This is a genomic window from Paracoccus methylarcula, assembly GCF_003007735.2.
Taxonomy (GTDB): Bacteria; Pseudomonadota; Alphaproteobacteria; order Rhodobacterales; family Rhodobacteraceae; genus Paracoccus; species Paracoccus methylarcula.
The window spans coordinates 1-113,990 of record NZ_PXNQ02000004.1 but is presented as its reverse complement, the minus strand read 5'-3'; the positions used below and the strand labels follow the sequence as shown (position 1 = coordinate 113,990).

Annotated in this window: 104 protein-coding genes, 4 pseudogenes and 1 riboswitch (1 of these 109 running past the window's edge); of the genes and pseudogenes, 60 read left to right on the top strand and 48 right to left on the bottom strand. The window is 63.8% G+C overall.

Annotated features, from left to right (window positions below; all coding sequences use genetic code 11):
• A protein-coding gene (locus A7A09_RS07940) for a DedA family protein (protein ID WP_106690891.1) crosses the window boundary here: on the top strand, nt 1–466 show its 3' portion. The gene continues 134 nt to the left of window position 1, outside the view; the window shows 466 of its 600 coding nt (coding positions 135–600); the start codon falls outside the window, past its left edge; it ends in the stop codon at nt 464–466.
• Between the two features lie 126 nt (nt 467–592).
• Here the strand turns inward: A7A09_RS07940 and A7A09_RS07935 are convergent, their stop codons facing one another.
• Nucleotides 593–1,240, bottom strand: coding sequence for a carbonic anhydrase (locus A7A09_RS07935; protein ID WP_106690890.1), 648 nt, complete (start codon nt 1,238–1,240; stop codon nt 593–595).
• Nucleotides 1,241–1,668: 428 nt separating this feature from the next.
• Between A7A09_RS07935 and A7A09_RS07925 the strand changes: the two genes are divergently transcribed.
• The 3 genes from A7A09_RS07925 to A7A09_RS07915 all read left to right on the top strand — a co-directional run bounded on the left by A7A09_RS07925 (nt 1,669) and on the right by A7A09_RS07915 (nt 4,303).
• On the top strand, nt 1,669–2,046 hold the full coding sequence (locus A7A09_RS07925) for a hypothetical protein (protein WP_106691061.1): 378 nt from the start codon (nt 1,669–1,671) through the stop codon (nt 2,044–2,046).
• A gap of 62 nt (nt 2,047–2,108) precedes the next feature.
• Entirely contained in the window at nt 2,109–3,485 is a 1,377-nt protein-coding gene (locus A7A09_RS07920) for a leucyl aminopeptidase family protein (RefSeq protein ID WP_106690888.1), read from the top strand.
• Nucleotides 3,482–4,303 carry a C40 family peptidase gene (locus A7A09_RS07915; protein ID WP_106690887.1) on the top strand — a complete coding sequence of 274 codons (822 nt, stop codon included), beginning with the start codon at nt 3,482–3,484 and terminating at the stop codon, nt 4,301–4,303. The genes A7A09_RS07920 and A7A09_RS07915 overlap by 4 nt, the downstream gene beginning before the upstream one ends.
• 194 nt (nt 4,304–4,497) lie before the next feature.
• Here A7A09_RS07915 and truB read toward each other — a convergent pair whose 3' ends face one another.
• The 3 genes from truB to rbfA are packed head-to-tail and all read right to left on the bottom strand — an operon-like array spanning nt 4,498 to nt 6,605.
• A complete protein-coding gene (truB, locus tag A7A09_RS07910; protein ID WP_106690886.1) occupies nt 4,498–5,391 on the bottom strand; it encodes a tRNA pseudouridine(55) synthase TruB in 894 nt (297 codons plus the stop codon).
• 52 nt (nt 5,392–5,443) lie between these two features.
• Nucleotides 5,444–6,202, bottom strand: a complete 759-nt coding sequence (locus A7A09_RS07905; protein WP_106690885.1) for a phosphodiester glycosidase family protein — start codon at nt 6,200–6,202, stop codon at nt 5,444–5,446.
• On the bottom strand, nt 6,192–6,605 hold the full coding sequence (gene rbfA, locus A7A09_RS07900; protein ID WP_106690884.1) for a 30S ribosome-binding factor RbfA: 414 nt from the start codon (nt 6,603–6,605) through the stop codon (nt 6,192–6,194). Before rbfA ends, A7A09_RS07905 begins: the two co-directional genes overlap by 11 nt.
• A 70-nt stretch (nt 6,606–6,675) precedes the next feature.
• On the opposite strand from rbfA, the gene dapB reads away from it, so the two are divergent.
• Entirely contained in the window at nt 6,676–7,509 is an 834-nt protein-coding gene (gene dapB, locus A7A09_RS07895; protein WP_106690883.1) for a 4-hydroxy-tetrahydrodipicolinate reductase, read from the top strand.
• A 104-nt stretch (nt 7,510–7,613) separates the two neighbouring features.
• Here dapB and A7A09_RS07890 read toward each other — a convergent pair whose 3' ends face one another.
• On the bottom strand, nt 7,614–8,210 hold the full coding sequence (locus tag A7A09_RS07890; RefSeq protein ID WP_106690882.1) for a COG3650 family protein: 597 nt from the start codon (nt 8,208–8,210) through the stop codon (nt 7,614–7,616).
• A gap of 89 nt (nt 8,211–8,299) precedes the next feature.
• Between A7A09_RS07890 and tsaE the strand changes: the two genes are divergently transcribed.
• The 5 genes from tsaE to trxA are packed head-to-tail and all read left to right on the top strand — an operon-like array spanning nt 8,300 to nt 17,060.
• Nucleotides 8,300–9,715 (top strand): tRNA (adenosine(37)-N6)-threonylcarbamoyltransferase complex ATPase subunit type 1 TsaE, encoded by a 1,416-nt coding sequence (tsaE, locus tag A7A09_RS07885; protein WP_106690881.1) that lies wholly within the window; start codon nt 8,300–8,302, stop codon nt 9,713–9,715.
• Complete coding sequence (locus A7A09_RS07880) at nt 9,700–10,374, top strand: nucleotidyltransferase family protein (RefSeq protein WP_211341071.1); 675 nt, start codon at nt 9,700–9,702, stop codon at nt 10,372–10,374. Before tsaE ends, A7A09_RS07880 begins: the two co-directional genes overlap by 16 nt.
• A complete protein-coding gene (addB, locus tag A7A09_RS07875; protein WP_106690880.1) occupies nt 10,367–13,315 on the top strand; it encodes a double-strand break repair protein AddB in 2,949 nt (982 codons plus the stop codon). Before A7A09_RS07880 ends, addB begins: the two co-directional genes overlap by 8 nt.
• The gene (gene addA / locus A7A09_RS07870; protein ID WP_170167048.1) at nt 13,308–16,679 is read left to right on the top strand and encodes a double-strand break repair helicase AddA; all 3,372 of its coding nucleotides are present in this window, start codon (nt 13,308–13,310) and stop codon (nt 16,677–16,679) included. The genes addB and addA overlap by 8 nt, the downstream gene beginning before the upstream one ends.
• A 60-nt stretch (nt 16,680–16,739) precedes the next feature.
• Nucleotides 16,740–17,060: a thioredoxin gene (gene trxA, locus A7A09_RS07865; RefSeq protein WP_076522408.1), complete on the top strand. Its 321-nt coding sequence runs from the start codon at nt 16,740–16,742 to the stop codon at nt 17,058–17,060.
• Nucleotides 17,061–17,140: 80 nt separating this feature from the next.
• Here the strand turns inward: trxA and A7A09_RS07860 are convergent, their stop codons facing one another.
• The 3 genes from A7A09_RS07860 to A7A09_RS07855 are packed head-to-tail and all read right to left on the bottom strand — an operon-like array spanning nt 17,141 to nt 18,493.
• The gene (locus tag A7A09_RS07860; RefSeq protein ID WP_106691059.1) at nt 17,141–17,539 is read right to left on the bottom strand and encodes a cupin domain-containing protein; all 399 of its coding nucleotides are present in this window, start codon (nt 17,537–17,539) and stop codon (nt 17,141–17,143) included.
• A gap of 52 nt (nt 17,540–17,591) precedes the next feature.
• Nucleotides 17,592–17,876, bottom strand: coding sequence for a hypothetical protein (locus tag A7A09_RS21385; RefSeq protein WP_245999221.1), 285 nt, complete (start codon nt 17,874–17,876; stop codon nt 17,592–17,594).
• A gap of 26 nt (nt 17,877–17,902) precedes the next feature.
• On the bottom strand, nt 17,903–18,493 hold the full coding sequence (locus A7A09_RS07855; RefSeq protein WP_245999219.1) for a hypothetical protein: 591 nt from the start codon (nt 18,491–18,493) through the stop codon (nt 17,903–17,905).
• A gap of 91 nt (nt 18,494–18,584) precedes the next feature.
• On the opposite strand from A7A09_RS07855, the gene hslV reads away from it, so the two are divergent.
• The 4 genes and pseudogenes from hslV to A7A09_RS07835 all read left to right on the top strand — a co-directional run bounded on the left by hslV (nt 18,585) and on the right by A7A09_RS07835 (nt 23,482).
• Entirely contained in the window at nt 18,585–19,142 is a 558-nt protein-coding gene (gene hslV, locus A7A09_RS07850) for an ATP-dependent protease subunit HslV (RefSeq protein ID WP_106690878.1), read from the top strand.
• 78 nt (nt 19,143–19,220) lie between these two features.
• Nucleotides 19,221–20,527, top strand: a pseudogene (gene hslU, locus A7A09_RS07845) (ATP-dependent protease ATPase subunit HslU).
• Between the two features lie 145 nt (nt 20,528–20,672).
• Complete coding sequence (locus tag A7A09_RS07840; RefSeq protein WP_106690877.1) at nt 20,673–22,130, top strand: M16 family metallopeptidase; 1,458 nt, start codon at nt 20,673–20,675, stop codon at nt 22,128–22,130.
• Nucleotides 22,127–23,482 (top strand): M16 family metallopeptidase, encoded by a 1,356-nt coding sequence (locus tag A7A09_RS07835; protein ID WP_211341070.1) that lies wholly within the window; start codon nt 22,127–22,129, stop codon nt 23,480–23,482. Before A7A09_RS07840 ends, A7A09_RS07835 begins: the two co-directional genes overlap by 4 nt.
• 34 nt (nt 23,483–23,516) lie before the next feature.
• On the opposite strand, the gene A7A09_RS07830 is transcribed toward A7A09_RS07835, so the two are convergent.
• From A7A09_RS07830 to purC, 7 genes are all read right to left on the bottom strand, one after another.
• Nucleotides 23,517–24,848: a glutamine synthetase family protein gene (locus A7A09_RS07830; protein WP_106690876.1), complete on the bottom strand. Its 1,332-nt coding sequence runs from the start codon at nt 24,846–24,848 to the stop codon at nt 23,517–23,519.
• Nucleotides 24,849–24,852: 4 nt separating this feature from the next.
• Nucleotides 24,853–25,677 (bottom strand): ABC transporter permease, encoded by an 825-nt coding sequence (locus tag A7A09_RS07825; protein WP_106690875.1) that lies wholly within the window; start codon nt 25,675–25,677, stop codon nt 24,853–24,855.
• On the bottom strand, nt 25,674–26,552 hold the full coding sequence (locus A7A09_RS07820) for an ABC transporter permease (RefSeq protein WP_106691057.1): 879 nt from the start codon (nt 26,550–26,552) through the stop codon (nt 25,674–25,676). The genes A7A09_RS07825 and A7A09_RS07820 overlap by 4 nt, the downstream gene beginning before the upstream one ends.
• A gap of 51 nt (nt 26,553–26,603) precedes the next feature.
• Nucleotides 26,604–27,329 carry a transporter substrate-binding domain-containing protein gene (locus A7A09_RS07815; protein WP_106690874.1) on the bottom strand — a complete coding sequence of 242 codons (726 nt, stop codon included), beginning with the start codon at nt 27,327–27,329 and terminating at the stop codon, nt 26,604–26,606.
• Nucleotides 27,330–27,353: 24 nt separating this feature from the next.
• Nucleotides 27,354–28,133 carry an ABC transporter ATP-binding protein gene (locus A7A09_RS07810; RefSeq protein ID WP_211341069.1) on the bottom strand — a complete coding sequence of 260 codons (780 nt, stop codon included), beginning with the start codon at nt 28,131–28,133 and terminating at the stop codon, nt 27,354–27,356.
• 79 nt (nt 28,134–28,212) lie between these two features.
• Entirely contained in the window at nt 28,213–28,452 is a 240-nt protein-coding gene (gene purS / locus A7A09_RS07805) for a phosphoribosylformylglycinamidine synthase subunit PurS (RefSeq protein ID WP_106690872.1), read from the bottom strand.
• Nucleotides 28,453–28,465: 13 nt separating this feature from the next.
• Entirely contained in the window at nt 28,466–29,227 is a 762-nt protein-coding gene (gene purC / locus A7A09_RS07800) for a phosphoribosylaminoimidazolesuccinocarboxamide synthase (RefSeq protein ID WP_106690871.1), read from the bottom strand.
• 127 nt (nt 29,228–29,354) lie between these two features.
• On the opposite strand from purC, the gene A7A09_RS07795 reads away from it, so the two are divergent.
• Entirely contained in the window at nt 29,355–29,672 is a 318-nt protein-coding gene (locus tag A7A09_RS07795) for a DUF1476 domain-containing protein (RefSeq protein ID WP_106690870.1), read from the top strand.
• Nucleotides 29,673–29,885: 213 nt separating this feature from the next.
• Here A7A09_RS07795 and A7A09_RS07790 read toward each other — a convergent pair whose 3' ends face one another.
• Genes A7A09_RS07790 through A7A09_RS07780 form a run of 3 tightly spaced genes read right to left on the bottom strand, consistent with a single transcriptional unit; the run spans nt 29,886 to nt 32,164 of the window.
• Nucleotides 29,886–31,202 (bottom strand): MATE family efflux transporter, encoded by a 1,317-nt coding sequence (locus A7A09_RS07790; protein ID WP_106690869.1) that lies wholly within the window; start codon nt 31,200–31,202, stop codon nt 29,886–29,888.
• A 4-nt stretch (nt 31,203–31,206) separates the two neighbouring features.
• Nucleotides 31,207–31,704, bottom strand: a complete 498-nt coding sequence (locus A7A09_RS07785; RefSeq protein ID WP_106690868.1) for a PaaI family thioesterase — start codon at nt 31,702–31,704, stop codon at nt 31,207–31,209.
• 10 nt (nt 31,705–31,714) lie between these two features.
• Nucleotides 31,715–32,164, bottom strand: a complete 450-nt coding sequence (locus tag A7A09_RS07780) for a PaaI family thioesterase (protein WP_106691056.1) — start codon at nt 32,162–32,164, stop codon at nt 31,715–31,717.
• A gap of 145 nt (nt 32,165–32,309) precedes the next feature.
• Between A7A09_RS07780 and A7A09_RS07775 the strand changes: the two genes are divergently transcribed.
• The 13 genes and pseudogenes from A7A09_RS07775 to argC all read left to right on the top strand — a co-directional run bounded on the left by A7A09_RS07775 (nt 32,310) and on the right by argC (nt 46,678).
• Complete coding sequence (locus A7A09_RS07775; RefSeq protein ID WP_106690867.1) at nt 32,310–32,690, top strand: MerR family transcriptional regulator; 381 nt, start codon at nt 32,310–32,312, stop codon at nt 32,688–32,690.
• 137 nt (nt 32,691–32,827) lie between these two features.
• The gene (locus A7A09_RS07770; protein WP_106690866.1) at nt 32,828–33,226 is read left to right on the top strand and encodes a MerR family transcriptional regulator; all 399 of its coding nucleotides are present in this window, start codon (nt 32,828–32,830) and stop codon (nt 33,224–33,226) included.
• Nucleotides 33,227–33,229: 3 nt separating this feature from the next.
• On the top strand, nt 33,230–35,005 hold the full coding sequence (locus A7A09_RS07765; RefSeq protein ID WP_106690865.1) for an acyl-CoA dehydrogenase C-terminal domain-containing protein: 1,776 nt from the start codon (nt 33,230–33,232) through the stop codon (nt 35,003–35,005).
• Between the two features lie 278 nt (nt 35,006–35,283).
• Nucleotides 35,284–35,910, top strand: a complete 627-nt coding sequence (locus tag A7A09_RS07760; RefSeq protein WP_106690864.1) for a glutathione S-transferase family protein — start codon at nt 35,284–35,286, stop codon at nt 35,908–35,910.
• A 21-nt stretch (nt 35,911–35,931) separates the two neighbouring features.
• Nucleotides 35,932–37,142, top strand: a pseudogene (locus tag A7A09_RS07755) (acetyl-CoA C-acetyltransferase).
• Nucleotides 37,143–37,156: 14 nt separating this feature from the next.
• Nucleotides 37,157–39,343, top strand: a complete 2,187-nt coding sequence (locus A7A09_RS07750) for a 3-hydroxyacyl-CoA dehydrogenase NAD-binding domain-containing protein (protein WP_106690863.1) — start codon at nt 37,157–37,159, stop codon at nt 39,341–39,343.
• A gap of 159 nt (nt 39,344–39,502) precedes the next feature.
• A complete protein-coding gene (locus A7A09_RS07745) occupies nt 39,503–40,696 on the top strand; it encodes a toxic anion resistance protein (protein ID WP_106691055.1) in 1,194 nt (397 codons plus the stop codon).
• A 65-nt stretch (nt 40,697–40,761) separates the two neighbouring features.
• Nucleotides 40,762–41,733: a DUF2927 domain-containing protein gene (locus A7A09_RS07740; protein WP_245999217.1), complete on the top strand. Its 972-nt coding sequence runs from the start codon at nt 40,762–40,764 to the stop codon at nt 41,731–41,733.
• A gap of 117 nt (nt 41,734–41,850) precedes the next feature.
• Complete coding sequence (locus A7A09_RS07735; protein WP_106691053.1) at nt 41,851–42,984, top strand: SPFH domain-containing protein; 1,134 nt, start codon at nt 41,851–41,853, stop codon at nt 42,982–42,984.
• A gap of 6 nt (nt 42,985–42,990) precedes the next feature.
• A complete protein-coding gene (locus tag A7A09_RS07730; protein WP_106690862.1) occupies nt 42,991–44,262 on the top strand; it encodes a TFIIB-type zinc ribbon-containing protein in 1,272 nt (423 codons plus the stop codon).
• 15 nt (nt 44,263–44,277) lie between these two features.
• Nucleotides 44,278–45,189 carry a carbohydrate kinase family protein gene (locus A7A09_RS07725; protein WP_106690861.1) on the top strand — a complete coding sequence of 304 codons (912 nt, stop codon included), beginning with the start codon at nt 44,278–44,280 and terminating at the stop codon, nt 45,187–45,189.
• Nucleotides 45,190–45,363: 174 nt separating this feature from the next.
• Nucleotides 45,364–45,693, top strand: coding sequence for a DUF779 domain-containing protein (locus tag A7A09_RS07720; RefSeq protein WP_106690860.1), 330 nt, complete (start codon nt 45,364–45,366; stop codon nt 45,691–45,693).
• Between the two features lie 67 nt (nt 45,694–45,760).
• Nucleotides 45,761–46,678: an N-acetyl-gamma-glutamyl-phosphate reductase gene (gene argC, locus A7A09_RS07715; protein WP_106690859.1), complete on the top strand. Its 918-nt coding sequence runs from the start codon at nt 45,761–45,763 to the stop codon at nt 46,676–46,678.
• 127 nt (nt 46,679–46,805) lie between these two features.
• Here argC and A7A09_RS07710 read toward each other — a convergent pair whose 3' ends face one another.
• A complete protein-coding gene (locus A7A09_RS07710; protein WP_106690858.1) occupies nt 46,806–47,045 on the bottom strand; it encodes a hypothetical protein in 240 nt (79 codons plus the stop codon).
• A 297-nt stretch (nt 47,046–47,342) separates the two neighbouring features.
• Between A7A09_RS07710 and A7A09_RS07705 the strand changes: the two genes are divergently transcribed.
• The 6 genes from A7A09_RS07705 (at nt 47,343) to A7A09_RS07685 (ending at nt 53,407) form a co-directional block, all read left to right on the top strand.
• Entirely contained in the window at nt 47,343–48,488 is a 1,146-nt protein-coding gene (locus A7A09_RS07705; RefSeq protein ID WP_106690857.1) for a TRAP transporter substrate-binding protein, read from the top strand.
• Nucleotides 48,489–48,540: 52 nt separating this feature from the next.
• A complete protein-coding gene (locus A7A09_RS07700; protein ID WP_106690856.1) occupies nt 48,541–49,119 on the top strand; it encodes a TRAP transporter small permease subunit in 579 nt (192 codons plus the stop codon).
• A gap of 36 nt (nt 49,120–49,155) precedes the next feature.
• Nucleotides 49,156–50,574, top strand: coding sequence for a TRAP transporter large permease (locus A7A09_RS07695; protein WP_106690855.1), 1,419 nt, complete (start codon nt 49,156–49,158; stop codon nt 50,572–50,574).
• The gene (locus A7A09_RS07690) at nt 50,564–51,928 is read left to right on the top strand and encodes an amidase (RefSeq protein ID WP_106690854.1); all 1,365 of its coding nucleotides are present in this window, start codon (nt 50,564–50,566) and stop codon (nt 51,926–51,928) included. Before A7A09_RS07695 ends, A7A09_RS07690 begins: the two co-directional genes overlap by 11 nt.
• Nucleotides 51,925–52,098, top strand: coding sequence for a hypothetical protein (locus A7A09_RS20770; RefSeq protein ID WP_170167047.1), 174 nt, complete (start codon nt 51,925–51,927; stop codon nt 52,096–52,098). Before A7A09_RS07690 ends, A7A09_RS20770 begins: the two co-directional genes overlap by 4 nt.
• 154 nt (nt 52,099–52,252) lie before the next feature.
• On the top strand, nt 52,253–53,407 hold the full coding sequence (locus A7A09_RS07685) for a M20 aminoacylase family protein (protein ID WP_106690853.1): 1,155 nt from the start codon (nt 52,253–52,255) through the stop codon (nt 53,405–53,407).
• Between the two features lie 99 nt (nt 53,408–53,506).
• Here A7A09_RS07685 and adh read toward each other — a convergent pair whose 3' ends face one another.
• The 8 genes from adh to A7A09_RS07645 all read right to left on the bottom strand — a co-directional run bounded on the left by adh (nt 53,507) and on the right by A7A09_RS07645 (nt 63,739).
• Nucleotides 53,507–55,033 (bottom strand): aldehyde dehydrogenase, encoded by a 1,527-nt coding sequence (gene adh, locus A7A09_RS07680; protein WP_106690852.1) that lies wholly within the window; start codon nt 55,031–55,033, stop codon nt 53,507–53,509.
• Between the two features lie 125 nt (nt 55,034–55,158).
• Nucleotides 55,159–56,115: a GAF domain-containing protein gene (locus A7A09_RS07675; protein ID WP_245999215.1), complete on the bottom strand. Its 957-nt coding sequence runs from the start codon at nt 56,113–56,115 to the stop codon at nt 55,159–55,161.
• A 226-nt stretch (nt 56,116–56,341) separates the two neighbouring features.
• Nucleotides 56,342–57,475 carry an ABC transporter ATP-binding protein gene (locus tag A7A09_RS07670; RefSeq protein WP_106690851.1) on the bottom strand — a complete coding sequence of 378 codons (1,134 nt, stop codon included), beginning with the start codon at nt 57,473–57,475 and terminating at the stop codon, nt 56,342–56,344.
• An 18-nt stretch (nt 57,476–57,493) separates the two neighbouring features.
• On the bottom strand, nt 57,494–59,020 hold the full coding sequence (locus tag A7A09_RS07665; RefSeq protein WP_106691051.1) for an alpha-amylase family glycosyl hydrolase: 1,527 nt from the start codon (nt 59,018–59,020) through the stop codon (nt 57,494–57,496).
• 10 nt (nt 59,021–59,030) lie between these two features.
• On the bottom strand, nt 59,031–60,164 hold the full coding sequence (locus A7A09_RS07660) for a carbohydrate ABC transporter permease (protein ID WP_106690850.1): 1,134 nt from the start codon (nt 60,162–60,164) through the stop codon (nt 59,031–59,033).
• Nucleotides 60,164–61,159, bottom strand: coding sequence for a carbohydrate ABC transporter permease (locus A7A09_RS07655; protein WP_106690849.1), 996 nt, complete (start codon nt 61,157–61,159; stop codon nt 60,164–60,166). Before A7A09_RS07655 ends, A7A09_RS07660 begins: the two co-directional genes overlap by 1 nt.
• 75 nt (nt 61,160–61,234) lie before the next feature.
• Nucleotides 61,235–62,590 carry an ABC transporter substrate-binding protein gene (locus A7A09_RS07650; RefSeq protein WP_106690848.1) on the bottom strand — a complete coding sequence of 452 codons (1,356 nt, stop codon included), beginning with the start codon at nt 62,588–62,590 and terminating at the stop codon, nt 61,235–61,237.
• Between the two features lie 90 nt (nt 62,591–62,680).
• Nucleotides 62,681–63,739, bottom strand: coding sequence for a quinoprotein relay system zinc metallohydrolase 2 (locus A7A09_RS07645; RefSeq protein ID WP_106690847.1), 1,059 nt, complete (start codon nt 63,737–63,739; stop codon nt 62,681–62,683).
• Nucleotides 63,740–63,882: 143 nt separating this feature from the next.
• On the opposite strand from A7A09_RS07645, the gene pqqA reads away from it, so the two are divergent.
• The 6 genes from pqqA (at nt 63,883) to A7A09_RS07615 (ending at nt 68,004) form a co-directional block, all read left to right on the top strand.
• Entirely contained in the window at nt 63,883–63,975 is a 93-nt protein-coding gene (pqqA, locus tag A7A09_RS07640; protein ID WP_076522366.1) for a pyrroloquinoline quinone precursor peptide PqqA, read from the top strand.
• 69 nt (nt 63,976–64,044) lie between these two features.
• Nucleotides 64,045–64,926: a pyrroloquinoline quinone biosynthesis protein PqqB gene (pqqB, locus tag A7A09_RS07635; protein WP_106690846.1), complete on the top strand. Its 882-nt coding sequence runs from the start codon at nt 64,045–64,047 to the stop codon at nt 64,924–64,926.
• Nucleotides 64,923–65,672 carry a pyrroloquinoline-quinone synthase PqqC gene (gene pqqC / locus A7A09_RS07630; RefSeq protein WP_245999214.1) on the top strand — a complete coding sequence of 250 codons (750 nt, stop codon included), beginning with the start codon at nt 64,923–64,925 and terminating at the stop codon, nt 65,670–65,672. Before pqqB ends, pqqC begins: the two co-directional genes overlap by 4 nt.
• Nucleotides 65,672–65,974 carry a pyrroloquinoline quinone biosynthesis peptide chaperone PqqD gene (gene pqqD / locus A7A09_RS07625; RefSeq protein ID WP_106690844.1) on the top strand — a complete coding sequence of 101 codons (303 nt, stop codon included), beginning with the start codon at nt 65,672–65,674 and terminating at the stop codon, nt 65,972–65,974. The genes pqqC and pqqD overlap by 1 nt, the downstream gene beginning before the upstream one ends.
• 114 nt (nt 65,975–66,088) lie before the next feature.
• Complete coding sequence (gene pqqE / locus A7A09_RS07620) at nt 66,089–67,225, top strand: pyrroloquinoline quinone biosynthesis protein PqqE (protein ID WP_106690843.1); 1,137 nt, start codon at nt 66,089–66,091, stop codon at nt 67,223–67,225.
• Between the two features lie 2 nt (nt 67,226–67,227).
• A complete protein-coding gene (locus A7A09_RS07615; protein WP_106690842.1) occupies nt 67,228–68,004 on the top strand; it encodes a quinoprotein dehydrogenase-associated SoxYZ-like carrier in 777 nt (258 codons plus the stop codon).
• Nucleotides 68,005–68,250: 246 nt separating this feature from the next.
• Here the strand turns inward: A7A09_RS07615 and ubiB are convergent, their stop codons facing one another.
• Together ubiB and ubiE are read right to left on the bottom strand one after the other, a co-directional pair.
• Nucleotides 68,251–69,777, bottom strand: coding sequence for a 2-polyprenylphenol 6-hydroxylase (gene ubiB / locus A7A09_RS07610; protein WP_106690841.1), 1,527 nt, complete (start codon nt 69,775–69,777; stop codon nt 68,251–68,253).
• The gene (gene ubiE / locus A7A09_RS07605; protein WP_106690840.1) at nt 69,777–70,523 is read right to left on the bottom strand and encodes a bifunctional demethylmenaquinone methyltransferase/2-methoxy-6-polyprenyl-1,4-benzoquinol methylase UbiE; all 747 of its coding nucleotides are present in this window, start codon (nt 70,521–70,523) and stop codon (nt 69,777–69,779) included. Before ubiE ends, ubiB begins: the two co-directional genes overlap by 1 nt.
• Nucleotides 70,524–70,623: 100 nt before the next feature.
• On the opposite strand from ubiE, the gene mutM reads away from it, so the two are divergent.
• The 9 genes from mutM (at nt 70,624) to A7A09_RS07560 (ending at nt 80,046) form a co-directional block, all read left to right on the top strand.
• On the top strand, nt 70,624–71,469 hold the full coding sequence (gene mutM / locus A7A09_RS07600) for a bifunctional DNA-formamidopyrimidine glycosylase/DNA-(apurinic or apyrimidinic site) lyase (RefSeq protein ID WP_106690839.1): 846 nt from the start codon (nt 70,624–70,626) through the stop codon (nt 71,467–71,469).
• Between the two features lie 221 nt (nt 71,470–71,690).
• Nucleotides 71,691–73,610 (top strand): molecular chaperone DnaK, encoded by a 1,920-nt coding sequence (gene dnaK, locus A7A09_RS07595; RefSeq protein WP_106690838.1) that lies wholly within the window; start codon nt 71,691–71,693, stop codon nt 73,608–73,610.
• Nucleotides 73,611–73,689: 79 nt separating this feature from the next.
• A complete protein-coding gene (dnaJ, locus tag A7A09_RS07590; protein WP_106690837.1) occupies nt 73,690–74,862 on the top strand; it encodes a molecular chaperone DnaJ in 1,173 nt (390 codons plus the stop codon).
• Nucleotides 74,863–74,925: 63 nt separating this feature from the next.
• Nucleotides 74,926–75,711 (top strand): RadC family protein, encoded by a 786-nt coding sequence (gene radC, locus A7A09_RS07585; RefSeq protein WP_106690836.1) that lies wholly within the window; start codon nt 74,926–74,928, stop codon nt 75,709–75,711.
• Between the two features lie 217 nt (nt 75,712–75,928).
• Nucleotides 75,929–76,489 (top strand): ubiquinol-cytochrome c reductase iron-sulfur subunit, encoded by a 561-nt coding sequence (petA, locus tag A7A09_RS07580; RefSeq protein ID WP_106690835.1) that lies wholly within the window; start codon nt 75,929–75,931, stop codon nt 76,487–76,489.
• 12 nt (nt 76,490–76,501) lie between these two features.
• Complete coding sequence (petB, locus tag A7A09_RS07575; RefSeq protein ID WP_106690834.1) at nt 76,502–77,824, top strand: cytochrome b; 1,323 nt, start codon at nt 76,502–76,504, stop codon at nt 77,822–77,824.
• A gap of 12 nt (nt 77,825–77,836) precedes the next feature.
• Nucleotides 77,837–78,229 carry a hypothetical protein gene (locus A7A09_RS20765; RefSeq protein WP_170167045.1) on the top strand — a complete coding sequence of 131 codons (393 nt, stop codon included), beginning with the start codon at nt 77,837–77,839 and terminating at the stop codon, nt 78,227–78,229.
• A complete protein-coding gene (locus A7A09_RS07565) occupies nt 78,126–79,055 on the top strand; it encodes a cytochrome c1 (protein WP_106690833.1) in 930 nt (309 codons plus the stop codon). The genes A7A09_RS20765 and A7A09_RS07565 overlap by 104 nt, the downstream gene beginning before the upstream one ends.
• 109 nt (nt 79,056–79,164) lie before the next feature.
• On the top strand, nt 79,165–80,046 hold the full coding sequence (locus A7A09_RS07560) for a ribokinase (protein WP_106690832.1): 882 nt from the start codon (nt 79,165–79,167) through the stop codon (nt 80,044–80,046).
• 57 nt (nt 80,047–80,103) lie between these two features.
• On the opposite strand, the pseudogene aroC reads toward A7A09_RS07560, so the two are convergent.
• Both aroC and mutS read right to left on the bottom strand, forming a co-directional pair.
• Nucleotides 80,104–81,202 (bottom strand): annotated as a pseudogene (gene aroC, locus A7A09_RS07555) (chorismate synthase).
• Entirely contained in the window at nt 81,199–83,835 is a 2,637-nt protein-coding gene (gene mutS / locus A7A09_RS07550; protein WP_106690831.1) for a DNA mismatch repair protein MutS, read from the bottom strand. The pseudogene aroC and the gene mutS overlap by 4 nt, the downstream one beginning before the upstream one ends.
• A 101-nt stretch (nt 83,836–83,936) precedes the next feature.
• A riboswitch (TPP riboswitch) is annotated at nt 83,937–84,037 on the top strand.
• A 31-nt stretch (nt 84,038–84,068) separates the two neighbouring features.
• Between mutS and A7A09_RS07545 the strand changes: the two genes are divergently transcribed.
• The 3 genes and pseudogenes from A7A09_RS07545 (at nt 84,069) to A7A09_RS07535 (ending at nt 87,330) form a co-directional block, all read left to right on the top strand.
• Nucleotides 84,069–85,052, top strand: coding sequence for a thiamine ABC transporter substrate-binding protein (locus tag A7A09_RS07545; RefSeq protein ID WP_106690830.1), 984 nt, complete (start codon nt 84,069–84,071; stop codon nt 85,050–85,052).
• A gap of 49 nt (nt 85,053–85,101) precedes the next feature.
• On the top strand, nt 85,102–86,646 hold the full coding sequence (locus A7A09_RS07540) for a thiamine/thiamine pyrophosphate ABC transporter permease ThiP (RefSeq protein ID WP_106690829.1): 1,545 nt from the start codon (nt 85,102–85,104) through the stop codon (nt 86,644–86,646).
• Nucleotides 86,639–87,330 (top strand): annotated as a pseudogene (locus A7A09_RS07535) (thiamine ABC transporter ATP-binding protein). Before A7A09_RS07540 ends, A7A09_RS07535 begins: the two are co-directional and overlap by 8 nt.
• Before the next feature lie 87 nt (nt 87,331–87,417).
• Here A7A09_RS07535 and A7A09_RS07530 read toward each other — a convergent pair.
• The 9 genes from A7A09_RS07530 to glpD form a co-directional block, all read right to left on the bottom strand.
• Nucleotides 87,418–87,999, bottom strand: a complete 582-nt coding sequence (locus tag A7A09_RS07530) for a transglycosylase SLT domain-containing protein (protein WP_106690828.1) — start codon at nt 87,997–87,999, stop codon at nt 87,418–87,420.
• A 70-nt stretch (nt 88,000–88,069) separates the two neighbouring features.
• On the bottom strand, nt 88,070–89,545 hold the full coding sequence (glpK, locus tag A7A09_RS07525) for a glycerol kinase GlpK (RefSeq protein WP_106690827.1): 1,476 nt from the start codon (nt 89,543–89,545) through the stop codon (nt 88,070–88,072).
• A 131-nt stretch (nt 89,546–89,676) separates the two neighbouring features.
• Complete coding sequence (locus A7A09_RS07520; protein ID WP_106690826.1) at nt 89,677–91,389, bottom strand: ABC transporter substrate-binding protein; 1,713 nt, start codon at nt 91,387–91,389, stop codon at nt 89,677–89,679.
• Nucleotides 91,390–91,435: 46 nt separating this feature from the next.
• Nucleotides 91,436–91,750 carry a DUF2160 domain-containing protein gene (locus A7A09_RS07515; RefSeq protein WP_366465710.1) on the bottom strand — a complete coding sequence of 105 codons (315 nt, stop codon included), beginning with the start codon at nt 91,748–91,750 and terminating at the stop codon, nt 91,436–91,438.
• Between the two features lie 195 nt (nt 91,751–91,945).
• Nucleotides 91,946–92,770 (bottom strand): carbohydrate ABC transporter permease, encoded by an 825-nt coding sequence (locus A7A09_RS07510; protein ID WP_245999213.1) that lies wholly within the window; start codon nt 92,768–92,770, stop codon nt 91,946–91,948.
• Nucleotides 92,767–93,633 (bottom strand): carbohydrate ABC transporter permease, encoded by an 867-nt coding sequence (locus A7A09_RS07505; protein WP_106690824.1) that lies wholly within the window; start codon nt 93,631–93,633, stop codon nt 92,767–92,769. The genes A7A09_RS07510 and A7A09_RS07505 overlap by 4 nt, the downstream gene beginning before the upstream one ends.
• Nucleotides 93,633–94,724, bottom strand: coding sequence for an ABC transporter ATP-binding protein (locus A7A09_RS07500; protein WP_106690823.1), 1,092 nt, complete (start codon nt 94,722–94,724; stop codon nt 93,633–93,635). The genes A7A09_RS07505 and A7A09_RS07500 overlap by 1 nt, the downstream gene beginning before the upstream one ends.
• A gap of 20 nt (nt 94,725–94,744) precedes the next feature.
• Complete coding sequence (locus tag A7A09_RS07495; RefSeq protein WP_106690822.1) at nt 94,745–95,812, bottom strand: ABC transporter ATP-binding protein; 1,068 nt, start codon at nt 95,810–95,812, stop codon at nt 94,745–94,747.
• Nucleotides 95,809–97,359 carry a glycerol-3-phosphate dehydrogenase gene (gene glpD, locus A7A09_RS07490; RefSeq protein WP_106690821.1) on the bottom strand — a complete coding sequence of 517 codons (1,551 nt, stop codon included), beginning with the start codon at nt 97,357–97,359 and terminating at the stop codon, nt 95,809–95,811. The genes A7A09_RS07495 and glpD overlap by 4 nt, the downstream gene beginning before the upstream one ends.
• Before the next feature lie 139 nt (nt 97,360–97,498).
• Here glpD and A7A09_RS07485 point away from each other — a divergent pair, with 139 nt between their 5' ends.
• A complete protein-coding gene (locus A7A09_RS07485; RefSeq protein ID WP_106690820.1) occupies nt 97,499–98,260 on the top strand; it encodes a DeoR/GlpR family DNA-binding transcription regulator in 762 nt (253 codons plus the stop codon).
• Between the two features lie 33 nt (nt 98,261–98,293).
• Here the strand turns inward: A7A09_RS07485 and A7A09_RS07480 are convergent, their stop codons facing one another.
• On the bottom strand, nt 98,294–99,196 hold the full coding sequence (locus A7A09_RS07480; RefSeq protein WP_211341082.1) for a 5-dehydro-4-deoxyglucarate dehydratase: 903 nt from the start codon (nt 99,194–99,196) through the stop codon (nt 98,294–98,296).
• A 279-nt stretch (nt 99,197–99,475) separates the two neighbouring features.
• Between A7A09_RS07480 and A7A09_RS07470 the strand changes: the two genes are divergently transcribed.
• A complete protein-coding gene (locus A7A09_RS07470) occupies nt 99,476–100,204 on the top strand; it encodes a GntR family transcriptional regulator (RefSeq protein WP_106690817.1) in 729 nt (242 codons plus the stop codon).
• 26 nt (nt 100,205–100,230) lie between these two features.
• Here the strand turns inward: A7A09_RS07470 and A7A09_RS22065 are convergent, their stop codons facing one another.
• The 7 genes from A7A09_RS22065 to A7A09_RS21380 form a co-directional block, all read right to left on the bottom strand.
• Entirely contained in the window at nt 100,231–100,422 is a 192-nt protein-coding gene (locus A7A09_RS22065; protein ID WP_106690816.1) for an NIPSNAP family protein, read from the bottom strand.
• 34 nt (nt 100,423–100,456) lie between these two features.
• Nucleotides 100,457–101,530, bottom strand: a complete 1,074-nt coding sequence (locus A7A09_RS07460) for a LacI family DNA-binding transcriptional regulator (RefSeq protein WP_245999212.1) — start codon at nt 101,528–101,530, stop codon at nt 100,457–100,459.
• 37 nt (nt 101,531–101,567) lie between these two features.
• Entirely contained in the window at nt 101,568–103,106 is a 1,539-nt protein-coding gene (locus A7A09_RS07455; protein WP_245999211.1) for an FAD-binding oxidoreductase, read from the bottom strand.
• A 6-nt stretch (nt 103,107–103,112) separates the two neighbouring features.
• Nucleotides 103,113–104,810, bottom strand: coding sequence for a thiamine pyrophosphate-binding protein (locus A7A09_RS07450; protein ID WP_106690815.1), 1,698 nt, complete (start codon nt 104,808–104,810; stop codon nt 103,113–103,115).
• Nucleotides 104,811–104,834: 24 nt separating this feature from the next.
• On the bottom strand, nt 104,835–106,706 hold the full coding sequence (locus tag A7A09_RS07445) for a TRAP transporter permease (protein WP_106690814.1): 1,872 nt from the start codon (nt 106,704–106,706) through the stop codon (nt 104,835–104,837).
• Nucleotides 106,707–106,836: 130 nt separating this feature from the next.
• Nucleotides 106,837–107,679, bottom strand: a complete 843-nt coding sequence (locus A7A09_RS07440) for a TAXI family TRAP transporter solute-binding subunit (RefSeq protein ID WP_366465628.1) — start codon at nt 107,677–107,679, stop codon at nt 106,837–106,839.
• Nucleotides 107,616–107,798: a hypothetical protein gene (locus tag A7A09_RS21380; protein WP_245999209.1), complete on the bottom strand. Its 183-nt coding sequence runs from the start codon at nt 107,796–107,798 to the stop codon at nt 107,616–107,618. The genes A7A09_RS07440 and A7A09_RS21380 overlap by 64 nt, the downstream gene beginning before the upstream one ends.
• A gap of 309 nt (nt 107,799–108,107) precedes the next feature.
• Between A7A09_RS21380 and A7A09_RS07435 the strand changes: the two genes are divergently transcribed.
• From A7A09_RS07435 to larC, 6 genes are all read left to right on the top strand, one after another.
• Nucleotides 108,108–108,860 (top strand): FadR/GntR family transcriptional regulator, encoded by a 753-nt coding sequence (locus A7A09_RS07435; protein ID WP_106690813.1) that lies wholly within the window; start codon nt 108,108–108,110, stop codon nt 108,858–108,860.
• Entirely contained in the window at nt 108,857–109,660 is an 804-nt protein-coding gene (gene larE / locus A7A09_RS07430) for an ATP-dependent sacrificial sulfur transferase LarE (protein WP_106690812.1), read from the top strand. The genes A7A09_RS07435 and larE overlap by 4 nt, the downstream gene beginning before the upstream one ends.
• Nucleotides 109,653–110,369 (top strand): nickel pincer cofactor biosynthesis protein LarB, encoded by a 717-nt coding sequence (gene larB / locus A7A09_RS07425; RefSeq protein ID WP_106690811.1) that lies wholly within the window; start codon nt 109,653–109,655, stop codon nt 110,367–110,369. The genes larE and larB overlap by 8 nt, the downstream gene beginning before the upstream one ends.
• Nucleotides 110,366–111,103: a FadR/GntR family transcriptional regulator gene (locus A7A09_RS07420; protein ID WP_245999208.1), complete on the top strand. Its 738-nt coding sequence runs from the start codon at nt 110,366–110,368 to the stop codon at nt 111,101–111,103. Before larB ends, A7A09_RS07420 begins: the two co-directional genes overlap by 4 nt.
• Before the next feature lie 169 nt (nt 111,104–111,272).
• On the top strand, nt 111,273–112,607 hold the full coding sequence (locus A7A09_RS07415; RefSeq protein WP_106690809.1) for a nickel pincer cofactor-dependent isomerase, group 22: 1,335 nt from the start codon (nt 111,273–111,275) through the stop codon (nt 112,605–112,607).
• Nucleotides 112,608–112,609: 2 nt separating this feature from the next.
• The gene (larC, locus tag A7A09_RS07410) at nt 112,610–113,851 is read left to right on the top strand and encodes a nickel pincer cofactor biosynthesis protein LarC (protein WP_106690808.1); all 1,242 of its coding nucleotides are present in this window, start codon (nt 112,610–112,612) and stop codon (nt 113,849–113,851) included.
• Nucleotides 113,852–113,990: the final 139 nt, after the last annotated feature.

Sequence of the window (113,990 nt, the reverse complement as noted above, 5' to 3'; positions counted from 1 at the left end):
CGGCGGACCGGCCCTGTTCCTCGTCATCCTCGCCGGAACCGCCGGTTCGCTCGCCGGGGTGTGGCTATGGTATCTCCTGGGCCGGGCTTACGGTGCCGACCGGCTGCGCCGCATGATCGAACGCCATGGCCGCTGGCTGACGATGACCCCGGCCGAACTGGAACGGGCACAACGGTGGTTCGACCGTCACGGGCGTTCGGCGGTCTTCCTCGGCCGCCTGTTCCCGACTGTCCGCACGCTGATCTCGGTTCCGGCGGGGCTTGCGCGGATGTTCATGCCCCGCTTCATCCTGTTCTCGGCCCTCGGAAGCATTCTCTGGTGCAGCATGCTTGCCCTGGCCGGATATTGGCTGGGAGCACGCTACCAGCAGGTCGGCGCATGGCTGAACCCGGTTTCGACCGTCATCGCCGCCGCGCTGGTCGCCGGTTACCTCTGGCGGGTGATCCGGTGGCGGCCGGATCGCTGATCCGCCTCGGGTGCAACCCGGGGTTTGCCATTCGCACCGCTTCACGAAACCTGCGTCTGACGAAACGGGCGGCGCCGAACCGATGACAAGCCGCCGCCGCAGGCATCCGCCACGACCGGCGTGGCGTCAGACCGCTATCCAGCGCCTTCCGCCGTCTTCGGCTTGCCACAAGGTGCCTTCGCGGATGTCATGGACAAGGCCGTGCAATGACAATTCCCCGCTTGTGACGGCGGATTCCACGAAGGGGAATGTCATCAGGTTCCCGATCGAGACCAGCACCGCCTCGCGCTCCAGCGCGCTGACCTGCTGATCTTCGGGCAGGTCCTTCACCCGTTCGTAACCCGGGCGCAGGATATCCATCCAGCGGCCAACGAAGCTGGACTTCTCTTCCAGTTCGGGAGCTTGCCCCGAGCACATCGCGTGGCACCCGGCCACCCCGCCGCAACTCGTGTGCCCCACAACGATGAGATGCGCCACCCGCAGCGCCGCGACGGCATATTCGACCGCCGCCGAGGTGCCGTGCTGCTGCCCGTCCGGCGCATGGGGCGGCACCAGGTTGGCGATATTGCGGTGGATGAAGAACTCTCCCGAATCGGCGCCGAAGATGCTTGTGACATGCACCCGCGAATCGCAGCAGGAAATCACCATCGCCCGCGGCCTCTGGCCGTCTTCGGCCAATCGCCGGTACCATGCGCTGTTTTCGGCATAGGCGGTGGCTTTCCAGCCGTGATAGCGGCTGACCAGATATTGCGGCAGGGGGCGAACATTGTGCATGGCTGACCTCTCGCAAGTTTTCCGCTCGATAAACATCATTCTAACGGAATTCGAGAGGAATTATCACGCCATGAGTTGCTTTCCCGTGAGCGGCACCATCGGGAACCTGCGACAGACCGGCGCAATAGGGCAATTCGTGACCGGGATTGCCGGGTTTTCCGCCGTGACTTGCGGATGCCCGCGCATGGCCCCCTGCATGGCGGGTTGATCCGCCCTTGCCCCTCAAGCTTCCCGGGAAACCGGATATCTACAATTACAACCAAATTTCCGTTTCATCGCAACGTCTTCCTTAAGCTTTCCATGGCATTCACATGCGGCAATCATCGCGATATCCGCATCCATCGCGGCGCGGTGTTCCTGTCGTCACCGAACCCCGAAATGGCTCGAAGGAGGCCGGGAAGGGTCTGGAACATCTTGGAGATGCCAGCATGGCATATGTCAGGGCGCTGCCCTTGTCCGAACCCGTCCGCTTCGACAAGCGGCGCATGGCGGATATCGTCAACGAGCTGGGCGAACGAACCGCCCGGAACGTCATCGGGCTGACGCTCGAACAGCTTGCGGCGGCCCTGGCGGCAACCGACAAGGCATTGAGCCGTGAAGATTTTGCGAATGCCGTAACGCATGCGGAGGCCCTGGCACGGATGGCATGGCAAATCGGCCTGCCGTCGCTGGCGGCCGTCGCCCAGAATCTCGGGAATTGCATCGAACAACGCGACCCCATGGCCCTCGCCGCAGTTCGCGCCCGGTTGATGAGGGTGGGCGACAGCTCGTTTGCCAGGATGCGGGAAAACAGCGGCTTGGGCTGAGCCCATCTTGCGAAGAGTTCACCAGCATGTAGTCTGGCCGTCAATCGACGAAGGAACCCGCCATGCCGCTCGAATTCGCCCCCTCATCGGACCAGGCCCTGCCGATATGGCCGGTTGCGAAAGACGCCGGGATCCCGCCCGAGGCAGCGGCGGGAGACTGGCCCGCCGCCTGCGGTTTCACCGGCAAGGCCGGGGAAATCTGCCTCTTGCCCGCAGCGGATGGCGGCTTGTCCGGGGCCCTGTTCGGGCTTGGCGATCCGGCCCGCGCCCGTCGCGAACGCTTTGCCTTCGCGCGTGCCGCCACCTCGCTGCCCAAGGGCGATTGGCACCTGATGGATCTTCCCGACGGTTTCAACGCGGAAGAGGCGGCGCTTGGCTGGCTTCTGGGGCAATACCGCTTCACCCGCTACAAGGGCAGCCCCCCGAAGGAAACGCGCCTCACCTGCCCCGAGAATGTGGACGCAGACCGGATACTTGCCATCGCCGCGGGCGAATTCCTGACCCGCGACCTGATCAATACCCCGGCCAGTGACATGGGCCCGAAACAGCTTGAAGCCGCCGCCCGCAAGCTGGCCAACGAGATCGGCGCCAGCGTCGAGGTGACCACCGGCGATGCCTTGCTGAAATCCAACCTTCCGATGATCCATGCGGTCGGCCGCGCGGCCGAGCAGGCACCCCGCCTGATCGATATCCGCCTTGGGGAAAGCGGACCGATGCTGACGCTGGTCGGCAAGGGCGTCTGCTTCGACACCGGCGGGCTGGACATCAAGCCGCCCGCCTCGATGGGCTTGATGAAAAAGGACATGGGCGGCGCGGCAACCGTTCTGGGCCTGCTGAAGATGCTGGCGGGAACCGGGGCGGCGCAGGGCTTGCGGCTGCGCGTTCTGATTCCGGCGGTCGAGAACAGCATCGCGGGCAACGCCTTCCGCCCCGGCGACGTGCTGGGCAGCCGCAAGGGGCTGAGCGTCGAGGTGAACAATACCGATGCCGAGGGGCGGCTGGTGCTGGCCGATGCGCTGACCCTGGGAGCCGAGGAAAATCCCGACCTGATGATCTCGATGGCAACGCTGACCGGCGCGGCGCGGGTGGCGCTTGGCCCCGACATCCCGCCCTTCTACTGCGATGACGACGCCACCGCGCAGGCGATCTCGGCGGCCTCCATGACAACGGGCGATCCGCTGTGGCGCATGCCCTTCTGGGAGCCTTACGAGACGATGATCGAACCCGCCATCGCCGATCTGGACAATGCGCCATCGGGCGGCATGGCCGGTTCGATCACCGCCGCGCTGTTCCTGCGCCGCTTTGCCGAAGGTGCGGGGCGTTATGTCCATATGGATATCTATGGCTGGCAACCCACCGCTGCGCCCGGACGCCCCAGGGGCGGCGTCGGTCAGGGCGCGCGCGCCATCCTTGCCGCTTTACCCGATCTGCTGAAATGAACCATGACCGCCGCCTGACCCCCGCGACCGAGCGGGTCGCGCTCGACAGCCTGCGCGGCAAGCTCGACCGCCCGGAATACACGGCCGGAGAGCCTGCGCGGATGGCTGTCCCGCTTGCCGATCTGATGAGCGCGCCCGATGGTCATCGCGACCGGCAGGTGATTTTCGGCGCCGACTTGACCGTAATCGAACGTCGCGACGGATGGGCCTTCGTGCAGGCCGCGCTTGACGGCTATTGCGGATGGCTGCCCGAGGAAACCCTTAGCCCCGAATTGCCGCCGATCACCCATCGCGTGACGGCGCCAGCGACCCATCTCTACCCTGCCGCCGACATGAAGCAGCCCGAGATCTGTATGCTTTCCATCGGCGCGCGGCTGGCGGTCGAGGGGACCGAGGGGCGCTTCGCCCGCCTTGTCACCGGCGGTTACGTGCCTCTCCAGCATATCGACGACCGACCTGTCCGTGATCCGGTCGAACTCGCCGAGACCCTGTTGGGCACGCCCTATCTTTGGGGCGGGAACAGCCGTTCGGGGCTGGATTGCTCGGCACTGGTGCAGATCGCACTGACCGCTTGCGGTATCCCCTGTCCCGGAGACAGCGACCTGCAACGCGACGCTTTTCCCGAAGCGGAACAGATCCGGCGTGGAGACCTGCTGTTCTGGCCGGGCCATGTCGCGCTGGCCGTATCGGCGGATCTGATGATCCACGCCACCGCATGGAAAATGGCGGTGATCCGGGAAAACATCCCCGACGCCATCGCCCGGATAGACGCGGCAAGCGACGGGCCGTTCCTGGGCATTCGCAGACCCGGAGGGTGACGGCTTGTTGAAACGGGTCCGCCACGCGCATCGGTGCCGCCCGTCGGAATCGGGGTTCGCCGGGTTCTGAATGAAGTGCCGGGGATGCGTTCCGCGATGGCCGGGGCTCTGCCCCGTCGCGCTACGCGCGACTCCCCGGGATATTTCGCATGAAGAAGAAGGGCTGAGCCAAGGGCGGTTGTTCCCGCTGTGATCTACAGGTTGAAGACCCGCTCGGGCTGGACCGTGCCGCCCTGGTAGCGCCCGATGCAGACGGGTCCCTCGGCGTCGCTGACCCAAATCGCCTGCCCCCATTCGGCGGTGCCCGTCACCTCGCCCGGATTGCCATTTCGGATCCGCCGCGCGCCGTCTGGTGTGGCCCGCAGCATCGGCATATCCTCAAGCGCGGCTTCCAGTGGCAGAAGCCGCTCTTCCAGCCATGCCTGCGCCTCGCGGTCGATACGCTCGAACGCCACGCCGTCCTCGACATCGAACGGTCCGGACCAGATCCGGCGCAGCCCGGCGACATGGCCGAGGCAGCCCAGTTCGCGCCCCAGGTCCCGGGCAATGGATCGCACGTAGCCGCCCTTGCCGCAGACCATTTCCAGTCGCGCGGTATCGCCATCCGTCTCGATCAGCGACAGGCTCTCGACCCAGAGCGGACGGGCGGTCAGTTCGACCTCCTCGCCCTCGCGCGCCAGGTCATAGGCGCGCTCACCATCCACTTTCACCGCCGAATAGGCAGGAGGAACCTGCATGATCTCGCCCGTGAAACCCGCCAGCGCCGCCTCTATCTGCGCCGGTTCCGGGCGGCTATCCGAGCGCCGGACCACTTCCCCCGATGCATCGTCGGTGGTCGTTTCCGCGCCCCAGTTCACGGTGAAATCATAGCATTTCAGTGCGTCGGTGATATAGCTGACGGTCTTGGTCGCCTCGCCCAGGGCCACTGCCAGAACCCCCGTCGCATCCGGGTCCAGCGTGCCCGCATGGCCCGCCTTTTTCGCGTCCAGCGCCCAACGCAGCTTGTTCACGACCGAAGTCGAGGTCACGCCCGCGGGCTTGTCCACGATCAGCCAGCCATTGATGTTGCGGCCCTTCTTTCGTGCCATCGGAACCTCGCGAATTGGAAGGCCGAGGGCATAGCCCCGGGCGCCCAGCCCGTCAACCGGCGCTTTCCACCAGTCCGATGATCGGTCCTAGACTGCGCCCAAAATCGGCCCGGTTCACCGCCGGCGCGTAAAGCCGCGAGATCGAGCCGTCGAAATAGAGCGCATCGCGCACGCCCAGCCCATCGCGGAACAACCGCCCGAATTCGTGGAAGGTCACCGGCCGGTCCGAGATCACGAACCATGCCTTTTGCCCGTCGGGAGAGACTCCCACGCCGTTGCGGACATAGCGGCTGTCCGAATCGACCAGGAAACGCGGATGCAGATCGCCATCGATCACCAGCATCGGCCCCGATTGCGTGGCCAATCGGCAATCGGGCCGGACCTTGGCAAAGGCGCGGCTTTCGATCACCTGGAACGGCCGCGTCCCGCCGGTGCAGAATACCCCATTCGGCAGCATCCCGAAATTGCCGCCACCCGCCGCCGTGGTGATGGGCGACAATTCCTTGCCATCGACGATCAGCAAGCCGACGGGGCGATAATCGGGATGAAACATCCCGGCATTCATCGCGAAGGACAGGCTTTCGCCCGCGCCAAGCGTCTTGCGGACATTGCCGAAATTGCGCAGCGGCTTGCCATCCGCCCCGTCCTGCCACAGCTTCAGCGCGGGTTCCTGCTCTGCCGGGACCTCGCAGACGACATAGCCATTGCCGTCATGGCTCATCTTGCCGCATTCGGCGGCAGCGGCGGGCAGGGCCATCGCCAGCACCATTCCCGCTGCAACGCCAAGCCGGCGCCGCAGGTCAGGCTTCATCGTCATCCGGGGCCTCGACATCGCGGCGGACGCGCTCATCGGCAAAGAGGCGGCGCGTATCGTCCATGCGATCAAAGGTCTCGTCCAGTTGGAACCGCAGTTGCGGCGCATATTTCAGCGTCATCTCCTTGGCGATCAGGTGACGCAGTTCGGGCGCATTGCGGCGCAGCGCCTCCAGCGCCTCCTCTGCCTCCTGCCCGCCCAGGGGCAGCACGAAGGCCGTCGCCACCTTCAGATCGGGCGAGGTGCGTACCTCGCCCACGGTGATCGAATGCCGGTTCAGATCCGGGTCATGCACATCCGCGCGCAAAAGCACGTCGGAAAGAGTGCGCCGGATCAATTCGCCCACGCGCAGCTGCCGCTGTGACGGGCCCTTACCATGAGAAAAGCGGTTCTGTGCCATGCGTCCCGATGTAGGGGGTCGCGAATGGCAAAGCAACGGGATATGACGCAGGAAAGCGTGGGGGTGACAGATGATTGATAGCCAACAGGTAGAAAGCGGGTTGCCGGGAATCGTGGTGACGGGCGCATCGGGCCGGATGGGGCAGATGCTGATCCGGCTGCTTCTGGAAAGCGATCAGGCCAGGTTGGTCGGCGCACTGGAACGTCCGGGGCATGATTGGGTCGGCCGCGATATCGGCGAGGCGATGGGCGGGGCTGCAGTCGGCGTAACGGTCAGCGACGATGCGGTGACAGAGATCGCGCGGGCGCAGGCGGTGATCGACTTTACCTCTCCGGCGGCGACGGTGGCCTTTGCCGAGCTGACCGCACAGGCCCGCGCCGTGCATGTGATCGGCACGACCGGACTGGAGGAATCCGATCTCGCGCATCTGAAGGCCGCCGCCCGCCACGCGCCGATCATCCGCGCGGGCAATATGAGCCTTGGCGTCAACCTGCTGCTCGGCCTGACCCGCAAGGTCGCCGCCGCCCTGGGCGAGGACTGGGATATCGAGGTGGTCGAGGCGCATCACCGTCACAAGGTCGACGCTCCCTCGGGCACTGCCCTGATGCTGGGCGAGGCCGCCGCCGAGGGGCGCGGCGCCAGGCTGGCCGATCTGCGGGTTCCCGCGCGCGAGGGCATCACCGGTGTGCGCGAAACAGGCAGTATCGGCTTTTCCGCCATTCGCGGCGGAGACGTGGTCGGCGAGCATGACGTGATCTTTGCCGGGGCGGGTGAGCGTATCGTGCTTCGCCATCTCGCCACCGACCGCGCCTTGTTCGCCCGCGGCGCCATCCGCGCCGCCCTGTGGGGGCAGGACAAGGGGCCGGGCGAATACGACATGGCGGATGTGCTGGGGTTAGGTTAGCTCCTTCGCGAATGATCCAGGCAAGCCATTCCCTTCTTCTTCATGCAAGTATCCCGGGGTCTGGGGCAGAGCCCCAGCCTTCGCGGGACGCGAAAGCCCGACGATCACGGCTGGATCGAACAACAGCCTGACAGCATCGCCGGCTTGTCGCCATGCAGGATCACATGCGCCTCAAGCCCGAAAAGCCGGTCCGACATTCCGTCCGAACAGATGGCCCGCGTCGAGGTCACCGTGATCCCCTCGGCCACGACCGCCCGCATCGGATCGCGGAATACCCCGGTTCCCAGCACTGCCTGAATCGGCCGCGCGTCGTCCTCCATGTCGGGACGGCTCAAAAGCAACTGATCGGCCTGTCGTTCCAGCCCCCAGAATGGCTCGGTCCCGAAACAACGGAACCCGTCAGGCAGTTTGTCATCCTCCCAGACATCGACCCGATAGGCGAGATAGGCCATGGAAACCCATCCCGAGGCCTCGCCATTATTCACCCGACCCCAGCCCCCGGTCTCTTCGACCACCTCGATCTCCGTCGCATCCGGAGCCAGCGTGCCGATGATCTCGGCTCCGGCATTGGGCTGCGCGCGGATATTCAGCACGTCATCTGTCGCCACCTTCGTCACGTCAAACAGCGTTGGCAGGATATATTCCTGCGTCGCAAGGGCCGGGCCGGCCAGCATCATCAACAGAATGGTAATGCGTAGCATCCCATGCTCCCCATCAATATCAACCCGGTGGGCAGTCTCACATGGCAATGGCCATTTGCACAGCGGATTCCACAAGGTAGAAGCGGCTCATGATAACGCATAGCCTGATCGCCGACGAAAACCTGACCGCCGCGCTCGCGCGGATGCTGGCGGCCACCGCGCGGCCCGGCCTGACGATCCTGCTGGACGGTCCCGTCGGCGCGGGCAAGACGCATTTCGCGCGTGCCTTCATCCGTGCCCGCCAGGGCGAGGCGGCCGAGGATGTGCCCAGCCCGACCTTCACGCTGGTGCAGACCTATGACGACCCGATGGGAACCGAGATCTGGCATGCCGATCTCTACCGTCTTACCGACCCATCGGAACTGGACGAGTTGGGACTGGATGAAGCGCAAGGCCAAGCCATCTGCCTGATCGAATGGCCAGACCGGATGGAGGTGCTGCCCGAGGGTGCCTTGACCGTTTCGATCGCCAGCCATCTCGATCCGGCCTTGCGCGAGATCACCCTGATCGGAGGAACCGATACGCAGCGGGCACTCCAGCGCAACCGCTTCGCTGCCAGTGCGGGATGGGGAGAGGCTCGGGTCGAGCCATTGGCAGGGGATGCCTCGGCCCGGCGCTATTTCCGGCTGATCGGTCCCGGGGGGAATGCGGTTCTGATGGACGATCCCTCGGGCGATGTGCCGCGATTTGTCGCCATGACCCGCTGGCTGCGCGGTCACGGTTTCGGCGCGCCGGAAATACTCGCCGAGGATCAACAGGCAGGATTGCTGCTGGTCGAGGACCTCGGCGATGATCTCGTGGCGCGGGTGCTGGAAGACCGCCCCGACACGGCCCCCGAAATCTATGACCGGATCACCGATTTCCTGGTGGAACTGCATCGTCACCCTGTCCCCGATTTCGTCGCACCCCTCGACGGTCCGAGCCTTGCCGAGCAAGTCGGACTGTTCGCCGAATGGTATCCGCAGGCGGTCGGAGCTTCCGCCGAAATGGCCGCGGGGATCGCCCCCGAGATCGCCCGGCTACATGCCGAACTCGCCGCGGATATTCCGCCGGTCCTCGGCCTGCGCGATTTTCATGCCGAGAACCTGATCTGGCGTGACGAGGCCCCGCTCGGGCTGATCGATTACCAGGACGCGGTGGCCTGCCACCCCGCCTATGACCTTGTCTCGGCGCTGCAGGACGCCCGCCGCGATGTCGCGGAAGACATCGAAACCGCCTGCATTGCCCGCTACCTGGAGGCGACCGGGATGGACGGGGAGCGTTTCCACGCCGCCTATGCGCTGCTCGGGGCGCAGCGGAACCTGCGGATCATGGGAATTTTCACCCGTCTCTGCATCCGCGACGGCAAGCCTCGCTACCTTGATTTCATGCCCCGGGTCTGGGGCTATATCCGCCGCGACCTCGCGCATCCCGCGCTTGCCTCGCTCGCTGCGATCGTCGGTGAATTACCGGAACCCGATGACGACATTATCGAAAGGATCCGCCGCCGATGCGCCCAGCCCTGATGATCTTCGCCGCCGGGCTCGGCACGAGGATGCGGCCCCTGACCGACAACCGCCCCAAGCCGCTGATCGAGGTCGCGGGCCAGACCCTGCTGGACCGCGCGCTGGCAATGGGCCGGGAGGCGCGGCTTTCGCCAATCGTGGTCAACAGCCATTACCTTGGCGCCCAGATCGCGGATCACCTGGCCGGACAGGATGTCGCCATCAGTGATGAATCCGACCTGCTTCTGGATACCGGCGGAGGGCTGCGCAAGGCGCTGCCGCTCTTGGGCGGTGGGCCGGTGATGACGTTGAATCCCGACGTGGTCTGGTCCGGGCCGAATCCCCTTGCCGCATTGTGCGAGGCATGGGACGAGCGGATGGACGCGCTGTTGGCGCTGGTGCCCATCGCGGCGGCGACGGCGCGGGTCGGCGGGGGGGATTTCTCCATGGATGCCACGGGCCGGCTCGCCCGGCGCGGCGATTTCGTCTTTGCCGGTGCGCAGATCATCCGCCCGGAACGGCTGGCCGAGATCCCCGATCGGATGTTCTCGCTGAACCGTATCTGGGATGTGCTGATCGCCGAGGGGCGTGCCTTCGGGATGATTCACAGAGGCGGCTGGTGCGATGTCGGCCGGCCCGAGGCGATCCCGCTGGCCGAGGCGTTGCTGACCGATGGCTGAATGGGAAAGCGGCCTCTTCGCGCTTCCTCCCGGCGTCGATTTCGCCGGGGAATTCGTGGCGGGGTTCCTGGAACGCATGGCCAGCCAGCCGCCCGAAGCCATCGCCCGCGTCACCATCTATGCCAATTCCGGCCGCACCCTGACAGCGTTGCAACAGGCTTTCGACGATCACGGCCCGCTATTGCTGCCGCAATTGCGCGTGATCACCGATCTCGGCGCCGGTCCGGCGGCGGATCAGGGGGCGCTGGCCGCGCTACTGGCCCGCAGGCTGCAATTGGCGCGGCTGATCGATCAGCTCTTGCGGACGCGCCCCGATCTGGCGGCAGGCCATTCGGTGCCGGAACTGGCCCGTTCGCTCACCGGGCTGATGATCGAGATGCAATCCGAGGGATGCGGCCCCGAGGCATTGGAGACCATCGATACCGGCGATCATGCCCGCCATTGGCAGGATGCGCTCGGGTTCCTGCGCATCGCCGCGAAATTCTACCTGACCGGCGCTCAGGTCGACCGCCCCGCCCGTCAGCGCGCCCGCGCCGAGATGGCCGCCGCCCAATGGTCCAGGGCGGAAAACCTGCCGGAAGCGCCGGTGATCGTGGCAGGCTCGACGGGCTCGCACGGGGCGACACGAATGTTCATGCAGGCGGTCGCGGGATTGCCGAATGGCGCCGTGGTTCTGCCGGGTTTCGATTTCGACCAGCCGCAGGCAATCTGGGACAGGCTCGATGCGGAAGGCGAGGATCATCCACAGGCGCGCTTTGCACCTCTGATCAAGGCGGCGGGTCGCCCGCGTCCCTGGACCGCCACCCGGGCACCCGCACCGGATCGAAACAAGCTGGTCTCGCTTGCCCTGCGCCCCGCTCCTGTCACCGATCAATGGATCGCCGATGGCCCCACCCTGCCCGATCTGCTGCCAGCCTGCGAGCATCTCACGCTGATCGAGGCCGACCAGCCCCGCAGCGAGGCCGAGGCCATCGCGCTGCTCATGCGCGAAGCCGCCGAGCGCGCACAGCCGATCACGCTGATCGCCGCCAATAGCGGGTTGATCCGGCGTGTGGTCACGGCACTGGACCGCTGGCATCTGCGTCCGGACGATAGTTCCGGCCAGCCGCTGCACCTGACCGCGCAGGGGCTTTTCCTGCGCCATCTCGCGGCGCTGTTCGGTCAGCCGCTGACCATCGACCGGCTGCTGATCCTGCTGAAACATCCGATGACGGCGACCGGTTCAGAGGTGGTCGGTTCCAACGAGGCCCGGCTTCAGGCCCGTGAGCTGGAGCTGCACCTGCGCGCCCATGGCCCGGCCTTTCCCGATGGCAGCGCCTTGCGCAACTGGGGAAGTAAGGGGGACGGGGCGCGCAAGGCATGGGCGGACTGGCTGGCCGGCATCCTCGACCGGATCGCGGGTTTCGAGACCGATCGTGCCCCCCGCCCATTGCCCGACCGGCTGGCGGATCTGCGCGGCCTGGCAGAGGCATTGGCGGCCGGACCCGATGGCAATGCCAGGAGTTCGGCGCTGTGGACCGGCAAGGCGGGGCAGCAGGCCGCGGCCATAATGGACCATATGGCGGCCCATGCCGCCGAAGGCCCGCCGATGCCTCCTGCCGATTTCACGGCATTGCTGACCGACGAGTTGCAGGCGCAATCGATCCGCGACGATGTCGAACCGCATCCCCTGCTGCGCATTCGTGGCCCGAGGGAGGCGCGGACCGAGGGACATGGCACGGTCATCCTCTCGGGGTTGAACGAGGGCGAATGGCCCCAGCCCCTTGATCCCGATCCGTGGCTGTCGCGGCAGATGCGCAGGCAGGCCGGACTGACCCTGCCCGAACGGCAGATCGGATTGGCCGCGCATGATTTCCAGCAGGGCATCGCCGCCGGGCAGGTGATCCTGACCCGCGCCAGGCGCAATGCCGAGGCCGAAACCATTCCCTCGCGCTGGCTGAACCGGCTGACCAACCTGATGGCGGGATTGCCGGATCGCCGCGGCCCGCAGGCATTGGCCGATATGCGGAAACGCGGTGCAAAATGGCTGGTGATGGCTGCGGCGCTGGCGCGCCCCGATGGGCAGGCCCTACCCGCGCCCCGCCCGTCCCCCGTTCCCCCCACCCCGTCATTCCGCGAATTGCCGGTCACCGATATCTCGTTGCTGATCCGCGATCCCTACGCGGTCTATGCCAAGCGCGTTCTCGGGCTGCGCCCGCTGAACCCGCTGCGTCCCGAACCCGACGCCGCCCTGCGCGGCCAGACCCTGCACGGCATCGTCGAGCGTTTGCTGAGGACGAAACCGGGCCCCGACACCCCGGCAGAGCGCCTTCGGGCCGAGTTCCTGCGCATCACCGCCGAGGTGCTGGAGCAAGGGGTGCCTTGGCCCGCCGCCCGCGCCTTCTGGCAGGCCCGGATGGAGGCGATCGCCGACCGTATCGTGGCGGATGAGCTGACCCGCCTGGCCGAAGGGCATCCGCAGGTGATCGAGCGGCGCGGCGCGGTTTCGGTGACCGGCATGGATTTCCGCCTGACCGCCAAGCCGGACCGGATCGATCTGCTGAATGACGGGCGGGTGACGATCTATGATTACAAGTCCGGCTCTCCGCCCACCGACAAGCAGATCGCGTATTTCGACAAGCAATTGATCCTCGAGGCCGCGATGGCGAGGCGCGGCGGCTTCGACGCGCTTGGTCCGGTCGATGTGGCCGGCATCCGCTATATCCAGCTGGGTGGCGAGGGTCGCACGCATGGGCGCCAGTATTCCCCCGAGATGGAAACCCAAAGTTGGGACGGGTTTGTCCGGCTGATCGGCGCCTACCTGTCGGGCGGTGCCGGTTTCACCTCCATGCGTTCGCCGGAAAAGACCAGCTATGCAGGCGATTACGATCATCTCGCGCGATATGGCGAATGGTCGCTGACCGATCCCGCGCAACCCCAGAAGGTCGGCGATCATGGATGAGGCGACCCGCAACCAGACCGAAGCGGCGGATCCGGCGAAATCGACATGGCTGACGGCCAATGCCGGATCGGGCAAGACCCGGGTTCTGACCGACCGTGTGGCGCGGCTTCTGCTGGCCGGAACCGCGCCGGAACGCATCCTCTGCCTGACCTATACCAAGGCCGCCGCGACCGAGATGCAGAACCGTCTTTTGAAGCGGTTGGGCAAATGGGCAATGCTGCCCGAACCCGAATTGCGGAAAGAACTCGCGCAATTGGGCGAAAGCGGCAATCCCGATCTGGCCGAGGCGCGGCGGCTCTTCGCGCGTGCCATCGAGGCTCCGGGCGGGTTGAAGGTGCAGACCATCCACAGCTTCTGCGCTGCCCTGCTGCGGCGCTTTCCGCTGGAGGCCGGGGTGCCGATGGGCTTCGCCGAGCTTGACGACCGCAGCGCTCGCGCCTTGCGCACCGAAATCGTGGAAGAAATGGCCGATGAGGGTGATCCGGCGATCCTCGATCTGACGGCGCTGCATTCGGGCGACAATCTGGACAATTTCCTGGCCGGGCTGTCCGAGGCCGATTTCGCAAAGCCCCCCGATGCGGATGCTATCTGGGCCGGTCTGGACCTGCCGCCGGGGTTGGACGAGGGGGCATTGCTGGCCGAGGTTTTCGACGGCGGTGAGGGCGATCTGCTCGCGGCACTGGTGCCGATCCTGCAAGGCGGCAAATCCACCGATCAGAAGCTGGCCGACAGACTGCGAGAGGGCAATTGGTCAGCGCCGACACAGGCCGAGTTCAGGTTGCTGGCCGACACACTATTGACCGGCGAAAAGGCGAAAGAGCCCTTCACCGCGAAGATCGGCAGCCTTCCGACCAAGGAGCTGCGTAGCGGCCCCTGCGCGCCCATGATGCCCGATCTCGAAGCGTTGATGCTGCGCGTGCAGGACAGCCGCCCCCGGATGCTCGGCCTTGCCATCGCGCGCAAGACATTGGCGCTGCACCGCTTTGCCCATGCATTCACGCGGCGGCTGGCGACACGCAAGGCGGCGCATGGCTGGCTGGATTTCGACGATCTGATCCGTCGCACTGCCCGGCTCTTGCGGGAATCCAGCATGGCGCAATGGGTCTTGTGGCGGCTGGATGGCGGCATCGATCATATCCTTGTGGACGAGGCGCAGGATACCAGCCCCGAACAATGGCGGGTGATCCGCAGCCTGACCGCAGAATTTACCAGCGGCGCGGGGGCAAGCACCCATCCGCGCACGCTTTTCGTGGTCGGCGATCCGAAACAGTCGATCTATTCCTTCCAGGGCGCCGATATCGCGGTTTTCGAGGAAATGCGCGACCTGTTCGACAGGGATTTCCACGCGATCCAGCGCCCCATGCAGCAGCGCGGATTGTCGCATTCCTTCCGCTCTTCCCCGGCGATCCTGTCGCTGGTGGACGCGGTATTCCGGGATGGCGCCGCCGAAGGGCTGGGGGATCCGCCGTGCCATATCGCCTTTCGCGACGACCTGCCCGGGCGGGTGGATATCTGGCCTCCGATCCCCGAGCCGGACAAGCCCGAGCATGGCGACTGGACAGAGCCGGTCGATGCACCGGCCGAGAATGCCGCCGACACGCTGCTGGCCCGCGCCATCGCCAGGCAGATAAAGGCGATGATCGGCACGCCCATCTTCGATACCAAATCCGAGCGGGTGCGCGCCATCGGCCCCGGCGACATCCAGATCCTCGTCCAGCGCCGGGCGGGTCTGTTCGAAGAACTGATCCGCGAATGCAAGGCGCTGAACCTGCCCGTGGCCGGGGCGGACCGGCTCAAGCTGGCGGCGGAACTTGCCGTGCGCGACATCACCGCAACGCTGTCGGTGCTGGCCACGCCCGAGGACAACCTGTCGCTGGCCGCCGCGCTGCGCTCGCCACTCTTCGGGTTGTCCGAGGACGATCTTTACCGGCTCGCCTCTGGGCGTGGGCGCACCTATCTCTGGGAAAAGTTGCGCGCTTCCGGCCATCGGCAGGCATCGGACATCCTGAACGACCTGCTGAACCATGCCGATTATATCCGCCCCTATGACCTGATCTCGCGGCTGCTGACCCGGCATGGCGGGCGCAATGCCCTGCTGGCCCGCTTGGGCGTCGAAGCCGAGGATGGCATTGACGAGCTCTTGTCGCAGGCGCTGGCCTATGAGACGGTCGAGCCGCCTTCGCTGACCGGCTTTCTTGTCTGGCTGTCGGGCGACGAGGTCGAGGTCAAGCGCCAACTTCCCGGCGGCTCGGGCGGGCTGATCCGGATCATGACGGTGCATGGGTCAAAAGGGCTGGAAAGCCCGGTGGTGATCCTGTCCGAGACACAAAAACGTCGCAGCGACAACCGCGCACGCACCGTCCGGATCGCGGATATGCAGACATGGCGCGGCAGTGCCTCGGAGCGCCCCGAGCCCATGGCCGAGGCGGTCGGCGCACAGGCGCGGCGGCAGGAGGAAGAACGGCGGCGGCTGCTCTATGTGGCGATGACGCGGGCGGAAAGCTGGTTGATCGTGGCTGCGGCGGGCGACACCGGGACCGGGCTTGAAAGCTGGCACGGCATGATCGTCGAGGGCGCGGGCCGGGTCGGGCTGGCTTCGACCAATATCGAGGTCGAAGGCATCGGCACCGTGCGACGCCTTTCCTTCGGCAACTGGCCCGCTGACGAGGTTTCCGCCGAGAACGCCCCCGCAGATCATGTATCACTTCCGGAATGGGCGCAACGTCGAGCCGCGACATTTCCGCGGCCACCCCGCCCCGTCGCGGCGACATCGCTTGGTGGAGCCAAGGTGCTGGGTGCGCCGGTCGAGGACGCCGATCCTGCCGCCGCCATGCTGCGCGGCACCCGGTTGCATCTGCTGCTCGAACATCTGCCCGGCACCCCCCCCGCGGAATGGCCCGATCTGGCGCAGGCGGCATTGGCCGGGGCCGAGGGCGGTCTGCCGGACGAGGACGAGATGGCGGCCCTGATCGCCGAGGCCCGGGCGGTGATCGAGGCGCCGGAACTGGCCGAGGTGATGGAGCCCGCCCCCGACGCGGAGGTTCTGCGCGAGGTTCGCCTGACCGCGAAAGTTCCGGGCATCGGCCCGCTGCACGGAACCATCGACCGGCTGGTGCTGCGCAGGAATGAGGTCCTGGCGGTGGACTACAAATCCAACGCCGAGGTCCCGGCGCGGCCCGAGGCCACTCCGAACGGTATCCTGCGCCAGATGGCGGCATATCGGGCGGCGCTGCGGCTGATCTATCCCGGACATGCCGTCCGAACCGCCATCCTGTGGACCGCGACGCGCGACCTGATGGCATTGCCGGACCCACTACTGGACGAAGTAATGGAAGCCCTTGACCACGAGACCTCGCGTCCATAGCTGTTGGAAGAACCCTTACCGCCGGAGCTTCCGGCCCACGCCCTTCAAGGAGCATCGAACATGGCTACCGTGCATGTGAATGACACCGACTTCGACAACGAGGTCCGCAAGGCCGACACCCCGGTTATCGTGGATTTCTGGGCTGAATGGTGCGGGCCGTGCAAACAGATCGGCCCCGCGCTGGAAGAACTGTCGGACGAATATGCAGGCAAGCTGAAGGTCGTCAAGGTCAATGTGGACGAGAACCCGGAACAGGCCGCCGCCCTTGGCGTGCGCGGCATCCCGGCGCTGTTCATGTTCAAGGACGGCGAAGTCATCTCGAACCGCATGGGCGCGGCGCCGAAAGCCGCGCTGAAAAGCTGGATCGACGAAAGCGTCTGATCCGAGACCGTCAGCCGCCCGGAGTCCTTCCGGACGGCTGACAGCCATGTCCCGCCCATTTTCGGACGGGAAACCGGCGATCATGTCCCGGCTTCGTCGTCCAGTTCGGGGTCCGGCAGATTCGTCTGGATCCAGCGCGGGCTGTGATGGATATCCACGGTCTCCAGGCGCCCCGGCCCGAGATTGTGGAACTTGTGCGGCACGTTGCGCGGCCCAAGCAGGACATCGCCCTCTTCCGCCTCGATCCTGCGGTCACCTATGGTGAAAAGAGCGCGGCCTTTCCTGATGACGAATAGCTCGTCATAGGGATGGACATGCCATTTCGGCCCCCTGCCCGGCGTGTCGTTGGAATAGAACAGCACCGTGATCCCGGCATCGATCTGCACGCCTTCGATATGACCATGCCAGGGATCCTGCCCCGATCCCCATGTCTCGCGCGGGACGCGAACCGCACGGTCGTTTTCCGATTTGTCCGTCATCTTCTCTCCTCCCCATTTGTGGGCCGCCGTCATTCCCGAGACGGCCACGAATCTATACCGGCCAACCGCCATTCCTCATCGCAGCCAGCAAGCGGTCATCCGCATCCGGTGCCATCATGTTCAAGCTGCCCTGCCGAAGGAACCAGTCCAGATAGGCCGCGAAATGCGGATCATGCCGCGGGGCGCGGGCCAGGGCCTCTTCGGCGCCCAAATCGGCCACGTTGAGCGCGATATGGTGAAAATCGACCTGCGCGAAGAGGACCGCCGGCTTCCCGAGGATATAGCCGTCAAAGGCAGTCGCGCTGTTCTGTGTCGCCACGAATGCGCAGTCGCGCAACAGCGCGCCGGTTTCGCCTCCGATGCTCAGGTTCGGAAAACGATTCGACAGGTCCTCGAGCGCGCCATGTCGGCAATGTCATATGTCTCGTTGGGATGCAGGGTCGCCACGGCGGGTCGCCCGGTCCGGGCGACCGCCTCGACCATCTCGACCGGGCTCATGGCCTGGAATGACCGTTGCTGCCGGATACGGCCCTGAAGCGGGATCAGCACGTAATCACCCCGCCGAGGCTCGGGCCCGGGCAAGACCCGCCGGCGCAGGCGGGTGGCGAAATCCTCGGCGGCATCCGCGTCAAGCAGTTCCGGGTCGAATCGCGCCCGCGCCACCGGCCAGCGCCAGCGTTCGGCCACCTGCTCCAATCTCCAGAAGGGATAATGATAGGCCAGACGGAAGGTGAGCGCCCGTGGATGGGTCGGGCGTTCCATGTTGAAAAGCGCGTAACCCGGCCGCTTCGGGGCCCGCGCCCTTGCCTCGTCACCCGATTTGTGGACCTCTATCCGCCAGCCCCTGTCCCCGAGAAGGTTGCTTAACCGGTTGATGAAACCGAGCTTTCCCGCGCGAACCGTTTGCAGGACCGGGTGATGCAGATAGATATGCAAATGCAGTGGCGTGCTCATGCATTGCAAGCTAATTCGGCCTTGCTCCGGTATCAACGGGTTGCGAAGCCGCAGCCGCACCCATATCTGACCCGAAACGACGGAGGCCCGGATGGCGGAAGACAGATTTCCAGGATGGCATGGCACGACGATCCTCGCGGTGCGGCGGGGCGGCAAGGTCGTGGTCGCGGGCGATGGCCAGGTCAGCGTCGGCCAGACGGTGATGAAGGGCTCGGCCCGCAAGGTGCGCCGCCTCAAGCCCGGCGGGCGCGACGTGGTGGTGGGTTTCGCGGGTTCCACCGCCGATGCCTTCACCCTGCTGGAGCGGCTGGAGACGAAGCTTGAGGCCGCGCCAGGACAGCTGCAACGCGCCTGTGTCGAACTGGCCAAGGACTGGCGCACCGATAAGTATCTGCGCAATCTGGAGGCGATGCTGATCGTCACGGATGGCGACCAGCTTTATGTCGTGACCGGCGCGGGCGACGTGTTGGAGCCGGAGCATGACATCGCCGCGATCGGCTCGGGCGGGAATTTCGCACTGGCGGCGGCGCGGGGCCTGATCGAGAGCGACCTGGATGCCGAGACAATCGCCCGCAAGGCAATGGCCATCGCGGCGGATATTTGCGTTTACACCAACGGAAACCTGACGGTTGAGACGATCGGCGGGTAAGGGGGCGCCGCCCCCTCGGCCCTGACGGGCCTCACCCCCGAGATATTTGGACAAAGAAGAAACAGCATAGGCAGAGCAATGACCGACCTGACACCGCGCGAGATCGTATCCGAACTGGATCGCTTCATCATCGGTCAGAGGGACGCCAAGCGTGCCGTTGCCGTGGCGCTGCGCAATCGCTGGCGGCGCAAGCAATTGGGTGATGATCTGCGCGACGAGGTCTATCCCAAGAATATCCTGATGATCGGCCCGACCGGGGTCGGCAAGACCGAGATCAGCCGGCGGCTGGCAAAGCTGGCCAATGCGCCCTTCATCAAGGTCGAGGCCACCAAGTTCACCGAGGTCGGCTATGTCGGGCGCGATGTCGAACAGATCATCCGCGACCTGACAGATTCGGCGATGATCGACACCCGCGAACGGATGCGCGAGGAGGTCAAGGCACGGGCGCATCACTCGGCCGAGGAACGGGTGGTCGAGGCGCTGGCCGGGGACGCCGCGCGCGAGGGCACAAGACAGATGTTCCGCGACAAGCTGAAGCGGGGTGAGCTTGACGACACGGTGATCGAGCTGGAGCTGCAGGATAATTCAAATCCTCTGGGCGCCATGGAGATCCCCGGACAGCAGGGGGCGGCCATGGGCGGGATGATGGACCTGTCGGGGCTGATGAAGGCCTTTGGCGGGCGGCGGGTCCGGCGCAAGGTGACGGTGGCGGAAAGCTATGACCTGCTGATCGCCGAAGAGGCCGACAAGCTGCTGGACGACGAGGCCGTCAAGACCGCCGCGCTGGAATCGGTGCAGGAGAACGGCATCGTCTTTGTCGACGAGATCGACAAGGTCTGCGCGCGCTCGGACGCCCGGGGCGGCGATGTCAGCCGCGAAGGCGTGCAGCGCGACCTGCTGCCGCTGATCGAGGGCACCACGGTCAGCACCAAATACGGCCCGGTCAAGACCGATCATATCCTGTTCATCGCCTCGGGCGCCTTCCATGTCGCCAAGCCATCGGATCTGCTGCCCGAATTGCAGGGGCGGCTGCGATCCGGGTCGAGCTGCGCGCGCTGAGCGAAGAGGATTTCGTCCGCATCCTGACCGAGACCGACAACGCGCTGACGCGGCAATATACCGCGCTGATGGCGACCGAAGGCGTTCAGGTCGGCTTTACCGAGGACGGCATCGCCGCGCTCGCCCGGATCGCCGCCGAGGTGAATGCCTCGGTCGAGAATATCGGTGCGCGTAGGCTTTACACCGTGATCGAGCGGGTGTTCGAGGACCTGTCCTTCGCTGCCCCGGACAAGAGCGGCGAGACCGTCAGCGTGGACGCTTCCTTTGTCGATGAGCATCTGGGTGATCTGGCGCGTTCGACCGATTTGTCGCGCTACGTACTGTAAGGGCCGGATGGCGGGAGCCGGTCTGCCCGCTGCTCCGGGAACGGTCACCCCGGATCACTTTGTCGACAGGTGACCCCGGGGGAGACTTGCACCCGCCTTCCCCTCGGGTCAGGTTCCTCTCGCAATAGAGGAGAACGTCCTGAACATGCGTCGCCCTGTCCTGTCCGCCACGATGGCGCTGTTGCTGGCCGCGCCACCCGCCCTGGCCGAAATGCCCGAGGGGATCAGCCATTTCACCCTGCCGAACGGGCTGGAAACCGTCGTGATCGAGGATCACCGCGCCCCGGTCGTCGTGCAGATGCTGTGGTACAAGATCGGCTCGGCCGATGAGCAGCCCGGAAAGTCGGGGATCGCCCATTACCTGGAACATCTCATGTTCAAGGGCACCGACAAGCTGGAGCCGGGGGAATTGTCCAGGACCGTGACGGCCAATGGCGGCATGGACAACGCCTTCACCTCTTACGATTACACCACCTATTTCCAGCGTATCGCCAGCGACCGCCTGCCCCTGATCATGGAGATGGAGGCGGACCGGATGGCCAACCTGAAGATCGGCGAGGATGACTGGCAGGCCGAACGGCAGGTGGTGCTGGAGGAGCGCGCGCAGCGGATCGACAGCGATCCGCGCGCCCTCTTTGCCGAAGAGCGCAATGCAGTTCAGTATTACAACCATCCCTATGGCCGCCCGGTCATCGGCTGGCGGGACGAGATGATGGGGCTGACCCGCAAGGACGCCATCGCATGGTATGACGCGCATTATGCTCCGAACGATGCGGTGCTGATCCTCGCGGGCGACGTAACCGCCGAGAAGGCGCGTGAACTGGTCGAGACATATTACGGCCCCATCCCGGCAAAGGGCGAGGCCGAGCCGCGCCTGCGTCCGCAGGAACCACGGCAGAATGCGCCCCGCAGGATGGAAATGCATGATGCGCGCGTCGCTCAGCCTCGGCTGGTGCGCAGTTACCTCGCGCCGGAGCGTGATCCCGGCGATCAGAAAACCGCAGCAGCACTGACCGTTCTGGCCGATTTGCTGGGCGGGTCGATGCAGACATCGGTCCTGGGGCAGAAGCTGGCAATTCCCGGCAAGGCGCTTTGGGTCGGTGCCGGTTACGACGGCCTGGCGGTCGATCAGACCACATTCACCTTGTCCATGGTTCCCGCACAGGGGATTGAATCCGGCAAGGCCGAGGCCATGCTGGACGAGGTGCTGGCGAAATTCCTGGAAACCGGCCCGGATCCGGATGATCTCGAACGGGTGAAAACCCGTATCCGCGCCGCGCAGATCTATGCCCGCGACTCGGCCCATGGACGGGCCTATGATTACGGTCAGGGTCTCGCGACCGGGCTGACAATCGAGGATGTGAACGACTGGCCCGATATTCTCGCCTCGATCACCGCCGAGGATGTCAGCAAGGCCGCCCGGACATTGCTGAACAGCAAGGCCAGCGTCACCGGCTGGCTTCTGCCCGCCGAGGACGATGATCCCCGGACCGATGCGCAAACGGCGACATCCACGCCTTCCACGACGCCTGCGAACCTCTCCGGACCACCGCCGGCGCGCCCCGCCCCACAGGATGCCGCCAAGCCCGAGGTGCAAGAATGATCCGTGCCGCCATTGCCCTTTTCTTCACGGTCATGGCCGTTCCGGCCCATGCCATCGACATCCAGGAGGTGACATCGCCCGGCGGCATCAAGGCCTGGCTGGTCGAGGATCACTCGATCCCCTTCGTCTCGCTGAGCCTTGATTTCAAGGGAGGCGCAAGCCTGGATGACCCCAAGAAACGTGGGGCCATCAACCTGATGACCGCCACTCTGGAGGAAGGCGCGGGCAAGCGGAACGCCACCGAATTCGCGCAGGCGGTCGAAGCCCTGGGGGTGAATTTCAGTTTCGATGTCGGAGACGATTCACTGAATGTCTCGATGCGCAGCTTGACCGAGAACCGCGACGAAGCCGCCGATCTGCTGGCGCAGGCCTTGTCGCAGCCGCGTTTCGACGAGAGCGCGGTCGAGCGGGTCCGGGCACAGGTGCAGGCCATCATCAAATCCGAAGCCACCGATCCGCAGTCCATCGCGGCAAAGGAGATGGCCAGGCAGGCATGGGGCGATCATCCCTATGCAAGCTCGACCAACGGCACCGCCGAATCCGTGGCGAAACTGACCCGCAAGGACCTGGTGGCCGCCAAGAACCGCGTTTTGGCGCGCGACCGCGTCGTCGTTGGCGTCGCGGGAGATATCAGCGCCGAAGAACTTGGTCCATTGCTGGACAAGATCCTTGGCGGCCTGCCCGAGAAAGGCACCGCCCCGCTTCCCGAAGAGGCAAGGCTGCAATTGACCGGCGGCGTGACGGTGATCGATTGGGACAGCCCACAGACCATCGTCAGCTTTGCCGGGCCGGGCCTGCCGATCGACGATCCCGATTACTTCGCCGCCTATGTGGCCAATCATATCCTTGGCGGCGGCGGCTTCAGTTCGCGCATGATGGATGAAATCCGCGAAAAACGCGGGCTGACCTATGGGATCGGCACCGGGCTGGCGACCGGGATTTACGGGCAGACATGGCAAGGCGGCATGGCCGGCTCCAATGATACAGTCAGTCAGGCGATCGACCTGATCCGGCAGGAATGGGACCGCATGGCGGAAGAAGGCGTGACGCAGAAGGAACTGACCGATGCCAAGACCTACCTGACCGGCGAATACCCGCTGCGCTTCGACGGCAATGGCAAGATCGCCTCGATCCTTGCGGGGATGCAGTTGATCGGCCTTCCTGCCGACTATCCCAATACCCGAAATGAACAGGTCGAAGCGGTAACGGCCGATGATGTCCAGCGCGTGGCAAAACGCCTGCTGCATTCCGATGAGCTGCGCTTCGTGCTCGTCGGCCGTCCGGAGGGGATCGAAGGAGACGCGCAGGAAGATGCCCGCGCAGCGGAAGATCAGCCGAAAGACAAACCGTAACCAGTGGCCGGAAAATCATTCCGACCACAGCCTGTCAGACCGTATCCAGATACAGCTCGACCGTCTCTTCGTCGGTCAGTTCCGCCATGTAATGCAGTTCCTGCCGCTTGGTCATCAGATAATTGTCGATCAGGTGCTCCGGGAAAATACGCCGGATTTCGGGGCATTTGTCGAAGGCCTCGATCGCTGATCCCCAATCCCCGGGAAGCTGGTCCAGCTTCTTGTCATAGGCATTTCCCTTGAACGGTGCGGGCGGCTCCAGCCTGTCCTCGATCCCGTCCAGGGCCGCGCCAAGAATCGCGGCGACGGTCAGGTAAGGGTTCACATCGCCCCCCGCCACCCGATGCTCGATCCGGCGGGCCTTGGGGGATGAGGACGGGATGCGGATCGCCGCGGTGCGGTTCTCATAGGCCCACCCGATCCCGGTGGGCGCATGGGCGTTCGGCACCAGCCGGTCATAGGAATTCTCGTGCGGAGCGAACAGCAGGGTCGAGCCGGGCATGGCACGCAGGCATCCGGCGACGGCATGGCGTAACTGCTCGGTTCCCTCTTCGCCGCCATTGTCGAAGATGTTCCGCCCATCCTCGGTCAGGATCGAGAAATGCATATGCATCCCGTTGCCCGGCCACGCGTCATAGGGCTTGGCCATGAAGCTGGCGGCGAAACCATAGGACCGTGCCACCCCCTTCACCAGCATCTTGAACAACCAGGTATCATCCGCCGCCTTCATCGGATCGGCCTGATGCATCAGGTTGATCTCGAATTGCCCCGGCCCGGCTTCGGAAATCGAGGTGTCGGCGGGGATATCCATCATCTCGCAGGCGTCGTAGAGACTGGTAAAAAACTGGTCGAAGGCGTCCAGCGCCCGCAGGCTGAGCACTTCCCCGCCCGTCCGCCGCTTGCCCGAACGGGGACTGGGCGCGACACGCAACTGCCTGCCGGAATCGTCGATCAGGAAGAACTCCAGTTCGGTCGCCACCACTGGCACCAGCCCTGCGTCCTTGTAGCGGGCCACGACGCGGGCCAGCGCCTGCCTCGGGTCACCGTCATAGGGGCTTCCATCGGGATGGAACATCCACAGCGGCAAAAGCGCGGTCGGCGCGTCCAGCCAGGGCATCGGCAGGAAGCCCCGCTCGGTCGGCAGGAGCAACCCGTCAGGATCGCCGGATTCGAAAACCAGCGGGCTGTCGTCGATATCCTCGCCCCATATATCGAGATTCAGGACCGAATAGGGAAACTTGGTCCCCTCATCCATCAGCTTCTGGGCGAAACGGGCAGGCATCCTCTTGCCGCGCGCCACGCCGTTCAGATCGGCAGCAGCGACGCGGATGGTCTTGACGTCGGGATGCTGTCTCAGCCATTCCATGAAGCTATCTCACGATTTGCGGGCGATATTTCAGCCGCTTCGCGGCCCCCGGCAGATGCCGGTTCAACCGCCGGTTCGCGATGCCGAACAGCCCGATCAGGATCAATGTGCAGATAATGAAGTAACCCGCGACGATTGGATAGGCCACAAAGGGATTGAAGGTCTTGTCGGCGAAATAGCTCGCATAATAGAGGCTGTCGCCCTTTTGCTGAAAGGCGGGAAAACCGGAAAAGAACACCAGCGTCGTGGCGTGGAACAGGAAAATCGCCTCATTGGTGTAAGAGGGCCATGCCAACCGCATCATCGTGGGCCAGACCACCCGGCGGAACCTGTGCCAGCCGGTCAGGCCATAGGCGTCGGCGGCCTCGATATCGCCCTTGGGCACCGACATGAGCGCACCGTGGAATATCTGCGCGGAATAGGCTGTCGTGTTCAGGATCAGCACGATCAGCGCCCCCGCCCATGCCCTGGTCAGCCAGCTTGTCTCGATGGTGATGCCGAGAACCTCGATCCCTGCGCGGGGCAGCATGACCAGCGCCTCGTAGGCGAGGAAGAACTGGATGAAGAGCGGACTGCCCCGAAACAGGAAGATGAACCAGTCGGCGGGTTTGCGCAGCCAGCGGCTTGGGCTGGTCTTGGCCACCGCCAGCCCATTGGCAAGGAAGAAGCCGACCAGCAGCGCGAGAAAGGCGAAATAGAGGTTCCAGATCAGCCCCGAGCCGATCAGCGTGAATTGCTGGCACAGGGTGAAATCGCTGCGCGGCAGCAACCGCTCGCCCATCCCGATAGAGCGCAGGGCGTAATCGCTGATCGTCTGGACACAGCTCATGCAGCCCCCTTGCGCAGCGCTTCGCCGCCCATGGTCGCCTGTCCCGCCGAGAGGCGGCGCGTCAGACGGGCGAGGATCTTCTCGGATCCCCAGGTCATGGCCAGGTAGAAGACAAGGATGCCAAGGAAGTAATACAGCCGCCAATCCGGATGCGGATAGGCGAAGGCACTGGTCTTGGCCCCGCCCAGTTCCCGCGCCCAATAGACGATATCCTCGATCCCCAGCAGGAACAGAAGCGGCGTCGCCTTGATCAGGATCATCCACAGGTTGGACAGGCCGGGAATCGCATAGCTCCACATCTGCGGAATCAGGATTCGGCGGTTCACCTGACGCTGGCTCATGCCATAGGCTTCGGCGGTTTCAAGCTGCGCACGCGGCACCGCCTGCATCGCGCCATAAAGCACATTCGCGGCGAAGGCCCCGAAGACAATCGAAAAAGCGATCACGGCCAGAATGAAGCCATAGGTCTGGTGCACCCATTCAGGGCTGGTCGATAGCGGCAGCTTGGCCGCCGCGCAGACGACGAAATCATTGCCTTGCCGCACCGGGGCGTCGGTATCGCAAAGCATTTGGTGGCGCGTCCATTCAAGGGCCTGGTCCAGCGCGATCGGTACGAAGAGGAAAAAGATGATATCCGGCACGCCCCGCACCATCGAAGTGTAGAGCTTGCCGAACCACCTGACCGGCAGAAGGCGCGACCGCGACGCCATCGCCCCGCCGAAACCGAACAAGAGCGCGATGGGTGCAGTGACGGCCAGCAGCAGAAGCACGACTCCGAAACTGGCATAGAACAGCATGTGCTTGCCCGTGGTCAGGTAGCACATCAGCCATGACAGCCCCTGAAGCGAGGCAGGATCGGCACATTGCGAGATCATGAGCGGCACCGTCATGCCGCCACCGACCGGAATCGGAGGCGGCGTTTCATGTCATTCGAAAAGCGGGGCGTCTTCGCCGAACCACTTCGCGATCATCTCGTTGATGGTACCATCCTCTTTCATTTCCCCGATGACAGCGTCCAGCTTTTCCTTCAATTCGGTGTCCGATTGGCGCAGACCGACGCCAATCCCGCCGCCCAAGGGCACGTCATCACCGATCCAGACCATTTCGCCACCCGATTCCTCGACCACGGGCACAAGGAAGTCCTTGTCGGCAAAGACCGCGTCCGCCTCGCCATTGCGAACGGCGGCAACGGTCTCGTCCGGGGTGGCATATTCCAGCAAGGTCGCCCCGCTTTCAGCCACATGGCTGGCCTGGATCGTCCCGGTCTGGGCGGCGACCACGCCACCCTCGATATCGGCATCCTCCGACAATGCGGCATAGGCCGAGGCCGCTGGCGGGATGTAGTTCTGGGTAAAGGCGATGACCTCCTCGCGCTCGGGCGTGATGCTCATCCCGGCCAGGATCGCGTCGTAATTGCCCGAAACGAGGTTCGGGATGATCGAATCCCAGTCATTCTTGACCCAGGTGCAGTCCAGCTCGGCACGCTTGCACAGCTCATCGCCGAGCTCACGCTCGTAGCCGTCCACCTCGCCTGCATCATTGACGAAGTTATACGGAGGATAGGCCCCCTCGGTGCCAAGGCGAACGGTCTCGCCCATGCCCATCCCGGCGCTCATGGCCAGAGCGGTTGCGGCAAGGATCAGTTTTTTCATTTTATACTCTCCTGTTGGACAAGATCAGGCCACCATCGTGGCACTGAGAAACTGGCGCAGCCGCTCGGTTTGCGGAGCGCCGAAAAGCCGGTCGGGCGGGCCTTCCTCGCAGATGAGACCTTCATGCAGGAAAACGACGTGATCACTGACATCTGCGGCAAGGCGCATGTCATGCGTGACGATGATCATGGTGCGATGCTCTGCCGCGAGGTCCTTGATGACACGCACGACCTCCTGCTGCAGTTCCGGGTCGAGCGCGCTGGTCGGCTCGTCGAACAGCAATGCCCGCGGTTCCATGCACAATGCCCGCGCGATCGCCGCCCGTTGCTGCTGCCCACCCGAAAGCTGGGCGGGCCAGGCCTCGGCCTTGTCGCCGATACCCACCTTGGCCAGAAGCGCCCGCGCCCGTTCCTCGACTTCGGTGCGCTTTTCGCCCAGCACGGTCAGCGGGGCTTCCATGACATTCTGCAGGATCGTCATGTGGGACCACAGGTTGAACTGCTGGAACACCATCGACAGGTTGGTGCGGAAACGCGTCACCTGCGCCCGGTCGGCGGGCACACGCTCTTGCCCCTGCTTCTTCCAATGAACGGCCTCGCCATCGAAGAGAATCTCGCCCTGCTGGCTGTTTTCCAGCAGGTTGCAACAGCGCAGAAGCGTCGATTTCCCAGAACCGGAGGATCCGATCAGGCTGACAACATGGCCGCGCGGAGCGGTCATCGAGACCCCCTTGAGAACCTCCAGTTGACCATAGGCCTTGTGCAGCCCGGTTATCTGGATAACGGGGGGTGTATCTTCGGGCATCTTGTCGTTCCGGCTTTCCATCCGCGTATTGGGCGACAATTACGCGGCGATTGCAACAGGTTCGAGCATGCGCCGTCGTTCAGGCGATCTCGATCGAGTATTTCTCGATCACCATGTTGGCCAACAGACCTTCACACATTTTCGCCACCTCCGCACGGGCGGCTTCCGGATCGGTCGCATCCAGGTCCAGCTCGATCAGCTTGCCCTGGCGCACGCCCGTCACGCCCCTGTGCCCCAATCCGCCAAGCGCATGGCGGATCGCCTCTCCCTGTGGATCGAGAACGCCGTCCTTGAGCATGATGGTGATACGGGCTTTCATGGGGCTTTCCCTCTTAGTTGATCGCGGTCGGTTTCAGGCTGGTCGTGTTCGCGGGCATGAGGCCGAAACGGCGGGCGACCTCGGTATAGGCGTCGGTCAGATCGCCCAGATCGCGGCGGAACACATCCTTGTCCAGCTTTTGCCCGGTCTTCAGGTCCCACAGGCGGCAGGAATCGGGGCTGATTTCATCGGCAACGATCAACCGCATGAAATCATTGTCCCATATCCGGCCGATCTCGATCTTGAAATCGATCAGCTTGATGCCGACACCGAAGAACACGCCCGAGAGGAAATCATTCACCCGCAAGGCAAGGCTGACGATATCGTCAAGATCCTGTTGACTGGCCCAACCGAAGGCGATGACATATTCCTCGGACACCATCGGATCGCCCAGATCGTCATTCTTGAAGCTGTATTCGACGATCGGGCGCGGCAATTGCGTGCCCTCCTCCAGCCCAAGGCGCTTGGACAGCGAGCCGGCGGCGAAATTGCGCACGATCACCTCAAGCGGGATGATCTCGACCTGGCGGATCAATTGCTCGCGCATGTTGATGCGGCGGATAAAGTGATTGGGCACGCCGATATTCGTGAGCCCTTGCATGAAGAATTCGGACAGGCGGTTGTTGAGCACGCCCTTGCCCTCGATCACCGCCTTTTTCTGGGCATTGAAGGCCGTCGCGTCGTCCTTGAAATATTGCACCAGCGTGCCCGGCTCGGTGCCTTCGTAAAGGATCTTCGCCTTGCCTTCGTAGATTTTCTTGCGCCGCGGAGCCATGAGGGGGCCATCCTTTCGCATCTGACTGCCCGCCCTTAGCGCAGAACAGGGTCGGGGGGCAATAAGGCTTGCGGCGCGGCTCCGCAATGGGCATACCGGGATCCGACCGCTAATCAGGAGGCCAAGCATGACCACCTTTGACGACCGCGAGCGTTCATATGAGGCGAAATTCGCCCATGACGCCGATCTGCGCTTCAAGGCCGAGGCGCGCCGCAATCGCCTGCTGGGCGAATGGGCGGCCGAATTACTGGGGAAATCGGGCGATGAAGCAAGAAGTTATGCGCTGACCGTCGTTTCGTCGGATTTCGAAGAGCCCGGTGATGACGACGTGTTCCGCAAGCTGGCCGGCGACCTGGAAGGCCGCGCCGACGCCGCCACGATCCGCGCCAAGATGGCGGAAATGTTGGAAGAGGCCAAGCGGCAGGTGATCGGCGAGACAAGCTAGACCCGAAACGCTCTGCAACGGAATCAGGGGGCTTCGGCCCCCTTTTTTCGCAACGGACACGCATGGGGCGTATGCGGGCCACATATCCGTGATACGCTGCGAACGACTCGCCCCATTGCCGTGATGGGCCGCATCCCGCTTCTTCCTTGTCCAAATACCTCGGGGTCCGGGGTGGAACCCCGGTCATCGCGGGACGCGAATCACACCATGCCCTCAGGCCCGCGCCGTTGCCGCCGCCTCTGCGCGCATATACATCCGGGCCATGGTCGCCCCCCGGGCCGCGTTCAGGATCATCAGCGCCGCCCAGAGCCCGTGATTACCCATCAGCGGCGGCAATATCAGGATCGCCGCGACATAGACCGCCACCGCCTGCAGCATCGCGAGGCGCATCTCGCGCGTCAGGGTGGCTCCGATGAAGATGCCATCATACATCCAGCTGGCAACGCCGATCAGCGGCGCGAAGCCCATCCAGACCAGGTATTGACGCGCCTCTGCCCGGACCTCGGGCGCAGTGGTCAGCAGGTCGATGATCGCCCCGCCGCCGAACCAGAAGACCAGCCCCAGGACGATCGCGCCCCCAACGCCCCATTGCGATGTCACGATAGAGGCGCGGCGTACCTTCTCGGGCCGGTAGGCCCCGACGGCCTGCCCGACAAGGCTTTCGGCGGCGAATGCGAAACCGTCCAGAGCGAAGGCGGTAATCGCCAGGAACTGCACCAGCACCTGGTTGGCCGCCAGGGTCACATCGCCCTGCGCCGCCCCGAGAAACAGGAAGCTGGTGAAGCTCGCCTGCAGCAGCACCGAGCGGATCATGATATCACCATTCACCCGCAAGAGCCGGTTCAGCTTGTCCCGCGCGAACAGCGTGGCGGCATTGCGGGCGGCAGTTATGGCGGCGCGCAGGGCATGGCGGGCAAGCCACAGGCCCAGCATCAGCCCGGCCCATTCCGCGATCAATGTCGCCCAAGCGACTCCGGTCACGCCCATGCCGATGCCCAGCACGAACCAGACATCCAGCCCCACGTTCAACCCGTTCTGCAACACCTGCAGCGCCAGCACCGCCCGCGTCCGCTCGATGGCGATCAGCCAGCCGGTGATGGCGTAAAGGCCGATGGTGGCGGGCGCCCCCCAGATACGGATGGCCAGGTAATCGCGCGCCAGCGATTCGACCTCGCCCGATGCCGGCGCCAGCCGGAACGCCGCCCAGAAGATGGGCAGTTGCAACAGGATCAGGACCAGCCCCGCGATCCCCGCAATGGTTAGCGCCCGCAGCAGATGGGCCCCCACCTGCGCACCGTCGCCCGCCCCGTGGCTTTGCGCCACCAGCCCCGAGGTCCCCATGCGCAGGAAACCGAAGATCCAGTAGATCGAGGTCAGGATCACCGCGCCGATCCCGACCGCGCCGATCGGCTCGGCCCGGCCAAGCTGGCCCACGACCCCGGTATCGACCAGCCCCAGAAGCGGCACGGTCACGTTCGACAGGACGATGGGCAGGGCGATATTCAGCACCCGCCGGTGGGTGATCTCCATCCGATCACCCCTGCGGCATCAGGAAATGCGCCGTTGCCTGGGCGATCAGCTTGGCGCGGTTGTCCTGCCATGCCTCGACCTGGACCGAGGCGTAGCGCCGCCCCGAGCGCACCACATTGGCGCGGGCATAGGCGTCGCGGGGCAGGCCGCTGCGCAGGTAATCGACGGTGAAATCGATGGTCTTGGGCAGGCGCGGCAGGCTTTCGGGCATGGCCGCATCGGGGGCGATACGGCCCGATTCGAGATCCTCCCACATCGCCGCCCATGCCAATTCGACAATCGCGGTCATCTCCAAGAAGGCCGCAGTCACGCCACCATGCAACGCCGGAAGCTGCGGGTTGCCGATCAGCTTTCGGTCAAAGGGCAGGACGGCGGTCAACTCATCCCCCCGCCGGTCGAACCTGATACCCAGCCAATTCATATAGGGAACGCCCGAGACCAGCGCGTTCAGCGCCGAATCGCGGCGGGTCTTGATCTGGTCCAGCGGCTCGTTGCGATCCATTGGCCTGCCCCTATCGTTCCGCCGTGAAGGCGCCGGTCGCGGTGGCAACCGGATTGCTTGCGTCATCATCGTCCAGCGCCACGGCCCGCATGAATGCCACGCTGCGGGTCATGTGATAGACCTCGGCCCGCGCAGTGATCCGCTGGCCCGGCTTGGCCGCGCGCATATAGTCGATGCGCAGATCGATGGTCGCGGTCGAGCGCGGTTGGCTGGAATGCGCCATGACCGCTGCACCGCAACAGGTATCCATCAGCGCCGAGACGACCCCGCCATGGATGACCCCGCTGCGCGGATCGCCGACCAGGTGTTCATCCCACGGCATCGAGATCACCGCGCGGCCGTCTCCGATCTCGTCCACTTGCATCCGCAACGCGCTGGCATGGGGAATCGATTCGATGAATGCCTGGGCGATTCGGGCGTGATTGTCGTCCTGCGTGGCGTCCTTCGCGTCATCGCCCATCTGTCCGGTCTCCTCAAATCTGCCCATGGCTTAGCCGGGGCAACCATGCCTGCTCAAGTCCCGTTCACCGCTATCCGCGCCTTTCGGTTGAGAAGCAACCTGCGTCAGGATAGCCTTTCAGGCAAGCGGATGCTGGGAGAGGCGGATGACGGACGATCAGGTAATCGGTTTCAAGGAGATGTGCGCGAAGTTCGACGTGACGCCCCGAACCCTGCGTTACTACGAGTATATCGAACTGCTGCAGCCACGTAAGGAAGGGCGTTCCCGCTTTTACGGCCCGCGCGAGGCTGCGCGCATGACGCTGATCCTGCGCGGCCGGCGTTTCGGTTTCTCGCTGGAAGAGATTCGCCAATGGTTGCTGATCTATGAACAAAAGGGCAGCCGCGAACAGTTGCAGGTCTGGCTGGAGCTTGCCGACCGGCAGCTTGGGGTCCTTGCCGGGCAGATCGAGGAATTGCAGGCGGCCCGCGCCGATCTGCAGGATCTGCGCGACACGGCCGCCGATGAATTGAAGGGGCTCGATTGACCTGCCCCATCCGGCCTTGCGGCCGGGTCTGGTCCGCCTGTCGGTTGTGACGCAGCGTTTCGATTACGTTCGCGTCAACTTTTGGCTATGTATGCTGCCAAGGACGACAGACGGTGAATGAGGAGGAACCGCGATCCATGTCCGACGAGCTGATGACGATCCGCCAGATGTGCGACAGCTTCGGCGTCACCCCCCGCACCCTGCGCTTCTACGAGGCGCGGGAACTGATCTTTCCCCAACGTCGCGGCCAGCACCGGCTGTATGACCGCCGGGACAGGGCGCGGCTGACACTGATCCTGCGCGGCAAGCGCTTTGGCTTCAGCCTCGAACAGATCCGCCAATTGCTCGAACTCTACGAGCCGGGCGGCCGGAACGAGACGCAGATCGCCGCCACCATCCAGGTGGCGCGGGAACGTCTGGAAGACATGGAACGTCAATATTCGGAACTCAGCGAGGCGATTGCCGAACTGCAGACGCAGATCGGCGATGCCGAAAGCCGCCTGTCCACCGCAACCCGAAGCAAGCGTTCAGGATAAACCATGCCGATCTATACCCCCCCGATCCGCGACATGCAGTTCGCCCTCCACGACGTGCTGAAGCTGTCGCAATCCGGCCTGCCCGGCCATGATGAACTCGACCGCGATTTCACCGAGGCCGTGCTGGACGCCGCGGGCAAGCTGGCCTCCGAGGTGCTGGCACCGCTGAACACGGTCGGCGACCGGCAGGGCTGCACGTTGGAAAACGGCGTGGTGCGCACACCCGAAGGCTTCGACAAGGCATTCGAGGCGATGAAGGAAGGCGGCTGGCCCGGGCTGGACTGCGATCCCGAATATGGCGGACAGGGCATGCCCTATACGCTCGGCGTCGCCACGGGCGAGATGTTCGTCTCGGCCAACATGGCCTTCAACATGTATCAGGGCCTGACCCATGGCGCCTATTCCGCCATCCACGCCCATGGCACCGACGAACAGAAGCAGACCTACCTGCCGAAAATGGTGAGTTGCGACTGGACCGGCACAATGAACCTGACCGAGCCGCATTGCGGCACCGATCTGGGCATGCTGCGGACCAGGGCGGAACCGCAGGAGGATGGCAGTTACCTGATCACCGGCCAGAAGATCTTCATCTCGGCAGGCGATCACGACCTGTCGGAAAACGTCATCCACCTGGTGCTGGCCAAGGCTCCGGGCGGGGGCGAGGGCACCAAGGGCATCTCGCTTTTCATCGTGCCGAAACTCCTGGTGAACGAGGACGGCTCACCGGGCGAACGGAACGCGGTCTCGGTCGGCAATCTCGAAGAGAAGATGGGCATCCACGGCAATTCGACCTGCGTGATGAATTACGACGGTGCCAGGGGCTGGCTGCTGGGCGAGTTGCACAAGGGTATGCGCGCCATGTTCACCATGATGAACGAAGCCCGCATGGGTGTCGGGCTGCAGGGCTATGCCTGCGCGGTGCCCGCCTATCAGAACGCCGTCGAATATGCCCGCGAACGGCTGCAGGGCCGTGCCGTGACCGGGGCCGAGAACCCCTCGGGCCCCGCCGATCCGCTCATCGTGCATCCCGATATCCGGCGCAGCCTGATGGACCAGAAATCCTTCCTCGAAGGCGCAAGGATGCTGGCGCTGTGGGGCGCGCATATGATCGATCGCGGTCACCAGGGCGATGCCGAGGCCGAAGGGCTGATCTCGCTGCTGACGCCGGTCATCAAGGGCTTCCTGACCGACAAGGGCTTCGAATCGGCGGTGCTGGCGCAACAGGTCTATGGCGGGCACGGCTATATCGAGGAGCAGGGCATGAGCCAGTTCGTCCGCGATGCCCGCATCACCATGATCTACGAGGGTGCGAATGGCGTGCAGGCGCTGGACCTTGTCGGCCGCAAGCTGGCGCAGGACGGCGGCAAGCATGTCATGGGCTTCTTCGAGATGGTAAAATCCTTCTGCAAGGAGCATGGTGGGAACGAAGCCCTCGCCGGTGATTTCGTCGAGCCGTTGAAAGCCGCCTCGAAGGATCTGCAGACAGCCGGCATGTTCTTCATGGAACGCGGCATGAAGAACCCGAATGACGCCCTGTCGGGCTCCTATGACTTCATGCATCTCTTCGGGCATGTCACGCTTGGCTTCATGTGGGCGCAGATGGCGGTGGCCGCACAGACCGCCCTGGGCGCGGGTGATGGCGACAAGGAATATCTCGAGACGAAGCTCGCCACCGGCCGCTACTACATGAAGCGTCAACTGCCGATGACCGCCACGCACTTGGCCCGCATCCAGTCCGGCGCCGATCCGGTGATGGCCCTTGATGCGGAAGCATTCTGAAGCGGTGGCAAAGATGGGCAAGGCCGGAACAGGTATTTGTGCAAAGAAGAAGCACAAGGCTGCGTCCCGGCCTCTCCCGCCTCACGACGGGTCGGGCGTTATCGGCCCACAGACCGGGACGACTTCTCCTTTGGCGGTCATCGGCTCCTCAGCCTGTACCGCACCGGGGACTCTGACATGAAAGCGTTGCATTAACCTTAACACGCCCCCTTCTTCTTTGTGCAAATACCTTGCGGGGGTCCGGGGGCGCAAAGCCCCCGGCATCTAGGAGGAAAGAGATGACCGCCCAACTCTGGTGCTTTGGCGAATCCGGCAATGCCTACAAGGCGGCGCTGACCATGGAGCTGGCGGGTTACGACTGGTCGCCCGTCTATGTCGATTTCTTCAACGGCGAGGCGCGCAGCCCCGGGTTCCGGGAGATCAACGAGATGGGCGAGGTGCCGGTCTTTCGCAAGGGCGAATTGACCCTGACGCAATCGGCGGTGATCCAGCTTCATATCGCCGAGCGGACCGGGAAATTCCTCGGATCCGATCGCAACGAGACGCTGCGTTGGCTGATGTTCGACAATCACAAGCTGTCGGGACAGGCCGGTGCGACGCGCTTCCTGATGAATTTCCTGCCCGAGGAAAAGCGCCCGCAGGAAGCCATCGCCTTTCTGCAGGGACGCCTGAAAGCCACCTACAAGGTGCTGGACGATCACCTGGCAGGGCGGGACTGGGTGGCGGACAGCAGCCCCACCATCGCCGATTTCGCCTGCTGCGGCTACCTGTTCTATCCCGAGCCCTTCGGTTTCGATCGCAAGGACTGGCCGCATATCGACCGATGGCTGGACGCTATCAGCGCCCTGCCCGGCTGGAAACATCCCTATGACCTGATGCCCGGCAACCCCTCGGACCGGGCTTGACCGAACACCACAGGAGGACGCATGTCTGAAGCCTATATCTACGACGCCGCGCGCACGCCGCGGGGCAAGGGCCGCCCGGATGGCAGCCTGCACGAAGTGACCTCGCTGGCATTGTCGGCGCGGCTGCTCAATGCCGTCAAGGAGCGCAACGGGCTGGAAGGCCATGCCGTCGAGGACGTGATCTGGGGGAATGTCACCCAGGTCAAGGAACAGGGCGGTTGCCTTGCACGCTCGGCGGTGCTGGCCTCGGATCTCGATGAGTCCATTCCCGGGCTCGCGATCAACCGTTTCTGCGCCAGCGGAATGGAGGCCGTGAACCTCGCCGCGAACCAGATCAGGGGAGGTGCGGGCCAGGGCTATATCGCCGGCGGTGTCGAGATGATGGGCGCGTGGCCATGGGCAGCGACGGCGCCGCGATCGCCGTCGATCCCAGCCTTGCGCTCAGGACCTATTTCGTGCCGCAGGGGATCAGCGCCGACATCATCGCCACGGAATACGGCTTCACCCGTGAAGAGGCCGATGCGCTGGCCGTCGAATCGCAGCGCCGGGCGGCCAAGGCATGGGAAGAGAACCGTTTCGCCAAGTCCATCGTGCCGGTCACCGACCAGAACGGGCTGACCATCCTGGAGCGCGACGAATACATGCGCCCCGGCACGACCACCGATGATCTGGCCAAGCTGAAGCCCAGCTTCAAGGAGATGGGCGAGTCCATGCCCGGCTTCGACAAGGTGGCGATGCTGAAATATCCGCATCTGTCGCATATCGAGCATATCCACCATGCCGGGAACAGCTCGGGCATCGTGGACGGGGCGGCGGCCGTGCTGCTGGGCAGCAAGGAATTCGGCGAGGCGCATGGTCTGAAACCCCGTGCACGCATCCGCGCGACCGCCAAGATCGGCACCGATCCGACGATCATGCTGACCGGACCGGTACCGGTCACCGAGAAGATCCTGAAGGATCACGGCATGTCGATCGGCGATATCGACCTGTTCGAGGTGAACGAGGCCTTCGCCGCGGTCGTGCTGCGCTTCTGCCAAGCCTTCCAGGTCGATCCCGGCAAGGTCAATGTCAATGGCGGTTCCATCGCCATGGGCCACCCGCTTGGCGCGACCGGCGCAATCATCATCGGCACATTGCTGGACGAGTTGGAACGGCAGGACAAGCAGATCGGGCTCGCGACGCTCTGCATCGCATCCGGCATGGGTGCCGCCACCATCATCGAGCGCGTGTAAGGGAGGGCATTCAGATGACCGATTTCACGATCAAGAAAGACTCGGACGGCGTTGCCGTCATTACCTGGGATGTCCCGAAGAAGTCCATGAACGTGCTGTCGCTGGAGGGCGCGGCCGAGCTTGACAAGCTGATCGACGAGGCGCTTGCCGACGAGGCGGTGAAGGGCATCGTCATCACCAGCGGAAAGAAGGATTTCGCCGCCGGGATGGATCTGAATGTCATTGCAGGAATGAAGGACCAGGGCGGCGCGCAGGGCGTGTTCGACGGGATCATGACCCTGCATCACCTGCTGCGCAAGATCGAGCGCGCCGGGATGGATCCCAAGACGCTGAAAGGCGGCAAGCCCATCGCGGCGGCCCTGCCCGGCACGGCGCTTGGCATCGGGCTGGAATTGCCGCTGGCCACGCATCGCATCTTTGCCGCCAACAACCCGAAGGCCAAGATCGGCCTGCCCGAGATCATGGTCGGTATCTTTCCCGGCGGGGGCGGCACCACGCGGCTGGCGCGCAAGCTTGGGGCGATGATGGCCGCGCCCTTCCTGCTCGAGGGCAAGCTTAACGATCCGAAAAAGGCCAAGGCTGCCGGGATCATCGACGAGGTGGCCGAGGATCCTCTGGCCACCGCGCGTGAATGGGTGCTGAACGCCAAGGATGCCGATCTGGTCAAGCCCTGGGACCAGAAGGGCTACAAGATGCCCGGCGGCGCGCCCTATCATCCGGCGGGTTTCATGACCTTTGTCGGCGCAAGCGCGATGGTGCATGGCAAGACGATGGGGGTTTACCCTGCCGCCAAGGCCCTGCTCTCGGCGGTTTACGAAGGCGCGCTGGTGCCCTTTGACCAGGCCCTGAAGATCGAGGCCCGCTGGTTCACCCATGTCCTGATGAACCCTTCGTCCAGCGCCATGATCCGCAGCCTGTTCATCAACAAGGAAGCATTGGAGAAGGGCGCAAACCGTCCCGAAGCCCCGGACCAGACGGTCAGGAAGGTCGGCATCCTCGGTGCGGGAATGATGGGTGCGGGTATCGCCTATGTCAGCGCCATGGCCGGAATCGAAGTGGTGCTGATCGACGCCAAGCAAGAGTCCGCCGAAAAGGGGAAATCCTATTCGGAGGGTCTGCTGGACAAGGCGATCAGCCGCAAGAAATCCACCGAGGAGAAAAAGGCCGAGGTTCTGGGCCGCATCCTGCCCACCACGGATTATGCCGCGCTTGAGGGCTGCGATCTGGTGGTCGAGGCGGTGTTCGAGGATCCCGGCGTCAAGGCCGAAGTGACGAAAAAAGCCGAGGCGGTCATCCCGCAGGATGCGATCTTCGCCACCAACACCTCGACCCTGCCGATCAGCGATCTGGCAAAGGCAAGCGCCCGCCCCGATCAGTTCATCGGCATCCATTTCTTCTCGCCCGTGGACAAGATGCTGCTGGTCGAGATCATCAAGGGCCGCGAGACCGGAGACCGTGCCGTGGCCAAGGCGCTCGATTTCGTGCGCCAGATCCGCAAGACGCCGATCGTGGTGAACGATGCCCGCTTCTTCTATGCCAATCGCTGCATCATTCCCTATATCAACGAGGGCGTGCGGATGGTGGCCGAGGGCGTCAACCCGGTGCTGGTCGAGAATGCGGCCAAGATGATGGGAATGCCCCTGGGTCCGCTGCAACTGGTCGATGAGACCTCTATCGATCTGGGCGTCAAGATCGCCAAGGCGACCAAGGCCGCGATGGGCGATGCCTATCCCGATGGCACGGTTGACGAGGTGCTGTTCTGGATGGCCGATGAGGGCCGCCTTGGGCGCAAGGCAAATGCCGGCTTCTATGCCTATGACGAAAAGGGCAAGCGGCAGGAGCTTTGGGACGGGCTGGAGGCGAAATATCCTCAGGCGGATGAGCAGCCGGAACTGACCGAGGTTCAGCACCGCCTGATGTTCGCCCAGACCCTCGAAGCCGTTCGGGCGCTTGGGGAAGGCGTGCTGGAAGACATTCGCGAAGGCGATGTCGGCGCCATCCTGGGCTGGGGCTTTGCGCCTTGGTCGGGCGGTCCATTCGGCTGGCTGGACATGCTGGGCGCGGCGCGCGCAGTCGAGATCTGCGAGGGCTTGACCGACCGTCACGGCGCCCGTTTCGAGGCACCGGATCTGCTACGCGACATGGCGGGCAAGGGCGACAGCTTCTATGGCCGGTTCGGACCGCAGGCAAAGGCTGCCTAATATCGCATCAATTCGATGCAGCAGGAAGGTGACGGGCGTTGCCCGTCTGCAAGGGGGGCGAAATTTTCGCCCCCTCTAGTTGTTGAAAGCCTGCCGAATCACCTTATGCTGCAGCGCAAAACGGCCGGGGCGGTCGTCAAAGTCAAAAGGGAAGTTGTCATGACCGAAGACACGAAACGCCGCGCCGAGGCTGTTGCCAAGGACATCGAAGACGTGACCTCGGTGGTGCTGCCCGAACCCAGCAGCGATCAGGTCGAGATGACCAGTGCCGACCCCGCCACGAGCGGGGAAATCCGCAAGCGCATGGCCGAGATCGATCTCGACGATTCCGGCTCGATCATCCATTTCGGCGCGGGCGCGCAGACCCAGCTACAGGAAATCAGCCAGAAGATGCTGGCCGATGTCAAGAACAAGGATGTCGGACCCGCGGGCGAGAGCCTGCGCGAAATCGTCACCTCGATCAGGGGCTTTTCGACATCGGAGCTGGATCTGCGCCGCGAACGCAGTTGGTGGGAGCGTTTTCTGGGCCGCGCAGCACCTTTCGCGAAATTCACCGCCAGATACGAAGAAGTGCAGACCCAGATCGACCGCGTGACAACGGATCTGGAAGGGCACGAGCAGCAGCTTTTGAAGGATATCAAATCGCTGGATCTGCTCTATGACCGCACGTTGAATTTCTATGACGAATTGGCGCTTTATATCGCGGCGGGCGAGGAAAAGCTGCGCGAACTCGATAACGATGTGATTCCCGCCAAGCGGGCCGCATTGGACAAGACCGCCGAATCCGATCAGGTGATGGAGGCGCAGGAGCTGCGCGATCTGCAAACCATGCGCGACGACCTGGAGCGCCGGGTGCATGATCTCAAGCTGACTCGGCAGGTGACGATGCAATCGCTGCCCTCGATCCGGCTGGTGCAGGAGAACGACAAGTCGCTGGTGACGAAGATCAACTCGACCCTGGTGAACACGGTCCCGCTATGGGAGACGCAGCTTGCGCAGGCCGTCACCATCCAGCGTAGCGCCGAGGCCGCGAATGCGGTCAGGGAGGCCAGCGACCTGACCAATGACCTGCTGACCGGCAATGCGGAAAACCTTCGCCAGGCCAATGCCCAGATCCGCACGCAGACCGAGCGGGGCGTGTTCGATATCGAGGCTGTCCGCACCGCAAATGCCGAACTGATCTCGACCATCGAGGACAGCTTGCGGATCGCCGACGAGGGCCGGGCCCGCCGGGCCGCCGCCGAAGAGGAACTGACCCAGATGGAGGCAGAGCTGCGCGACGCGCTGTCATCCGCCCGCGCACAGCGCCCGGGCGAACCGGAGGGAGCGGCCGGACGGCCTGTCGAACCGTGATGCTGACGATGTCCCCTTCGGTTTTGCGCAATGCCCGGTGCCATCCGCTGGCAATGCCGGCATTGATGCTTGCATTCGCACTGGCCGGCTGCACGGACAAGGGTGGAAAAGAGGTCGGGATCGCCCCGCCCCCTGTCACCGAGCCTGAGCTTCCGGAATCCGAAGGCCCCAGCCAGGCGGAGCTTCGCGAGGCCCGGGCAGAGCGGAATCGAGCCGCTAATCGGGTTGCAGCAACCAAGGTTAGCGCGATCAGCCAAACGCAGCAGAACTATTACGCGGAAGTCGAGCGGAAGCTGCTTGACGGTAATCGGCTGCGCCTCGACCGGGTTCCCATGGATGCGCCCATCGATGCCGAGACACTGGCACGGAATTTCATCCGGATCGCCTTGCGCGACGAATACAGCAGCGATGGCACGCATCATACCGATGGCGCCAGCGCCCCGTTGCGGCGCTGGCAACAGCCGGTTCATGTCGATCTGGAGTTCGGCCCGTCATCCAACACCGCCTTGAAGCGAGAAATACGGAGCGAGGTCGCCGCCTTTGCCAACCGGCTGAGAGAGATCACCGGGCATGACGTCGCCCTGACTGACGGTACCGGCAATTTCACCATCCTGGTGCTGAGCGACGAGGAGCGTCGGGAGATCGGTGCGCGGCTCCCCGGCCTTGCGCCGGGTATCCCTGTCCGGGACGTCGCGGCATTGCGTGATCTGTCGCCCGATATCTATTGCACCGTCTTCGCCTATTCCGAGGGCGCTTCGACCAGCTATGCCCATGCCGTCGCGGTGATCCGCGCCGAACTGCCCCCGCTCCTGCGCCTGTCCTGCATCCATGAAGAAATGGCGCAGGGCATGGGCCTTGCCAATGACAGCCCCGAGGCGCGCCCCTCGATCTTCAACGACGACGAGGAATTCGCCCTGCTGACGCGGCACGACGAATTGCTGTTGAAAATCCTTTACGACCCACGCCTTCGTCCCGGCATGTCAGAGGCCGAGGCCGAGCCGATCGTCCGGCAAATCGCCGGGGAATTGCTGCCCTGAGTCGGGCTGCCGGGCGGATCGGCCAGCAATGAATGGATCCCGTTACCATCCTGTGCGAAAAGTCGGGCAAGGATGGCCATGGACGATCCGGGCTATCGGTCTCTGACGGAGGACGGCATGAGCATCTTCGACATTCTCGGCGGCGAGTTCATCGAGATCATCGAATGGACCGACGACACGCATGACACCATGGTCTGGCGCTTCGACACGGTCGGGCGTGCGATCAAATACGGCGCCAAGCTGACCGTGCGCGAAGGACAGGCGGCCGTCTTCATCCATGAAGGGCAATTGGCCGATGTGTTCAAGCCCGGTCTCTACATGCTGGAGACCAACAACCTGCCGATCATGACCCGGCTGCAGCATTGGGATCACGGCTTCCGCAGCCCGTTCAAATCGGAAATCTACTTCGTCAACACCACCCGCTTCAACAATCTCAAATGGGGCACCAAGAACCCGATCATCGCCCGCGACCCTGAATTCGGCCCGATCCGCCTGCGCGCCTTCGGCACCTATTCGATGCGCGTCTCGGATCCGGCGCTTTTCATGTCGGAAATCGTTGGCACGGATGGCGAATTCACCAGTGATGAAATCACCTTCCAGATCCGCAACGTGATCGTGCAGGAATTCTCGCGCATGATCGCCGGGTCGGGGCTCCCGGTGCTTGATATGGCCGCGAATACCGGCGATCTGGGCAAGATGGTGGCCAAGGCGATCGGGCCGGTGATCGCGGCCTATGGGCTGAGCATCCCGGAATTCTACATCGAGAATATCAGCTTGCCCCAAGAGGTCGAGAAGATGCTGGACAAGCGGACCTCGATGGGAATCATCGGCGATCTGGACCGCTTTGGCCAATATGCCGCCAGCGAGGCGATGATGAATGCCAGCACCAATCCGGGAGGCGCCGGGGCGGGCATGGGGGCGGCGATGGGCGCCGCCATGGGGATGGGCATGGCAGGCCCCTGGGGGCAAGCGCCGCATGCCGGGCAGGTGCCCCATCCCGCGCCTTCTTCCGCCGCGGCCACTCCGCCCCCGCTGCCCGGCCGCCAGGCCGAAACCGTCTGGCATGTAGCGATCGATGGCGAGGCGCAGGGGCCGTTCGGGCGCGGCCATCTGGGGCGCATGATCACGGATGGCAGCTTTACCCGCGAAACGCTGGTCTGGACACAGGGACAGGATGGCTGGCTGAAGGCCGAAGACATCCCGGAACTCGCGCAATTGTTCACCACGCTGCCTCCACCCCTGCCGCGCTGACCGCCCATGCCGACATCCTCGACCGAGCATCGCTATCCCTGCGAGCAATGCGGTGCCAGCCTGCGCTTCCAGCCGGGCCAGCAGCAACTGGTCTGCGACTATTGCGGCCATCGGCAGGACATTCTTGACAATCCGGCGCCCGCATCCGCCCACCAGCATCAGGGCGGGACCGGAAGCGCGATCCCGATAATTGCTCCGACGAGGCAGGCCCTGCAATGGGATGCGGGGCACAAGGCGCCGCAATTAACCGAAATCCCGTTGGAGAAGGGGTTCCGGCTCGATGCAGCTTCGGATGTCGCCGAAGAGATTGGCACCACCTCCTGCCCCAATTGCGGCGCGCAGATGCAGTTCGACGGCGGCAGCCATGCCGGCGCCTGCCCATTCTGCGCCACCCCTGTCGTCATCGATACCGGCACCACCCGCCATATCAAGCCACAGGGCGTGCTGCCATTCAAGCTGACCGAGGAACAGGCCCGCAAGGCGATGGAGGACTGGCTGGGGCGCCTTTGGTTCGCGCCCTCCGGTCTGCTGTCCTATGCGCGGCGGGGGCGGCGGATGAGCGGCGTCTATTCGCCCTTCTGGACCTTTGACGCCCGCACCCGCTCGGCCTATTCCGGGCAGCGAGGCGATGCCTATTACGAGACCGTATATGTCACGCAAGAGGTGAATGGCCGCCGTCAGCGCGTTGCCAGGCAGGTCAGGCGTATCCGCTGGCGTCACGTGTCGGGCCGGGTCTCCCGCGATTTCAACGATGTGCTGGTGCTGGCCTCTGCCTCTCTGCCGCGGCAGTTCTCGGATGGGCTGGCACCTTGGGACCTGTCGCATCTGGTGCCGTATCGCCCCGACTATCTCGCCGGATTCGGAGCCCAGGGATACACCGTCCCGCTTGCCGACGGTCACCGGATCGCGCGGCAGGAAATGGCCGGGGTGATCCTGAACGACGCCCGCCACGACATCGGCGGGGACGAGCAGCGGGTGACGCAGATCCAGACCGACTACAGCGGCGAAAGTTTCAAGCATGTTCTTTTGCCGATCTGGGCCGCAGCCTACAAGTATAACGGCAAAAGCTATCGGTTCCTTGTCAACGGGCAGTCGGGCCGGGTGCAGGGTGAACGCCCCTGGTCGATCTGGAAAATCGCCGCCGCCATCATCGCCGCTCTGGTGGCGCTAGCGGTTTTCCTGTATTTCGCCGATGCCGGAGGTTATATCCAGCTTGGCGGAGGGCTATTGCCGGATGGGATGGCTCCGGGCGGGAATTTTGCCATTGGCGGCGCATAGCGGGAGGACGCGACCATGATCCTGTGTTCGGGTGAATCATTGATCGACATGGTGCCGGAGGGCGACACATTCCGGCCCCTCGCGGGCGGAGCCGTGTATAACACGGCAATCGCCCTGGGCCGCCTTGGGACACCGACCGGCTATCTCTGGCCTATCAGCCGCGATCCTTTCGGCGAGTTGCTGTTGGCCCCGCTGACCGAGGCCGGGGTCGATACCGGCCTTTGTCCCCGCTCGGACCGGCTGACCACCCTCGCACTGGTGACGCTGAGCGATGGCGATGCGGTCTATTCCTTCTATGACGAGGGCTCGGCGGGCCGGATGCTGTCGCCGGATGACATCCCCACCCTGCCAGACCGGATCGAGGCGATCTTCGCAGGCGGCATCAGCCTTGTGCCCGATCCCTGCGGCGCGGCCGTCGAGACCCTGATCGAGCGCAACCATGACCGCCTGCCGGTCATGATCGATCCGAATATCCGGCCCTTCTTCATCTCCGACGCGGATGCTTTCCGCGCCCGCCTGCATCGCATCCTGCCACAGGCCGATATCGTCAAGCTCTCGACCGACGACCTCGAATGGCTGCATCCCGGACTCGCCCCCGAGGATGCGGCCCGCAAGGTGCTGGAACTGGGCCCGAGGATTGTCCTGCTGACCGGCGGCGCCTCTGGTGCCCGCGCCTTGTGGTCGGGCGAAACTGTTAGCGCCCCGGCCATTCGCACCGATGTCGCCGATACGATCGGCGCGGGCGACACGTTCAACGCCGGCGTGCTGGCCAGCCTGAGACGTCAGGGCGTGTTGAGCAAGAATGGAATCGCCGGGATCACCGGCGAACAGATCCATGCCGCCCTGACCCTGGGCGCGCAAGCCGCCGCCATCACCGTGTCGCGTCCCGGTGCGAATCCACCCTGGGCACATGAAATGCCCGCTTGACCCCGATACTTCGGTATTTCTTGCAGGAAAACACCCGGCTTCAATTCACGCCATCGGAATCTCTGTAAAATTCTGCCCGGATCATGCAGAATGAGGTCACACAGGTGCCGAGCCTGCATGATTTGCCGAAACCCGCCCGCAACGCCGGGCGGATACTTAAATTGGAGGCGTGAAATGTCCACTGTCACCGCGACCCGGGAAGCGTTGGAGTTGATTGACGAAATCGTTGCGGATCACGGCCCCGTCCTGTTCCATCAATCGGGCGGTTGCTGCGACGGGTCGTCGCCGATGTGCTATCCGCAGAGCGATTTCAAGCTCAGCGAACGGGATGTGAAACTGGGCGAGATCGGAGGGGCACCTTTCTATATCTCGGCCAGCCAATACGAGGCCTGGAAGCATACCGACCTGATCATCGATGTCGTGCCGGGGCGGGGCGGGATGTTCAGCCTTGATAACGGGCGCGAAAAGCGGTTTCTCACCCGTTCGGAAATCTGCTCGATCTGATTTGTCCCCCGATTGTGATGCCGCCGGGATACGCCTATAAGCGGAACATTCCTTCGGAGGTCCAAGAATGGCGTATCATATCTTCATCGATGGCGAAGCCGGCACGACGGGTCTGCAGATCCGCGAGCGCCTGGAAGCGCGTGAAGATATCCGATTGATCCAGATCGATCCGGAGCGCCGGAAGGATGCCGAGGCAAGGCGCGAGGCTTTCGCCCGGGCCGATGTCGCGATCCTGTGCCTGCCCGATGACGCGGCGCGCGAAGCGGTCAGGCTCTGCGAGGGCCTGGACGTGCGCTTGATCGATGCCTCGACGGCGCATCGTGTCGACAAGGCATGGGTTTTCGGTTTTCCCGAACTGAACAAGGACAATCGCGCACGCATCGCCGAGGCAGGTTTCGTCAGCAACCCGGGCTGCTATTCGACCGGCTCCATCGCGATGATCGCCCCGCTGGTTGCCGCCGGGCTGATCGCGCCGGACGAGGCGCTGTCGATCAATGCGGTCTCGGGCTTTACCGGTGGCGGCAAGAACTTGATCGCGGAATACGAGACCGGCGAGGCTCCGGCACATTTCGTCTACGGGCTGAACCAGAATCACAAGCATATCCCCGAGATCGTTCAGCAGGGCGGATTGACCGTACAGCCGATCTTCGCGCCCTCGGTCGGCAATTTCGCTCAGGGCATGGCGGTGCAGTTGCCGCTGCGTCTGGATCGGCGCCGCAGCATCCCGGCCTTGCATGACGCGTTGGCGGCCCATTACGCGGGTGAGCATTTCGTCCATGTCCTGGATCTTGGAGAACCCGGGGCGCGGATCGTGCCGACGGCGCTGAACGGCACCAACATGATGCATATCTCGGTTCAGGGGGACCAGGACACCGGCTGCGCAACGATCGTGGCCGTGTTGGACAATCTGGGCAAGGGCGCGTCCGGCGCCTCGGTGCAGAACCTCAACATCATGCTGGGGCTGGATGAGACGATCGGGCTGTAGCCGCCAGGAAAAAAGACCGCGCGGTCTTGAAAAGATCGCGTGGTCCATGAATGATAAATAGCCGTTTCAACCTGAAAACGGAAACGGTTGCGCTCCCCTCGCCATGAGGCGGAGGGTTAACCGCGTATTACATGCCCTGCTGTTTCACACCCTCGTTATGGCAATAGGCATCGGCGGTTTTGACCGACATGTTCTCCGGGCGTTCGATCGCACGATCCCAACGCACGATATCGGGCGAATAAAGCTGACAGACCACCCGGCCATTCGGTGTCTCGACAGTAACCGGTTCGGTCTCCCACTGCTTGGGATCGATGCTGCAAGCTGACAGTGCCGCGATGCCGACAACGGCGAAAGAAAGTTTTCTCATTCCAAATTACCCCATATAACGTGGGCAAATACGACAACAGATGAATTGGATGAGTCAAGGATTTTACCGCGGAACACCCCTGTTCTTTTGGACAGGGTTCCGGTTCGCGGGCCAGGCCAATCCTCATGAGTTGAAAATCGCGCAATAGACTGAAAAACCTTCACAATCCCGCCGGTTCCCGAATGATCCGGAACGCAAGGCCCCGCCGGATACCAACATTTCCTTGCATCAAAACCCAATTATTTGGACAGTGTCAGCCATGCTTGGACCTTGTCCGTAGCAACAGGGGGAGGAAAAATGACCAAACATGTACCGGCAACCCAGGATGTCTCACGCCGTTCGTTCCTGCGCCGCGGAGGCGCCATCGCGGGCGGAGCGGCCGCCAGCACGCTTGTCGCGGCTCCGGCCGTTCTTGCGCAGTCGCCGCTGACGCTGAAGATGCAGACAAGCTGGCCGGCCTCGGATATCTGGCAGACGATGGCGCAGCAATATGTGGACCGGGTCGAGGCCATGTCCGGCGGGCGGATCAAGATCGACCTGCTGCCCGCGGGCGCCGTCGTGGGCGCGTTCCAGGTGATGGACGGGGTCAGCGACGGGGTGATCGACATCGCCCATTCGGTTTCGGCCTACTGGTACGGCAAGCACAAGGCCGCATCGCTGTTCGGCACCGGCCCGGTCTTCGGCGGCGATCCCACCAATATGCTCAGCTGGTTCTGGCAGGGCGGCGGCCGCGAATTGTATCGCGAGCTGACACAGGACGAGATGGGGTTGAATGTCGTCGGGCTGATGGCTTTCCCGATGCCCGCGCAGCCATTCGGCTGGTTCAAGAACCCGATCGCCGGGGTCGAGGACATCCAGGGGATGAAATACCGCACTGTCGGCCTTGCCGCCGACCTGCTGCAATCCATGGGCATGTCCGTCGCGCAATTGCCCGGCGGCGAGATCGTCCCGGCGATGGAGCGTGGCGTGATCGACGCCTTCGAGTTCAACAACCCGTCCTCGGACCGCCGTTTCGGGGCGCAGGACGTGGCCAAGAACTATTACCTCGGCTCCTATCACCAGGCTTCCGAAGCCTTCGAGTTCCTGTTCAACCGGGATGTGATGGAGGATCTGGAACCCGATCTGCGCGCGATCATGGAACATGCGGTCGAGGCCGTGTCGACCTATAACACCGCCTATGCGCTGGACAATTACTCGGCCGACCTGCTGAAACTGCGCGACGAGGACGGGGTCTCGGTCCAGAAGACGCCGCAGCCCATCCTTCAGGCCCAGCTTGAGGCGTGGTCCGAGATGATCACCACGCTGGAAGAGGATCCGTTCATCAAGAAGGTGATGGACAGCCAGCGTGAATGGGTCAAGCGGACGACCTATTACGAACTGATGGACAAGCCCGATTATGCGCTCGCCTACGAGCATTTCTTCCCGGGCGAGTTGAAGCTCTGAGCCTTGCCGCCCCGGCTGAAGGGCCGGGGCGGTCCGCAATGCGAGGAATCCCATGTTCGCCTTCATGCGCTTTGCCGATAACCTGTCGGCATGGTTCGGCAAGACATTCGGCTGGCTGGTCATGCTGATGACCATCGGGGTCAGCTACGAGGTCGTCGTCCGCTATATCTTCAACGCGCCGACCTCGTGGTCGCTGGATGTTTCCTTCATCATGTATGGTACGCTGTTCATGATGGGCGGCGCCTATACGCTGTCGCGCGGCGGCCATGTGCGGGGCGATTTCCTGTATCGGATGTGGCCGGTCCGGGTACAGGCCGGGGTCGATCTGGTGCTGTATCTGCTGTTCTTCTTTCCGGGCGTCACGGCGCTGATCTTCTCGGGCTGGAAATATGCCGCCCGCGGTTGGAGATATGGCGAGGTCAGCGTGAACAGCCCTGCGGGCGTGCCGATCTTCCAGTTCAAGACGGTGCTGGTCGTAGCCGGAATCCTGCTCTTCATCCAGGGCATCGCCCAGGTCCTGCGCTGCATCCTCGCGCTGCGGGACGGGGTTTGGTATCTCGCCGAAGAGGATGTCGAGGAGACCGAGGAACTCCTTATCCGAGAAAAGGCGCAGGAAACCCATGATGCCTGATCCGACATCCCCGATCACCCTGCCGGAGAACGAAAAGTGACCGACCCACAAGTCGCCCTGTCGATGCTGGGCGTGTTCATCATCCTTGTCTTCCTGGGCTTTCCCATCGCCTTCACGCTGATGGCCCTTGGGATCATGTTCGGCTATTATGCCTATTTCGACGCGGGCCGGATGTGGCGCAGCTTCGAACGGTTGGGCGAGGATGCCGACTGGCTGACCTCGGTCACGACATGGATCGAGGGGTTCTTCAACAACCGCATCTTCGACCTGTTCATCAACCAGACCTATACCGTCATGTCGAACGAGGTGCTGACGGCCGTGCCGCTGTTCCTGTTCATGGGCTATATCGTCGAACGCGCAAATATCGTCGACCGGCTGTTCTCGACCCTGGCGGTCGCGTCGCGCAACATGCCCGGCTCGATGGGGGTGGCGGCGCTGATCACATGCGCGCTGTTCGCCACGGCGACCGGGATCGTCGGGGCGGTGGTCACGCTGATGGGGCTGCTGGCGCTGCCGGCCATGCTGAAGGCGCGTTACAATCCCAGCTTTGCCAGCGGTATCATCTGCGCGGGCGGCACGCTCGGCATCCTGATCCCGCCATCGATCATGCTGATCGTCTATGCCGCCGCCTCGGGCGTTTCGATCGTGCGCCTCTATGCCGGGGCGATGCTGCCGGGGCTGGTGCTGGTGGGCCTGTATCTGATCTATGTGATCGGCAGATCCATCTTGCAGCCTTCCGTCGCGCCGCGCCCCTCCGAAGAAGAGGTCCCCTCGGTGCCCCTGCCGCGCCTGCTGCTGATGCTGGCGACCTCGTTCTTTCCGCTGGCGATCCTGATCGTCGCGGTGCTGGGCTCGATCCTCTTCGGGCTTGCCACCCCGACAGAGGCGGCAGCAATCGGTGCATTGGGCGGTTTGGTGCTGGCGGCGGCGTATCGCGCGCTCAGTTTTCAGCGACTGCGCGAGTCGGTCTATCTGACGGTGCGCACCACGGCGATGGTCTGCTGGCTCTTCGTCGGCTCCTATACCTTCTCATCGGTGTTCTCCTACCTGGGAGGCGAACAGCTTATCTCGGAATTCGTGGGCGGGTTGGACCTGACGCCGCTGCAATTCCTGCTACTGGCGCAGTTGATCATCTTCCTGCTGGGCTGGCCGCTGGAATGGTCCGAGATCATCATCATCTTCGTGCCGATCTTCCTGCCGCTGCTGCCGATGTTCGGGATCGATCCGCTGTTCTTCGGCATCCTCGTGGCACTGAACCTGCAAACCTCGTTCCTGACGCCACCCATGGCCATGTCGGCCTATTATCTCAAGGGCATCGCGCCACCAAGCGTCAAGCTGACCCAGATATTCGCCGGAGTGCTGCCCTTCCTGTTCATGGTCTTCATGGCCATGGCGCTGATGTATATCTTCCCCGATATCGTCTTCTACCTGCCGGAGCTGTTCTATGGCGGTTGACCTGACACGGCTTTACGCTACCGATCTGCGTGATCGTATCGCCCAGGGGCAGATCTCGGCGGTCGAGCTGGTTACCGCCTGCCTGAAACGCATCCATGAGACCGAGCCGCAATTGCAGGCATGGGCGTGGCTGGACGGCGAATATGCGTTGGAACAGGCGCGGGCGCTCGATGCGCGCCGCAAATCCGGCGCGCCCATCGGTGCGCTGCACGGGCTGCCGGTGGGGATCAAGGACGTCATCGACACGGCACGCGTGCCGACCGAGAACGGGACCGGGATCGACAAGGGCCGCGTCCCCCGCGAGGATGCGGGCTTGGTGGCAAGGCTGCGCGCTGCCGGTGCCATCATCATGGGCAAGACCGTCACGACCGAGATGGCCTTCATGCAGCCGTCGAAATCGCGCAATCCGCATGATCCCTCGCGCACCCCCGGGGGGTCTTCGTCCGGATCCGCGGTGGCGGTGGCGGCAGGAATGGTGCCGCTTGCGGTGGGCACGCAGACCGGCGGCTCGGTCATCCGGCCCGCCTCGTTCTGCGGCGTGGTCGGCTTCAAGCCCAGTTTCGGAATGATTGGCCGATCCGGCATCCTGCCGCAATCGCCCTTTCTCGACACGGTCGGGGCCTTTGCCCGCTCGGTCCCCGATGCCGCCCTGCTGGCCGAGGTGATGGCGGGCCACGATCCCGCCGACCGGGCAACCGTCCCCATGCCCGCGCCCCGGCTGCACCAGACAGCAATCGCAGAGCCGCCCGTGCGCCCGCATTTCGCACTGGTCGATCTTCCCGCCCCGCCGGAAACCGATCCCCGCATGCGCGCCGCGCTGGATGAGCTTGCCGGGATGCTGGGCGATCAGGTCGAGCGGGTGGAACTGCCACCGATCTTCGCCGAGGCACAGCAGACCCGCACGCGGATCAACCAGGCCGAGATGGCGAAATGCTATTACAATCACGAGCGCCGGGGCCGCGACCTGATGTCGCCGCAGTTGACCGAAGCCATCGACGCGGGAAAGGCAGTTCTGGCACGCGATTACCTGGCCGCGCTCGACTGGCGCGACGTGTTGAACGCCGGGCTGGAACGGGTCTTCGACCGCTGCGACGCGATCATCTGCGCGGCCAGCCCCGGCCCGGCCCCCGACGGGCTGGGCAGCACAGGCGATTCCGCCTTCAACGGCATCTGGACGCTTTGCGGAACACCCGCCGTGACCCTGCCCCTGTTTACCACCGAAGAGGGGCTGCCCATGGGCCTGCAGCTTGTCGGGCGGCTCGGAGACGATGCGCGGCTGTTGCGGACGGCGGCCTGGCTGGCACGGCTCCTGGAGGCTCAGCAAGAGCCGGAACAAATTGGAGAAACAGCATGAGCGAAAAGCTGATGGCAATTCTGGCTCTTGGGCTCCTGATCGGGTTTCTGGTGATACTGGTCTGGTATGTTCCGCGATGGGATCTGGGTGGCGTGGTTGCCGCGACCCTGGTTCTGGCAGTGATCGATACGGTGCAGATCCTGCGCAGGCATGGCGGCTCGGACAAGTAGCCGGTCCTGCGGCCGCTTGCCCGATAGCCCATAATGTCCTCGTGATTTCCATCAATCCCGTCGAACCGCGGTTGCACGCCGGCAGCACTGCTGTTCAGATGACGCCCGGACCGGATATGCAACATCACCCGGGCAAACCGAACGGAAGGACCCCATGCATAGCATCGACCGTATTGCTGAATTCGCCGATGACCTGACAGCGCTCCGCCAGGATTTTCATCGCCATCCCGAACTGGGCTTCGAAGAGCATCGCACCTCGGCCCGGGTGGCGGAATTGCTGGATGAATGGGGGATCGAGGTCACGCGCGGCATCGGCGGCACGGGCGTGGTCGGCGTGCTGGATGGAAAGCAACCCGGCCGGACCATCGGTCTCCGCGCCGATATGGACGCGCTGCCGATGGATGAGCAGACCAACCTGCCCTATGCCTCACGCAATCCCGGCGTGTTCCACGGCTGCGGCCATGACGGCCATACGACCATGCTGCTTGGCGCAGCGCGCTACCTGGCCGAAACGCGCGATTTCGCGGGGCGTGCCGTGTTCATCTTTCAACCGGCGGAGGAAGGTCTGGGAGGAGCCCGGGCCATGCTGCGCGATGGGCTGTTCGAACGGTTTCCCTGCGACGAGCTGTATGGAATGCATAACTCGCCCTATAACGAGCATGCTCAGCTGCGGATCCGGCCCGGCAAGGCACAGGCGGGCGCCGGATTTTTCGATATAGAAATCAAGGGCCGAGGCAGTCACGGCGCGATGCCGCAGGTCAGCCGCGATCCTATCGTGATCGGCAGCGGGCTGGTGAAGGACATGCAGGAGATCGTCTCACGCAATACCGATCCGACCCATGCGGCGGTGGTTTCGGTGACAGAATTCCACGCCGGAAGCGCCTATAACGTGATCCCCGAATCCGCCGTCCTGCGCGGCACCTTCCGCTATTTCGACGAGGCCGACGGCAGCATGATCGAGGCCCGCATCCGCCAGCTCTGCGCGGGTCTCGCATTGGCGCATGAGATTGAAATCACGGCCGATATTCGCAATGTGTTCGATGTCTTGTCGAACGATCCCGAGCGCGTCGAGAACCTGATCGAAGTGGCGCGCGAATTGCTTGGCGACAAGGCGCAGGCGAATGCCGAACTGACCATGGGTTCCGAGGACATGGCCGATCTGCTGCGCGTAGTTCCGGGTGCGTTCTTCAACCTCGGCCATGGCGGGACTGTGCCGCTGCATAACCCGGGCTTCGTCTTTGACGACAGCATCCTGCCGGTCGGCGCAAGCCTGCTGGCGCGATTGGTGGAAAAGCGCGGCGTGGCCTGAACCCGCCGCGCTTCGGGGCTGCGTGAAACTACGCCCCTTCTTCTTTGGACAAATACCTCGCAGGGGGTGCGGGGGCAGCGTTTGCCCCCGCTGCCGGGATCAGAAGAAGCCCAGTTTCTTTGGGCTGTAGCTGACCAGCATGTTCTTGGTCTGCTGATAATGATCCAGCATCATCTTGTGAGTCTCGCGTCCGATCCCCGACTGCTTGTAGCCACCGAAGGCCGCATGGGCCGGATAGGCGTGATAGCAGTTCGTCCAGACCCGGCCCGCCTTGATCGCGCGGCCAAAGCGATAGCAGGTATTGGCCTCGCGGCTCCAGACACCGGCGCCAAGGCCGTAAAGCGTGTCATTGGCGATCGACAGGGCCTCGTCATGGTCCTTGAAGGTGGTCACCGACACGACCGGGCCGAAGATTTCCTCCTGGAAGACCCGCATCTTGTTGTGGCCCTTCAGGATCGTCGGCTCGATATAATAACCCGAGCTCAGATCGCCGCCCAGTTCCGCGGCCTTGCCGCCGGTCAACACCTCGGCACCTTCCTGGCGGCCGATATCGAAATAGCTGAGGATCTTCTCCTTCTGCTCGGAACTGGCCTGGGCGCCGATCATCGTGTCCGCTTCACGCGGATCACCCTGCTTGATCGCCTTCACGCGGGCGAGGGCGCGGTCCATGAAGCGGTCATAGATCGATTCATGGATAAGGGCGCGCGACGGGCAGGTGCAGACCTCGCCCTGGTTCAGCGCGAACATCACGAAACCCTCGATCGCCTTGTCGAAGAAATCGTCATCCTCGCGGGCCACGTCGTCAAAGAAGATATTGGGGGACTTGCCGCCAAGCTCCAGCGTCACCGGGATCAGGTTTTCCGATGCGTATTGCATGATCAGCCGGCCCGTCGTCGTCTCGCCGGTAAAGGCGATCTTGGCGATGCGCGGATTCGAGGCCAGCGGCTTGCCCGCTTCCAATCCGAAACCGTTGACGATGTTAAGCACGCCCGGCGGCAGCAGGTCGCCGACCAGATCGGCCCAGACCATGATGCCCGCCGGGGTTTGCTCGGCCGGTTTCAGCACCACGCAGTTTCCAGCGGCGAGCGCCGGGGCCAGTTTCCAGCAGGCCATCAGCAGCGGGAAGTTCCACGGGATGATCTGGCCGACGACACCAAGCGGCTCGTGGAAATGGTAGGCGACGGTATCGTGGTCGATCTCGGACAGGGAACCTTCCTGCCCACGCAGCACGCCCGCGAAATAGCGGAAGTGATCGATGGCCAGCGGCAGGTCGGCGGCCATGGTCTCTCGGATCGGCTTGCCATTGTCCCATGTTTCGGCAGCGGCGAGCAGTTCCAGGTTCTGCTCCATCCGGTCGGCAATCTTCAGCAGCACGCCCGAGCGTTCGGCGGGCGAGGTCTGGCCCCATCTGTCCTTGGCCGCGTGGGCGGCATCCAGTGCGGCCTCGATGTCATCGGCGTTCGAGCGGGCGATCTCGCCGATCTCGCCGCCGGTGATCGGGGTGGTATTGACGAAGTATTTTCCCGATTTCGGGGCGGCCCATTTACCGCCGATGAAGTTGTCATAGCGTCCGGCGAACGGCATCACGCCCACGCCCTTGAATTCATGCGTCTGATCGTTCGGCATTTCATTCCTCCTCTGGGTCATCCCGGACTCCCCATCCGGGTCTGGGGAAGAGATTGACGCAAGTGGTCCGCCAGGCAATCACCCTATGCGGGTCCGCGGCGAAAGCTGTCTCACGGGTGAGACAGTCAGGGTTGTTTTTCACCCAGGCCCAGCCTCGCCATGCGCCGATACATGGTCGCCCGGCCGATGCCGAGCGCCCGTGCCGCGGCCGAGACATTGCCGCCTGCGCGCGCGAGGGCGCGGGTGACGGCGGCGCGTTCAGCCTTGTCGAAGCCCGACATATCGTCGTCGCGGCCCAGCAGATCGGCGGCGGGACGCGGACGGATCGCCCCCTCGCGCTCCAGCCCCAGAGCGCGGCGGGCGGCGCGGGTTGCGCCGATGGCCAGATCGTCCTTGTCCACCGCCAGCAGCATCGCCGCATCGCCGCCCTCGTCCGAAGCGACGACAATCCGTGCCTCGGGAAAGCTGGCCCGGAAGAACACCGCCTCGATCGCCCTGGCGGTCTGCGCGACCTGCGCCGAGATCAGCCGGTTGTAGCGCTCGGTCTGGTCGGCGCGGGCAGAACTGACATCCAGCGCGGCCAGCAGCTTGCCATCCGGCCCCCAGATCGGCGCATCCATGCAGGACATGCCGATATTGCGGGTGTGGAAATGCTCGTCGCGATGGATGGTGACCTGCCGCCCCTCGACCAGGCAGGTGCCGATACCGTTGGTCCCCTGCACCGCCTCGGACCAGTCGGCGCCTTGCCACAGCCCCCAATCGCGGAACTGCGCGGCATCGGCCTCGCTCATGCGCTGATCCAACACCACGCCCTCGGCATCGGTCAGAAGCACGTTGCAGCCCGACAGGCAGACAAGGTTGTAAAGCTGATCGAGCTGCGGCGTGGCGACATGCAGGAAACGTTCCATCGCCTCGCGGCGCGCGGTCAACTCGGGCCGGGTCAGCCTTTCCGGGCGGCGCCGGTCGCCGGGATCAAGCCCGTGTTTCATCATCGAGCGCCGCCATGACGCCGCCAGCGCCGATGTCGCGGAATTGGATTGCGATTGCTCGGCCACCAGATCGGCGTGGCTGCGATACGCCATGATTCTCCTCCTCGTGGTGGAGACTATAGCAGAGTTACGCTAATGCGTGTTGCGACTTTGGTCCCATGGCTTGGCCCCCAGGTCCAACCTCGCCCCTTCTTCTTCATGCAAATATCCCGCGGGGGGTTGTCGGGTGGTGCGCCATTGGTTCGAGAACCACCCGGCGACGGGGGCGCGAAGCCCCCGGCCATCGCGGGACGCAATACCCATCCCCGAATTTCGTGCCCTACCCCGCGCTCGCCACCCGGGGCTGATAGGGCGGCAATTCGACCCCGTCGCGATAGAGCAGCGATTCCCCGTCATGGAACAGGTGCATTGCCTCGGGCTTCGCGGCCAGGCGCACGGTCCTGCCGCCATAACCGGCATGAATGCCGGGCAGCTTGGCGATGACCGGCACCGTTTCAGCGTTGGTACCGAAATAGAGCAGCGTCACCTCGCCCAGGGCCTCGGTCAGATCGACCTTGCCCTCGAACAGCGCCGGGCCGTCGGTCTCGAACATGTCCTCGGGGCGGACGCCGAGATTTACGGGCATCCCCTCGTCCCCGGCACGGGTCGGGATGGCGACGCGGGCCTCTCCGCCGCCAGCCAGCGCGACGGTGGTCTCCTCCCCCACCGCCGTCACCTTGCCGGGCAAGAGATTCATCGCGGGCGAGCCGATGAAGCCGGCGACGAATTCGTTGATCGGGCGCTCGTAAAGTTCCAGCGGCGCGCCGACCTGCGCGATGCCGCCACCGGCCAGTACGACGATGCGGTCGGCCAGTGTCATCGCCTCGGTCTGGTCATGGGTGACATAGACCATCGTGCGGTCGGGCATGGATTCCTTGAGTTGCGCGATCTCGATCCGGGTGGCCACCCGCAAGGCGGCATCTAGGTTAGAGAGCGGCTCGTCGAACAGGTAGACCTTGGGATCGCGCACCAGCGCCCTGCCGATGGCCACGCGCTGACGCTGACCACCCGAAAGCGCCTTGGGCAGGCGGTCCAGATAGGGGGTCAGTTGCAGCATCTTGCCGGCGCGGTCGGTCGCGTCCCTGATCTCGTCCCTGGACTTGCCGGCGATCTTGAGCGCGAAGGCCATGTTGTCGCGCACCGTCATATGCGGATAGAGCGCATAGGACTGGAACACCATCGCAATGCCGCGCTGGCTGGGCGGAATGTCGTTCATCCGCTGCCCATCGATATCCAGCGTCCCGCCGGAAATCTGTTCGAGCCCGGCAATCATCCGCAAGAGCGTGGATTTCCCGCAACCGGACGGGCCCACGAACACGATGAATTCCCCGGAACTGATATCCAGGTCGATATTCTTCAATACATTCACATCACCATAGGATTTGGCGATATCTGCGAGTTTCAAATCGGCCACGGCGAGCCTCCCCCCTCATCAACCTTCGATAATCTGAACCTGCCAGGGCGCCATCCCGCCGACCGGTTCATCGGACAGATTGGCCCGGATCTGCAAAGTCTGCGCATCGTCGGAGCGGCGGAACGACAGGATCGGTCCTTCGGCCCTGATATCGGTCATGCTTCCGCCCCTCAGCGCGCTGTGTTTCCGGCGCAGGCCGATCGCCCAACGGTAATGGTGCAACACGGATTGCGCGTCGGCTTCCTGCCCGACCACGGTGCGCTGCAGATGCGCATGCGGCACCGGCAGCCACGGCTGGCTGGTCGAGAAGCCGCCATTCACCCCCATGTCCCAGACCATCGGGGTCCGGCAACCGTCGCGGCCCTTGAACTCGGGCCAGAATTCGATGCCATAGGGATCGCGCAGCTCCTCGAATTGCAGCTCGGCCTCGGGCAGGCCCAATTCCTCGCCCTGGTAGAGGCAGACCGAGCCGCGCAAGCACATCAACACCGTGCAATAAGCCTTGGCAGCCTGGTCCGAGAGGTTCCAGCGGCTGATATGGCGCATGACGTCATGGTTGGACATGGCCCAGCAGGGCCAGGCATTCGGAGCGATTTCCTGCAATTGCTCGAACACCTCGACGATACGGCTGGCCAGGAGATCCTCGCCCGACAGGAAATCGAAGACATAGGACATCTCGATCCGGCCCGGCACGCCGGTATATTCCTCGAGCAGTTCCAGCCCGCGCTCGCTATCGCCGATCTCGCCGACCACGACCGCGCCGCTTTCCCTCAGCATCTGGTTCAGGCGTTCAAGGAAGGCCAGGTTCTCGGGCTGCGACTTGTCGTATCTGTGGCTTTGATGGTTGTAGGGATTGACCGCCGGCGCGGTGTCGGATTTGCGCAATTCCGGCGCAAGCGGCGGGTTGTCCCGCAACTGGGCGTCGTGGAAATAGAAATTGATCGTGTCCAGGCGGAACCCATCCACGCCCTTGTCCAGCCAGAACCGCACCATCTCGAGCAGCGCGTCCTGAACCTCGTGGTTATGGAAATTCAGATCCGGCTGCGAGGCCAGGAAGTTGTGCAGGTAATACTGTTCGCGCCGCGCATCCCATTGCCATGCGCTGCCGCCGAAGATCGACAGCCAGTTGGTGGGCGGTGTTCCGTCAGGCTTGGGATCGGCCCAGACATACCAGGCCGCCTTGTCATTATCGCGGCTGGAGCGGCTTTCCGTGAACCAGGGATGCTGGTCCGAGCTGTGTGACATCACCAGGTCGATCATCACCTTGAGGCCCAGCTCATGCGCGCGTTCGATCAGCCAGTCGAAATCCTCCATGGTGCCGAACATCGGGTCGATGCCGCGATAATCGCTGACATCATAGCCGAAATCCTTCATCGGAGAGGTAAAGAAAGGCGAGATCCAGACGGCATCCACCCCGAGCGAGGCCACATAGGGCAGGCGCTGCGCGATCCCGGCCAGATCGCCGATGCCGTCGCCGGTCGTGTCCTGGAAACTGCGTGGGTAGATCTGATAGATGATCCCGCCCTTCCACCAGTCATTCGTCATTTCGTTCAAATCAACCACCCTTGACCGATCCCGCCAGCAGGCCGCGGACCAGGTATCTTTGCATCGAGAAGAAGACGATCAGCGGCACCGCGATCGAGATGAAGGCCGAGGTCGCCAGGATCTCCCATTCGCCGCCTTTCGATCCCATGAGCTCGCGCAGCACCCCGGTCATGACCAGTTGTTCCCGCGTATTGCCAAGAAACACCGTCGCCACCAGCAGGTCGTTCCAGACCCAGAGGAACTGGAAGATCGCAAAACTGGCCAGCGCCGGGAAGGACAGGGGCAGGACGATACGGCGGAAGATCTGGAAATCGGTCGCGCCGTCCACGCGGGCGGATTCGATCACCTCGCGTGGCAATCCGACCATGTAGTTTCGCAAGAGATACACCGCCAGGGGCAGGCCAAAGCCGGTATGCGCCAGCCAGATCCCCAGATATCCCTTGCCGATGCCGATGCTGTTATGCATCTGCAACAACGGGATCAGCGACACCTGCAGGGGCACGACCAGCAGCCCGACGACGGCCGCGGTCAGCAATGCCCGCCCCGGAAACTGCATCCATGCCAATGCATAGGCCGCGAAAGCCGCGATCAGGATCGGGATCACCGTCGCCGGGATCGCCACCGTCAGCGTATTCATGAAGGCGCGGCCCAGCCCCTCTGCGGTCAGCACCCGCTGATAATTCGCGGTCGTCAGGTTCGCGGGCGCCTTGGTCGTGGTGAAGATCCGCTCCCCCCGCCGCATCTCGAAGGGCGCCTCCGAGGTCAGGCGATAGCTGCCATCCTCGTTCACGGTAAGCTGCCAGCCATCCTCGATCTCGGTTGTCTCGCCGGGCTGGAAGGCCCCCGGCTCGCGCGAGCGGGTGCCCCATGCGGTCAGTTCCTGATCCCCTTCCAGCACCGTGCCCTCGATCACGTAGAGGCCATCGACCTGGGTGGCATCGTCATCGGTTCCGGTGCGGACGAAGCCGGTCTGCTCGGATGCCGAGAAGGACGCCCACCAGCCGCTGCTCGCGATCTGGTCGCGGTCGCGGAAGGAAGATACGAACAGCCCCAATGTCGGGATCGTCCACAGCAGCACCAGCAGGAAGGCGGAGATATTGACCACCCATGTCAGCGATGATTTCTGTCCGGCCATGCCTTCCATCAGCGGATCTCCTTGCGGACATTGCGGATGTTCCAGACCATGATCGGCGTCACCAGAAGCATCAGGACGATGGCGATGGCCGAGCCGCGGCCATAATCGGGCGTGCCGCGGAACATCCAGTCATACATCAGGTTCGCCAGCACCTGCGTTCCCCATTGCCCATTGGTCATCACGAAGACGATGTCGAAGACCTTGAGCACGACGATGGTGATGGTAGTCCAGACAACCGCGATGGTGCCCATGATCTGCGGCACCTTGATCTTGAAGAACACCTGCAAGGGCGAGGCGCCGTCGAGGATCGCGGCCTCGATGGTCTCTTCGGGGATGCCGCGCAGGGCCGCCGACAGGATCACCATGGCAAAGCCGGTCTGGATCCAGACCAGCACGATCATCAGGAAGAAGTTGTTCCACGGGATCAGTGTCAGCCAGAGCTGCGAATCCCCCCCAAGCTTGGTCACGAGATAATTGAGCAGGCCGATCTGCGTTTCGTCGGCATCGCGGTATTCATAGATGAATTTCCAGATCACCCCCGCGCCGACAAAGCTGATCGCCATCGGCATGAAGATCAGCGATTTGCCGATATTGCCCCATTTGATCCGGTCGGTCAGTTGCGCCGCGATCAGCCCGAACAGGGTGGACAGAGCCGGCACGACCAGCAGCCACAGCATGTTGTTGCGCATCGATTCGCCGAATTTGGAATCGCCCACGGCCCATGTGTAATTGTCGACACCCACGAACCGGCTGCCATCGGCGTTGTGCAGCGACCGCCAGAGGCTGTCGAGCACCGGATAGACCAGGTACAGTCCAAGGAACAGGATCGCGGGTCCCAGGAACAGCCAGGGCCGGATCTGGTTGGCCCTGCGGATATTGTCGCCCGCCTTCTCTCCGCGCGGCGGGTAGATCGTGTCGAGGATCATGTTCGACCCCCAGAACCAGGCCACGCAGCCGAAAACGCCTATCGCGATCGTGCTGATGGCAAGCCAGAACAATTCCATCTTTACCCTCCCCTGGTTCCGGTAGGGATGGCGCGTCGGGCGCCATCCCGGATCGTCATACCTGCCTGCGGCAGTTTACTTGACCGTCGTCCAGCTTTGCTGGATGGCATCAGCCACTTCCTGCGCCGATTTGCCGCCGACGAAATCGACCATGCCGGTCCAGAACGCCCCGGCACCGATCGAGCCGGGCATCAGGTCGGATCCGTCAAAGCGGAAGGTCGTCGCATCAAGCAGGATCTGTCCCATCCTCTTCAGGGTCTCGTCGCCATAGGCATCCGTGTTGACGCCGGTATGCGGGGTCAGGAATCCCTTCTGCGCCATCCAGATCTCATGCACGGCGGGAACCTGCAGGAAGTCTATGAAGGCCATCGCCGCCTGATTGTCGGAAAAGACCGAGAACAGCGTGCCGCCGCCAAGCACCGGCTGCCCGAGACCGCCATCGGCAGGTGCCGGGAAATAGAAGAAATCCGCATCCAGTCCGATCTCGGTCCCTTCCGGGAAGAAGGAGGGGATGAAGCTGGCCTGGCGATGCATGTAGCAATCGGGCGGAGATTCAAAGAGACCCTTGGGGCTATCCCGGAAATCGGTCGATGCGACAGAACCCGCGCCACCGGCAACGAAATCGTCGTTCTTGGCGAACCAGCCGAAATCCTCGATGGCCGCGATGACCTTGGGATCGTTGAAAGGCATCTCGTTGGTCGTCCAGGCGTCGTAATCCTCGGGACTGTTGATGCGCAGCATCAGGTCCTCGACCCAGTCCGTCGCGGGCCAGCCCGTTGCACCGCCGGAACCAAGCCCGATGCACCATGGCGTCTCGCCATCCTCGGCGATCTGCTCGGTCAGCGCCTTGAGATCCTCGTAGGTTTCGGGCACCTCGTAGCCCGCATCCTCGAAATTCTCGGGCACATACCAGACCAGCGATTTCACATCGGCCTTGAAGGGGAATGCATAGAACGCGTCGCTGCCATCCGCGCCGGCATAGGTTCCCAGGTCAGCCCAGCTATCGCCCGCCGCGTAATTATCGCGCACCCATTGCGCCATTTCATCGCCCAAGGGCTTGAGATGCCCTTTCTTGGCCAGATCGGCGGCCAATCCCGGTTGCGGCAATACCGCGATATCAGGAGGCGATCCCGCTTCGCTGTCGATCACGATCTGCTGCTCGAAGCTGTCGGAACCGGAATAATTCGCCTTGGCCCCGGTCGCCTCTTCGAAATAGGGCAGCAGCGAGGTGAACAGTTCCTGGTCGGCACCAAGCCAGGGACCGAGGATATTGAACTCCTGTCCTTCCAGCCCGCTATGGGATGCCTTGAAATCCTCGAGACTCTGCCAGTTGATACGGTCGTCGCTGCCGGGTTCGATGACCATCTGGGCCGGCGCCATTCCGGCAGACAGGGCCGCAGCCGCGACTGTCAGATAGAAAACGGTTCTCATTCTTTCCTCCCATGCATTCGCTTCGGATCGTTTCTCGCCCAAATGTTAACGCTAGCAATTGCCAAACCATGCGGTTTTGTCAAATAAAACTCACTCCCACTCCAATTCCTTGTAGGCAGCCGTCGCGTCGCGGGCTGCTGTCTGGGGAAAAGAGTTCCACGCATCCTGCTTGTCTTGCAAGGCTTTTGTTATCCGCGGCACCGCGTCTGACATTGGCACCCCCGCCGCAATCGCATCCCGCGTGGCATCTCTCAGCGCGGTCAGGAACTCGGCCTGCGGCCCTATCGCCTCGGTCCATGAATCCGTCACTGGCCCATGCCCCGGAACGATCAGGCGCGGCACGGGTCGGGGCGGGACCTCAAGCCATTGCAGCCAGCCGATCAGCGAGCCGTCGATCACCGGGGCGAGTTCCCGAAATACCAGATCACCCGTGAACAGGGTCGCCGTCTCCGGGTCGAAAACCGTCAGGTCATTGTCGGTATGGGCGGTGCCCTCCGCCCGCAATGAAAGGCTGCGTCCGCCAAGATCGATCCGGTCACGGTCCTCGACAACCCGGTCCGGCAAGGTGATCCCGGTGCCGATGACCTCTTCGGGCGGGTAGAGCCGGGCAACGCTGTCCAGATAGCCTTGCGCCCGGACATCCAGTGCCATGGGCATTGCGGCATGACCCAGAATTTCCGCCCCTGCCTCCTTGAAGACCGAGCTTCCCAGGACATGGTCGGGATGCATATGGGTCAGGATGACATGACTGACCGGCAGATCGGTCAATCGCCGAATCGCCGCATGAAGCTCTTGTCCCTGCGCACGCGACACGCCGGTATCGATCACCGCAACCGATGCCTCGCCAATCACCACGCCCAGATTGGCGATCCTGCCATCGGCTGATTCCTCCATCTGGACGGGATCGCCGATATAGACATGGATACCGGGTGCCACCTGTTGCAAAGGCAGCGCGGGCAATTCCTCGGTCGAACGGCATTCGGCCCCGGCTCCGGTCAGCCCGGAACGATCCTTTAACCAGAGGTCGATGATTCGCTCTGCCCGGGCCTCGCATTCCGCCCGCGTGCCGGCCTCGGCTTCCGGCAGGAGTATCGGCGCACAATCTTCGGGCGATCCGGCAATGCAAGCAGTCAAAATGAGATGAAACATTGCCGAATATTCCCGCGCAGAGCCGAAAAGAAACCGAAACCAGTAATATCAGACCTTCGTCTTGTTGACCCATGCTGCCTCTCATCTACCATGAGGTCCAGTCGCGAATGCCGCGACCCCGGCTTTTGGAGGAGAGAAGCAACATGGCATGGACCAAACCCACCCTGAAGGAAATCGCCTGCGGCATGGAAATCAACATGTATGCCCCGGCAGAGGATGAGCCCGTCCTGTTCTGACCCCTTGGAAACAGGCAGGAAACGGCCCTGTCCGATCTGTCGGGCAGGGCCGCTTCGTCTGAAACCTTCATGAAGATCATCATTCTGGGCGCAGCGGCGGGTGGCGGGTTGCCGCAATGGAATTGCGGCTGCGACAATTGCGATGCCGCGCGGGCGGGCCGAATCCCCGCCCTGACGCAAAGCTCGGTCGCGGTCAGCGCGAATGGGCAGGACTGGGCGATCCTGAACGCATCGCCCGATATCCGCATGCAACTGGCGGCCACGCCTGCCCTTCACCCGACCGGACCGCGCCGGATGCCGCTGCGTTCGGTGCTGGTGACGAATGGCGATATCGATCACGTGGCCGGTCTGTTGACCTTGCGCGAAAGCCAGCCATTCGATCTGTTCGCCACCTCCGCAATCCACGAGGCGCTTGCCGCCAACCCGATGCTGTCGGCCCTGCGCACCGACCTGGTGCCACGCCGGACCGTATCGCTGGGTCAGACGGTCGAGCTTGCCCCCGGCCTGACCGCGACGCTTTTCGCCGTTCCCGGCAAAGTGCCGCTCTACCAGGAGGGCGAGGTGGTCGAGACCGGACTGGTCGGCGAAACCACGGTCGGGGTCGAATTGCAGGCCGGGGGCCGCCGGGCGCTCTATATCCCCGGATGCGCCACTATCCCCGAATGGCTGAAAATCCGTATCAGCGGCGCCGACCTGTTGATGTTCGATGGCACGCTTTGGGCGGATGACGAGATGATCCGCATGGGACTTGGCCAGAAGACTGGCCGCCGCATGGGCCATATGCCGGTTTCGGAAACCATGACCGGACTGGCGGACACGCCCATCGCGCGCCGGATTTTCGTGCATATGAACAATTCCAACCCGCTGAGCGATCCCTCAAGCCCGCAGACGGCACAGGCCGAGGCTCGGGGATGGCAGATCGGCCGCGACGGCATGGAGATCACGCTGTGAAGGACATCCCCGCCCAGCCCCAATCCCGCGAGGATTTCGAGGCCCGCCTGCGCGCCATCGGCGCCGAGCGCTACCATGACCGGCATCCCTTCCATGCCCGGCTGCATGGCGGCGACTGCACGCCGGACGAGGTCCGCGCATGGGTCATCAATCGCTGGATGTACCAGTCCCGCATCCCGATGAAGGACGCCGCCTTCATGTCGCGGGTGGAAGATCCCGCCCTGCGCCGCCGCTGGCGCAAGCGGATCGAGGATCACGATGGCAACGTGGACGAGGGCGGCGGCATCCGCCGCTGGCTGGCGCTGGCCCGCGCCGTGGGGCTGGATCCTGATTTCGTCGCCTCTGGCCGGGGCATCATGCCCGCCACCCGTTTCGCGGTGGAAGCATATCTCCGCTTCGTCCGCGACATGCCTCTGCTGGACGCCGTCGCCGCCAGCCTGACCGAACTTTTCGCCCCGCAAATCCATGCGCAACGGATCGAGGGGCTGCTGGCCCATTACGACTTCGCCGACGACACCAGCCTCGCCTATTTCAGGAAACGCCTGACCGAGGCGCCCGAGGATGTGGCCTTCGGCCTCGATTACGTGCTGACCCATGCCGACACGCTGGAAAAGCAGAACGCCGCCGCAGCCGCGCTGATCTTCAAGACCAACGTGCTCTGGGCTCAGCTTGACGCGCTGTGGCATGGCTATGTCGAGGGCAATATCCCACCCGGCGCATGGCGGCCCGGAGAAGGAATGCTGTGATGGACCCGCTGATCGCCCCCGAGGATATCCCCTATCTGCCCCGCGGTGTGCGGCTGGAGGATGACCGGGTGCGGGGTATCCGCGTATTGCAGGCTCCCGAACGCGCCATGCAGCTTGACGCCATCGGCGATGCGATCCTGTCGGAACTTGACGGAGAGCGCAGCATGGCAGCCATCGCAAGCGATCTTGCCACCCGATACCAGGCCCCGGAGGATCAGATCACCGGCGATATCCGCGATTTCCTGACCGGCCTGATCGAGCGGCGGATGGTTTTCGTGAAATCGCCTCCCAAGGAAACATAAGTCATCAATGGACTCCATGCCGCGCATCTCTTCTTCTTCATTTAAGTATCCCACGGGGGTCCGGGGGTGTGAAACCCCCGGTTGCAGGTTCCAATCACACCCGAAGGACTCGTCATGAAGGATCTCCCCGCCCAGCCCCGCGATCTCGACGGCAACCCGGTCGCTCCCGGCCTGCCCATGGCGATGCTGGCCGAGATCACCCATCGCTGCCCGCTCTCCTGCCCCTATTGCTCGAACCCGGTCGAACTGACCCGTGCGCAGGCCGAACTGCCCGCCGAGGACTGGGCGCGGGTCTTCCGCGAAGCTGCCGATCTGGGCGTGTTGCAGGTGCATATCTCGGGCGGCGAGCCGGGTGCCCGGCGCGACCTGGCGCAGATCGCGGAATCGGCGCGCGCGGCGGGGCTTTATGTCAACCTGATCACCTCGGGCATCGGTATCACCCGTCAACGGCTGGAGGAACTGGACAGCAAGGGAGTCGATCATGTCCAGCTATCGCTGCAGGGCATCCGCCCCGACATGGCCGACCGGATCAGCGGCCATCCGGGGTCCTGGGACAAGAAGATGGGATTCGCCGGATGGGTCACAGAGATCGGCTTTCCCCTGACCATCAACGCCGTCGTCCATCGCCAGAACATGGAACGCCTGCCCGACATGATCGAGCTTGCCGAAACCCTTGGCGCAAGGCGGATCGAGGTGGCGACCGTGCAGTTCCACGGTTGGGCCGACCTGAACCGCAAGGCATTGATGCCGACCCGCGAACAGGCAGCCTTCGCGCGGCAGGTGGTGAACGATGCCCGCATCCGGCTGCGCGGGCGGATGGTCATCGATTACGTTCCCGCCGATCATCACGCGGTCTATCCCAAGGCCTGCATGGGCGGTTGGGGCTCGACCGGGCTGAATGTCGCGCCCGATGGCTCGGTCCTGCCCTGCCACGCCGCCGGTTCCATCGGCTGGATGCGGTTCGAGAATGTCCGCGACCGCTCCCTGTCCGACATCTGGCACCTCTCGGAGGCCTTCAACGCCTTTCGCGGCACCGGATGGATGACTGAACCCTGCCGCAGTTGTGAGCGGAAAAACATGGATTTTGGCGGCTGCCGGTGTCAAGCTATGGCCATCGCGGGCGATGCGCGGGCGACCGATCCGGTCTGCTCGAAATCGCCGCTGCATGCGCAGGTCGTCGCCCGGGCCGAGGAGGATGCGGGCGCTGATACGGCAGAACTGATCTACCGGCGCATGAAGAAGGGAGGATGACAATGAAGGCATGGCTTACGGCTGCGGCGCTTCTGATGACCTCGCCCGTTCTGGCGCAGGAGAACCCGCTGCAGCCTTCGGAAACATGGAACGACCTGCGTGAATCGGTCCTGGGCCTGACCGAGGAACCGCCGATCGATGCTGGCATCCTCGATGTCGATGCCCCGATGCGCGCCAATGACGCGGCCATCGTTCCGATCCGGCTGACGCAAGCGGCAGGTGCCCCGGCACTGACCGACCTGACCCTGATGATCGACGAGAACCCGGCCCCCGTGGCCGCCGAATACAGCTTCGGCGAGGCGTTGATGCCGCTTGATTTCGAGGTCCGTGTCCGTGTCGATGCCTATACCGACCTGCGCGCCATCGGCAGCCGTGTGGATGGCGGCAAGATCATGGCCGGACGCTTCGTCAAGGCTTCGGGCGGCTGCTCGGCTCCGGCGGGCAAGGACATGGCGGCGGTGAAAGAGACCATGGGCGAGATGCGCTGGAAAACCGCACAGGACGGGGATCGCAGCATCGGCACGCTGATGATCCGCCATCCGATGTTTTCCGGGCTGCAACGCGATCAGGTGACGCTGATGAATATTCCCGCCCATTTCATCGACAGGCTGGAGGTGCGGCAGGGCGATGAATTGCTGTTCTCGATGCAGGCGGGAATCTCGGTCAGCGAGGATCCGGTGTTCCGTTTCGCCTATAGGCCCAACGGCAAGCCGATCAGCGTCCATGCCGAGGATACCGAAGGCAATATCTGGGACCGGACCTTCGACGCGGCGGGCTGACGCATCTCCGGCAATTCATGGTTGTCTTCACGACACAGGCTCTGGTTCCTTCTTCATAATGGGCGCTACGGTTCGGATGCGAATATCCACGCCGGACAAGGAGCCGAATGTGCCAGATCTGAAAACAATCTTGCAAAACTGTCGCAAGGATTGACCAGCACCCGCTGCCTCATTGGGAGCAAGACCATCGGGGTTGAACAGATCGCTGATAATCTCGGTCCGGCAATGTCGCGGGACAGGATTTCGTCATCCGAGTAACAGGCCGACCCCGAGCCCCACTGCCAACGCCACACCCGCAGCCACCGCATAGCCCCGGCGGTGGCCATTCTTCCTGGGCTGGGGCTTCGCATGCGCATTTTCCCACAGCATCCGGTCAACGAGCTTCGGCAGCAACGGGCCATAGCGTCCCAATGTCTGCGCCACCTGCATCGCGTCCTTCGCCATCGCCCGTGGCCCGAGGCTTGCCTTGATGTAATCCGAGACGACGGGCTTGGCCGCCTCCCACATGTTCAGTTGCGGATCCAGCGAACGCGCGACGCCTTCGACAACCACCATGGTCCGCTGCAAGAGGATCAGCTCGGTCCGTGTGGGCATGCCGAAGCGCTCGGTGACCTCGAACAGATAGGCCAGCAGGTTGGCCATGGAGATCTGGCTGGCATCGGCGCCGAAGATCGGTTCCCCCACCGCGCGCAGGGCACGGGCAAAGGCCGCCTCGTCACGGTCGCGGGGAACGTAGCCCGCCTCGAAATGCACCCGCGCCACGCGGCGGTAGTCGCGATGGATGAAGCCCATCAGGATCTCGGCATAGACGCGGCGGGTATATTCGTCGATCTCGCCCATGATCCCGAAATCATAGGCGACAATGTCCCCGTCCGGCGCGACCTTGAGATTGCCGTGATGCATGTCTGCATGGAAAAAGCCGTCGCGCAGCGCGTGTTGCAGGAAAAGCTGGATCACCCGCCGGGCGACACGGGTGATGTCGTGGCCCGCCGCGATCAGCGCTTCGCGGTCGCCCATCGGAATGCCCTCTGCCCAGTCCGAGGTCAGCACCCGCCGTGATGAAAGGTGCCAATGCGGCAGCGGGATGGCGAAGTCCTTGTCCTCGCGGGTATTCTCGGCGAATTCCGAGGCGGAGGCGGCTTCAAGCCTCAGGTCGAGTTCACCGGTAACCACCGACTCGAAATGGCTGATAACATCGCGGGGCCGCAGGCGGCGGCTGAAGGGGGCGATACCCTCGATCATTCCGGCGGCGAAATGGAACGCATCGATATCGCGGCGAAAGGCACCCACGATGCCGGGACGCAGCACCTTGACGGCAACCTCTTGCCCGGTCTCGCGCAGCCTTGCCCGGTGGACCTGCGCGATGGAAGCCGCCGCAACGGGTTCCGAGAATTCCGAGAACAGCTCATCGACAGGCCGGCCCAGCTCGGCCGCGACCATCTGCTTGGCGGTCTCGGTCGGAAAGGGCGGCAGCCGGTCCTGCAGCATCCGCAACTGATCGGCCAGTTCAGTGCCGACGACATCGGCGCGGGTCGAGAGGATCTGTCCGAACTTGATATAGGCGGGGCCGAGCGCCGTGATCGCGCGCGTCACAGGCGGCAGATCGGGATTGCCCTTGTAACCCATCCAGCGGAACGGCCAGCCCAGCACCCGCGCCGCCAGGCGCAGCCGGGCCGGGGCCTCGATCGCGTCAAGCGCCACGCCCATTGCGCCGGTCCGCTCGAATGTCGCGCCGGTGCGGATCAGGCGCAGGATGTTATGCGGACCGCGCATTAAAGCTTCCAGCCGGAATGCAGCGCGGCGACGCCCAACGACAGGTTGCGCCATTGAACACGGCCGAATCCGGCCTGGCGGATCATTTCGCCGAACGCCTCCTGATCCGGAAAGCGGCGGATCGATTCGACCAGGTATTGATAGCTGTCGCGGTCGCCGGTCACCGCCTGCCCCATCGCCGGGATCACGTTGAAGCTGTAGCGGTCATAGGCCCATTGCATCATCGGCACCGGGATCCGGCTGAACTCCAGCACCATCAGCCGTCCGCCGGGACGCAGCACGCGGAACGCCTCGGCCAGCGCGTCGGGAATGCGGGTGACGTTGCGGATGCCGAAGCTGATCGTGTAGCGGTCGAAGCTGTCATCCGCGAAAGGCAGCCGCATCGCATCACCGGTCACCCATGCCAACCGGCTGGCCAGCTTGGCGGCCTCGCCGCGCTTGCGCCCCTCGACCAGCATGGATTCGGTCATGTCACAGACAGTGGCGCGCGCACCCGGCGCCCGGTCGAGGAAACGGAAGGCGATGTCACCAGTGCCCCCGGCCACGTCCAGCAGATGCTGGCCGTTGCGCGGTGCGAGCCAATCCATCATCGCATTCTTCCAGACACGGTGGACGCCCGCGCTCATCAGGTCGTTCATCAGGTCATAGCGCGAGGCCACGCTGGAGAACACGCCATGGACCAGCCCGGCCTTGTCGTCCTCGTCCACGGTTCGGAAACCGAAATGGGTCTGTTTCTTTTCGCTCATCGCGCTTGCCGTCCGCTGTCCTTCGCGCCAGATACGTCAGGCGCGCCGCGCGCACAATGACCGGGATGCGCCCAAGGCGCAATGCAGCGAAAGGAACGCCATGCCGGAACTGCCGGAAGTCGAGACGGTCAGGCGCGGCTTGCAGCCGCATCTGGAGGGCCAGCGCATTGCCCGTGCCGAGGCGCGCCGTCCCGATTTGCGCTGGCCCCTGCCGCCCGACCTGGTGCAGGTGTTGACCGGCGCGACGGTGACGGCTTTGCGCAGGCGGTCGAAATACCTGCTGGCCGACCTGGACCGGGGCGGCACGCTGCTGATGCATCTGGGCATGTCGGGGCGGCTTCTGGTCGAGGGCGCGGGGCTGGCCGGGTTCCATCGCGATCCGTCCATCCTGCCGCGTCATGATCATGTCGTGATCGTGACCGGGTCGGGCACGACGATCACCTTCAACGATGCCCGCCGCTTCGGCATGATCGACCTGATCCGCGAAGGCGAGGCCCATCCGCTATTGGCTCATCTAGGACCGGAGCCGTTCGACCCGGGTTTCGATACGGGCTATCTGGCGGCGGCTTTCGCCGGGCGGCGCGCGCCGGTCAAGCAGGCGCTGCTGGACCAGCGGATCGTCGCGGGCCTCGGCAATATCTATGTCAGCGAGGCGCTGCACCGGGCCGGCATCGATCCGCGCCGGGCTGCGGGCCGCATCGGCAAGGAACGGATTGCGGCGCTGACCGGGCATATCCGCGATGTGCTGAGGGATGCCATCGCGGCAGGAGGCTCGTCGTTGCGCGATCACCGGCAGGCGAGTGGGGAGCTGGGATATTTCCAGCACAGCTTTCGCGTCTATGACCGCGAGGGCGCATCCTGTCAGACCGATGGCTGTGCCGGTCATATCAGGCGGATCGTGCAATCGGGCCGGTCGAGCTTTTTCTGCCCATGTTGTCAACGCTAACACTCGGCGCCTCGGACCACGGAAAGGCGGAAATGACGACAATTCTGCGAATTTCGGGGCCAATAAGCACCGACTCCCCGCTTGCAGCCTCATTTTCCCCACCTATATACAGCCGCGAAGCCACGGATTCGTTCCGGGCGTGAATCAATCATAGGGATCGGGCCGCGGGGGCCATAACGGACCCAAGCTCATCATATCGCCGCAAGAAAGGTTAGAGATACATGTCCAAAGTCATCGGGATTGACCTCGGTACCACGAATAGCTGCGTCGCCATCATGGATGGCAGCCAGCCGAAGGTGATCGAGAACAGCGAAGGCGCACGCACCACCCCCTCGATCGTCGGCTTCACCGACGGAGAGCGTCTGGTCGGCCAATCCGCCAAGCGTCAGGCCGTGACCAACCCCACCAACACCGTTTTCGCCGTCAAGCGCCTGATCGGCCGCCGCATCGGCGACGAGGCCGTCGAGAAGGACAAGAAACTGGTCCCCTATTCCATCGTGGATGGCGGCAATGGCGATGCCTGGGTCGAGGTGAAGGGCGAGAATTATTCCCCCGCGCAAGTCAGCGCGATGATCCTTCAGAAGATGAAGGAAACCGCCGAAAGCTACCTGGGCGAAGAGGTCACGCAGGCGGTCATCACAGTTCCGGCCTATTTCAACGACGCCCAACGTCAGGCCACCAAGGACGCCGGCAAGATCGCCGGTCTCGAAGTGCTGCGCATCATCAACGAGCCGACGGCGGCGGCGCTGGCCTATGGCCTCGACAAGAAGGAAACGAAGACCATCGCGGTTTACGACCTTGGCGGCGGCACCTTCGACATCACCATCCTGGAAATCGACGACGGCTTGTTCGAAGTGAAATCGACCAACGGGGACACGTTCCTCGGCGGCGAGGATTTCGACATGCGGATCGTGAATTACCTCGCCGATGAGTTCAAGAAAGAACATGGCGTCGATCTGACCAAGGACAAGATGGCGCTCCAGCGCCTGAAAGAGGCGGCCGAGAAGGCCAAGATCGAACTGTCCTCCTCCAGCCAGACCGAGATCAACCAGCCGTTCATCTCGATGGACAAGGATTCCGGCACGCCTCTGCACATGGTCATGAAACTGACCCGCGCCAAGCTGGAAAGCCTTGTGGGCGACCTCATCAAACGGACCATGAAGCCGGTCCAGGAAGCGTTGAAAGATGCGGGCGTTTCCAAATCCGATATCGACGAGGTGGTTCTGGTCGGTGGCATGACCCGCATGCCCAAGGTGTTCCAGGAAGTCACCGATTTCTTCGGGAAAGAGCCGCATAAGGGCGTGAACCCCGACGAGGTCGTGGCACTGGGCGCCGCGATCCAGGCCGGCGTGCTGCAGGGCGATGTCAAGGACGTGGTGCTGCTGGACGTGACCCCTCTGTCCCTGGGGATCGAAACCCTGGGCGGCGTGTTCACCCGGCTGATCGACCGCAACACCACCATCCCGACCAAGAAGAGCCAGATCTTCTCGACCGCCGAGGACAACCAGAACGCGGTGACGATCCGGGTATTCCAGGGCGAGCGCGAGATGGCCGCCGACAACAAGCTGCTTGGCCAGTTCAATCTCGAGGACATCCCGCCCGCGCCGCGCGGCATGCCGCAGATCGAGGTGACCTTCGACATCGACGCCAACGGCATCGTGTCGGTCAGCGCCAAGGACAAGGGCACCGGCAAGGAGCAGAACATCACCATCCAGGCCTCGGGCGGCTTGTCCGACGAGGATATCGAGCGGATGGTGAAGGATGCCGAGGCCAATGCCGAGGCCGACAAGGACCGCCGCGAACTGGTCGAGGCGAAGAACCAGGCCGAAAGCCTGATCCACTCGACCCGCAAATCGCTGGAAGAGCATGGCGACAAGGTGGACGAATCGACCGTCGAGGCGATCGAACTGGCCATCGGCGCGCTGGAGGAATCGGTCAAGTCGGACGACGCCGGCAAGATCAAGTCCGGCATCCAGAATGTCATGGACGCGTCGATGAAGCTGGGCGAAGCCATCTACAAGGCTCAGCAGGACGATAGCGACAGCGCCGGTGGCAGCAGCGAGGACGAACCCCGCGCCGCCGACGAGGACATCGTGGACGCCGATTTCGAGGATCTCGGCGAAGACAAGAAACGCGGCTGATCCGGGCCGTATCCCTGGACCGGCCCGCGTCTCAATGCGGGCCGGATTTCGTTCCGGGGATCAGTAAACAGGACATAACATGGCCAAGCGTTGCTATTACGATGTTCTCGGGGTCAAGCGCGGGGCCTCGACAGACGAGATCAAGAAGGCCTATCGCTCGAAGGCGAAGGAACTTCACCCTGACCGCAACAAGGACGATCCCGGCGCCGAGTCTCAGTTCAAGGAGGTGAACGAGGCCTATGACTGCCTGAAGGACGAGCAGAAGAAGGCGGCATACGACCGGTTCGGCCACCAGGCCTTCGAGAATGGCGGCATGGGCGGCGGCGGTTTTGGCGGTCGCGGCGGCGCGCATCCGGGCGATTTCGGCTCGGCCTTCGCCGATGTGTTCGACGATCTTTTCGGCGACATGATGGGCCGGCGCGGCGGCGCGGGCGGTGGACGTTCGCGCGCTCAGCGCGGTCAGGACTTGCGCTACAACCTGGGCGTATCGCTCGAGGATGCCTATACCGGCCTGCAAAAGACCATCAGCGTCAGCAGTTCGGTCGCCTGCGGAGAATGCAACGGGACCGGCGCCGAGGGCGCGACCCAGCCCGCAACCTGTCCGACCTGTTCAGGCATGGGGCGGGTTCGGGCGCAGCAGGGCTTTTTCACCGTCGAACGCACCTGCCCCACCTGCGGCGGCCAGGGCCAGATCGTCAAGAACCCCTGCAAATCCTGTCATGGAGCGGGCCGGGTCGAAAAGGATCGCACCCTGTCGGTCAACATCCCGGCGGGCGTGGAAACCGGCACCCGTATCCGCCTTGCGGGCGAAGGCGAGGCCGGGATGCGGGGCGGTCCCGCGGGCGATCTCTATATCTTCATCGAGGTGAAGGAACACGAGATCTTCCTGCGCGACGGCAAGACATTGGCCTGCCAGGTGCCGGTCAGCATGGCGACCGCTGCGCTTGGCGGAGAGGTCGAGGTTCCGACCATCGATGGCGGCCGGTCCCGCGTGAAGGTGCCGGCCGGCAGCCAGACGGGTCGGCAGATGCGCCTGCGCGGCAAGGGCATGCCTCCGCTCCGCCACGGTCCGGGCGCGAATGGCGAGGCGGGCGACATGCTGATCGAGCTGACGGTCGAAACCCCGGTGAACCTGAACAGCCGTCAAAAGGAACTGCTGCGCCAATTCGAGGCCGAAAAAGTTGACAACAGCCCTCAATCGACAAATTTTTTCAACAAGGTCAAAGGGTTCTGGGACGACATGACTCGCTGATACGGGGGCGGCCATACGCCCCCGTTTAGGGCTTTTTTCATTCCATCCCCGCATGATCCGGGCATGGACACGAATCATCCGCCTGAACAGAAACCACTGCCCCTGTTCGACCCGGCAGTTCTGGATCATCGCGCCGCCAATTCCACCAGATCGGCGGCGCGGGGACGCAAATCCACCCCCTCTTATCTTGCCGATCACCGGGCCCGGCTGCGCGAACGTTTCCTGCAAGGCGGCGCTGCGGCGATGCCGGACTATGAATTGTTGGAACTGGTCCTGTTCCGGGCGATTCCACGACAGGACGTCAAGCCACTGACCCGCCGCCTGATCGAGCATTTCGGGGATTTCAACCGCGTTCTCTCTGCGGCCCCGTCGCGGCTGACCGAGGTCGAAGGGGTCGGCAATGCCGTCGTCACCGAGTTGAAACTGGTCGAGGCCGCCGCACAGCGCATGGCCCGCGCCAAGGTCCTGCTCCGACCGATTCTGTCGGGTTGGCAGGCATTGCTGGATTATTGCCACACCAGCATGTCCCATCGCGAGATCGAACAGCTTCGCGTGCTGTATCTCGACCGCAAGAACATCCTGATCGCCGATGAGGAACAGGCGCGCGGCACCGTCGATCACGTTCCGGTCTACCCGCGCGAGATCATCCGCCGGGCGCTGGAACTCAACGCCTCCGCACTCATCCTGGTCCACAACCATCCATCCGGCGATCCGACCCCATCCGATGCGGATATCGCCATGACGGCGCAGATCGCACGAGCTGCGGACAGTATGGGAATCACCATCCACGATCACCTGATCATCGGCAAATCGCGCGAACTCAGCTTTCGGTCGGAAGGCCTGCTTTAAAAGCCCGCAGCCTTACCCCGCGACAAAACAGCGCAGCCGCTTTCGATCGCACGCGACATTTTTTCAACATAGACGGGCCACAAGGCTTTTCGGTTTTGGCTTACCCGCTGGACTGACGGGGATTTGAACGCTAGAACCGCCTACGCGAAGGTTGCGATGAAACGCGGCCCGGAATGACATATCGGCCGACCAATTGGCCCGAACTGGAGAATGACCCGTGTCCCACGCAGATGACCACGTAGGCACCCGGAGGGATTTCCTCTATTATGCCACGGCGGGTGCAGGCACGGTGGCCGCCGGAGCCGCCGCCTGGACGCTTGTGAACCAGATGAACCCCTCGGCCGATGTTCAGGCCCTGTCCTCGATCCAGGTCGATGTCAGCGGCGTCGATGTCGGCACCCAGCTTACCGTGAAATGGCTGGGCAAGCCCGTGTTCATCCGCCGCCGGACCCCCGAAGAGATCGAGGCCGGACGCGCCGTCGATCTGGGCGATCTGATCGACCAGAGCGCCGAGAACCAGAACAAGCCGGACGAGCCCGCGACCGACGAAAACCGCTCGCTGGACGAAAGCGGCGAATGGCTGGTGATGATCGGCGTCTGCACCCATCTGGGCTGCGTCCCGATCGGTGACGGAGCGGGCGATTTCGGCGGCTGGTTCTGCCCCTGCCACGGGTCGCATTACGACACCGCAGGGCGCATCCGCAAAGGTCCCGCGCCGCAGAACCTGCATATCCCGGTCGCCGAATTCGTCGACGAAACCACCATCAAGCTGGGCTGAGGAGGGCACCACATGGCCGGTATTCCGCACGACCATTACGAGCCCAAATCGGGCTTTGAGCGCTGGCTCCACCGCCGTTTGCCGGTGGTCAGCATTCTCTATGACACGCTGATGATCCCCACGCCGAAGAACCTGAACTGGTGGTGGATCTGGGGCATCGTCCTGGCCTTCTGCCTGGGACTGCAGATCGTCACCGGCATCGTCCTGGTGATGCATTACACGCCGCATGTCGACCTGGCCTTTGCCAGCGTCGAGCATATCATGCGCAACGTGAATGGCGGCTACATGCTGCGTTATCTGCATGCCAACGGCGCCTCGCTGTTCTTCTTCGCCGTCTATATCCACATCTTCCGCGGTCTCTATTACGGCAGCTACAAGGCCCCGCGCGAGGTGACCTGGATCATCGGCATGCTGATCTACCTGGCGATGATGGCCACCGCCTTCATGGGCTACGTGCTGCCCTGGGGCCAGATGTCCTTCTGGGGTGCGACCGTGATCACCGGCCTGTTCGGCGCGATCCCGGGCATCGGCGAGCCGATCCAGACCTGGCTGCTGGGCGGACCGGCGGTGGATAACGCGACGCTGAACCGCTTCTTCTCGCTGCACTACCTGCTGCCCTTCATCATCGCGGCGCTGGTCGTCGTCCATATCTGGGCCTTCCACACCACCGGCAACAACAACCCGACGGGTGTCGAAGTGCGCCGGACCTCGAAGGAAGAGGCCGAAAAGGACACATTGCCATTCTGGCCCTATTTCGTGATGAAGGACCTGTTCGCGCTTGGCGTGATCCTGGTGGTGTTCTTTGCCATTGTCGGCTTCATGCCCAACTACCTGGGCCACCCCGACAACTATATCGAGGCAAACGCGCTGGCCACGCCCGAGCATATCGTGCCGGAATGGTATTTCCTGCCCTTCTACGCGATCCTGCGCGCCTTCACCGCCGATGTCTGGCTGGTGCAACTGGTCAACTTCCTGTCCTTTGGCATCATCGACGCCAAGTTCTTCGGCGTGCTGGCGATGTTCGGCGCGATCCTGGTCATGGCGCTGGTGCCCTGGCTGGATACCAGCCGCGTCCGCTCGGGCCGCTATCGTCCGCTGTTCAAGTGGTGGTTCTGGCTGCTGGCCGCTGATTTCGTGATCCTGACCTGGGTCGGCGCGCAGCCTCCCGAGGGGATTTATCCCTATATCGCTCTGGCCGGCGCGGCCTACTGGTTCGCCTATTTCCTGGTGATCCTCCCGCTGCTCGGCGTGATCGAAAAGCCCGATGCGATGCCCACGACCATCGAAGAGGATTTCAACGATCATTACGGCGCCAAAGCGCATCCGGCCGAGTAAGGAGAGCCATCAATGACCCTGAGAACCAAGACGCTCACGGCTGTTGCGGCCCTGACCATCTTCGCGACCGGCTATTCGCTGGCGCAAGAGGCCGATACAACCGAACAGCCCACCGAGGCGCAGCAACCCGCTTCGGAAAACGGCTCCACCGCTGAAGAACCGGCGGCAGAGAATGCCACTGCAGATGAACCTGCGGCGGAAGAACCTGCCGCAGGGGAAGAAGCGACCGAAGAACCCGCAGCAGATGCCGGGGAAGCGGAGGCTACGGCCGAAGAACCGGAGGCCGAGGACGCCACTGCGGATGAGCCCGCAGCGGAAGAACCTGCCGCAGAGGGAAGAAGCGGCAGAAGAACCCGCAGCAGATGCCGGGGAAGCGGAAGCTGCCGCCGAAGAACCGGCGGCTGAAGACGCCACTGCGGATGAGCCCGCAGCGGAAGAAGGCGAGAGTGCCGAACATGCCGCAGAGGGCGCCGATGAGGGTCATGCCGAGGCCGAAGGCGGCGGACATGGCGGCGGTCATATCGAGGATATCGATTTCAGCTTCGAGGGACCGTTCGGCAAATATGACCAGTTCCAGCTTCAGCGTGGTCTTCAGGTTTATACCGAGGTCTGCTCTGCTTGCCACGGCATGAAATTCGTCCCGATCCGCACCCTGCATGACGAAGGCGGCCCCGGCCTGCCCGAGGATCAGGTCCGTGCCTATGCCGCCAACATGACCATCATCGACAAGGAAACCGGCGAAGAGCGTCCGCGCCTGCCGACCGACCATTTCCCCGCCGTCACTGGCGACGGTATGGGGCCGGACCTGTCCCTGATGGCCAAGGCCCGGGCGGGTTTCCACGGTCCCTATGGCACCGGCATCAGCCAGTTTTTCAACGGGATCGGCGGTCCGGAATATATCCACGCCATCCTGACCGGCTATACCGGCGAGGAAATCGAGCAAGCGGGAACGGTTCTCTATGAAAATACCGCCTTCTCGACCGGCAGTATCGGCATGCCGCCGCCGCTCTCGGAAGATCTGGTCACCTATGAGGACGGCACCCCGGCCACGGTCGATCAGATGGCCACCGACGTGGCTGCCTTCCTGATGTGGACAGCCGAACCCAAGCTGATGGACCGCAAGCAGGTCGGCCTCGTCTCGGTCCTGTTCCTGATCGTGCTGACTGCGCTGCTATACCTGACCAACAAGCGGCTCTGGGCACCGCATAAGGGCAAGAAGCTGGATACCTGATCCAGCCATCCCCAAGACGCACCGGACGCGCCCCCTTGCGGGGCGCGTTTTTCATTACTGGACAAGGCGGGGCAGCCCCGGTCACATACAAGCGCAAGGAGAGAAGCTGATGGCGATCTGGAATCTGGGTTCGATCAATATCGATCATGTCTACCGGATGGAGCACCTGCCGCTTCCCGGCGAAACGCTTGCCGCCAGCAGCTACTCGGTCGGATTGGGCGGAAAAGGTGCGAACCAATCCATCGCGGCCGCCTTGGCCGGGGCGGTGACGCGGCATCTTGGCGCGATGGGCGAGGGCGACGAATGGGTGATCCAGAGGCTCCAAGCCGCAGGCGTCGATACCGGGAGTATCCAGCGGCTGCCGGACAATGTGACCGGCCATGCCCTCATCCTGCTGGATTCGACGGCCGAGAATTCAATCATCATCAATCCGGGCGCGAATCGCGCATTGCAGGCCGCGATGCTGGAGAAGGCATTGCGGCACATTACCCGCGAAGACACGCTGCTGATCCAGAACGAAACCAATTGCCAGGTCGAGGCCGCACGGATCGCCCGCGCCGCCGGTGCGAGGGTGATCTATTCGGCGGCCCCGTTCGATCTCGACGCGCTGCGCGAGGTCATGGCCCATGTCTCCATCCTTGCGATGAATGCGGGCGAGGCAGAGCAGCTCTTTGCCGCCATGGCCGGAGAACTGCCGGTCGAGGCCCTGCTGATCACCCGTGGCGCCGAGGGGGCCGAATATCGCGACCTGAAAACCGGGCAGGTCCATCGCCACCCGGCATTCCCCGTTGATCCGATCGATACGACCGGCGCAGGGGACACGTTCGCGGGTTATTTCGCCGCAGCGCTTGACCGAGGCAATGCGGTTCCCGAGGCGCTTCGCCTCGCCTCGGCTGCAGCGGCATTGAAAGTGACCCGGGCGGGGGCCGGCGACGCCATCCCCTCGCGCGACGAAGTGCGGGTTTTCCTGTCGGATCAGCCGGACGCATGATCCCGACCAGCACCCCCCGATATATTTGAACAAGCGGCAAGCACGGGATAGAAGCGGTCAGCCGATCTCGCCCCGGTTCCCGCCCGTTTGCGCCCGATCCATGAGCAGATGATCCAGGATGACGCAGGCCGCCATCGCCTCGGCCACCGGCACGGCGCGGATACCCACGCAGGGATCGTGGCGGCCCTTGGTGATCAGTTCGATCTCTTCGCCGCGCTGGTTGATCGTGCGGCGGGGCGTGGTGATGGAACTGGTGGGCTTGACCGAGAAACGCAGCACGATGTCCTGCCCGCTCGATATCCCGCCAAGGATCCCGCCGGCATGGTTCGACAGGAAAAGCGGACCGTCATTGCCCATCCGGATCTCGTCGCATTGTCGGTGCCGGTCAGGCTGGCCGCGCCCATCCCCTCGCCGATCTCGACGCCTTTCACCGCGTTGATCGACATCATCGCAGCAGCCAGATCTGTGTCCAGCTTGGCATAGACCGGCGCGCCAAGGCCGGGCGGACAACCTTCGATCAGCACTTCGACCGCAGCGCCGACGCTGTTCTGATCCTTGCGCACCCCGTCAAGGTAATCCGACCATGCCGTCACTGCGGCGGCATCGGGCAGGAAGAACGGGTTATCGGGAATCGCGCTTGGGTCGAAATTGTCGCGGTTCAGCCGCATCTCGCCCATCTGCACCATGTAACCGGTGATCTTCAGCCCCGGCAGCAGATGCGCCAGCACCGCCTGCGCCACGCCCCCGGCTGCAACCCGCGCTGCCGTTTCCCGCGCGCTGGAACGTCCGCCGCCGCGATAATCCCGCAACCCGTATTTCATGTGATAGGTGATATCGGCATGACCGGGGCGGAAACTGCTGGCGATTTCCCCGTAATCCTTTGACCTTTGGTCTGTATTTTCGATCATCAGCTGGATCGGGGTGCCGGTCGTGCGCCCCTCGAACACGCCAGAGAGGATGCGAACCTGATCGGCCTCCTGCGCTGCGTGGTGTGTTTCGAGGTGCCGGGACGCCGGCGATCCAGGAATTTCTGGATGAAATCCTCGTCCAGGGGAACACCCGGAGGCACGCCATCCACCGTCGCACCAAGCGCCGGGCCATGGCTTTCGCCCCAGGTGGTGAACCGGAATTCACGGCCGAATGTGTTGTAGCTCATGGCAAATCTCCGGTCAGGGCCTTGAGTTCATAGATCAGGTCCAGCGCATCGCGTGGTGACAGGCTGTCGGGATGCACATCCTTCAGCCGCCCGTCCAGCGGCGATTCCCTGACCTTAACAGATACCGGAGCCGGAGGCGCGGCACGGAACAATGGCAGATCGTCGATCAGTGCGGCCGGACGTGCCGCGCCTTCGCGTTCACCCGATTCCAGCGCGTCCAGCACCTCGCGCGCGCGTTCCACGACACTCGCGGGCAATCCGGCCAGACGCGCCACCTGCACACCATAGCTGCGATCGGCGGCACCCTTGCGAACCTCGTGCAGGAAGATCACGTCTCCCTCCCATTCACGGACCGCGACGGTCGCGTTCTCGACCCCGTCCAGCTTCGCGGTCAGGGCGGTCATCTCGTGATAATGGGTGGCAAACAGCGCGCGGCAACGGTTCACCTCGTGCAGATGCTCCATCACCGCCCATGCGATGGACAGCCCGTCCCATGTCGCCGTCCCGCGCCCGATTTCGTCAAGGATGACAAGCGCATGATCATCAGCCTGGTTCAGGATCGCCGCCGTCTCGACCATCTCGACCATGAAGGTCGAACGTCCCCGCGCCAGATCGTCAGCGGCGCCCACACGGCTGAACAATTGGCTGACCATGCCGATATGGGTCTGCCGGGCGGGCACGAAGCTGCCTGCCTGCGCCAGCACCGCGATCAACGCGTTCTGCCGCAGGAAGGTCGATTTCCCGGCCATGTTCGGCCCGGTCAGCAGCCAGATCGCCGGGGTCTCGCCCGCCGTCAATTCGCAGTCATTGGCGACAAAGCTTTCAGATTGCCGCTTCAGCGCCCTTTCGACCACCGGATGCCGCCCGCCCTCGACCACGAAGGCGCGGCTGTCATCGACGCGGGGACGGGTCCAACCCTCGCCCGCCGCGATATCGGCGAATGCACCGGCAAGATCAATCTCGGCCAGCGCGCGGGCGGCCTGTCCGATCTGCGCCGCCCGGTCCAGCACGGCAGAGCGCAGGCGGGCGAAAATCTCGCGCTCGATCTCCAGCGCGCGGTCGCGGGCGTTGAGGATGCGGGTTTCCAGTTCCGACAGCTCGACGGTGGTAAAGCGGATCTGGTTCGCAGTGGTCTGGCGGTGGATGAAGGTCTCCGACAAGGGCGGTTTCATCATCTTCTCGGCATGGGTCGCCGTGGTTTCGATGAAATAGCCCAGCACGTTGTTATGCTTGATCTTCAGGCTTTGAACCCCGGCCTTCGCGGCATAATCGGCCTGCATCGAGGCGATCACGCCGCGCCCTTCGTCGCGCAGCTTGCGGGTCTGGTCCAGATCCTCGTCGTAACCGGGCGCGACAAAGCCGCCATCGCGGGCCAGCAGGGGCGGTTCGGCCACCAGCGCATCGTCCAGGAGGTCGATCAACTCGTCATGGCCGGTCAAGTCGCGGGCGGTATCGCGCAGCACCGCTGCTGCATCTTCTGGCAAACGCCCGGCAATCGCCGCCCCTTGCGTGAGCCCGGCCCGGATCGCGGCCAGATCGCGCGGCCCGCCCCGTTCCAGCGCCAGCCGCGACAGCGCCCGGTCCATATCGGGCACCCGCGCCAGGGCCTCGCGCAGATCGGCGGAAAGGCGGGCATCATCGACAAGCTGCGCCACCGCATCCTGCCGCGCATGGATCAACGCCAAATCGCGGGACGGAGCGCTGATACGTCGCTCCAGCAAACGCCCTCCGGCAGCAGTCACGGTGCGATCGATGGCGGCCAGAAGCGACCCCTCGCGCCCTCCTGACAGCGCCTGCGTCAGTTCAAGATTCCGCCTTGTCGCGGCGTCGATCTGCATCGCCCCGCCCGCCCGTTCCCGGACCGGAGGCCGCAGCAGCGGCAGCTTGCCCTTCTGCGTCATCTCAAGGTAATCGACGATCGCACCCATGGCCGACAGTTCGGCGCGGGTGAAATTGCCGAACCCGTCCAGCGTTTCCACCCCGTAGAGCGCGCAAAGCCGCCTTGCGCCAGCGGTGCTGTCGAAGGCGCCCGCATGCAGATCGGTCAGCGCTGCCCCCGCCTCGATGGCCAGTTCCTCCAGCCCGGCCCCGTCGGCCGCCAGCAATTCACGCGGCGCCAGCCGCGCGAGTTCCGGCGCAAGCCGTGGCAGGGGACATTCCATCACCTGGAACGCGCCGGTCGAGATATCGACCCATGCCAGGGCCGCCTCTTCGCGAACCTGCGTGAAGGCCGCGAGGAAATTGTGCCTCCGGGCTTCCAGCAACGATTCCTCGGTCAGCGTGCCCGGCGTGACCAGCCGCACGACATCCCGCGCAACAACCGATTTGCTGCCACGCTTCTTGGCCTCTGCCGGGTCCTCCATCTGCTCGGCGATGGCAACGCGAAAGCCCTTGCGGATCAGCGTCAGCAGATAGCTTTCGGCGGCATGGACCGGCACGCCGCACATCGGGATTGGCTCTCCCTGATGGGTGCCGCGCTTGGTCAGGGCAATGTCGAGCGCGGCGGCAGCCTGCACGGCATCCTCGAAGAACATCTCGTAGAAATCGCCCATGCGATAGAACAGGAGCGCGCCCGGATTCGCATCTCGGATCGCCAGGTATTGGGCCATCATCGGGGTGGGCTGATCGCTCATGCCGGTCCTTCTCTTCCCTCGTGGCGATGTTTCTAGTCCTCTGCGCGGGCATTGGAAACCACGCTTTCACCTTGCGAAGCACGGCGGGCATACTATGCTGCGCGGATACCTCGGGGGGCCCGTTCGGGCTGAGACGCGTGATCGCGGACCCGTTGAACCTGATCCGGTTGACCCCGGCGGAGGGAAGGTTTCGCTGCCCTTTCTTTCGACACCGCAAAAGAGGAGGCTCGGCGATGAAAATCCGCATGATTGCCGCGGCGCTACTGGCTGCCACACCGGCATTTGCACAGGACAAACCCGTGTTGACCGTCTATGCCGGCGATTACATCGCCAGCGAATGGGGGCCGGGCCCCAAGATCGAGGAAGGCTTCGAGGCGTTCTGCGATTGCGACCTGGAATTCGTCACCGGCGACATCCTGCCCCGCATCCTGATGGAAGGCGAAGGCACCGATGCCGATATCGTCTTTGGCCTGAACACCGATGTGACGGCGCGCGCCCGCGCCTCGGGCCTGTTTGCACCGCATGGGCAGGATATTTCGGATCTGTCGCTGCCGGTGGAATGGAGCGACGAGATCTTCCTGCCCTATAACTGGGGCGAGACGGCCTTCATCTATGACGAGACACGGCTGGAAAACCCGCCCGCCAGCTTCGACGAATTGCTGGACGCGCCAGACGATCTGAAGATCGTCATCCAGGACCCGCGTGCCTCGATTTCCGGCCTTGCCCTGCTCTTGTGGGTCAAGTCGGTCTATGGCGAGGATGCGCCCGAGGCCTGGGCCAAGCTGGCCCCCAAGGTGCTGACCGTGACCAAGGGCTGGTCGGAATCCTATGGCATGTTCACCGATGGAGAGGCGGACATGGTGCTGTCCTACACGACTTCTCCGGCCTATCACATCGAGGCCGAGGACGACATGACCAAGCACGCGGCGATCTTTCCCGAAGGGCATTACTTCATGGCCGAGCTGGCCGCGCAGGTGAAATCTACCGATCAGCCGGAACTGGCGCAGGAATTCATGGACTGGATCCTGACGCCCGAGTTTCAGCGCATCATCCCGCTGGCCAACTGGTCGATGCCCGCCAAGCTGCCACGGGAAGAATGGCCCGAGGTCATGCGCGATCTGCCTCGCCCCGAAAAGACGCTGTTCTACAGCGAGGACGAGGCTGAAGCCCTTCGCAAGCCGGCGCTGGACGAATGGCTGCGGGCGTTCTCGCAATAATCATGGCCTGGCCCGTTCGCGTCAGAGCCGCGCGGAAAGAACGCGGGCAATGCATGTAATCCGGCGCGATCCCGCTGGCATATTGATTGCCTCGCTGCTTGCCATGCTGATCCTCGGCACGCTGGCGGCTGTGGCGTGGCAGGCGCGCGGATTGTCGGGGCTGGGCCTGTGGGACTGGCGGGCAGTCCGGTTCACCCTCTGGCAGGCGGTTGTATCCGCCGCCCTGTCCGCATTGCTGGCGATTCCGGTCGCGCGCGCGCTGGCAAGACGGCGCTTTCCCGGAAGAGCGGCATTGGTCACGTTGCTGGGCGCGCCCTTCATCCTGCCGGTGATCGTGGCGATCATGGGGCTGATCTCGGTCTTTGGACGCAATGGCGCGATCAATGACGGGCTGCGGTTCCTTGGCTTGCCCGAGATCAGCATCTATGGCTGGCAGGGGGTCATCCTTGCCCATGTCTTCTTCAACCTGCCGCTTTCGGTGCGGCTGATCCTGCAAGGCTGGCAGGCGATCCCGGCAGAGCGGTTCCGCCTGGCGGAAAGCCTTGGTTTCACCCCGGCGGATATCTCTCGCCACCTGGAGCGGCCGATGCTGCGCTCGGTCCTGCCGGGGGTATGGCTGGCGGTGTTCCTGGTCTGCCTGACCTCGTTCACCGTCGCCCTCGCACTCGGAGGCGGACCATCGGCCACCACGGTCGAACTGGCCATTTACCAGGCTTTCCGCTTCGATTTCGACCTGGGCCGGGCGGCGATGCTGGGACTGGTGCAGATCGGGCTGAGCCTTGCGGCAATGACGCTGGCCCGCTGGATCACGATCCCCGCCGCTTTCGGCGCGGGGTTGCAGGAAACCCAAGGACCACAGGGACCGCCGGGCTGGCGCCGGGGAACGGATATGCTGGCGATCCTGCTGGCGACAGCGTTCCTGCTATGGCCGATCCTGTCGGTCACCGCCTCGGGCCTGCCGCGCATTCCCCTGCTACCCACCGAAGTCTGGACCGCCGCGGCGCGCTCGGTGGTGATGGCGATCTGCTCGGCCTTTCTGGCATTGCTGCTGGGCCTGACCCTGGCACTGGCCATAGCGCGCGGGACCGGCAACCCGAATGCGCATTGGATCGAGATGGCGGGAATGTTGCCCATCATCGCCTCGCCGCTGGTGCTGGGCACCGGGTTGTTCATCCTGCTGCGCGGATGGTTCTCGATCGATGCGATGGCGCTGCCGGTCACCGTGGCGATCAATGCCATCATGGCCCTGCCCTTCGGCTTGCGGGCACTGATCCCTGCCGCCCGGACCCTGCGCAGCGATTACGGGTGGCTCGCGGATTCGCTGGAGATGCAGGGGCTGGCCCGGCTACGCTACCTGACCCTGCCGCGCCTCGCCCGTCCCCTTGGCTTTGCCGGAGGTCTGGCCGCGGCGCTGGCGATGGGAGATCTGGGCGTCATCACCCTTTTCGCAACCGATCAGCCGACCTTGCCGCTGAAGCTCTATCAGTTGATGAATTCCTATCGCATGGCCGATGCCTCGGCCTGCGCAGTGCTGCTGATGGCGATCAGTTTCGCGCTGTTCTGGCTGTTCGACCGGGGAGGCCGCCTTGCTTGAGTTCCAGGATATCGCCGTCACCCTCGGCGAGTTCACCCTGCAAGCCGATCTGTCGGTCCCGCCCGCCTCGCGCATGGCGGTAATCGGGGCCTCCGGTTCGGGCAAATCGACGCTCCTGTCGCTGATCGGCGGCTTTCTGACACCGGACCGGGGGCGGATCCTCTGGGACGGAAGCGACATCACCGCCCTGCCCCCCGGCCGCGCCCGGTCTCCTTCCTGTTCCAGGACCAGAACCTGTTTCCGCATCTGAGCGTCGCGCAGAATGTCGGCCTTGGACTGCGCCCGGATCTGCGGCTGAGCTCCGATCAACGGACCCGCCTGTCGCTGGCATTGGAAGAGGTCGGACTGGCGGGCATGGAAACGCGCCGTCCCGCCAGCCTGTCAGGCGGCCAGCAAAGCCGCGTCGCGCTGGCCCGCGTCTTGCTGCGCGCCCGCCCGCTGCTGCTGCTGGACGAGCCATTCGCGGCCCTTGGCCCGGCGCTCAAGGCGGAAATGCTGGAACTGGTGGCCCGCATCGCCGGTGAGACGCAGGCGACGGTGCTGATGGTCACGCATGATCCCGAAGACGCCCGCAGCTTCGCTCCGCAGACGATCCTGATCGAAGAAGGGATCGCCCATGCGCCAACACCGACGGGGGAACTGCTCGATAATCCGCCGCCGGGCTTGCGCGCCTATCTGGGGTAAGCCGGCTCAAGGCATTTCCGGCAAAAGCGGATGCCGGTTTTGCACCCGGAAATGCGTCGGAACAACGGGCCGCAGGACCAACGGCGGTCACCCCCGTCCGCAAGAGGACAATTGCGCGCGATAGGTCTGCGCCCGGCCGCCCACCTTGTTCGCCACACCCATCAACCATGATTTCGACCTGTAGGAGCCGCGGGCAAAGCCGCCGCGCCCCTCGTGATAGGCAAGGTATTGCGAGGTCGCATCCCATTTCGAGATACCCAGCCTCTTGGTGGAGCCATCCATGTACCAGCCCATGAAATCGGTCGCGTCGTCGATATCGTTGCGCCGCGCCCGCCGGTTCCCGGTTTTCTGCTGATATTCCTCCCAGGTTCCGTCCAATGCCTGCGAATAGCCATAGGCGCTGCTTTGACGGCCAACCGGGATCACCCCCAGCAAATAGCGATGAGGTGTTCGGGCGTCGCCGATGAACTTGGATTCCTGGTGTATCGTCGCCATCTGCACGTGAACGGGCACGCCCCATCGCCGCTCGGCCTTCTTCATCGCGCGCAGATAGGCGGGGCGCTCGGCCACGATTGCACATGCATTGTCGAGATTGCGCGGCGCCTTGTAATTGCCGCCCCCGCATGAGGCGACAAGCGCGACGATCGCGAGTTTCAGAAGCCTGCTCATCACTGCCCTCTTGTCGTTTTCCCGCAATAATACGGGAAAACACGCGAAGGTGAAATCACAAAGCCGGAAGTCAGACCGAGACGACCGCCTTGACGGCGCGCTGCCAAGCGGAATACCGCTGTTGGCGCAGGGTCTCATCCATTTGCGGCTCGAACCGCCGGTCCAGGCGCCACGCCTTGGCGTATTCATGCGGATCGGGGCACAGGCCCGCGCGGAATCCCGCCAGCCATGCCGCACCCTGGGCGGTGGTCTCGGTATTCACCGGCCGGTCCACCGGTGCCCCAAGGATATCCGCCAGGAATTGCATCGCCGGTTCGCTGGCGGTCATGCCGCCATCGACGCGCAAGACAGCATCGCCCGCCTCTGTCCAGTCGGCTCGCATCGCCTGCCACAGGTCACGGGTCTGGAAACCCACGCTTTCCAGCGCGGCGCGGGCGAATTCCGCCGGGCCGGTGTTCCGCGTCAGCCCAAAGATCGCCCCGCGCGCCTGCGGGTTCCAATGCGGCGCGCCCAGCCCGGTGAAGGCGGGCACCATGATGATCTGCTGGCTGTCATCGGCACGTTCCGACAGCGCCTGCGTCTCGCTCGCCTCGCGGATCAGCTTGAGCCCGTCGCGCAGCCATTGCACCACGGCCCCGGCAATGAAGATGCTGCCCTCCAGCGCATAGACCGGCCTGCCGTCCAACTGGTAGGCGATGGTCGTCAAGAGCCGGTTCTCGGAAGCCACCGCCTGATCGCCGGTATTCAACAGCGCGAAACAGCCGGTGCCATAGGTCGATTTCATCATGCCGGGATCGAAACAGGCCTGCCCCACGGTCGCTGCCTGCTGATCGCCGGCCACGCCAAGGATCGGGATCTCGCGCCCGAACAGGTCGGCGCGGGTGACGCCGAATTCCGCCGCGCAATCGCGAACCTCCGGCAACATGGCGCGCGGCACGCCGAACAGGCGGCACATATCCTCCGACCAATCGCCCTTGCGGATATCGTAAAGCAGGGTCCGCGCCGCATTCGTCGCGTCCGTCACATGAGACTGCCCGCCGGTCAGTTTCCAGATCAGGAAACTGTCCACCGTGCCGAAAGCCAGTTCGCCCGCCTCGGCCCGCGCCCTCGCCCCCTCGACCTGATCCAGCATCCAGGCGATCTTGGTGGCGCTGAAATAGGGATCCAGCAGCAGACCGGTCACCGCCCGGACCGCGTCCTCGTTCCCCTCGTCCCGCAATCGCTGGCAGATATCCGCGGTCCGCCGGTCCTGCCAGACGATGGCGCGATGGATCGGCTGCCCGGTCCTGCGGTCCCAGATCAGCACCGTCTCGCGCTGATTGGTGATCCCGATCGCGTCGATCCGGGGATTGCCCGCCTTCTCGATCGCCCCCCGGGCCGTCGCGGCGCTGGTCGTCCAGATATCGTCGGGGTCATGCTCGACCCAGCCAGAACGCGGGAAATGCTGCTCGAATTCCTGCTGCGCGCTCGCCCGCACCTGCAAATCGTCACTGAAGACCAGCGCCCGCGAAGAGGTCGTGCCCTGATCCATCGCCAGAATGGTCATCTTTCATTCCCCCGTCTTCTTCTTTGCACAAATACCTCCGCCGGAGGCACCCGGCCGCAAAGCCGGGCAAGAGGTATTCAGGCAAAGAAGAAGAGGGCAGCCAGGCGGCCGCCCCCCTCCTGCCCGATCACCTATTCCTGCCAGCTTTTCACCAGCTCATCATAGCCGATGGTCTCCGGCTGCGGCTTTTCGTTCTCCAGCATCAGTTGCGGAGCGATCGTGCCGTTTTCCTTGGCGAAGTTATTCCACCATTCCAGGTCATGCTCCTCGGCCATTTTCGGACCGATATCGCCCTGGATGCCGGCTCGTTCCAGCCGCTCCATCACCTTCTCCTGCTCGGCACAGAGGCTGTCCATCGCCTCTTGCGCGGTCTTGGCGCCCGAGGCGGCATCGCCGATGGCCTGCCACCAAAGCTGTGCCAGCTTGGGATAGTCGGGCACATTGGTGCCGGTAGGCGACCAGTTCAGGCGGGCGGGCGAGCGATAGAACTCGACCAGGCCGCCCAGTTCCGGGGCACGCTCGGTAAAGCTCTCGTGCTGGATCGAGGATTCGCGGATGAAGGTCAGCCCGACATGGCTTTTCTTGACGTCCACGGTCTTGGAGGTCACGAACTGCGCATAGAGCCATGCCGCCTTGGCACGATCATCCGGCGTGGATTTCAGCAGCGTCCAGGATCCCGCGTCCTGGTAGCCCAGCTTCATCCCCTCCTGCCAATAGGCACCATGGGGCGAGGGCGCCATGCGCCATTTCGGCGTGCCATCCTCGTTCACGACCGGCAGCCCCTCCTTGACCATGTCGGCGGTAAAGGCGGTGTACCAGAACATCTGCTGGGCGATCTCGCCCTGCGCGGGAACCGGGCCGGATTCGCTGAAGGTCATGCCCTGGGCCGCCGGAGGTGCGTATTTCTCCATCCAGTCCAGGTATTTCTGGATCGCATAGACCGAAGCCGGGCCATTCGTATCCCCGCCCCGCGCCACGCAGGAGCCGACCGGGCGGCTGTTCTCGTCGACCCGGATGCCCCATTCATCGACCGGAACCCCGTTCGGAATGCCCTTGTCGCCATTCCCGGCCATCGACAGCCAGGCATCGGTAAAGCGCCAGCCGAGCGAAGGGTCCTTCTTGCCATAATCCATATGGCCGAAGACCTTCTTGCCGTCGATCTCGCGCCCGGTGAAGAATTCGGCGATATCCTCATAAGCCGACCAGTTCACCGGCACGCCCAGGTCATAGCCGTATTCCTTCTTGAACTCGGCCTGGATCTCGGGATCGTTGAACCAGTCGTAACGGAACCAGTAGAGATTGGCGAATTGCTGGTCGGGAAGCTGGTAAAGATTGTCATCCGGCGCGGTCGTGAACGAGATGCCGATGAAATCATCGAGATCCAGCCCCGGATTGGTGACGTCCTTGCCGTCATTGGCCATCCAGTCGGTCAGGTTGCGGGCCTGCTGATAGCGCCAATGCGTCCCGATCAGGTCGCTGTCATTGACATAGGCATCATAGATATTCTCGCCCGACTGCATCTGGGTTTGCAGCTTTTCGACGACATCGCCCTCGCCGATCAGGTCATGGGTGATCTTGATGCCGGTGATCTCGGTGAAAGCCGGGGCCAGCACCTTGGCCTCGTATTCATGCGTGGTGATGGTCTCGGACACCACGTTGATCTCCATGCCCTTGAAAGGCTCGGCGGCGTCGACGAACCATTGCATCTCGGCCTCCTGCTCTTCGCGGGTCAGGACCGAGTTGTCGATTTCGGCATCCAGAAAGGCCTTCGCCTCCTCCATGCCCGCCTGTGCGGCCGTCGCCATCAGCGCAAGCGCCATGGCGGTGGTCAGATATAGTCTCATGGTTTCCCTCCCATCTTTCTGCCGGATCAATTTTGCCCGGCGGTCGTTACACCCAACGGAACACCGCTGCGGCGTATATCAAGGCGGCGGCAACCCCGCCCCAAAGCGGCATCCCCATCACGCCCAGCCAGATCAGGCAGATGAAGGCCGATCCCAGCAGGCTGATGAACAGCCGGTCGCCGCGCGTCGTCATGAGGCCGAGTACACCCTTGCGCGGGGTCTCGGGAGAACGGATCGCAAGCCATGTAAAGCAGATCAGCAACCCCGCAATAACGGCAAAGAACAGCGCGGTCGGCAGGGTCCAGGCCATCCAGCCGCCGGGATCGAGGCTGCCGGTCCAGTCCTTCGACTCGTCGCGCATCGGAACCTGGGTGGTCAGCCAGAAAATGACGGCGAGCCAGACCAGGCCGGCGATGCCGAAGCCGAGATTGAGCGAACGGCGCATCATGTCACCCTTTCGATTGCGTCCCGCGACCGCCGGGGGCTGCTTGCCCCCGGACCCCCAGGGATATTTCCGTGAAGAAGAAAATGCGTGTTCATGCCGCCTGTCATGGTCTTATACCCTCCCCAGGGCGAAGCCCTTGGCGATGTAGTTGCGCACGAACCAGATCACCAATGCGCCGGGAATGATCGTCAGGATTCCCGCCGCGGCCAGCACGCCCCAGTCAAGTCCCGATGCCGAGACCGTTCGCGTCATAGTTGCCGCGATGGGCTTGGCGTTGACCGATGTCAGGGTGCGGCTGAGCAGAAGTTCCACCCATGAGAACATGAAGCAGAAGAACGCCGCCACGCCGATGCCGCTCGCGATCAGCGGCATGAAGATCTTCACGAAGAAGCGCGGGAAGGAATAGCCGTCGATATAGGCGGTCTCGTCGATCTCGCGCGGGACGCCGGACATGAAGCCTTCGAGGATCCACACGGCCAGCGGCACGTTGAACAGGCAATGCGCGAGGGCGACCGCGATATGGGTGTCGAACAGCCCGATCGAGGAATAGAGCTGAAAGAACGGCAATGCGAAGACCGCCGCGGGCGCCATGCGGTTGGTCAGCAGCCAGAAGAACAGGTGCTTGTCGCCGATGAAACGGTAACGGCTGAAGGCATAGGCGGCTGGCAGGGCCACCGTGATCGAGATCACCGTGTTCATGACCACATAGGTCAGGCTGTTGACATAGCCCATATACCAGCTTGGATCGGTCAGGATGGTCCGGTAATTCGCCAGCGTCGGATTTTTCGGCCAGAGGCTGAAGGCGCCGAGGATCTCGGTATTCGTCTTCAGGCTCATGTTCAGCAGCCAATAGATCGGCAACATCAGGAACAGAAGGTAAAGCGCCATCACCAGCGCGGCGCCACGGCCCTTGGTTTCAGCTACGACCGCCATCATTCACCCTCCTTCTGCCTGGTCATGACCGTGTAGAACACGAAGGAAATCAGCAGGATCACGAGGAAGTAGATCAGGCTGAACGCCGCCGCCGGGCCAAGATCGAACTGCCCCACCGCCATTTTCACCAGGTCGATGGACAGGAAGGTGGTGGCATTGCCCGGCCCGCCCCCGGTGACGACGAAGGGCTCGGTATAGATCATGAAGCTGTCCATGAAGCGCAGGAGCACCGCGATCAGCAGCACGCCCTGCATCTTGGGCAGCTCGATATAGCGGAACACCTTCCAGCGGCTGGCCTGGTCGATCTTGGCGGCCTGGTAGTATGCGTCGGGAATGGATTGCAGCCCGGCATAGCAAAGCAGCGCGACGAGGCTGGTCCAGTGCCAGACATCCATGACGATCACCGTGATCCACGCATCCATGGCGTTGTTCACGTAATTGTAGCTGATGCCCAGCTTTCTCAGGGTATATCCCAGAAGCCCGATATCGACGCGGCCGAATACCTGCCAGATCGTGCCCACCACGTTCCAGGGGATCAGCAGGGGCAGTGCCATGAGCACCAGGCAGAAGGAAGCCCAGATACCCTTTTTCGGCATGTTCAGCGCCACGAAGATGCCAAGCGGGATCTCGATGGCGAGGATGATCGCCGAGAACAGAACCTGCCGCCCAAGGGCCGCACGGATGCGGTCGGAATGGATCACCTCCTCGAACCAGTCGAGACCTGCCCAGAAGAACTGGTTGCCGCCGAACGTATCCTGCACCGAGTAGTTGACAACTGTCATCAGCGGCAAAATCGCCGAAAAAGCAACCAGCAGCAGCACCGGCAGCACCAGGAACCAGGCGCGGTTATTGACGGGTTTCTCCATCACGCGGCCCTTTCGAGGTTAGAGGGGGCGACCCGCCAATCGTCGAGATAGACATGCGCATGGACGGGATCGGGGAGCACGCGGTTCGCGTCGGCAGGAATGGGTTGACCCTCGGGGACGATCACGTTCACGTCGGCCTTGCCCACATGCCCGCGGACGATGCGGTGATGGCCGACATCCTCGATCCGCCGGATGGTATAGGGCAGCCCCTCCTGCCCGGTGCCGAGACGCAGGAATTCCGGCCGGATGCCAAGCTGCGTCTTGCCCTCCAGTGCGCCATAGCCATGCGCCAGGGGCAGCTGCACTCCCTCGATATGAGCGGTCGCTCCCTCGATCCGGGCGTCCATCAGGTTCATGCCGGGCGAGCCGATGAAATAGCCGACGAATGTATGTTCCGGCGCGTCGAACAATGCCTGGGGCGTACCCGCCTGCACCACGCGCCCGTCATACATCACCACGACCTGGTCGGCAAAGGTCAGCGCCTCGGTCTGGTCATGGGTGACATAGATCATCGTATGCCCGAAACGGCGATGCAGATCCTTGAGCTGGGTGCGAAGTTCCCATTTCATATGCGGGTCGATCACCGTCAGCGGCTCGTCGAACAGGATCGCGTTGACATCCTGACGGACCATGCCCCGGCCAAGGCTGATCTTCTGCTTGGCATCCGCCGTCAGCCCCCGGGCGCGGCGGTCGAGCATATCCCGCATGCCGATCATCTCGGCCACCTCGGCCACCCGCGCGGCGACCTGATCCTGGGGCAGGCCCCGGTTTCTCAGCGGGAAGGCGAGATTATCGCGCACGCTCATCGTGTCGTAAACGACCGGGAACTGGAACACCTGTGCGATATTGCGCTCCATCGTAGACAGGCCAGTCATGTCCCGGTCCCCGAAGAGCACCCGCCCCCTCGATGGCCGCAGCAGTCCCGAGATGATGTTCAGAAGCGTCGATTTCCCGCAACCCGACGAGCCCAGCAACGCATAGGCGCCGCCATCCTCCCATGTCAGAGTCATCGGCTTCAGCGCCCAATCCTCGTCCTTCGACGGGTTGGGGAGATAGCTGTGGGACAGGTTTTCCAGTATTATTTGCGCCATGTCTTTCCTCCCTCCTGCCCCTATGCGGCTGCGGCATAGGTCGCGGTGCGGGCCAGATCGCCCTCCGGCGTGAACAGATAGATATGGGCCGGGTCCAGCCAGACCGTCAGCTCCTGCCCCAGTTCCCGGCGCTGCACGCCATCGACCAGCCCAACCCAGCTATCCGGGCCGTGGCGCAGATGCAGAAAGGTCTGCGCGCCGGTGATCTCGACCGATTCAAGGACAGCGGTCAATGGCAATGTGCCTGCCGTCTGATCCAGGGATAGATGCGCCGCCCGGAAGCCGGCCAGGTATTCGCCATCGGCCAGATCCGCCTGCCATTCCGCCTGCCCGATCGCGGCATGCTTGTTCGACAGCCGAACCGTCGAGAAATTCATCGGCGGATCGCTGAACACCCGAGCGGTCACCGCGTCCCGAGGAGCCCGGTAGACCCGGGGCGTCGGGCCAAATTGCGTCACCCGCCCTTCCCACAAGGTCGCGGTATTGCCGCCCAGAAGCAGCGCTTCCTCCGGCTCGGTCGTCGCATAGACGAAGATCGCACCGGATTCCTCGAAGATCCGGGGGATTTCGACCCGAAGCTCTTCGCGCAGCTTGTAGTCCAGATTGGCCAGCGGCTCGTCCAGAAGCACCAGCCCGGCATCCTTGACCAGCGCCCGGGCCAGGGCACAGCGTTGCTGCTGCCCTCCGGACAGTTCCAGCGGCCGGCGTTCCAGCATCGGGGTCAGGCGCATCATCTCGGCGGTTTCGCGCACGCGCCGGTCGATCTCGCCGCGGGCAGCACCCATGAGCCGCAGCGGAGACGCGATATTGTCGTACACGCTCATCGACGGGTAGTTGATGAATTGCTGGTAGACCATCGCGACCTTGCGATCCTGCACCCGCTGTCCGGTCACGTCCTTGCCGTTCCACAGCATTTGTCCCTCGGTCGGGCGCTCCAGCCCGGCCATCAGCCGCATCAGCGTGGTCTTGCCCGCCAGGGTCGGCCCAAGCAACACATTCATGCTGCCGGGCTGCATCACCAGATCGGTCGGATGCAGATGCACCTTGCCACCCACGGATTTGCCGACAGCCCGAAGTTCCAACGTCATGCGGCAGCCCTCGCTTCCATCATCCATTCCTCCAGCGCCGCGACCTGCGGCGCATCCATCCGTAGCCCCAGCTTGCTGCGGCGCCAGACGACATCCTCGGCATGGCGGGCGAATTCGCGATCCATCAGCCAGCGGACCTCCGCCTCGGTCAGTGTCGCACCAAAATCGCGGCCAAGCGCGGCCATCTCGCTTGCCTCGCCCAGTATCGCCCAGGCATCATTGCCATAGGCGCGGATCAGCCGCGCCGCCCAACGCTCTGTCAGGAAAGGATAGTTCGCGCGCAAACCGGCGATCAGCCCCGGCACGGCATCGACCGGGAAATCACCGCCGGGCAAGGCCGCCCCCACCGTCCAGGCCGCCCCGGCCTGCGGGAAATGCGGTGCCAGCTTTTCCATCGCATGCTCGGCCAGCCGCCGATAGGTGGTGATCTTGCCGCCAAAGACGTTCAGGCAGGGCGCACCCGCCTCATCCATCGACAGCACGTAATCCCGTGTCGCCGCAGTCGCCGATTTGGCGCCGTCGTCGTAAAGCGGGCGCACGCCGGAATAGGTCCAGACGATCTGGTCCCGCGTCACCGGCGACTTGAAATATCGCGAGGCGAAGTCGCACAGGTATTGCTGCTCTTCCGGGGTGCATTCCGCATCCAGGGGCGCGCCCTCGTGATCGCGGTCGGTGGTTCCGATCAGGGTGAAATCGTCCTGATACGGGATCGCGAAGATGATCCGCCCATCGGCCCCCTGGAAGAAATAGGCCTTGTCGTGATCATACAGCCGCGGCACCACGATATGGCTGCCCCGCACCAGCCGCACCGATTCCGTCGAGGGCAGATGCGCCACGTCCCGGATCACCTGCCCGACCCATGGCCCGCCCGCATTCACCAATGCCCGGGCATGGAACAGCCGCCCATCCTCCAGCGTGACGCACCAGTGATCGCCTTCGCGTGCCGCCTCGGCCACTTTCGCGCCCAGCAATATATCGGCACCGCGCTGTGCCGCGTCACGCGCGTTCAGCGCCACCAGCCGCGCATCGTCCACCCAGCAATCGCTGTATTCATAGGCCCTGGACAGCCGGTCCTGAAGCGGCGCGCCCTCGGGCGAATCCGTCAGCGCCAGGCTGCGCGTGCCCGGCAGGATGTCGCGCCCGCCCAGGTTGTCGTAAAGGAACAATCCCGCCCGGATCAGGAAATTCGGCCTGTGCCCCCTGTTCCACGGCATCAGCCAGCCCAGCATTTTCGAGACCGGCGTATGCGACTCGAATGTCATCTGCGGATCCAGAGGCAGGACGAAACGCATCGGCCGGCTGATATGCGGCATCGCGCGCAACAGCACCTCGCGTTCCTTCAGCGCCTCGCGGACCAGCCGGATTTCCAGATATTCCAGATAGCGCAGCCCGCCATGAAACAGCTTCGTCGATTTCGAGCTGGTCGCCTGCGCCAGATCGCCCATCTCGGCCAGCCGGACCGACAGCCCACGACCGGCGGCATCCCGCGCGATGCCGCAGCCGTTGATTCCGCCACCGATGATGAACAGATCGGTTATATCCGGCATGACATCCCCCCAAACTCGCAATATCCGATCACGTGTCCGTGCGTTTTGTCAACGATTATTTTCGTAGATTTGCGTTTTCATTCGGATTGACAAAAAGCGCGCATAGGCGTTCCGTAGTTTCAGCAAGGGAGGAGCCGCGATGGCGCTGAATATCCGCCAGATGGAAATTCTGGATCTGGCCCGCGTGACGGGCCGCGTCGGCGTCGAGGAACTCGCCGAACGTTTCGAGGTCACGTTGCAGACCATCCGCCGGGACCTGGGCGAGCTTGCGGACCAGGGGATGCTGGATCGCGTCCATGGCGGCGCGGTGATGCGCAGCGGCGTCAGCAATATCGGCTACGAGGAACGACGCCGCATGAACGAGGACGCAAAGGCCGCCATCGCCCGCGCCTGCGCAGCCGAGATCCCCGACAACAGTTCGATCATCATCAACCTGGGCACCACCACCGAAGCCGTCGCGCGCGAGCTTCTGCACCACCACAACCTGACGGTGATCACCAACAACATGAATGTCGCCAATATCCTGGTCGCCAATGAAAGCTGCGACATCATGGTCGCGGGTGGCGCGCTGCGCCGATCTGATGGCGGGTTGGTGGGCGACCTGACGACCGAGTTCATGGCCCAGTTCAAGCCCGATTACGCGATCATCGGTTCATCCGCGCTGGATGCCGATGGCGACCTGCTGGATTTCGACATGGCCGAGGTCCGTGTCAGCCGCGCCATCGCCGGACTGGCCCGCAAATGTTTCCTGGTCACCGATATCAGCAAGCTGGAGCGCTCTGCCCCCGTCCGCATCATCTCCATGGCCGAGCTGGACACGGTGTTCGTGGACCGCCCCCTGCCCGGCCCGTTGACCCGGAAATGCCGCGAATGGGAAACTAGGGTGATCGTGGCTGACTGATCGGCTCGGGAACGGCAATCGATCCGATGCGCGTCACCTGCGCCCACCGATCACCTCCTGCAGCAATTCGCGCTCTTGCCCTGTCAGATCGGTCAGGGGTGCGCGAACATGGCCAGCCTGGAAACCGCGCAGTGTCACGCCGGCCTTGATGGCCGAGACCGCATAGCCGGGCTGCCGGTCGCGGATTTCGGCGAAAGGGTAGTAGAACTCGCGCAGCATCTGTTCGCAGGTGGCATCGTCGCCGCCGGACAGGGCCTTGTGAAAGGCCAGCGCGGTCTCCGGAACGAAATTGAACACGGCCGAGGAATAGGTCGGCATTCCCGCCCCCTTGTAGGCCTGGGCGAACAGCTCATGCGTCGGCATGCCACCGATATAGGACAGCCGCTCGCCCAGCATCGCGGTCACCCGGCGCACCGTGTCGATATCCCCGGTGCCGTCCTTGAAGCCGATGAGATTCGGACATTCCCCAGCCAATTGCGCAAGCGTCGCCGCCGAAACCCGGGATTGACCGCGATTGTAGAAGATGACCCCCATATTGGTGGAGTTGCAGACGGCCCGGACACGCTCGGCCACGCCTTCCTGCGGGCCTTCGGTCAGGTAATGGGGCAGCAGAAGGATACCGTCACCACCGGCCGCCTCGATCTCCTGCGCCAGATCGCAGGCCATGCGCACGCCATATCCGCAGCCGGCCAGCACCGGACGGTCACCCGAGACCTCTCGCGCGGCCCTGACGACCTCGACGATCTCCGAAGGGCTGAGAGAGAACATCTCGCCCGTGCCGCCCGCGACGATCAGCCCGGCGACCTCGTATTGGCCCAACCATTCCAGATGCTCCTTGAACACCGAAGACGCAAAACGGTCTTCGGCATCGAATGGCGTGACGGGAAAGGACAAAAGACCGTTGCGGATGATTCCCCGAAGGTCGTTGGGGCTGATCATGGATATTGCTCCTTTGCATTGGATAGCCGCAGGGGCCCGGGAAGGATCAGACGAGTTTTTCGGGCAGGATGAACATCGGATTGACCGAACCGGGTTCGCCGAGGAACGGGATTGGTTCGGGGCGGGCGGGGACGGCCTCGTCTTGACGCCGGTCCAGACAGGTGCCCTCGTGGACCTGGCGGAGACATCATATGCACTAATATTTTAGTTTATCACCCAGGTCAACTGTCATAGGGTTGAAACCATGTCGCCAGGAAGAAGAATCGGAAAGCAAGCATGAACAGCTCGGTGAAGGCCGCCCTGGACCTGGTCCGCCTCAGCTTGCCGCGCGATTGGTCGTCGGCCTCCGCGCGGATCTACGGCGATCTCCGCCAGCGCATCTTGTCGCTCGACCTGCCGCCGGGCACCGGATTGCTGCGCGCGGAGCTTGCGGCGAAATACGAGGTCAGCCAGACGCCGTTGCGCGATGCCCTGCAACGGCTGGAGCAGGACGATCTTGTCCGGGTCATTCCACAATCCCGCACGATGGTGACGCTGATCGACATCCCCAAGATCCATGAGGCATCGCTGCTGCGGGTGGCCCTCGAAACCGAGGTGGTTCGGCAATTGGCCCGGCAAGGCGCGGCCGATGTGGTGGGACAGGGCCGCTCGGTGATCGAGTTGCAGCGCGGGGTGGCCGAAGACCGGACCCAGCTCAGGCTGTTTCAGGAACTCGACGAATATTTCCACGGGATCCTGTTCACGGGCCTGGGGCATGACAACTTGCGGGGCCTGATCCGATCTCGCTCCGGGCATCTCGACCGGGTCAGGCGCCTGCAGGTTCATTCGATGGAAAAACTGCAAAGCATCATCAGCGGACATGAGGCGATTCTTCGCGGGATCGAGACCCGGGACGAGTTAGCAGCGATGGGCGCCATGCGCGACCACCTGTATAAACGGCCGGATTGGGTCGAGGAATTCCGCGCCACCCACGCGAAATATTTCGCCCCCGCCGCTGCCTCATAGAACCCGCCGCGCGAGGCTCCCGCCCGTCAGCCTTCGAAGAAGGGCGCCGGGACGAGGATCTTGTTTTCCTGCCTGACGAGATACCCGGCCTCCACGCTCCTTGCGAGACTGGCCTTCCAACCGGGATCGGCCTGCAACGCGGCACGTTTCGCAACCCTGCCCCCGGCTTCTGGAAAACCAGGCCGATCTGGAGCAATATCTGCGCCGCGCCCTGTCACTGAATGACGGCAGCCCGATCAGGATTGAGGCCGATCAGGCCGAATCCCGGCGCACCAGCTTGAAGCCCAGATCGAAGATGGGCCTGTCGATCGGTTCCCCTTCGATCCGGCAAAGAAGCGCCTCGGCGGCCTGCCTGCCCAGGGCCTCCCGATCGACGCTCAGCGTGGTCAGGGCGGGTTCGACATGCGCGGCGAATTCCTGGTCGCCGAATCCCAGCACACCGATCTCCTGCGGGATGCGCAGCCCGCGCGCCTGCGCCTCGGTCACGACACCATGCGCCAGAAGGTCCGAACTGCAAAAGATCAGGCCGCCCCCGAAACCAGTCTCTTCGATCAGGCGCGACAACGCCAATCTCCCCTGCCCGAGGCTGGCCGGAGCGTTCAGGTTGATCTCGGCGGGGTCCTGGCCGGTCCGCTGACGGAACCTTTCCGCAAAGGCATCCTTGCGGCGAAGGGCCCGTTCGTCCCCGGCATGAACAAGGGCAGCCCGGCGATAACCGGCATCGGCCGCGAAATCCGCAGCCGCCCGGCCCGCCGCGCCATGCGAGAAGCCCACGCAGAGATCGATGGGGGATTCGGTGACATCCCACAGCTCGACCACGGGAATCCCCGCCCCCAGCAGGACTTTGCGCGCCTTGGGACTATGATGGATCCCTGTCAGCATCATCGCATCGGGCCGGCGCGACAGATGCAGCATGATGGCGTCTTCCTCATCCTCCGGGGCCGAGCCGGTTTCCGACAGAAGGATCTGATAGCCTTTCGCGCGCATCCGCTCTCCGAAGGCCTGAACCATCGCGGAATAGACAATGCTGGTGATCGAGGGCACGAGCGCGCTGATGAGCCTGCTCTTGCGGGACACCAGTGCACCGGCCAGCGCGTTCGGCACGAAACCCGTCTGATCGATCGCCTCGCGAATGCGCCGCAGTGTGTCGGCGGAAACCTTCGACGGATCGCTCAGCGCGCGGGATACCGTGACCTGGGAAACACCGGCCAGCCGCCCGATCGCGGCCATGGTCACGCGCCCGCCCTTGTCGCCTCCTCCTGCCGCCATCCCTGCCCCCTCATCGCGCCCGTGCCCCAGATCCTGCGAAGCTGATAGCGCATTCATCCTGATCCCATATCAGGGGAGCATATCCATGCGGTCACTATTGGCAATGAATTTCGCGGCACCGATCTTTCGCCCCGCCTGTATCGGGTAAATCGATGTATGCGCATGCAGGGCCTATCTCGAACCTGCAACCGGCCCGGGTCAAAGCACCTTTCCGGGATTCATCAGCTTCGGGATCAAGCGCCGACTTGATCCGTTCCATCAGCCTCAACGCCACCGGGTCCTTGTAGCGGCGCAATTCACCCCGCTTCACCAGCCCGATCCCGTGCTCTGCCGAGATGGAACCACCCAGTCCGGCAACTATATCATGCACGATCCGGTTGAAAGCGGGATATTCCTTCAGGAAATCGGCATCCGACATGTCCAATGGGCGGGACAGATTGAAATGGATGTTGCCGTCGCCGAAATGCCCGAAGGGGCAAACCCGGACCTCGGGCATATGCCCGCGGCAGGCACTGGCTGCCGTCATCAGGAACTCGGCAACCCTCGACACCGGCACCGACACATCATGCTTGATCGAAGCGCCCGCGAATTTCTGCGCTTCCGACAGGTTCTCGCGCAGGGCCCATAGCGCATCGCGCTGGCTCTCAGAGGCTCCGATGACGGCATCAAGAATTTCCCCGGCCTCGAAAGCCGCCGCCAGAGCCGCCTCCAGGCGGGTATCCAGATCGGTTTCGGGATCGGACGATGTCAATTCGACCAGCGCATAGGCCGGATGCTCTTGCGCCATCGGATCACTGCAACCCGGTGCGTGATCCAGCACCATCTGCAGAGCGATCCGCTCGATATATTCAAAGGTGGACAGGCTGTCCGCGTTCCGTGCCCGAAGCCGGTCATACAATGCCAGCGCGGTTTGCGGCCCCGTGCAGGCCACCAGCGCCGTCGCACGCCGGATCGGCCTGGGGAACAGTTTCAGAACAGCGGCGGTGATGACGCCCAGGGTTCCCTCGGCACCGATAAAGAGGTTGCGCAGATCGTAGCCGGTATTGTTCTTGCGCAGCCCGTTCAGGTCGTTCAGGATCTCGCCATCCGGCAGGACAACTTCCAGACCCAGCACCAGCTCGCGCATATTGCCATAGCGCAGCACCGCCGTGCCGCCCGCATTGGTCGAAAGATTGCCGCCGATCTGACAGGAACCTTCAGAGGCCAGGGACAGCGGGAACAACCGGTCGATGTCCTGCGCAGCCTGCTGGATATCGGACAGGATACACCCGGCCTCGACAGTCATGGTCGAGTTCAGCGGATCGACGGCGCGGATCCGGTTCAACCGGTCGGTCGCCAGGATCACCGCACCCTCCGGCACACCCCCGCCAACCAGGCCGGTATTGCCCCCCTGCGGCACGATCGGCACAGCGGCGGCGCGGCAGGCCCGCACCACCCCGGCGACCTCTTCCGTCGTGCCGGGCCGCACCAGCGCCAGTGCCGTGCCCCGATACAGGCCGCGATCCTCGATCAGGCGCGGCTCCATCGCCTTCGGATCGGCGGTGACATGGGCCGCACCGACCGCGGCTTCCAATGCCCGGTAAAGCTGGTCGGACATCCCGGGTCGGACAGGATCGGATTGGGGACGGCTCATTTGCCCTCAACTCGTCTGCCTTGCCTTGGCCGCACGGCGCAGTGCCGAGATCGTGGTGCGCGTCGAGATCTGCTCGGGATCGGTCACCAGTTCCAGAACGGCGGGCCGGCCGCTTTCGCGCGCGCGGGTCAGGGCGGCGGCGAAATCCTCGGTCCTGGTCACGCGCTCGGCATGACATCCCAGCCCCTCGGCCATGCGGCAGAAATCCTGGTTCTGCAATGTCGTCCCCGAGACACGTTCGGGATGATCCCGCTCCTGATGCATGCGGATCGTGCCGTAGATGCCATTGTTGAACAGCAGCACCACCGGCTTGCCGCCATATTGCGCGGCGGTGGCCAATTCGTTACCGCTCATCAGGAAGCCGCCATCGCCAACGAAGGATAGCACCAGCCGCTCGGGATTCGAGATCGACGCGGCCACGGCGGCAGGCACCGAATAGCCCATGGCACCGCAGGTCGAGCCCAGCACGCGCCCCGGCCGGCCGAAGCGCAGGAAACGCTGCGCCCAGCCATTGTGATTGCCCGCATCCATCGTCACCACGACATCATCGGGCAATTCGTCGCGGATCTGCGCCAGCGCCACGCCCATGTCCAGCGCCCATTCGCCGCCATTGGGCGCCTCGGAATCGGCAAGGTAATCACCATGCAGGGTCGCGCACCAATCGGCCCAGGCATCCGCCTTGCCCAGATCGCAGTCCTCCAACGCGGCGGCGATCACGGCAGGCGTGCAGGCCAGCCCCAGATCGGGGGAATAGACGCGTCCGATCTCGTCGGCATCGGGATGGATATGCACCAGGCGGATGCCGGGATTGGGCGCATCCAGCGATGTATAGGTGCGGGTCGTCATCTCGCCCAGCCTCGCCCCGATGACGACCAGCAGATCGGCCTCTTCGAGATGCTTGTACAGCGTCGGGCCGGTCGATGTCCCGAAATCGCCCGCATAGGCCGGCGAGAGGTTGTCGATGATGTCCTGCCGGCGGAACGAGCAGGTGGCCGGGATATTGTTCGCCTCGGCAAAGCGGGTGATCGCCGCCGCTGCCGCGTCGTCCCAGCCCGAGCCGCCGACCAGCAGCAGGGGACGTTTCGCCGTCATCAGCTCGGCCTTCACGGCTTCAAGGTTCTCGGGCGTGATGCCCGCGCCGGTGGCAGTATAGGGGCGCGCATCGGCAACTGACACGCATTCGGTCAGCATGTCCTCGGGCAGCGCGACGACCACCGGGCCGGGGCGGCCCGAGGTCGCGACACGAAAAGCCCGCGCCATGTATTCGGGAATCCGCCGTGGATCGTCGATCTGCGTGGCCCATTTCGCGATCGGGCCGAACATGGCCCGGTAATCGACTTCCTGGAACGCCTCGCGGTCGGTGGTGCCGCGGGCAATCTGGCCGACAAGCAGGATCATCGGCGTGCTGTCCTGCTGCGCGATATGCACCCCGATGGCCGCGTGGCAGGCGCCGGGGCCACGAGTCACCATGCAGATGCCCGGTTTGCCGGTCAGCTTGCCATGCGCCTCGGCCATATCCGCCGCACCGGCCTCGTGCCGCGCGTTGATCAGGGTGAAACGGTCCTTCACATCATGCAGCGCATCCAGAACTTCCAGATAGCTTTCCCCCGGGACGCAATAGGCGGTGTCGGCGCCATGGATCAGAAGCTGATCGACAAGGATCTGGCCACCGCTGCGGGTTGGAGGATTGGTCGATTGCAGCATGCTTGTCTCCGTTTCTCGCATGAATCACTCGCCGGGTTGTCGCGCGGCGGGCCCGGGTCGTCGCAGGTTCTGGCGCAGCCAGACCAGACCGGCGCAGGCCAATCCGCATAATGTCACACGCCAGTCGGGATAGATAAAGCACAATGCCCCCACGAAGAGCAGGCCCGTTTGCCATCCCTCCAGCCTGCCAAAGAAATAACGCTGCAACGATGCCGCCAGCAGCACCACCCCAAGCGTGGCCTGGGCGATCACGATGACGATGCGGAACCACTCCCCTTGCATCAGGATCGTCGGTTCGTAGACGAACATGAAGGGCACGATGAAGCCGGTCGCGCCCAGCTTGATCGCAGCGACGCTGGCTTCGATGATCTTTGCCTGGCTCAGGGAATTGGCCGCGTAGACCGCCATCGCGACCGGCGGCGTGATGGCCGAGAGGATGGCGAAGTAGAACACGAAAAGATGCGCCGCCTCGACCTGCACCCCCAGCTTGACCAGCGCCGGAACCAGCAGGGCGACCTGGACGATATAGGCGGGTGTTGTGGGCATGCCCATGCCCAGGATGATCCCCGCCACCATCGACAGCAGCAGCGCGAAGATCAGCTTGTCCTGAGCGACCGAGATCACGAAATTCGAGAAGGACAGGCCCAGGCCGGTGATGTCGATCACGCCGACCACGATGCCCGCGCAGGCGCAGGCCGCCGCGATGGACAGCACGTTGCGGGCCCCGTTTTCAAGCGCCACCAGGACATTGTCCAATGTCACGTAATGCCGGGTCGTCTTGCGCAATGCCGCCACGGGCACGACGGAAAGCACCCCGCAAAGGGCCGCATAGGGCGCCGAATAGCCATTCAGCAATACGCCGATGATGATGGCCAGCGGCAGGAACAGATGACCGCGCTCACGCAGCACCTGACCCATCGGCACCTGGTCCTCTTTCGGGACCGAGCCGATGCCGCTGCGCCTGGCCTCGAAATGCACGGCCGCGAACAGCGCGACATAGAACAGCAGCGCGGGCGCGATGGCGTATTTTGCCACCTGAAGATAGCTTACCCCCAGATACTCGGCCATCACGAAGGCAGCCGCCCCCATGACCGGAGGCATGATCTGCCCCCCCGTCGAGGCGACGGCTTCGACCGCGCCCGCGAAGGCGGGCTTGAATCCCATGCGCTTCATCAGCGGGATCGAGAATGTGCCGGTGGTCATCACATTGGCCACCGCAGAGCCGGAAACGGAACCGAACATGCCCGAGGTGACGCAAGCCACCTTGGCCGGGCCTCCGGCCTGTCTACCGGTCAGCGCCACGGCGAAATCCATGAAGAGCTGGCCCACCCCCATCTTTTCGACCAGCGAGCCGAACAGGATGAACAGGACCATGTAGGTTGCCGAGACCGAGGTCGGGATACCGAAGATCCCTTCGGGCGTCATGAAGAGTTGTTCGAGTATCACGCTCGGCAGGGTCGATGTGAACAGGAGCCCATAGGCCATGAAGCATATGGCGGTGATGGGCAGCATCGGCCCGAGCATTCTTCTTGTCGCCTCAAGCAACAGGACCACAAGGACGATCCCGACAACGATATCGCGCGGCGTCAGCGGATCGACATACAGGAAACGCTGGAAGATATAGTCGAGATTCAGCGACGGGTATAACGCCGCCAGGCAGGCGATGACGCCCAGCCCGATATCGTACCACCGGGGCCGCTCCACGAGCCGCCCCCGGAAATCGACGGTCAAAAAGATCAGCAAGAGCGCCAGCGCGACATGGACACCGCGCATGATATAGGGGTTGGGCGGTCCGACGAATGCCACATACAGATGCCAGAGCGCCATCCCGATCAGGATAAGGCGAGCGATGCGCCCCAATAGCGGTATGCTCCGGTCCAGGATCGTCAAGTTCATGGGCTCCTCCCTATGGCGCTGCCGAACCCCGCAGCTCGCGGCGCGGCCTGGATTTCCCTCCGCCGAAACGGATCGAAGGCAGAGCGGGGCAAAGTTTCACGACTCCGCCCCGATCAGGATCCCTGCGGGATTATTCCAACCCTTCCACGCCACGTTCGGCATAGAATTCCTTGGCCGCCGGATGGAAGGGCACGCCGATATCAGTCGCCATTTCCTCGACCGTCAGATCGGCCATCGACTTGGTGACCGAGGCGAAGCTGTCGATATTGTCCGCGATGGCCCCCAGCACCGCCTTGACCAGTTCGCCGTCGGAATCGCAGGGCGCGACCATATGGGTGTCGTAGCTGATGGCATGCACGGATTCGTCGGCACCCGGATAGGATCCCGCCGGAACCTCACGCAATTGGAACGCGGCGTTCTGATCCTTGAAATGCTTGAAGGTCTCTTCGTCGACATCGATCATCCTGATATCGCGCGCGGAGGCCAGATCCATGACAGAGCCGGTGGGCAGCGACGATCCCAGGGTGAAGATATCCGCATGCCCGTCCTTCATCTGCGAGGCGCTGTCGGAATAGGAAGTGTGGGCGACCGACTCGAGATCGTCAAAACTCAGACCGGCAGTCGACAGCAATTCGCGGGTCAGAAACTCCCCCGTATTGCCCAGCTGTTGCGTGGTCAGGCGCTTGCCCTTCATGTCGGCAACGGTCTCGACCCCCGAATCGGCAAGCGCCACGATCTGGAAATATTGCGGATAGAGGATGCCGATATTGCAGACATTGGTCGTGGCTTGCCGGAACGGCTCTTTCCCCGAAAGGCTGTCCACCGTCGAGATCGAATTGGCGAAGGCGATCTGGAACCGACCGGCCTCCACGCCGACGACATTGGACACCCCAGCCCCCGGCGTCACGGTCATGCTGACATCCGGAAGCTCGCGTTCGACAATTGCCTTGATGCTCCGCCAACCGGATACCATGATCCGCCCTGTTGCCCGGTTGCCATGGTGATGCTTTGCGCATTCGCGCCGATGGCGGCACCCGCCAGAACGGCAACTGCCGCTACCGTGCGGCGCGTGGCCCTGAATATCCGAGACATGAAAACCTCCCCGTTATAGAGCCGAAGACACCCGAGCCCCAACGGCCGGCAGGTGTCGGTCTGCCCCTGTCTCCTCCTGATGCGGCACGGTCGTGCCGTCGCGGCAACCCTGTCCAATCGCCACCAACTTGTCAAATAAAAATACATCATTCTGAGCGCGCATTTTTCGGTGATGAGAATATTAATATTATAATACAATTAATTACATGAGTGAAAGCGGATTTCAAGATCGCCATGCTGTAATGTCATCTTATTGACAGCTAGCCATATAGGTGTAGGCTTGCAAGAAAGTGAAGGGAGGGAAAGGCCATGAGCGATCTGTTCGAGAATGCCGTGCCTCTGGCCCGTGGCCAGACCCTCAGCGACCAGGCGACAGAGGCGCTGCGGCGCCATGTGGTCAACGGCGATTGGCCGGTCGGCATCATGCTGCCCTCGGAGGCGGTGCTGTCGCAGAAACTGGATGTCAGCCGCTCGGTGATCCGCGAGGCGGTATCGCGCCTCAAGGCAGAGGGGCTGCTGGCCAGCCATCAGGGCCGGGGCGCATTCGTTTCCAGCGACCGGCCCCGCATGGGCTTTGCCATCGACGAGCGGGACGTGGACAATCGCCGCAAGCTGGCCCAGATCCTCGAATTGCGCCTCGGGGTCGAGATCGAGGCCGCCGCGATCGCAGCCCTCCGTCGCGGCCACGCGGATCTGGAACAAATCCATTCCGCGGTCTCCGCCTTCGCCGCCGTGCAGAAATTCGGCCCCGAACAGGTGCGGGCCGGGGTCGATGCCGATCTGCAATTTCACCGCGCGATCTGCGTGGCGACACGGAACGACTATTACCTGGGCCTGTTCAACTATCTCAGCGCCAGCCTGCGGGAAACCATCGAGGCCGGGCGCAATCGCTCGGTCGAGCGCGGCGGCGACAGCCGGGAAGCAGCCGAAGAGCATCGCGCCGTGGCCGAGGCGATCGAGGCGCAGGACAGCCTTGCCGCCCGCAAGCTGATGCGCAGGCACCTGGAACTGTCCAGCGCCAGGCTGCTGGGACATCTGTGGAACGGCGAGGGCCGGGAATGATCTTGCCGTCCGTTCTTGCTGAAGCGCTGCAAAAGCCCGACCGGCTCGCCATCGCCGTCAGTGGTGGCGTGGACAGCCTGTGTCTCTCTGCGGCGGCGGAGCTGGCGCGCAAAGACCAGAACCTGACGCTGTGCCATGCCGTCTCGCCCGCCGTTCCGGATGCTGCGACCGGGCGGGTGAAAGCATTCGCGAAAGGGCGGGGACTGGTATTGGAGATCGTCGATGCCGGTGAGTTCGCCGACAAGCGCTACCGCGCCAATCCGGTTGATCGCTGCTATTTCTGCAAATCGAATCTTTACGGAACATTGACACGCCTGGCGCGGCACGGGACCGTTGCCGCTGGCACCAATCTCGACGATCTGGGCGATTACCGCCCCGGGCTCCGGGCGGCAGAGGAACATGGCATCCTGCATCCCTTCGTTCAGGCCCGGATGACCAAGGCGGATGTCCGCGCGCTGGCCAGATCCCTCGGCCTGGGCGATATCGCCGAACTGCCCGCCTCTCCCTGCCTTGCCAGCCGGGTCGAGACAGGCTTGCGGGTCGAGCCTGCGGAACTGGCCATGATCGACGCGGTGGAAACGGCGCTTCGCGCCGATCTGGGCGAGGTCACCCTGCGCTGCCGCCGCTTGCATGCGGGACTGGCCATCGAGCTGGACCAGGACTTGATGGACGGGCTCGATGCGGACAGACTCGCCGAACTGACAACGCGGGCGCGGGAGGCCAGCCGCCAGCATGGCGGCGGAGATCTGGCCATCACCCTGCGCCCCTATCGGCGGGGAAGCGCGTTCCTGCATGCCTGACGAACGACTGGACAGCCATCCCGATGTCACATTCGACCGCGACCGGCAGGCGCGGATCGGGTTGGAAGAGGCGGTGCTGGCCGAACCCAAGACATCCGGGCAGATCGCCGCCATCATCGACGATGCGCTGCGCGAGAACCGCCGGCTTCTCCTGACCCGGATGGCCCCGGCGCAATACGGGGCCCTGCCGGACCGGCAACGTTCGGTGCTGGATTACTGCGCCCTGTCGCGCAGCGCGATCCTGGGCAGTCTTCCCCCGCAAGCGGATACGCCTCGCGTGGCGCTGGTCAGCGCCGGTACGTCGGACGCCGCGGCCGTGACGGAAGCGCGGCGGGTGCTGGCCTATTCGGGCCTGGCGGTGACCGAGGTGGCGGATGTCGGCGTTGCGGGGCTGTGGCGTCTGCTCGATCGCGCACCGCTCTTGCGCAAGATGCAGGTGCTGATCGTCTTCGCCGGGATGGATGCCGCCCTGCCTTCCGTGGTGGCCGGACTGGTGCCGGGGGTGGTGATCGCGGTTCCCACCTCGGTCGGCTATGGCGTGGCCACCGGGGGCCGCACGGCGCTGGACGCGGCGCTGGCAAGCTGCGCGCCGGGCGTCCTGGTCACCAATATCGACAATGGCTATGGCGCGGCCTGTGCCGCGTTGCGCTTTGCCCATGCCGCCGCGCAATCAGAAGGTATTTATGCAAAGAAGAAGGGTTCCAGGTGATTTCGGACAGCCCGGACATGGATAACGGCAAGCTGACCATCCGCAAGCGCAAGACGCTGTCGGATCAGCTATATGGCCAGATCCTCGAACAGATCGTCTCGGGGGCGCTCAAGCAAGGCGAGAAGCTGCCCTCGGAAAACCGCATCTGCACGGCCTTCGGGGTGTCGCGGCCCGTGGTCCGGGAAGCCCTGCGCAAGCTGCAGGATGACGGGCTGGTCGAGGCGCGGCGCGGCGTCGGTTCCTTCGTGCGCAAGCGCCCGCCGCAACGGCTGATCGAGTTCGCCGCCGCCGACAGCGTGTCGGACCTGATGCGGGCCATGGAAGCGCGGATGGTGGTCGAGAAGGCGACGGCAAGGCTGGCCGCGCAACGCGCCGGATCGCGTGAGATCGCCAAGATCGAGGCCGCGCTGAAAACGCTTGAAAACGCGATGCAGCGCCGTGAAACGGCACTCGATGCGGATTTCGACTTTCACCTTGCCATCGCCGAGGCCAGCGGGAATCACGCCTTCGTCACCATGCTGAGCGCGATCCGCGAGGTGATGGAACGCACCATAGACGTCGCCCAGAGCCTGACACGCGAAGGCAGCCAGGCACGGATCGACCGGGTTACCCAGGAACATCGGCAGATATACGAGGCCATCATCGCCCGCGACGTGGACGCGGCGGGGCTGACCATGGCCTATCACCTGCTTCAGGCGCGTCAGCGCGTCACCGATTATGCCCGCGAGGTCTGACCGGGAACATGCGCAAAGACGAGGTCACACAGCCCTTCGGAAAGGAGACGCCATGACAGCCTTGAGGCTGGAACAGGACAGGAGCCGCCCGCCCACGCTGCGGCTTGGCGCCGGGGAAGAGGAATTCGCGCCCTGGCCCACCGGCGTCACCGGATAGAAAGGAAGGATCATGTCGAACGGGACAAAGCCGAACTACGTGAAACTGGTCGAGGACACGCCATTGCCGCGCATCGCGCTATGCCGGCAAGACTTTCCTTCCGACCATATCGAGGATCCGGCGGCGGCGGTTCGTGATGCGATGGCCGGGGCGGATTGCACCGCAAGGATCCGGCCGGGCATGTCGATCGCCATAACGGCGGGCAGCCGGGGCATCGCCGCATTCCCCGAACTGGTGACGGCCATCGTGAACGAGGTCAGGGCGCGCGGCGCGCATCCTTTCGTGGTGCCATCCATGGGCAGCCATGGCGGCGCAACCGCCGAAGGTCAGACGGCGGTGCTGGAAAAGCTGGGCGTGACCGAGCCGGTAATCGGCTGCCCGATCCGTTCCTCGATGGAGACGGTCGAGATCGGCCGGCTGGACAACGGCATGTCCGTACGCATCGACAGGCTGGCGCATGAGGCAGACGGAATCATCCTGTTCAATCGCATCAAGCCGCATACATCCTTTCGGGCAGCCAATGAAAGCGGACTGGCCAAGATGCTGGCCATCGGCCTCGGCAAGCAATCGGGCGCCGAGGCCTGCCATTCGCGCGGTATCGACGAGGTGCCGGTCTATGTCGATCTGATGGCACGGATGAAGCTGAAGCGTTGCAGGATCCTGTTCGGTATCGGCACCATCGAGAACGCCTATGACCGGCTGGCCCGTGTCGTGGTCCTTGACAGCGAGGGAATGCTGGAGGCCGAGCAGCCTTACCTGCAGGAAGCAATGGCCAACATGCCCCGGCTCCCGCTCGGGCCGGTTGATGCGCACACTGCCTCGGGGGATCTCGACGTACTGGTCGTGGACCGCATCGGCAAGGAATTTTCCGGCACCGGCATGGATCCGAACATCACGCACCGTTTCTCATCGCCCAAGATGCAGGCCCATGCGACGTTGCGGATCTCGCGGCTGGCGGCGCTGGAACTGTCGCCCCGCAGCAACGGCAACGGCAATGGTGCGGCCCGGGCCGATGTGGTGACCGCCCGGCTGGAGGTGGCATTCGACCGCGAGGCGGTTTATGCGAATGCGCTCACCTCGACCGTGCTGACGCAGGCGCATATGCCGATGGTCATGCCGGATGATCGCAGCGCCATCCAGGCGGCGGTCAAGACCTGCGGGGCAGAGGATATCTCCCGCGCACGCCTCCTACGGATCCCGAACACACTGCATCTGGAATATCTCTATGCTTCCGAGGCCATGCTGCCCGAATTGCAGGCCCGGCCCGGCATCGAGATCGTCGGGTCGCTGGAAGAGATGCGTTTCGAGGATGGTCATCTGGTCAATGCCTGGCCAGAGGGGCATTGACCATGGATCTGCCAGAGGGTGCCCGCCTGCATATTCATCTCGATCCCGTTGGCGGCGTGGCGGGCGACATGTTCATCGCTGCGATGCTGGACGCATTTCCGGCGCTGGAAGACCGGGTGGCAGGTGATATCGCCGCCATTCTGCCCGATCATGTCGGTCATGCCGCGCTGACGCGAGGGCTCAGCGGGGGCATGGCCGTGCGGCGCTTTGCGCTGGAAGCAACGGCGGACAGCCACCACCATCACGACCATGAACACGGGCACCACGACCATCACGGCCATGGACATCACCGCCATGGCGAAGAAACGACCTATCGCGCCATGCGCGCGATGATCGAGGCGGCGCCTCTGTCCGACGGAACGGCCGCGCGGGCCTGCGCCATCCTGCACCTGATCGCCGAGGCCGAGGCGGCGGCCCATGACATTCCGATCGAGCGCGTGCATTTCCACGAGCTCGCCGATTGGGATGCGCTGATGGATGTGACCGCAGCCGGCAGTATCGCCGCCGCGCTGGAAGGGGCGAGTTGGTCGCTTGCGTCATTGCCCTTGGGCGGCGGCATGGTGCGGACGGCCCATGGCATGCTGCCGGTTCCGGCCCCGGCGACGGCCCGGATCCTGAAAGGATATGCCTGGCATGACGACGGCGTGGCAGGCGAACGCGTCACCCCGACCGGAGCCGCGATCGTCGCTCATCTGACCCGGGACGGGACGGGCATCCGGCAAGCAGGCCGTCTTGCGGCGATCGGCATGGGCGCAGGCACCCGCGAGTTGCCCGACCGGCCGAATATCCTGCGGGTCACCGCCTTCGACATCTCGGATCCACCCGACCGGACCGATCAGGCGCTGCAACTGGCCTGCGATATCGACGACATGACGGGCGAGGAAATCGGGGCTGCAACCGAGGCCTTGCGCGCCCTGCCCGGCGTCATCGATCTGGTCCTGCTGTCGGCACAGGGAAAGAAGGCCCGGCCGGTAACCCGCATGGAGCTTCTGCTGAAACCGCAGGCAGAGCCACGGGTCGTCGAGGCCCTGTTCGACCGCACCAGCACCCTGGGCCTGCGCCGAACAGAGGTCACGCGGCTGATCCTGCCACGCAGTACAAACACCGCGCCTGACGGCAAGACGCGGCGCAAAATCGCCACCCGGCCCTCCGGTGTCACCTTCAAGGCGGAAAGCGACGATCTCGATGGGGCTCCGACGCTGGCCGCACGCCGCGCGCAGGCCCGCCTGGCCGAAGACGGTTGAGCTAGAGCAGTTTGCAGTTGATCAGGTTCGGCTGCGAGTAGCATCCTGCGATGGCCGGGGGCGCTGCCCCCGGACCCCCGGGATACTTGCATGAAGAAGAAATGGGCCGGGGTGGACTCGATTAAGCGCAAACTGCTCT

Excerpts from the sequence above, each read along its gene's own strand:
- A7A09_RS07935 (WP_106690890.1), bottom strand. The coding sequence starts at position 1,240 with ATGCACAATGTTCGCCCCCTGCCGCAATATCTGGTCAGCCGCTATCAC.
- A7A09_RS07925 (WP_106691061.1), top strand. The coding sequence starts at position 1,669 with ATGGCATATGTCAGGGCGCTGCCCTTGTCCGAACCCGTCCGCTTCGAC.
- A7A09_RS07920 (WP_106690888.1), top strand. The coding sequence starts at position 2,109 with ATGCCGCTCGAATTCGCCCCCTCATCGGACCAGGCCCTGCCGATATGG.
- A7A09_RS07915 (WP_106690887.1), top strand. The coding sequence starts at position 3,482 with ATGAACCATGACCGCCGCCTGACCCCCGCGACCGAGCGGGTCGCGCTC.
- truB (WP_106690886.1), bottom strand. The coding sequence starts at position 5,391 with ATGGCACGAAAGAAGGGCCGCAACATCAATGGCTGGCTGATCGTGGAC.
- A7A09_RS07905 (WP_106690885.1), bottom strand. The coding sequence starts at position 6,202 with ATGAAGCCTGACCTGCGGCGCCGGCTTGGCGTTGCAGCGGGAATGGTG.
- rbfA (WP_106690884.1), bottom strand. The coding sequence starts at position 6,605 with ATGGCACAGAACCGCTTTTCTCATGGTAAGGGCCCGTCACAGCGGCAG.
- dapB (WP_106690883.1), top strand. The coding sequence starts at position 6,676 with ATGATTGATAGCCAACAGGTAGAAAGCGGGTTGCCGGGAATCGTGGTG.
- A7A09_RS07890 (WP_106690882.1), bottom strand. The coding sequence starts at position 8,210 with ATGCTACGCATTACCATTCTGTTGATGATGCTGGCCGGCCCGGCCCTT.
- tsaE (WP_106690881.1), top strand. The coding sequence starts at position 8,300 with ATGATAACGCATAGCCTGATCGCCGACGAAAACCTGACCGCCGCGCTC.
- A7A09_RS07880 (WP_211341071.1), top strand. The coding sequence starts at position 9,700 with ATGCGCCCAGCCCTGATGATCTTCGCCGCCGGGCTCGGCACGAGGATG.
- addB (WP_106690880.1), top strand. The coding sequence starts at position 10,367 with ATGGCTGAATGGGAAAGCGGCCTCTTCGCGCTTCCTCCCGGCGTCGAT.
- addA (WP_170167048.1), top strand. The coding sequence starts at position 13,308 with ATGGATGAGGCGACCCGCAACCAGACCGAAGCGGCGGATCCGGCGAAA.
- trxA (WP_076522408.1), top strand. The coding sequence starts at position 16,740 with ATGGCTACCGTGCATGTGAATGACACCGACTTCGACAACGAGGTCCGC.
- A7A09_RS07860 (WP_106691059.1), bottom strand. The coding sequence starts at position 17,539 with ATGACGGACAAATCGGAAAACGACCGTGCGGTTCGCGTCCCGCGCGAG.
- A7A09_RS07855 (WP_245999219.1), bottom strand. The coding sequence starts at position 18,493 with ATGAGCACGCCACTGCATTTGCATATCTATCTGCATCACCCGGTCCTG.
- hslV (WP_106690878.1), top strand. The coding sequence starts at position 18,585 with ATGGCGGAAGACAGATTTCCAGGATGGCATGGCACGACGATCCTCGCG.
- A7A09_RS07840 (WP_106690877.1), top strand. The coding sequence starts at position 20,673 with ATGCGTCGCCCTGTCCTGTCCGCCACGATGGCGCTGTTGCTGGCCGCG.
- A7A09_RS07835 (WP_211341070.1), top strand. The coding sequence starts at position 22,127 with ATGATCCGTGCCGCCATTGCCCTTTTCTTCACGGTCATGGCCGTTCCG.
- A7A09_RS07830 (WP_106690876.1), bottom strand. The coding sequence starts at position 24,848 with ATGGAATGGCTGAGACAGCATCCCGACGTCAAGACCATCCGCGTCGCT.
- A7A09_RS07825 (WP_106690875.1), bottom strand. The coding sequence starts at position 25,677 with ATGAGCTGTGTCCAGACGATCAGCGATTACGCCCTGCGCTCTATCGGG.
- A7A09_RS07820 (WP_106691057.1), bottom strand. The coding sequence starts at position 26,552 with ATGATCTCGCAATGTGCCGATCCTGCCTCGCTTCAGGGGCTGTCATGG.
- A7A09_RS07815 (WP_106690874.1), bottom strand. The coding sequence starts at position 27,329 with ATGAAAAAACTGATCCTTGCCGCAACCGCTCTGGCCATGAGCGCCGGG.
- A7A09_RS07810 (WP_211341069.1), bottom strand. The coding sequence starts at position 28,133 with ATGCCCGAAGATACACCCCCCGTTATCCAGATAACCGGGCTGCACAAG.
- purS (WP_106690872.1), bottom strand. The coding sequence starts at position 28,452 with ATGAAAGCCCGTATCACCATCATGCTCAAGGACGGCGTTCTCGATCCA.
- purC (WP_106690871.1), bottom strand. The coding sequence starts at position 29,227 with ATGGCTCCGCGGCGCAAGAAAATCTACGAAGGCAAGGCGAAGATCCTT.
- A7A09_RS07795 (WP_106690870.1), top strand. The coding sequence starts at position 29,355 with ATGACCACCTTTGACGACCGCGAGCGTTCATATGAGGCGAAATTCGCC.
- A7A09_RS07790 (WP_106690869.1), bottom strand. The coding sequence starts at position 31,202 with ATGGAGATCACCCACCGGCGGGTGCTGAATATCGCCCTGCCCATCGTC.
- A7A09_RS07785 (WP_106690868.1), bottom strand. The coding sequence starts at position 31,704 with ATGGATCGCAACGAGCCGCTGGACCAGATCAAGACCCGCCGCGATTCG.
- A7A09_RS07780 (WP_106691056.1), bottom strand. The coding sequence starts at position 32,164 with ATGGGCGATGACGCGAAGGACGCCACGCAGGACGACAATCACGCCCGA.
- A7A09_RS07775 (WP_106690867.1), top strand. The coding sequence starts at position 32,310 with ATGACGGACGATCAGGTAATCGGTTTCAAGGAGATGTGCGCGAAGTTC.
- A7A09_RS07770 (WP_106690866.1), top strand. The coding sequence starts at position 32,828 with ATGTCCGACGAGCTGATGACGATCCGCCAGATGTGCGACAGCTTCGGC.
- A7A09_RS07765 (WP_106690865.1), top strand. The coding sequence starts at position 33,230 with ATGCCGATCTATACCCCCCCGATCCGCGACATGCAGTTCGCCCTCCAC.
- A7A09_RS07760 (WP_106690864.1), top strand. The coding sequence starts at position 35,284 with ATGACCGCCCAACTCTGGTGCTTTGGCGAATCCGGCAATGCCTACAAG.
- A7A09_RS07750 (WP_106690863.1), top strand. The coding sequence starts at position 37,157 with ATGACCGATTTCACGATCAAGAAAGACTCGGACGGCGTTGCCGTCATT.
- A7A09_RS07745 (WP_106691055.1), top strand. The coding sequence starts at position 39,503 with ATGACCGAAGACACGAAACGCCGCGCCGAGGCTGTTGCCAAGGACATC.
- A7A09_RS07740 (WP_245999217.1), top strand. The coding sequence starts at position 40,762 with ATGCTTGCATTCGCACTGGCCGGCTGCACGGACAAGGGTGGAAAAGAG.
- A7A09_RS07735 (WP_106691053.1), top strand. The coding sequence starts at position 41,851 with ATGAGCATCTTCGACATTCTCGGCGGCGAGTTCATCGAGATCATCGAA.
- A7A09_RS07730 (WP_106690862.1), top strand. The coding sequence starts at position 42,991 with ATGCCGACATCCTCGACCGAGCATCGCTATCCCTGCGAGCAATGCGGT.
- A7A09_RS07725 (WP_106690861.1), top strand. The coding sequence starts at position 44,278 with ATGATCCTGTGTTCGGGTGAATCATTGATCGACATGGTGCCGGAGGGC.
- A7A09_RS07720 (WP_106690860.1), top strand. The coding sequence starts at position 45,364 with ATGTCCACTGTCACCGCGACCCGGGAAGCGTTGGAGTTGATTGACGAA.
- argC (WP_106690859.1), top strand. The coding sequence starts at position 45,761 with ATGGCGTATCATATCTTCATCGATGGCGAAGCCGGCACGACGGGTCTG.
- A7A09_RS07710 (WP_106690858.1), bottom strand. The coding sequence starts at position 47,045 with ATGAGAAAACTTTCTTTCGCCGTTGTCGGCATCGCGGCACTGTCAGCT.
- A7A09_RS07705 (WP_106690857.1), top strand. The coding sequence starts at position 47,343 with ATGACCAAACATGTACCGGCAACCCAGGATGTCTCACGCCGTTCGTTC.
- A7A09_RS07700 (WP_106690856.1), top strand. The coding sequence starts at position 48,541 with ATGTTCGCCTTCATGCGCTTTGCCGATAACCTGTCGGCATGGTTCGGC.
- A7A09_RS07690 (WP_106690854.1), top strand. The coding sequence starts at position 50,564 with ATGGCGGTTGACCTGACACGGCTTTACGCTACCGATCTGCGTGATCGT.
- A7A09_RS20770 (WP_170167047.1), top strand. The coding sequence starts at position 51,925 with ATGAGCGAAAAGCTGATGGCAATTCTGGCTCTTGGGCTCCTGATCGGG.
- A7A09_RS07685 (WP_106690853.1), top strand. The coding sequence starts at position 52,253 with ATGCATAGCATCGACCGTATTGCTGAATTCGCCGATGACCTGACAGCG.
- adh (WP_106690852.1), bottom strand. The coding sequence starts at position 55,033 with ATGCCGAACGATCAGACGCATGAATTCAAGGGCGTGGGCGTGATGCCG.
- A7A09_RS07675 (WP_245999215.1), bottom strand. The coding sequence starts at position 56,115 with ATGGCGTATCGCAGCCACGCCGATCTGGTGGCCGAGCAATCGCAATCC.
- A7A09_RS07665 (WP_106691051.1), bottom strand. The coding sequence starts at position 59,020 with ATGACGAATGACTGGTGGAAGGGCGGGATCATCTATCAGATCTACCCA.
- A7A09_RS07660 (WP_106690850.1), bottom strand. The coding sequence starts at position 60,164 with ATGGAAGGCATGGCCGGACAGAAATCATCGCTGACATGGGTGGTCAAT.
- A7A09_RS07655 (WP_106690849.1), bottom strand. The coding sequence starts at position 61,159 with ATGGAATTGTTCTGGCTTGCCATCAGCACGATCGCGATAGGCGTTTTC.
- A7A09_RS07650 (WP_106690848.1), bottom strand. The coding sequence starts at position 62,590 with ATGAGAACCGTTTTCTATCTGACAGTCGCGGCTGCGGCCCTGTCTGCC.
- A7A09_RS07645 (WP_106690847.1), bottom strand. The coding sequence starts at position 63,739 with ATGTTTCATCTCATTTTGACTGCTTGCATTGCCGGATCGCCCGAAGAT.
- pqqA (WP_076522366.1), top strand. The coding sequence starts at position 63,883 with ATGGCATGGACCAAACCCACCCTGAAGGAAATCGCCTGCGGCATGGAA.
- pqqB (WP_106690846.1), top strand. The coding sequence starts at position 64,045 with ATGAAGATCATCATTCTGGGCGCAGCGGCGGGTGGCGGGTTGCCGCAA.
- pqqD (WP_106690844.1), top strand. The coding sequence starts at position 65,672 with ATGGACCCGCTGATCGCCCCCGAGGATATCCCCTATCTGCCCCGCGGT.
- pqqE (WP_106690843.1), top strand. The coding sequence starts at position 66,089 with ATGAAGGATCTCCCCGCCCAGCCCCGCGATCTCGACGGCAACCCGGTC.
- A7A09_RS07615 (WP_106690842.1), top strand. The coding sequence starts at position 67,228 with ATGAAGGCATGGCTTACGGCTGCGGCGCTTCTGATGACCTCGCCCGTT.
- ubiB (WP_106690841.1), bottom strand. The coding sequence starts at position 69,777 with ATGCGCGGTCCGCATAACATCCTGCGCCTGATCCGCACCGGCGCGACA.
- ubiE (WP_106690840.1), bottom strand. The coding sequence starts at position 70,523 with ATGAGCGAAAAGAAACAGACCCATTTCGGTTTCCGAACCGTGGACGAG.
- mutM (WP_106690839.1), top strand. The coding sequence starts at position 70,624 with ATGCCGGAACTGCCGGAAGTCGAGACGGTCAGGCGCGGCTTGCAGCCG.
- dnaK (WP_106690838.1), top strand. The coding sequence starts at position 71,691 with ATGTCCAAAGTCATCGGGATTGACCTCGGTACCACGAATAGCTGCGTC.
- dnaJ (WP_106690837.1), top strand. The coding sequence starts at position 73,690 with ATGGCCAAGCGTTGCTATTACGATGTTCTCGGGGTCAAGCGCGGGGCC.
- radC (WP_106690836.1), top strand. The coding sequence starts at position 74,926 with ATGGACACGAATCATCCGCCTGAACAGAAACCACTGCCCCTGTTCGAC.
- petB (WP_106690834.1), top strand. The coding sequence starts at position 76,502 with ATGGCCGGTATTCCGCACGACCATTACGAGCCCAAATCGGGCTTTGAG.
- A7A09_RS20765 (WP_170167045.1), top strand. The coding sequence starts at position 77,837 with ATGACCCTGAGAACCAAGACGCTCACGGCTGTTGCGGCCCTGACCATC.
- A7A09_RS07565 (WP_106690833.1), top strand. The coding sequence starts at position 78,126 with ATGAGCCCGCAGCGGAAGAACCTGCCGCAGAGGGAAGAAGCGGCAGAA.
- A7A09_RS07560 (WP_106690832.1), top strand. The coding sequence starts at position 79,165 with ATGGCGATCTGGAATCTGGGTTCGATCAATATCGATCATGTCTACCGG.
- mutS (WP_106690831.1), bottom strand. The coding sequence starts at position 83,835 with ATGAGCGATCAGCCCACCCCGATGATGGCCCAATACCTGGCGATCCGA.
- A7A09_RS07545 (WP_106690830.1), top strand. The coding sequence starts at position 84,069 with ATGAAAATCCGCATGATTGCCGCGGCGCTACTGGCTGCCACACCGGCA.
- A7A09_RS07540 (WP_106690829.1), top strand. The coding sequence starts at position 85,102 with ATGCATGTAATCCGGCGCGATCCCGCTGGCATATTGATTGCCTCGCTG.
- A7A09_RS07530 (WP_106690828.1), bottom strand. The coding sequence starts at position 87,999 with ATGAGCAGGCTTCTGAAACTCGCGATCGTCGCGCTTGTCGCCTCATGC.
- glpK (WP_106690827.1), bottom strand. The coding sequence starts at position 89,545 with ATGACCATTCTGGCGATGGATCAGGGCACGACCTCTTCGCGGGCGCTG.
- A7A09_RS07520 (WP_106690826.1), bottom strand. The coding sequence starts at position 91,389 with ATGAGACTATATCTGACCACCGCCATGGCGCTTGCGCTGATGGCGACG.
- A7A09_RS07515 (WP_366465710.1), bottom strand. The coding sequence starts at position 91,750 with ATGCGCGACGAGTCGAAGGACTGGACCGGCAGCCTCGATCCCGGCGGC.
- A7A09_RS07510 (WP_245999213.1), bottom strand. The coding sequence starts at position 92,770 with ATGATGGCGGTCGTAGCTGAAACCAAGGGCCGTGGCGCCGCGCTGGTG.
- A7A09_RS07505 (WP_106690824.1), bottom strand. The coding sequence starts at position 93,633 with ATGGAGAAACCCGTCAATAACCGCGCCTGGTTCCTGGTGCTGCCGGTG.
- A7A09_RS07500 (WP_106690823.1), bottom strand. The coding sequence starts at position 94,724 with ATGGCGCAAATAATACTGGAAAACCTGTCCCACAGCTATCTCCCCAAC.
- A7A09_RS07495 (WP_106690822.1), bottom strand. The coding sequence starts at position 95,812 with ATGACGTTGGAACTTCGGGCTGTCGGCAAATCCGTGGGTGGCAAGGTG.
- glpD (WP_106690821.1), bottom strand. The coding sequence starts at position 97,359 with ATGCCGGATATAACCGATCTGTTCATCATCGGTGGCGGAATCAACGGC.
- A7A09_RS07485 (WP_106690820.1), top strand. The coding sequence starts at position 97,499 with ATGGCGCTGAATATCCGCCAGATGGAAATTCTGGATCTGGCCCGCGTG.
- A7A09_RS07470 (WP_106690817.1), top strand. The coding sequence starts at position 99,476 with ATGAACAGCTCGGTGAAGGCCGCCCTGGACCTGGTCCGCCTCAGCTTG.
- A7A09_RS07460 (WP_245999212.1), bottom strand. The coding sequence starts at position 101,530 with ATGAATGCGCTATCAGCTTCGCAGGATCTGGGGCACGGGCGCGATGAG.
- A7A09_RS07455 (WP_245999211.1), bottom strand. The coding sequence starts at position 103,106 with ATGAGCCGTCCCCAATCCGATCCTGTCCGACCCGGGATGTCCGACCAG.
- A7A09_RS07450 (WP_106690815.1), bottom strand. The coding sequence starts at position 104,810 with ATGCTGCAATCGACCAATCCTCCAACCCGCAGCGGTGGCCAGATCCTT.
- A7A09_RS07445 (WP_106690814.1), bottom strand. The coding sequence starts at position 106,706 with ATGAACTTGACGATCCTGGACCGGAGCATACCGCTATTGGGGCGCATC.
- A7A09_RS07440 (WP_366465628.1), bottom strand. The coding sequence starts at position 107,679 with ATGGTATCCGGTTGGCGGAGCATCAAGGCAATTGTCGAACGCGAGCTT.
- A7A09_RS21380 (WP_245999209.1), bottom strand. The coding sequence starts at position 107,798 with ATGTCTCGGATATTCAGGGCCACGCGCCGCACGGTAGCGGCAGTTGCC.
- A7A09_RS07435 (WP_106690813.1), top strand. The coding sequence starts at position 108,108 with ATGAGCGATCTGTTCGAGAATGCCGTGCCTCTGGCCCGTGGCCAGACC.
- larE (WP_106690812.1), top strand. The coding sequence starts at position 108,857 with ATGATCTTGCCGTCCGTTCTTGCTGAAGCGCTGCAAAAGCCCGACCGG.
- larB (WP_106690811.1), top strand. The coding sequence starts at position 109,653 with ATGCCTGACGAACGACTGGACAGCCATCCCGATGTCACATTCGACCGC.
- A7A09_RS07415 (WP_106690809.1), top strand. The coding sequence starts at position 111,273 with ATGTCGAACGGGACAAAGCCGAACTACGTGAAACTGGTCGAGGACACG.
- larC (WP_106690808.1), top strand. The coding sequence starts at position 112,610 with ATGGATCTGCCAGAGGGTGCCCGCCTGCATATTCATCTCGATCCCGTT.